A 115,343-nucleotide genomic window follows, 5' to 3' on the forward strand; every position below is an offset into this window, starting at 1 on the left:
CGCAAGTTCGGGACGGTCAAGAAGGACGTCAGACATATTTACCTCTTCTGCCACCCCGGCAACCCGGATATTAGTCCGGTCGTTCCCAGAATGGCCTCCAGCGGAGACCCGGTCAGGGATCGGTTGTGTGGGCGGCTACGTTGCGTACCTAAGATGTTTAAGGACGACGGGATAAAGCGCCGCGGTTGTGGCAAACGCAACGCTCCCGCCCATGAAACACCTAATTCTACAGGCTGGCGACGGGTTCAGCAGTGCGATCCAGCGTTTTCACATGTGGTCATCGAAGAGGGAGCAGAACCGGTGAATCGAATTACGGCGTGGTTGCCGACCAGGATTGACAGGCGTGTGCGTGTGATCGCGTGGATCTACCTCGCCGCCCAGATTCTGCTGGTCGGGACGGGTGGCCTGGTGCGCCTGACCAGCTCGGGCCTCGGTTGCCCCACCTGGCCCAAGTGCACCGCGGACTCAGTGGTCAACACGCCCGAGATGGGCATCCACGGCTACATCGAATTCGGCAATCGCCTGCTCGGAGTTGCCCTCGGTCTGGTCGCGATCGCGGCCTTCCTCGCCGTGGTGCGCCTCCGTAAGGAGCGCCCCGACCTGTTCTGGGTCTCCCTGCTCGCGGGGTTGGGCATCCCCGCGCAGGCCGTTATCGGCGGCATCAGCGTTCTTGCCCAGCTAAACCCCTATGTGGTCGGCATCCACTTCGTGATCTCCGTGATCCTGGTCGTGCTGTGCACCGTCTTCGTGCACCGGGTCTACACCGGCCGGGTGCCGCGCACCCTCGCGGTTCCGGTCTGGTATCGGACGCTGGCGTATGTCACGAGCGCGGTCGTGTTCGTCACGATCCTCGTCGGCATCCTCACCACCGGCTCGGGCCCGCACGCCGGGGACGCGGATGCTCCCCGCACGGGCCTTGACCCCGAAATCCTGCAGCGCGTGCACAGCTGGCCGGCCTACGTCACCGTTGCCCTCACCGTGGTTCTCCTGGTCGTGGCCTTCTCGCGCGCTCTGCCGACGCAGGGCTGGGCCCTTCTCCTTCTGCTCGCCGAGGCCATGCAGGTCGGCGTCGGCCTGATCCAGTCCAACACGGGGCTCCCTGCCGGGTTGGTCGGCATCCACATGGTGCTCTCCTGCGTGCTCGTGGCCATCCTGACCGCGCTCGTCCTGAACCTCAGCACACCGGTGGACGTGCGGGTGTCCCCCAGAGCGACCACCCCCGACCTGGTCGGTCGCCGGTAGCGACGTAAGTCCTCGTCGCTTAGTTGTGGTCATCACAGCCCGAACGCCGTGCCCGGTGTCGAACGGGAGCTGCGGGCTAGAACGGGAGCAGCGGATCAACTCCGACGGCCAGGAACAACAGGGTGAGATAGGCGATCGAACCGTGGAAGACGCGCATCGGCGACACCTCCACGTGACGGATCGCCAGGCCGTACAGCCGGTGCGTCTCGTAGATGAACCAGGCGCCGGTCACCAGGGCTACGAAGAGGTACAGCAGACCCATGTCCGCGATCGGTACGAGCAGGAGCGAGCAGGCGACGGTCGCCCAAGCGTACAGGATGACCTGAAGGCCCACCTGGCTGCGGCCGCGCACGACGGCGAGCATCGGCACCCCGGCGGCCTGATAGTCGTCACGGTATTTCATGGAAAGCGGCCAGTAGTGCGGCGGCGTCCACAGGAAGATGATCAGGAACAGGACGAAGGGCGGCCATGATAGGTCGCCGGTCACGGCGGCCCAGCCGATGAGCACGGGCATGCAGCCCGCGATGCCGCCCCAGACGATGTTCTGGGCCGTGCGGCGTTTCAGAACCATCGTGTAGAAGACGACATAGAGCAGGATGGCGCCCAGCGACAGGGCCGCGGCGAGCCAGTTCGTGAAGGCCAGCAGCCAGAGAATCGATGCCAGACCGACCAGCCAGGCGAACACCAGGGCCTGCCGGTCGGTGAGTTCCCCCGTGACGAGCGGGCGATTCTGGGTACGCTTCATCAGCCGGTCGATGTCCCGGTCGATGTAGCAGTTGAACGCCCCGGCAGAGCCGGCGCTAAGCGAACCGCCGATCAGGGTTGCCACGACCAGCCACAGGCTCGGGATGCCCTGTTCGGCCAGGATCATCGTGGGAGCGGTGACCACCAGGAGCAGTTCCACGACCCGCGGCTTGGTCAGCGAGAGGTAGGCCCTTGCCGTGCGCCGGAGCGTGCGTGGGGTGCTCAGGGTGTGGGTTTCGGCTGCTCCGGGCAAGGCTCCTCCAACGCTGGTGACAGTGACTGTGATTCTAGGCGAACTGTCGGAACCGAAACCGTCGACGGGCCGCCGGGGGTGCGTCACGAGACGACACATCACGGGTCCGAACCGGCGTTGCCTATACTGGGGGTGCTCGCCAATCTCGGTGCATGCATGCTGATCCACCGGAACCGGGCATCTGCTGCGACACCGTGATGACGCTGATATCCTCGGGCGCGCACAATAGCGGAAGCGGGTTCTCAGCAACCTTCTCCCTTGTCTTCAGAAGGGTCAATACCAAGTGGCAGCACTGCAGTGGGATTCAATTGACAGCAAGGCGGTCGACACCGCACGCCTCCTCGCGGCCGATGCCGTGGAGAAGGTCGGGAACGGGCATCCCGGTACCGCCATGAGCCTCGCTCCCGCGGCCTACCTCCTGTTCCAGAAGGTGATGCGGCGTGACCCGTCCGACAACGAGTGGATCGGTCGGGACCGTTTCATTCTCTCGGTCGGCCACAGCTCGCTCACCCAGTACGTGCAGTTGTACCTCGGTGGCTACGGACTCGAGCTCGAAGATCTAAAGGCTCTGCGCACCTGGGGTTCCAAGACGCCCGGGCACCCGGAGTACGGCCACACCGACGGGGTCGAGATCACGACCGGTCCTCTGGGCCAGGGTCTGGCCTCCGCCGTCGGCTTCGCCTACGCCTCCCGCTTCGAGCGCGGACTGTTCGACCCGGAGGCGTCGGTCGGCACGAGCCCGTTCGATCACTTCGTGTACGTGATCGCCGGCGACGGCGACCTGCAGGAAGGCATCACGAGCGAGGCCTCCTCCCTCGCCGGCCACCAGCAGCTCGGCAACCTGATCGCGATCTACGACAGCAACCAGATCTCCATCGAGGACGACACCAACATCGCCTTCACCGAGAATGTCGCGGCCCGCTATTCGGCCTACGACTGGCACGTGCAGACAGTCGACTGGAAGCAGACCGGCGCCTACGTCGAGGACGTCGCCGCACTCCACGACGCGATCGAGGCGGCCCAGGCAGTCACCGACAAGCCGTCGCTGATCATCCTGAAGACCATCATCGGCTGGCCCAGCCCGAAGAAGCAGAACACGGGCAAGATCCACGGTTCGGCGCTCGGCGCCGAGGAGCTGACCGCCGTCAAAACGGTCCTCGGTTTCGACCCCGCGCAGGCCTTCGAGGTCGCCGACGAGGTCATCGCGCACACCCGACAGGCCGTGGACCGCGGGGCCGCCGCCCACTCCGCCTGGAACGTCGAGTTCGAAGCCTGGGCGACCGCCAACCCTGAGCGCAAGATCCTGCTCGATCGGGTGCTCTCCGGCGACCTACCCGACGGCGTCGAGGCGGCCCTGCCCGTCTTCCCCGCCGGCACGGAGGTATCGACCCGTGCCGCGTCCGGCAAGGTCCTCACCGCGCTCGGCACGGTCATCCCCGAGCTGTGGGGTGGCTCCGCCGACCTCGCAGAATCGAACAACACCACCATCGGCGGTGCTGCCTCCTTCATTCCGAGCGAGCACTCCACCGGCGAATGGACCGGCAACCCCTACGGCCGCGTGCTGCACTTCGGCATCCGCGAACACGCCATGGCCGCCATCCTGAACGGCATCGTGCTGCATGGGAACACCCGCCCCTTCGGCGGCACCTTCCTGATCTTCAGCGACTACATGCGACCGGCCATCCGCCTGGCCGCGCTGATGCAGGCCCCCTCGATCTTCGTCTGGACCCACGACTCCGTCGCCCTCGGCGAGGACGGCCCCACCCACCAGCCGATCGAGCAGCTCGCGACCCTGCGCGCCATCCCCGGACTCGACGTGGTGCGCCCCGGCGACGCCAACGAGGTGTCCTGGGCGTGGAAGACGATCCTCGAGCGCCGCCAGGGACCGGCCGGCATCGTGCTGACCCGCCAGAACATTCCCGTGTTCGAGCGCGGCGAGGGCGACGCCACCGGCGACGTGCTCGCATCCGCCCGAAACGTGGCCCGGGGCGCCTACGTGCTCGCTGAGGCTGCGGGCGGCACCCCTGATGTGATCCTGATCGGCACCGGCTCCGAGGTGCAGCTGGCCCTGGCGGCCCGCGAGCAGCTCCGGGCCGAAGGCATCAACGCGCGCGTCGTGTCGGCCCCCAGCCTCGAATGGTTCCGGGAGCAGAGCGCCGAATACCGCGAGGCTGTCCTGCCCGCATCGATCACCGCCCGGGTATCCGTCGAGGCGGGAATCGCGTTGACCTGGGACAAGTACGTCGGCGACCGTGGCCGCAGCGTCTCGATCGAGCACTTCGGTGCGTCGGCCGATTACAAGACCCTGTTCCGTGAATTCGGCATCACGACGGATGCCGTCGTCGCCGCCGCCAAGGAAACTCTCGCCGCGCACTGAACCCACTGCGCCGGGACACCACACACCTGAATACCCTGCATTCCAAGGAGATACGAAATATGACTGAGAACACTCCCCTAGCCGAGCTGTCATTGGCCGGCGTCAGCATTTGGCTGGACGACCTGTCCCGGGAACGCATCGCTTCCGGCGGCCTGGCGAACCTGATCGACACGAAGAACATCGTCGGCGTGACCACCAACCCGACGATCTTCGCCGGCGCCCTCAGCAAGGGCGAGGCGTACGCGGAGCAGGTGGCCGCTCTTGCCGCCGCCGGCACCAGCGTGCACGACGCCGTGTTCGAGATCACCACCGACGATGTGACCGCGGCCAGCGATATCTTCCGCCCGGTTTACGATCGCACCCGCGGCGTCGACGGGCGCGTGTCGATCGAGGTCGAGCCCGGGCTGGCCCACGACGCGGCCGGCACGGTCACGCAGGCCCAGGAACTGTGGGCGAAGGTCAATCGACCCAACGCCATGATTAAGATCCCCGCAACGGTGGAAGGTCTCGAGGCGATCACCGCGACGATCGCCCTCGGCATCAGCGTCAACGTCACCCTGATCTTCAGCCTCGAACGTCACCGCCAGGTCATCAACGCGTACCTTTCCGGCCTGGAGAAGGCCAAGGCGGCCGGCCTCGACCTCAGCGTGATCCACTCCGTTGCGTCGTTCTTCGTCTCGCGGGTCGACACCGAGATCAACGCCCGCCTCGAGGTCATCGGGACGACAGCCGCGCTTGCGCTCAAGAGCAAGGCCGGCGTCGCGAACGCCCAGCTCGCCTATCAGGTCTACGAGGAAGCCTTCTCCACCGAGCGCGCCCTCGGCCTGATCAGCGCCGGAGCCAACAAGCAACGCCCCCTCTGGGCCTCCACCGGCGTCAAGGACCCCAGCCTCCCCGACACCCTGTATGTGACCAACCTGGTCGCGCCCGAGGTCGTCAACACCATGCCGGAGAAGACCCTCGAGGCCACACTCGACCACGGCGTCATCCCCGCGAACTCCATCACCGGCGCGTACGACGAAGCCAACCTGGTTCTCGACGCACTCGCGAACGAGGGTGTCTCGTACAACGACGTCACCCAGGTTCTAGAGGCCGAAGGCGTGGCCAAGTTCATCGTCTCGTGGAATGAACTCCTCGAGACCGTGACCGCTGCCCTCGAGACCGCCACGACGACCAAGACCGGGGCCGCACTGTGAGCTTGCACATCTCCGTGAGCGGCGCGGCGGCCGAGGCCGTTCGCACCACCGTCCCGACCCTGGTGGCCGACCTCGTCGCATCCGGGATCACCGCCCTTGACCCGGCCCTCTGGGGCCCCGAAGCCGAAGCCGAAGCCGCGAAGCGACTCGGCTGGACCGAGTCCGTTACGGATTCCCGTCCGCTGGTCGCGGAGATCCTTGCCCTGCGCGACTCCCTGCGGGCCGGCGGAGTCACCCGTATCGCCCTCACCGGCATGGGTGGCTCGTCGCTGGCGCCCGAGGTCATCACCCGCACCGCGGGCGTGAACCTCACCGTGCTCGACTCCACCGACCCCGGTCAGGTCCTCGCGGCCCTCGGCGAGAACCTGGCCGCCACCGCGCTCGTGGTGTCGTCGAAGTCCGGCTCCACGGTCGAGACCGACAGCCAGCGCCGTGTCTTCGAGCGCGCCTTCCGCGCGGCCGGCATCGACCCGGTCGAGCGCATCATCATCGTGACCGACCCTGGCTCCCCCCTCGACGCGGATGCCCGTTCCGTGGGCTACCGCGTCTTCAACGCGGACCCCACAGTCGGTGGACGTTTCTCCGTGTTGACTGCGTTCGGACTCGTTCCGTCCGGCCTTGCCGGCGTGGACATCGCCGAGCTGCTCGACGAGGCCGAGGCCGTTTCGCTTTCCCTTGCCGTGGACACCGCCGAGAACCCGGGGCTCATCCTGGGTGCGGCCATCGCCGCGACCACCCCGCGCCGCGACAAGCTCGCAATCGTCGAGGATGGCACCCACATCGTCGGTTTCGCCGACTGGGCCGAACAGCTGATCGCCGAATCCACCGGCAAACAGGGCATCGGCATCCTTCCTGTCGTGCTCGACCTGGACGCCCCCGAGCTGACCCTGGACCTGCCTGACCTGCAGGTTGTTCGCCTGGTCTCCGACGCCGGCCTCGACGTGTTCTCCGACAACGGCGGACACGACGAGATCCGGATCAGCGGCACCCTCGGCGCGCAGTTCCTCGTCTGGGAGTATGCCACCGCCGTCGCCGGCCGCTTGCTGGGCATCAACCCGTTCGACCAGCCGGATGTCGAGGCCGCCAAAAACGCGACCCGCGGTCTCCTCGACGCCCGTCCCGAACCGGTCCCCGCCGCGTTCATCACGGACGGAATCGAGATCCGCGGCACCGCGCACGTGATCGGCGCCGCCAGCGACCTGCCCTCCGCTATCGATGCCCTGATCGAGGAGCTGGGCACGGACGGCTACATCTCCGTGCAGGCCTACGTCAACCGGCTGGAACTGTCCCAGCTCGCCGAAATCCGTGATCTGCTGGCCGCACTGGCCAAGCGCCCGGTCACGTTCGGCTGGGGACCGCGGTTCCTGCACTCCACCGGCCAGCTGCACAAGGGCGGACCGGCCACCGGAGTGTTCCTGCAGATCCTCACCACCCCGGACGTCGACCTCGACATCCCGGAGCGCCCCTTCACGTTCGGGGAACTAATCCTGGCCCAAGCCAGCGGTGACGCCAGCGTGCTGGCGGACCATGGTCGCCCCGTACTGACGCTGACGCTGACCGACCCGGCCATGAACATCGCCACCCTGTTCGACGCACTGCGCTAACCCGTTCGGCGCCGGCCCGCGGGCCGGCGCCGAACAACGTGCTCGAACGCCACACCTCGAAGGAGCTGCATGTCCCCGGTGGAAATCACCCCGGAGTTCAATCCACTGCGTTCACCACACGACTACCGTCTGAATCGCATCGCCGGGCCCAGCAGCTTGGTGATCTTCGGCGTCACCGGTGACCTGTCGCGGAAGAAACTCATGCCGGCCGTCTATGACCTCGCCAACCGCGGCCTGCTCCCGCCGGGTTTCGCGCTCGTCGGATTCGCACGCCGCGACTGGACCAACGAGGACTTTATGAAAGTCGTGCACGACTCGGTCAAGGAGTACGCGCGCACCGAGTTCAACGAGGACGTCTGGACTCAGCTCGCCGAGGGCATCCGTTTCGTGCCGGGGTCGTTCGACGACGCCGCGTCGTTCCAACTGCTCAAGGACACCATTGCGCAACTCGATCGGGAGCGCGGGACGATGGGCAACCATGCGTTCTACCTGTCGATCCCGCCGAAGGCATTCCCGCAGGTCACGGAGCAGCTGCGCCGCTCCGGCCTGGCCGATCAGACGGACGGGCAGTGGCGGCGGGTCGTGATCGAGAAGCCGTTCGGCAGTGACCTGCAGACCGCGCGCGAACTCAACGCCGTGGTCGAGTCGGTCTTCCCGCCCGACTCGGTCTTCCGCATCGACCATTACCTGGGCAAGGAGACGGTGCAGAACATTCTGGCCCTCCGCTTCGCGAACCAGTTGTACGAACCGATCTGGAACACCAACTACGTCGACCACGTGCAGATCACCATGGCCGAGGACATCGGCGTGGGCGGTCGGGCCGGCTACTACGACGGCATCGGCGCAGCCCGGGACGTCATCCAGAACCACCTGCTGCAGCTTCTGGCGCTAACCGCCATGGAGGAACCAATCTCCTTCGACGCTGCCGACCTGCGCACGGAAAAAGAGAAGGTTCTCGCCTCCGTCCGGCTTCCCGACGACCTCGCCCGTGGCACGGCCCGCGGCCAGTATGCCGGCGGTTGGCAGGGCGGCGAGAAGGTCGTGGGGTTTCTGGACGAGGACGGGATGGACCCCGAATCCCTCACCGAAACGTATGCCGCGCTGCGGCTGACCATTGAGAACCGCCGGTGGTCAGGGGTGCCCTTCTACCTGCGTGCGGGCAAGCGTCTGGGCCGCCGGGTCACCGAGATCGCCGTGGTGTTCAAACGAGCCCCCCAGCACCTCTTCGGCAAGGGAAACTCCGCACCGTTGGGCGAGAACGCCCTGGTCATCCGGGTGCAGCCCGACGAAGGCGTCACCATCCGTTTCGGCTCCAAGGTGCCCGGTGCCGGCATGCAGGTGCGCGACGTGACGATGGACTTCGGCTACGGCCACGCCTTCACCGAGGCCAGCCCCGAGGCCTATGAGCGGCTCATCCTCGACGTGCTCCTGGGCGACCCGCCGCTCTTTCCCCGGCACGAGGAGGTCGAGCTGTCGTGGAAGATCCTCGACCCGATCGAGGAGTTCTGGGCGAAGCAGGGCCAGCCCGAGCAATACCGGCCGGGAACCTGGGGTCCGGTCTCGGCCGACGAACTGCTGTCCCGCGACGGCCGACATTGGAGACGCCCATGATCGTCGATCTGCCCAACACGACCACCTCCAAGATCTCCAAGGCCCTGGTGCGCATCCGCGAAGAAGGCGGCGCGGTGGCCCTCGGCCGCGTGCTTACGCTCATCATCGCGTCCACCATGGGCCGCGAGGAGGAGGCCATCGAGGCCGCGAACGACGCGTCCAGGGAACACCCCATGCGCGTGATCGTGCTGTCAACGATGGACCAGGATGACACGGCCTCCCCACTCGCCCCCCGCGTCGACGCGGAAATCCGTGTCGGCGGGGACGCGGGCGCCAGCGAGGTCATCGTGCTGCGCGCCTACGGTGAGGCCGCCAGCGACCCGGAAAGCCTGGTCACCGGCCTGCTCCTGCCCGACGCCCCCGTCGTGGCCTGGTGGCCCGGTGTGGCGCCCACTGTGCCAGCGGATTCGCCCCTCGGGCGCATCGCCCACCGGCGCATCACGGATGCTTCCGCGCAGCCCGACCCGCAGGCCGCGCTTCATCACCTCTGCAGTTCATACCGTCCCGGCGACACGGACTTCGCCTGGACCCGCCTCACCCTCTGGCGCGCCCAGCTGGCGGCGGTCCTCGACCAGCCGCCCTACCTGCCTGTGACCGCCGTGCAGGTGACCGGTGCCGCGGACTCGCCGTCCACGACCCTGCTCGCCGCCTGGCTCGATCTGCAGCTGCAGGTCTCGGTGGACTACGAGTTCACTACGGGGCCGCTGTCCCACGGCATCCGGAGTGTGCACCTGACGCGCTCCGCCGGGCTCATCTCGCTCGAACGAGACGTGCCCGACATCGCCAGACTCACCCAGCCCGGCCAGCCCGTTCAGGACCTCACCCTCAAGCGCCGGAGCCTGCGGGACTGCCTCAGCGACGAGCTGCGCCGCCTCGACCCCGATGAGCTGTATGGTGAGGTCATCACGCGCGGCCTACCGCACCTTGACGATGTGGTCGCAGAACACAACGAAGGACGACCGTGACCAACGAACGACGCGTACTCGTGCACACCGATCGCGCGGCCCTGGCCGCCTCGGTGGCGGCCCGATTCATCACAACGACCGTGGACCTCCTGCACGAACAGGGAGAAGTCAACGTGGTCCTGGCCGGCGGCAGCGTCGCGATCGAGGTCTTGGAAGCTGTCAACGCCTCCGCGGCCCGCGACACCATCGACTGGGGCCTGGTCACGTTCTGGTGGAGTGACGAGCGCTGGGTGCCCAAGGAGCACCCCGACCGCAACGAGCGCCAGGCTCGCACCGCCCTACTCGACCACATCCAGATCCCGGAGGCGAACATCCACCCCTTCGCCGCCTCGGACGAGGGAGTCGACCTCGACACCGCAGTCGAGAGCTACGCCGCGTTGCTCGAGTCCGCCTCGATCGAGGGAACCGACCTGCCGCGCTTCGACATCACCTTCCTCGGCGTGGGGCCGGACGGCCACGTCGCCTCCCTATTCCCGCACCAGGCCGGCATCCGCGAACACAGCAAGAGCGTGCTCGCCGTGCGCAACTCTCCCAAGCCCCCGGCGGAGCGGCTCAGCCTCAGCCGACCGGCCCTGAACTCCTCACGGTGCGTGTGGATGGTGCTGGCCGGGCCGGACAAGGCATCGGCGCTCGGTCTCGCCCTAGCCGGCGCCAGCCGCGACGAGGTGCCCGTGGCGGGCATCAAGGGCCGCCGGTACACGAACTTCTTCGTCGACCGGGAGGCCGCTGCGGAGGTCCCCGAGAACCTCACCGCGTCGACGTTCTAGAACAGTCCCCTGCTCGGGCAGACCCGCACACCGAGAACGGCCCCGACCGGAGTCGGGGCCTTTCTCGGTGAACGACAGGCGTGCGTGTCCAAACGTCAGTTCGTCGCGGACAGCTTGCCCCGGCGCACGCGCAACTGCTGCAACGCTTCTTCGAGGAGCGATTCTGCCTCTTCCTCGGTCCGGCGTTCCTTCACGTAGGCAAGGTGCGTCTTGTACGGTTCAAGCTTGACCACCGACGGCGGGTTCTCTTTGTCGCGCCCGGCCGGGAGCCCCGACGACGGGCAGTCGATGGTCACCGGGATCTCTTCATCGGGGAGGTTTGCCGCGAAGTAACGCACGGTCTCGTTGCCGAGGGCGTCCCAGTAGGACACCTTGATGCGGTCCGCGTGAAAACCGCGGTCCTGCTCGCCCATGGGGCCGGCACCGACCCGGGATCCTCTGATTGCGCTGCCACCAGATGCCATTATGTTCCTCCGCTTGAAAAGGGCGTTGTAGCCGATTGACCGGTTGAGCTAGAGCTCGTCGAAACTGTGAAACGGGAGGCTAAAGCCCCGTGTCGAACTTGGTGATGAGTCCCAGGATTACGATGCAGGTAATCCAGAGCAACCCCAGGATGACGGTGATGCGGTTGAGGTTGCGTTCCGCCACACCGGACGCACCGAGGTTGGAAGTGACACCTCCGCCGAACATGTCGGACAGACCGCCACCACGCCCCTTGTGAAGCAAAATGAGCATGGTCAACAGGAGACTCGTAATTCCGAGCAACACCTGCAGCACAACCTGGAGAATCTCCACGCGAAACCTTTCACAGTGCGATGGGCCCAAAAAACCCATCAAGATCAGTGATAATCATAGCCTGACTCACGAACCAGCCCACCGACCCCCTGTTGGGGAACGATGGGCTGCTTCGAGGCCTGCTGCCGAGTTGAGACAGCAGATGTGGTGCAGTTGTCTTGTTACAGACCGACGTGCTGCTGGAACCGGACGATGCTCGAGAATTCGTCGATATCCAGGCTGGCGCCGCCCACCAGGGCGCCGTCCACGTTCGGCTCGCGCATGAAGCCCGCGATATTAGAACCCTTCACGGAACCGCCGTACAGGATGCGGGTCTTGTCGGCCACATCCTGGCCCAGCGTCTCCGTGAGCACGAGACGCAGTTGCGCCGCCACCTGCTCGGCCTGCTCCGGCGTTGCCGCCTTGCCGGAACCGATCGCCCAGACGGGCTCGTAGGCGACGACGAAGTCGGCCGCGTTGGTCACGCCGGCCAGGGCCGCGCGCAGCTGGGCGACCGGTACGGCGCTCGGGCCGTGCAGTTCCAGGTCCGCGGCAGACTCGCCGACGCAGATGATCGGAACCAGGTTGTGCTTGAGCGCTGCCGTGACCTTCGCCGCGACGATTTCGTCAGTCTCGGCGTGCAGTGTGCGGCGCTCGGAGTGACCGATCAACACATACTTGCACTCAAGCTGCGCGAGGAACGCGCCGGAGATCTCACCGGTGTACGCACCCGAATCCTGGGCCGACAGGTCCTGGCCGCCGAAGGCGATCGGGAGCTTGTCAGCGGAGACGAGCGTCTGCACGGAGCGGAGGTCGGTAAACGGTGGGAACACCGCGACCTCGACCGCTGCGACATCGTGCTTCGCATCCTTGAGATTCCAGGCGAGCTTCTGGACGAACGCGATGGCCTGGAGGTGGTCCAGGTTCATCTTCCAGTTTCCGGCAATCAGCGGAGTGCGCCGTGGGTGTTCGTTTACTGCCATCCGAGGACCTCCAGTCCTGGCAGGCGCTTACCCTCGAGGAACTCGAGGCTCGCGCCGCCGCCGGTAGAAATGTGACCGAACTGGTCATCGGTGAAACCGAGGATGCGCACGGCCGCGGCCGAATCTCCACCACCGACGACACTCAGGCCGTCGACCTCGGTCAGCGCGCCGGCCACCGCACGGGTGCCCTCCGCGAACGGCGCCAACTCGAACACGCCCATCGGGCCGTTCCAGAAGACCGTCTTCGACGACCGGATGATGTCGGCGAACGCCGCAGCGGTCTCCGGTCCGATGTCCAGGCCGAGACCGGAGGCACCGAACGTGGTGCTCTCGATCGCGTCGGCCGGGCTGACCGCCACCTCGGCGTCTGCCCCGAACTTGGAGGCGACGACGATATCCGTCGGCAGCACGATCCGCACGCCCAGGCGCTCCGCTTCCTGAAGGTATCCGCGAACGGTTTCGATCTGGTCGGCCTCCAGCAGGCTTGCGCCCACCTTGTGGCCCTGAGCGGCGAGGAACGTGTACGCCATGCCGCCGCCGATGAGCAGCGAGTTGACGCGGGGCAGCAGGTGCCCGATGACGCCGAGCTTGTCGGACACCTTCGAGCCGCCCAGAACGACCGCGTACGGCACTTCGGGCTTCTCGGTGAGGCGGTTCAGGACTTCGAGCTCAGCGGCGATCAGGAGGCCGGCCGCGCTGGGAAGGATCCCGGCGAGGTCGTACACACTGGCCTGCTTGCGGTGCACGACGCCAAAGCCATCCGAGACGAGCACATCGCCCAGAGCGGAAAGCTCCGTGGCGAAGGCGCCGCGCTCGGCGTCGTCCTTGGCGGTCTCCCCCGCGTTGAAGCGGAGGTTCTCGAGAACAACCACGTCACCGTCGGTGAGGGCGGCAACGGCAGCCTGAGCCGACGCCCCGACCGTGTCCGTGGCGAATGCCACGTCCGCGCCCAGGAGCTCGCCGAGACGGTCGGCAACGGGAGCCAGGCTGTACTTGGCTTCCGGTGCGCCCTTCGGGCGACCGAGGTGCGACACGATCACAACTCGCGCGCCCTGCTCGATGAGGGCCTTGATGGTGGGCAAGGATGCCCGGACGCGCCCGTCGTCGGTGATCTGACCGTCTTGCAACGGCACATTCAGGTCACAACGGACGATGACGCGCTTTCCGCCGAGCTGCCCCAGTGAATCAATAGTACGCAGCGTCACTGCGGACTCCGTTAGAGGCTCTTGGCGACGAGCGCGGTGAGGTCAACCATGCGGTTGGAGAAGCCCCATTCGTTGTCGTACCATGCGGACAGTTTGACCTGGTCGCCGATGACGCGAAGCAGGCCGGCGTCGAAGATCGAGGAGTGCGGGTCGGTGACGATGTCACTGGAGACGATCTCGTCTTCCGTGTACATGAGGATGCCCTTGAGGGGACCCTCGGCGGCAGCCTTGTACGCGGCCTTGATGGCCTCGACGGTGACGGGACGCTCAGCAACGACGGTGAGGTCGGTGATGGAGCCGGTGGGAACCGGAACGCGCAGCGCGAAGCCGTCAAGCTTGCCCTTGAGCTCAGGCAGAACCAGGCCGAGGGCCTTGGCGGCACCGGTCGAGGTCGGAATGATGTTCAGAGCGGCCGCGCGGGCACGACGCAGGTCAGAGTGCGGGCCGTCCTGCAGGTTCTGGTCGGCCGTGTACGCGTGGATCGTGGTCATCAGGCCGTGCTTGATGCCGAAGTTGTCGTTGAACACCTTCGCGAGGGGCGCGAGGCAGTTCGTGGTGCACGACGCGTTGGAGATGATGTCGAACTTGGCCGGGTCGTAGTCCGCCTCATTGACGCCCATGACGATGGTTGCCGCATCGCCGGAGGCCGGAGCGGAAACGATGACCTTCTTGGCACCGGCGGTGATGTGCTTGCGCGCATCCTCGGCCTTGGTGAAGCGTCCGGTGGATTCGATCACGATGTCGACGCCCAGGGCTGCCCAGGGCAGGTTGGCGGGGTCGCGCTCGGCAAGAACCTTAATCGGCTTGCCGTTGACGAGGATGGTGTCTCCATCGACCTCGACGGTGGCGGGAAGGCGACCGGTGATGGAGTCATATTTAAGAAGGTGAGCCAGCGTCTTCGCCACGGTGAGGTCGTTCACGGCGACGATCTCGATGTCGCTGCCCTGGGCCAGGACGGCGCGAAAATAATTACGGCCAATGCGGCCAAATCCGTTAATACCAATCTTTACAGACACGAATGTCTCCTATTCTTGTGCGCCGAGGCGCGTTGTGGTGGGTGAATCGGACGGGCTGCGGGCCCCCGTGGGGGCCGACTCCTCTCAGGAAAGGAGCAGCAGTCCGGCGGTCTTTTCTCGTGCGATGGTGAAGCGTTCCTGGACGTTGGCCCAGTTGACGATGTTCCAGAACGCCTTCACATAGTCCGCACGAACGTTGCGGTAGTCGAGGTAGTACGCGTGCTCCCAGACGTCGAGCATCAGCACCGGAATCGTGCCGGCCGCAAAGTTGGCCTGCTGGTCGAAGAACTGCTGAATGATCAGGCGCTGGCCGATCGAGTCCCAGGCGAGAACCGCCCAGCCGGAGCCCTGTACGCCAAGGGCCACGGCCGCGAAGTGGGCCTGGAACTTGTCGAAGGAACCGAAGTTGTCCTCGATCGCGCTAGCCAGGTCACCGGTGGGCTTATCTCCGCCATCGGGCGACAGGTTGGTCCAGAAAATCGAGTGGTTGACGTGGCCGCCGAGGTTGAACGCGAGGTCCTTCTCGAGCTTGTTCACAAAGGTGAGGTTGCCGCTGTCGCGAGCCTCGGCCAGCTGGGCCAGGGCTGTGTTGGCCCCGGTGACGTAGGCCTGGTGGTGCTTGCCGTGATGGAGTTCCATGATGGTGCCGCTGATGCTCGGCGCAAGGGCCGAGTAGTCGTAGGCCAGAGCCGGAAGTGTGTATTCAGTCAAGATGCATCTCCTCTGTAGTTGTCGGCGCGTAACGCTCCGCCACCCGTTCGTGAGCAACAATTCCAGTCTACTCAGGATGCGCTGTGGCTGTGACGAACGTGGATGAACGCTGAACGCCGGGCAGGTCAGACGTCATCGAGGTCGGCCGGGAGGTTCGCGTCCGTGCCCGGGATGCCCAGGTCGGCGGCCTTCTTGTCGGCCATGGCCAGCAGGCGACGGATGCGGCCGGCGACGGCATCCTTCGTCATGGGCGGGTCCGCGTGGTGACCGAGCTCGTCGAGGCTGGAGTCGCGGAAGGAGAGGCGCAGCTCGCCCGCATAGCGGAGGTGCTCCGGGATCTCCTCGTCAAGGATTTCCATGGCGCGCTGCACGCGCGCGCACGCGGCCACCGCGGCCTGAGCGGAGCGGCGCAGGTTCGCGTCGTCGAAGTTGACCAGTCGGTTCGCAGTCGCGCGCACCTCGCGACGCTGGCGGAGGGCCTCCCAGTTGAGCACGGTCTCCTGCGCCCCCATCTGCACGAGCATGGCGCCGATGGCGTCGCCGTCGCGGATGACGACCCGGTGCACGCCCCGAACCTCACGCGCCTTGGCGACGACTCCGAGGCGGCCGGCGGCTCCCACGAGGGCCATGGCAGATTCGTTCCCGGGGCAGGTGACCTCCAGCGCCGCCGAACGACCCGGGTCGGTCAACGAGCCGTGGGCGAGGAAGGCTCCACGCCAGACAGCGGCGATCTCTTCCTTCGAGCCCGTGGTGAGCCGGTTCGGCAGACCGCGAATCGGGCGCCGTCTCGCGTCGAGCAGCCCGGTCTGGCGCGCGAGGGTTTCGCCGCCGTCAAGCACTCGCACCAGGTAGTGGCTGGCGCGCCTCAGGCCGGCGGCGGGGATCACGGTCACGTCGCTGCGCACGCCGTAGAGCTCAGCGAGGTCTTTGCGCACCCTCCTGGCGAGGAGAGGGGTGTCGAGCTCTGACTCGATGGCGATCCGGCCGGAAATCATGTGCAGTCCGCCGGAGAAGCGGAGAATGGTGGCAAGTTCCGCTGCACGCACCGTGGTCTTTGAAATTTCGACGCGAGCAAGCTCGTCTTTGACGTCGGCGGTGAGTGCCAATCGCTTGTCCATTCTGTCGTCCTGGCCTGATGTGGGGCCGAGTTGTAGTCGTTCTGGCCGGAGTGGGCGTCTGCGGGATGCAGTCGCCCATGACCGGGTTATTCCCGTCCGAGGTCGCGATTCTTGACGCTGACCGCGACACCGGGGAAGTCCTTGACCAGGGCCGCGATTTCCGCGGCCATGGCGACCGAGCGGTGCTTGCCGCCCGTGCACCCGACCGCGATGGTCGCGTGGCGTTTGTTCTCCCGCTGGTACCCCGCGAGGACCGGTTCCAGGGCCGCCGCGTAGTGCGAGATGAACTCCCGCGCCCCGGTCTGGGCGAGAACAAAATCCCGCACCTCGGAGTCTTGGCCGTTGTGGCTGCGCAGTTCGGGAACCCAGAACGGGTTGGGAAGGAAACGCACATCGGCGACCATGTCGACGTCGGTGGGAAGGCCGTACTTGAAGCCGAAACTCATCAGCGTGACGTGCACCCCGGCGGCGTCCTCGGCGGCGAAGCGGTCCGAGATCGACGTGGCCAGCTGGTGGATGTTGAGATCGGAGGTGTCAATGACGAGGTCGCAGGACTCGCGCACGGCGCTGAGCTTGACGCGCTCGGCCGCGATGCCGTCAAGGATCGTGCCGTCGCCCTGCAGCGGATGCGGTCGTCGCACGGATTCGAACCGTCGCACGAGCACGTCGTCGCGGGCTTCGAGGAAAATGACCCGCACCTGGGACGTCTTCCGCAGCGAGTGCAGGATCTCCTGGAAATCGGTGAAGAAGTCTCGGCCGCGGATATCGACCACGGCGGCGATCTTCGGCAGGCTGGTGCCGGCCCGGCCGACGAGTTCGGCCAGCGGGCGCAGCATCTGCGGCGGAAGGTTGTCGACGACGTACCAGCCCAGGTCTTCCAGCGCGTTGGCCACGGTGGAGCGGCCTGCGCCGGACATCCCCGTCACGATAAGCATTTCCTGCCTGTCGTTCTCCGTTGTCATTCTGGACTGCGCCTTCGATCGGGTGGAACCTAAGTGTCCAGCCTACCGATCAGCCGGACCGTTCAGGCGCGCAAGTGGCGATGAATCGCCTCGGCCAGCACCGGACCGATGCCGCGAACGTCGGCAATCGCCTCCGCCGGCGCCTCCTTGAGCCGGGTGACGGAGCCGAAATGCTGCAGGAGCAACTTGACTCTGGCCGGGCCGAGACCGGGGACCTCGCCCAGCACCGACGTGATGTCCCGCTTCCTTCTCGAGCGCTGGTGCATGATCGCGAACCGGTGCGCCTCGTCGCGGATGCGCTGGATCAGGAACAGGGCGTCACTGTTGCGCGGCAGGATCACCGGGTAGTCGGAGTCCGGCAACCAGATTTCCTCGAGCCGCTTCGCGATTCCGCACAGCTGGATACCGGTGACGCCGGATTCGCGCAGCGCCCGCGCCGCCGCGGCCACCTGAGGCTGGCCGCCGTCGACGATGAGCAGGTTCGGCTGGTACCGGAACTTCTTGCGCTTCACCGTGGCATCGGCCTCGCTCTCCGGCGCCGCTTCCTCGTCGGGGATCAGGTAGGCCAGGCGGCGGGTAAGCGTGCGGTAGATGGAGTCCGTGTCATCCGTGGACTCGGGGATGCTGAACCGGCGGTACTCGTCGGTTCGCGGCAACCCGTCTTCGAACACCACCATGGAGGCGACGATGTTGGTGCCGCTCAGGTGCGAGACGTCGTAGCATTCCATCCTGAGCGGCGCAGACGGCATCTCCAACGCCTCCTGGATGTCTTCGAGGGCCTTGGACCGGGCGACGAAGTCGGAGCTCCGCCGGGTCTTGTAGAGCATCAAGGCATGCTTGGCGTTCTGGGTCGCCGTGGCGAGCAGGGCGGCCTTCTCGCCCCGCTGGGCAGCGACAAGCCGGACCTTGCGTTTGCCGACGCCGGCCAGCCAGGTTTCCAGCGCCGCGGCGTCGTCGGGCAACTCCGGCACAACGATCTCCCGCGGAGGCACGGCTCCGGAGCCGTAGGCCGTCAGCATGATCGAGTCGATCAGGTCGCTCGTCGTGAGGTCCAGTTCCTTGTCGACCATCCAGCCGCGCACACCGCGGATGCGGCCGCCCCGCACGATGAACAGCTGCACCGCCGCGGCGAGTTCATCCTGGTCGATGGCGAACAGGTCGATATCGACGCTGTCGCGGAGCACGACGGCGCTCTTCTCCAGAACGGCGTTCAGCGCCCGCACCTGGTCGCGCCGTTTGGCGGCGACCTCGTAGTTCTGGCCCACCGCGGCATCCTTCATCTCCGCGGTCAGCTGGTTGATCAGCTTGCGATCCTGGCTGCCCATGAAGCTGACGAACTCATTTACGATCACCCGGTGCTCCTCGATGGAGACCAGGCCGGAACAGGGGCCGAAGCACCGCCCGATCTGCCCGCCGAAGCAGGGCTTGCCGGACTGAATGGCTCGTTTGTAGTTGGCGTTGTTGCAGGTGCGGATGGGGAAGGCTTTGAGCATCAGCTCGATTGTCTCGTGCACGGCCCAGACCTTCGGGTACGGTCCGAAATACCGGGCGCCGCGGATGCCGGTGGTGCGGGTGACGAGAGCCCGCGGCGCCTCGTCGGCGAGGGTCACCGCGAGGTACGGGTAGGACTTGTCGTCCTTGAACCGCACGTTGAAGGGCGGGTCGAACTCGTTGATCCAGGTCCACTCCAGCTGGAGGGCCTCGACCTCGGTGCCGACGACCGTCCACTCAACCGAGCTGGCCGTGGTGACCATGCGCCGGGTGCGCTCATGCAGGCTGCTCAGCGGGGCGAAGTAGTTCGCGAGCCGCGCCCGCAGGTTCTTGGCCTTGCCGACATAGAGTACCCGCCCGGTTTCGTCACGAAATCGGTACACCCCGGGACTCGTGGGGATCTCGCCCGTCTTGGGGCGGTAGCTCAGCGCATCGGACATGATGGTTCCTGAGGCGGTCAGTGTGCCGCCAGGATCTCCTTCAGGAACATGCCCGTGTGGCTCTTCTTCACGGTGGCGACGTGCTCCGGGGTTCCGGTGGCAAGCACGCGGCCCCCGCCGGAGCCGCCCTCGGGACCGAGGTCGATCACCCAGTCGGCGGATTTTATCACGTCGAGGTTGTGCTCGATCACGATCACGGTGTTGCCCTTGTCGACCAGGCTGTTCAGCACAAGCAGCAGTTTGCGCACGTCTTCGAAGTGCAGGCCGGTCGTGGGCTCGTCGAGCACGTACACGCTGCGGCCATTGGACCGGCGCTGCAGCTCGGTGGCCAGCTTGACACGCTGGGCCTCGCCGCCGGACAGCGTCGTGGCGCTCTGGCCGAGGCGCACGTAGCCGAGGCCGACCTCGACGAGGGTGTTCAGGAACCGGTGGATGGACGAGATCGCCTCGAAGAAATCGGCGGCCTCGCTGATCGGCATGTCCAGCACCTCGGCGATGCTTTTACCCTTGTAGTGCACGGTGAGGGTGTCGCGGTTGTAGCGCGCTCCCCCGCAGACCTCGCAGGCAACGTAGACGTCGGGCAAGAAGTTCATCTCGATTTTGATCGTGCCGTCGCCGGAGCAGGCTTCGCAGCGGCCGCCCTTGACGTTGAAGCTGAACCGGCCGGGCAGGTAGCCGCGCGCCTTAGCCTCGATCGTCTCGGAGAAGAGGGTGCGGATCTTGTCGAAGACGCCGGTGTAGGTGGCAGGGTTGGAGCGCGGCGTGCGCCCGATCGGGGCCTGGTCGACGTGGATGACCTTGTCGAGCTGCTCGAGCCCGGTGACGCGGGTGTGCCGGCCGGGGAGTTTACGGGCGCCGTTGAGCCGGTTGGCCAGTACCCGGTACAGGATGTCGTTGACGAGAGACGACTTGCCCGATCCGCTGACGCCGGTCACGGCCGTGAACGTGCCGAGCGGGAAGCTGACCGACACCTTCTTGAGATTGTTGGCCTCCGCGCCGATAACCGAGATTTCGCGCGCCGGGTCGATCTCGCGCCGGGTGGCCGGGGTCGGGATGGACCTGCGGCCGGCAAGGTAGTCCCCGGTCAGCGACTCCGTGTTGGTGAGCAGGTCGGCGTAGGAACCGGAGTGCACGACATGGCCGCCGTTGACGCCGGCGCCCGGGCCGATGTCGACGACCCAGTCGGCCGTCTTGATGGTGTCTTCGTCGTGCTCAACCACGATCAGGGTGTTCCCGAGGTCGCGCAGGGTTACCAGGGTCTCGATCAGCCGTCGGTTGTCGCGCTGGTGCAGGCCGATGCTCGGTTCGTCGAGCACGTACAGCACCCCGGTCAGGCCGGACCCGATCTGGGTGGCCAGACGGATGCGCTGCGCCTCGCCGCCGGACAGGGTCGCCGCGGCCCGGGCCAGGTTGAGGTAGTTCAGGCCGACGCGGATCAGGAAGTCCAGGCGCGCCTTGATCTCTCGCAGCACCTGCGCGGCGATGACAGCCTCCCGGTCGGTCAGCTCGAGCTTGTTCATGAAATCGCGGGCGTCGGTGAGACTGAGGTTGCAGACATCCGCGATGCTGGCCCCGTGCACGAGCACGGCGAGGACCTCGGGCTTGAGCCGGGTTCCGGAGCAGACGGGGCAGTCGACTTCGCGCAGGTATTCTCCCCAGCGGGCGCGCTGGGTGTCGGACTCCGCCTGCAGGTACTGACGTTCAATGTAGGGCACGACGCCCTCGAAGCCGGAGGTGTAGCTCATCTCCCGGCCGTAGCGGTTCTTCCACTTCACCTTGACCTCGAAGTTGTCGCCGCGCAGAACGGCGTCCTGCACCTCGGCGGGCAGTTCGCCCCACGGGGTGTCGAGGGAGAAGTCCAGGTCGCGGGCGAGCCCGTCGAGGAGCTTCTCGTAGTACTGGAACAGTCCCTTGCCCTGCGTGGTCCAGGGCAGCACGACGCCGTCCGCGATGCTGAGCTCGGGGTCGCCGAGCAGCAGGTCTGCGTCGACCGACATGCGCGTGCCGAGCCCGGAGCACTCAGGGCAGGAGCCGAAGGGCGCGTTGAAGGAGAATGTGCGCGGCTCGATCTCGGTGAGCTGCACGGGGTGGTTGTTGGGACAGGAGAGCTTCTCCGAGTAGCTTTGCCAAGCCTCGTCGCCCTCCCGGTCGACGTAGTTGATCTGCACGATGCCGTCGGTCAGCTTGAGCGCCGTCTCAAGGGAGTCTGTGAGCCGGCTCAGCAGGTCGGGGCCGGCGACCAGACGGTCGATGACCACGAAGATGTCGTGTTTGAGCTGCTTCTTCAGAACGGGCGGCTCGTTGAGCTGGATCGGGGTGCCGTCGACGATGGCGCGGGAATAACCGCCCGCTGCCAGTTCCTTGAACAGGTCGACGAACTCGCCCTTTTTCTGGGATACGACCGGGCTGAGCACCTGGTAACGGACGCCCTCATCGAGTCCCATCAGCTGGTCGGCGATCTGCTGCACGGTCTGTGCCTGGATGACCTCGCCGCAGACGGCGCAGTGCGGCACACCGATGCGCGCCCAGAGCAGCCGCATGTAGTCGTAGACCTCGGTGATGGTGCCCACGGTCGACCGAGGGTTGCGGTTGGTCGACCTCTGGTCGATGGAGACGGCAGGGCTCAGGCCCTCGATGAAGTCGACGTCGGGTCGGTCGACCTGGCCCAGGAACTGCCTGGCGTACGCGGACAGCGATTCGACGTAGCGCCGCTGGCCCTCCGCGAAGATGGTGTCGAACGCGAGCGAAGACTTGCCCGAGCCGGACAGTCCCGTGAAGACGACGAGCGAATCGCGCGGGATCTCGAGGTCCACGTTGTGCAGGTTGTGCACACGGGCACCACGAACGTTGAGTTTTGATCCGGTCTCTACCTTGGAAATTGACACCATTTGATTCTATGCAGCGTCACGCGTCCAACCCTGCGAATCAGCACGCCCTGAGCGAACAAATGTTCGAAGTCTACCCAGCCACGTCCAAACATCCGATCAGATGTGGCCGGCCTTCTCCATCTGGCGCAGCTCGCGCTTCAGCTCGGACACCTCGTCGCGGAGCCGGGCCGCGAGCTCGAACTTGAGCTCCCCCGCCGCCTCGAGCATCTGGCCGTTCAGGTCGGCGATAATCGACTCAAGGTCGTTCGCGCCGTTCGCGGCCAGTCCCTGCCGGCGCGGAGTCGCCGCGACGCCCTTGCGGCGGGTGTCGCGACCGGCCAGGAGCTCGGCGGTGTCCGCCTCTTCCCGAGCGAGAACCTCGGTGATGTCAGCGATCCGTTTGCGCAGCGGGGTGGGATCGATGCCGTGAAGGGTGTTGTAGGCCACCTGCTTTTCGCGGCGGCGGTCGGTCTCGTCGATCGCGCGCTCCATCGAGGCCGTGAGCCGGTCGGCGTACATATGCACCTCGCCGGAGACGTTGCGGGCCGCGCGGCCGATGGTCTGGATCAGCGAGGTCGCCGAACGGAGGAAGCCCTCCTTGTCGGCGTCGAGGATGGCGACAAGCGAAACCTCGGGCAGGTCGAGCCCCTCGCGGAGCAGGTTGATGCCCACGAGGACGTCGTAGACGCCGGCCCGCAACTCAGTGAGGAGTTCGACGCGACGGAGCGTGTCGACATCCGAGTGCAGGTACCGCACCCGCACGCCGGCCTCGGTGAGGAAGTCAGTGAGTTCCTCGGCCATCTTCTTGGTGAGCGTGGTGACCAGGACGCGTTCGTTGCGGTCGACGCGCTTGTGGATCTCCTCGAGAAGGTCGTCGATCTGGCCCTTACTGGGCTTGACGATGATCTGCGGGTCGATCAGCCCGGTGGGACGGATGATCTGTTCAACGATGCCGTCGGCGATGCCCAACTCGTACTTGCCGGGGGTGGCGGAGAGGTAGACGGTCTGGCCGACGCGCCCCTTGAACTCCCCGAATTTGAGCGGTCGGTTGTCGAGGGCGCTCGGGAGCCGGAACCCGTGATCGACGAGTGTGCGCTTGCGCGAGGAGTCGCCCTCGTACATGGCGCCGATCTGCGGCACCGTGACGTGGGACTCGTCGATGACCATCAGGAAGTCGTCAGGAAAATAGTCGAGCAGGCAATGCGGCGCCTCCCCCGGTTGCCGCTGGTCGATGTGCCGGGAATAGTTCTCGATGCCGGAGCAGAAACCGATCTGCTCCATCATCTCCAGGTCAAACTGCGTGCGCATGCGCAGGCGCTGGGCCTCGAGCAGTTTGCCCTCGCGCTCCAGCTGCTCAAGCCGTTCGGCGAGCTCCTCCTGAATGGTGCCGATGGCGCGCTCCATCACGTCCGTGCTGGCCACGTAGTGCGAGCCGGGGAAGACGGCAACGGAGTCGAGCTTCCTCACGATGTCGCCGGTGAGCGGATGCAGGCTGTAGAGCGCCTCGATCTCGTCGCCGAACATCTCGATCCGGATGGCGAGTTCTTCGTACATCGGGATGATCTCGATGGTGTCGCCGCGCACCCGAAAGTGGCCGCGGGAGAAGTCGATGTCGTTGCGCTGGTACTGCATGGCAACGAACTTGCGGATCAGCCAGTCCCGGTTGACCTGTTGACCGACCTGTAGAGCGACCATGGCCTCGAGGTAGCCTTCGGGCGTGCCGAGGCCGTAAATGCAGGAGACCGTGGAGACCACGATGACGTCGCGCCGGCTGAGCAGGGAGTTCGTGGTGGAGTGCCGTAGGCGCTCGACCTCCGCGTTGATCGAGGAGTCCTTCTCGATAAAGGTGTCGGTCTGGGGCACATAGGCCTCGGGCTGGTAGTAGTCGTAATACGACACGAAGTACTCGACGGCATTGTTGGGCATCAGCTCACGGAATTCGTTCACGAGCTGCGCGGCGAGGGTCTTGTTATGGGCGAGCACCAGGGTCGGCCGCTGCACCTGTTCGATCAGCCAGGCCGTGGTCGCCGATTTGCCCGTTCCGGTGGCGCCGAGCAGCACGATGTCGGTCTCTCCGGCGTTGATGCGGCCGGCCAGCTCGGCGATCGCTGTGGGCTGGTCGCCGCTCGGCGTGTACTCGCTCACCACCTCGAACGGATTAACAGAGCGCGTGGGTTCCATGCTCGTCAGTCTACGGAGCGCCTCTGACAATGCGCTGCTGACCCTGACCCCGCACCTGGTCCCACAGCACGTCGACCTGCTCCAGGGTCTGCTCAAGAGTGCCGCCCGTGTCGATGACGACGTCGGCGATCCTGTGACGGTCGGCGTCACTGGCCTGGGCGCGGATCCGGCGCTCCGCTTCGCCGACATCCATCGCCCGCAGCTCCACCATGCGGCGCACCCGGGTCGGCTCGTCGGCCTGGGTGACGACGACGAGGTCGAAAGGATGGTCGACGCCTGCCTCCACCAGCAGGGGCACGTCGTACACGACGATCGCGTTGCGGTCGGCATCTTCCGCCTCGCGGATCAGTGCGTTCGAGCGCGCACGCACCTCGGGGTGCACGATCGCGTTGAGGCGGTCCAACGCCTCCGGGTCGCGGAACACGACCGCGCCGAGCGCCACCCGGTTCAGGCTGCCGTCGGGCAGCAGCACCGCGTCACCGAAAGCATCCGCGATCTTGACAAGCCCCGGGGTGGCGGGCCCGACCACGACCCGCGCGAGTTGGTCGGCGTCGATGTGCACGGCCCCGTGCTGCACTAGCCGCCGCGCGACGGTGCTTTTTCCGGATGCGATCCCGCCGGTCAGTCCAATCAAGTACACACTTGCCATGCTAACGGCCCTCGATGGACGAACCGGCATCCGCCGGCGAAGCGAAAAAAGGCCGCACCCCGGAGGGTGCGGCCTTCGGTCAGCTCGTTGCTAGTTGGAGCTGGAGAGCTTCTCGCGCAGTGCTGCGAGGGCCTCGTCGTCCGCGAGCGTGCCGGCGCCGGCCGTCTCGTTCGAGAAGGTGTTGCCTGCGGCGGACGGGACATCGCCGACGGCGGTGATCTCGTCGTTCGCGGAGGCAACCTGCTTCTTGTGGGCTTCCCAGCGAGCCTGGGCTGCAGCGTAGTCCTGCTCCCACTTCTCACGCTGGGTCTCGAAGCCTTCGCGCCACTCGTTGGTCTCCGGGTCGAAGCCCTCGGGGTACTTGTAGTTGCCCTGGTCGTCGTACTCGGTGAGCATTCCGTAGAGCGCCGGGTCGAACTCGGTGCCCTCGGGGTCGACACCGTCGTTGGCCTGCTTGAGGCTCAGCGAGATGCGGCGACGCTCGAGGTCGATGTCGATGACCTTGACGAAGACCTCGTCGCCGACCGACACGACCTGCTCGGCGAGCTCGACGTGCTTGCCGGAGAGCTCGGAGATGTGAACGAGTCCCTCGATGCCCTCGGCAACGCGAACGAACGCGCCGAACGGAACGAGCTTGGTGACCTTACCCGGTGCAACCTGGCCGATGGCGTGGGTGCGAGCAAAGACCTGCCACGGGTCTTCCTGCGTGGCCTTGAGGGAGAGCGACACGCGCTCGCGCTCGAGGTCGACCTCAAGGATCTCGACGGTGACTTCCTGGCCAACCTCGACGACTTCACTGGCGTGCTCGATGTGCTTCCAGCTGAGCTCGGAGACGTGAACCAGACCGTCAACGCCACCCAGGTCGACGAACGCACCGAAGTTGACGATCGACGAGACAACGCCCTTGCGGACCTGTCCCTTCTGAAGGTTGTTGAGGAACGTGGTGCGGCTCTCGGACTGAGTCTGCTCGAGCAGCGCACGACGGGACAGCACGACGTTGTTGCGGTTCTTGTCGAGTTCGAGGATCTTGGCCTCGATCTCCTGGCCCAGGTACGGGGTCAGGTCGCGAACACGGCGCAACTCGATGAGCGAGGCCGGGAGGAACCCGCGAAGTCCGATGTCTACGATGAGGCCACCCTTGACAACCTCGATGACCGAACCGGTGACAACGCCATCCGACTCCTTGATCTTCTCAACGTCGCCCCATGCACGCTCGTACTGAGCGCGCTTCTTGGACAGGATGAGGCGGCCTTCTTTGTCTTCCTTCTGAAGAACGAGGGCCTCAACCAGGTCGCCGACCTTGACGACCTCAGAGGGGTCGACGTCGTGCTTGATGGAAAGTTCGCGGGAGGGAATGACACCCTCGGTCTTGTAGCCCACGTCGAGGAGAACCTCGTCGCGGTCGATCTTCACCACGGTGCCCTCGATGAGGTCTCCGTCGTTGAAGAATTTCAGAGTCTTTTCGACCGCGGCAAGAAAGTCTTCAGCAGATCCAATGTCGTTGATGGCGACCTGCTTGGGTGCCCGTTCGGTCGTTGCGTTTGTCATGTAGTAGTTGCTCCAGGATGGACATAGTTCGGGCCACACACGGGAAAAACTCGTGCTCGTACACCATGCATGGCGGTGGACAGTTCGTCACAAACGTGACAGTCAAGCTTAGCTGTTTGCGGGAGAGGCCGGCAACTTGCCCGTCCCCACCGAAACTACGCCGATCGACCCCGAACGTTAGCCGAGCATCGCCGCCTGGAGGGTGTCCAGGCCGACCCCGCCGAGATCGAGGGCCTTGCGGTGGAACTCCTTGATCGAGAAGGCGTCGCCCTCGCGCTCCCTGTACCTGTCCCGCAGCTGCTCCCAGATGCGCTGGCCGACCTTGTAGGACGGGGCCTGCCCCGGCCAGCCGAGGTACCGGTTCACCTCGAACTTGACAAAGCTCGCGTTCATGTTCACGTTCCGGCCCAGGAACTCCAAGGCGTAGTCGGCGGTCCAGGGGCCCGAACCGTCGGGCAGCTGCTTCTCGAGGTGCACGCCGATGTCGAGGACGACGCGGGCGGCGCGCATCCGCTGCCCGTCCAGCATGCCGAGACGGTCGGCCGGGTCGTCGAGGTAGCCCAGCTGCTCCATCAGACGTTCCGCGTAGAGCGCCCAGCCCTCGGCGTGACCCGAGGTGCCGGCCAGCTGGCGGCGCCAGGTGTTCAGCTTGGCCCGGTTGTAGACGGCCTGGCCGATCTGCAGATGGTGGCCGGGCACGCCCTCGTGGTAGACGGTGGTCAATTCGCGCCAGGTGTCGAATTCGGTGATCCCGATCGGCACCGACCACCACATCCGGCCCGGGCGGGAGAAGTCGTCCGTAGGCCCGGTGTAGTAGATGCCGCCTTCCTGGGTGGGGGCGATCAGGCACTCGAGGCGTTTGATCTCGTCGGGGATGTCGAACTGGGTCTCGGAGAGCTCGGCGACGGCTCGGTCGCTGGTCTCCTGCATCCATTTCTGCAGGGCGTCGGTGCCGTGCAGCTTGCGGCTGGGTTCGGTGTCGAGGAACGCAATGGCCTCGGGCACGCTCGCGCCCGGCTTGATCAGGTCGGCGATGCTCTCCTGCTCGGCGACCATCCGCGCCAGCTCCTCCACGCCCCACTCATAGGTTTCGTCGAGGTCGATGGTCGCGCCGAGGAAACGGCGGGACTGCAGCAGGTAGAGGTCGCGACCGATGGCGTCGCGGGTGGGGGCCCTACCCTCGAGCTCGGTGCCGAGGAAGTCCGCCAGCGTTCCATAGGCCGCGGCCGCGGCACGCGCCCGGGTGTCGAGATCCTTGGCCAGCGAGGCCGGGAGCGCTCCCGTGTCGTGGCCGGCGTTGGCGGCGAACTCGGCGAAGAAGCCGTCGTTCGCCGCGTGGCGCCGGGCCTGCAGGATGACTTCCTGCACCTGACGCCGGGCAGGCATACTGCCGCGCTCGATGCCGAGACGCAGGGTCTGGATGTAGCCGTCGATGGCCCCGGGCAGGGCGCGCAGACGGGCAGAAACGGTGTCCCAGTCGGCGACGGTGGCGGTGGGCATCAGGTCGAAGACCTCCCGGATGCCCTGGGCCGGCGACGCGATCACGTTCAGGTCGCGCAGCGGCAATCCGGCTTCGGCGCTCTCGACGTCGAGGGCGAGCGAGCTGCGCAGGTCGGTGCGGGTGACGACGTCGACGTCGTCGACGGCCGTGGCCGCGTCGAGGCGGATGATGAGGGATCGGGCCGCGTCGACCCTGCGGTCCAGGCCGTCCGGGGAGTAGTCACCGAAGCGGCCGTCAACCTCGGTGCGGCCGATGTACGTGCCCACGGTCGGGTCGATGTCGACGAGGGTGTCCACCCAGTCCTCGGCGATCCGGTCGATCGCCGTGGGGGTGCGCTGCTTGTCGGTTGTCATGACCCGAGCCTAGAACACGCGCTCGACCGCGGACGGAGCGCCGGACCTCGCATTCGGGCGGCTGGTAGTCGCTGCCTAGTGGGCGGCGGCATCCCAGTTGTCGCCGCGGCCGACCTGCACGTCGAGCGGCACCAACAGGTCCGCTGCGGTCTCCATCCGGTGCGTCACGACCTGGCGGAGCGCATCCCACTCCCCCGGGGCAACCTCAAAGATCAGTTCGTCGTGTACCTGAAGCAGCATGCGCGACTCCAAATTGCCGTCGACCAGGTCCACGGCGATCCCGTTCATCGCGATCTTCATGATGTCGGCGGCCGACCCCTGGATCGGCGCGTTGAGGGCCGCGCGCTCCGCGTTCTCGCGTACGACCCGGTTGGCGCTGTGCAGCTCGGGGAACGGGCGGCGGCGGCCGAATATGGTGGCCGTGTAACCATCTATTTTGGCCTGCTCGACGACATTGCGCAGGTAGTCGCGCACCGCGCCGAACCGGGCGAAGTAGTCTGTGATGAGCTGCTTGGCCTCCTTCGTCTCGATGCGCAGCTGCCGGGACAGCCCGAAGGCGCTCAGTCCGTAGGCCAGGCCGTAGGACATGGCCTTGACCTTAGAGCGCATCTCGTTCGTGACGTCTTCCGGCGCCACGCCGAACACGCTGGCGCCGACGAACCGGTGCAGGTCTTCGCCGGCGTTGAAGGCCTCGATCAGTCCCGCGTCGCCGGAAAGGTGCGCCATGATGCGCATCTCGATCTGCGAGTAGTCGGCGGTGAGCAGGCATTCGGCCCCGTTGGCCGCGTGGAATGCGGCCCGGATGCGGCGGCCCTCCTCGGTGCGCACCGGGATGTTCTGCAGGTTGGGGTCGGTGGAGGAGATCCGACCGGTGGCCGTGCCGATCTGCACGTACGTGGTGTGGATACGGCCCGTCTCGTCGATGGCCTTGTCCAGGGTCTCCACGATCTGGCGCAGCTTGGTGGCGTCGCGGTGCTGCAACAGCATGTCAAGGAACGGATGCGGGTTGCTGGCCTGCAGGTCGGCCAGAGCCCCGGCATCCGTGGAGAACCCGGTCTTGTTCGCCCGGGTCTTGGGCATGCCGAGCTGGTCGAACAGCACCTCCTGCAACTGCTTGGGTGAACCGAGGTTCACCTCGCGGCCGATCTCGGCGTAGGCGCCGGCGGCCAACCCGGCGGCGCGCTCGCCCAGCTGGCCGGACAGTGCCGACAACTGGTCATGGGAGACGGCCACGCCGGCCAGTTCCATATCGGAGAGTGCCAGCAGGGTGGGCATCTCGATGGTGGTGAGCACCTCGCGGGACCCGTCGTCGAGCAGCGCGTCGACGGCCGCGGCCACCCGGAACGTGTACCAGGACTCCACCGGCACGCCCCCGGCCTCGTTCTCGGCCGGGATCAGCTGGTTGGGGTCGGTCACCGGCAGGGTTTCGCCCAGGTATCGCAAGACGAGGGTGGCGAGGGTTTTGTCCGGCACCCCGGGGCGCAGTAGCCAGCCCGCGATCAGGCTGTCGAACACCAGCCCCGAAAAGTCCAGGTTGCTGCGGCGGAGCGCCTTGATCTGGCTCTTGGCGTCGTGCATGATCTTGGGCGAGTCGCTGGCCAGCCAGGCCTCGAATGCGAGGTAGTCCGTGCGTCCGGGCTGCCAGGGCAGGTTTACCGACTCGGTCGGTCCGGACACTCCGAAGCCAATGGCCTTGCCCTCGTGTACCTCGACGGAGAGAGCGAGGCCCTGCGGGGAGGCGACCGTGGCCCGGGCGATCCACGCGGCCAGCTCCTCGTCGAGCAGGTCCTGGGCGGCGGGGGCCTGAGGCGCGGCGACCAGCACTTCCTCCGGCACGACCACGGCGACGCCTTCGGTCGCGCCGGCGCCCTCAAGCTTGATCACGCGGTCAAGCAGGGTGCGAAACTCGAGCCGACCGAACGCAGCGCGCACGGCCGGTTCGTCGATGGGGCACCGCACGAGGTCGGGGAGCTCCACCGGGAGGTCGAGGTCGGTGACGAGGTGGTTGAGCCGCCGGTTGCGGATCGCGTTCTCTTTCTGCTCGCGCAGGTTGTTGCCGACGACGCCCTTGATCTCCTCGGCGTGTTCCAGGATGCCGTCGAGGCTGCCGTAGAGGCCGAGCCACTTCACGGCGGTCTTCTCCCCCACCTTGGAGATCCCGATCAGGTTGTCGCTGGTCTCGCCGACCAGGGCCGCGACATCCGGGTATTGTGCCGGCTCGATGCCGTACTTCTCGCGCACCCGGGCCGGGTCGTAGCGGGTGAGCGCCGAGACGCCCTGGCTGGCCGGGTAGAGCAGGGTGACGTTTTCGTTGACGAGTTGGATCGTGTCCCGGTCCCCCGAGACCACCAGGACATGGAAGCCCTCCTGGTTGCCGCGCACGGACAGTGTTGCGAGGATGTCGTCGGCCTCGAAGTCTTCCTTGGTCAGCGTCGTGATGTTCATCGCAGCCAGGGCCTCCTGCAGCAGCGGCACCTGCCCGATGAACTCGCTTGGCGTGCTGGCCCGCGTGCCCTTGTAGTCGGCGTATTCGCGCGTGCGAAAGGAGAACCGCGAGATGTCGAACGCCACGGCGATGTGCGTGGGCTTCTCGTTGCGCAGCAGACTGAGCAGCATGGACAGGAACCCGTGGATGGCGTTAGTGTGCTGCCCGTCGTGGGTCTGGAAACTGTCCACGGGGAGGGCGTGGAACGCCCGGTAGGCCAGGGAATGGCCGTCGATGATCATCAGGGTAGGCTTTTCGGAATCTGACACAGAGACAGCCTACAAGCGTCATCCGGCGCGGGCAGGTGCAGCGACCGAAGGTGACTATGATCCAGCAGACCACGGACGCCCTCGAGTGGGTCCAGCAGCGGGGAGCCGGCTCCCTGGCCGAAAAGATGGGCATCGAGTTCGTCGAGTTCACCATCGAGCGCGCGGTGGCACGGATGCCCGTCGAGGGCAACACGCAGCCGGCGATGCTCCTGCACGGTGGCGCCTATGTCGTGCTGGGCGAGTCGCTGGGCTCGATGGCCGCCAATCTGCACGCCGGTCCCGGCCGCCTGGCGGTGGGGATCGAGATCAATGCCACGCATACCCGGTCGGCGACGTCGGGCTTCGTCACGGGTGTCTGCACGCCGGTGCACCTGGGCCGTACGCTCACGACGCACGAGATCGCGGTCACGGATGATCAGGGCCGGCGCTGCTCGACGATCCGGATCACCAATCTGATCAAGGAACTGACGAACCGGCCCGAGGCGCAAGACCCGAGGCGCGAAAAACGGCCAGGCATCAACCCCGAAGGGTGATCTGCCCGGCCGCCGAAGGTTACTTCTTGGCGCTGAGTTGCTCGATAATCGCCTGGGCGACGTCGTGCATGGTGAGCCGGCGGTCCATGGACGCCTTCTGGATCCACCGAAAGGCCTCGGGCTCGGTGAGCCCCATCTTCTCGTTCAGCAGGCCCTTGGCCCGGTCGACGAGCTTGCGGGTCTCGAAGCGCTCGACGAGGTCGGCCACCTCGGCCTCGAGGGTGATGATCTGGCTGTAGCGCGACAGCGCGATCTCGATGGCGGGCAGCAGGTCGTTCGGGGTGAACGGCTTGACCACGTAGGCCAGCGCGCCAGCTTCCGTGGCGCGCTCGACGAGCTCTTTCTGGCTGAACGCGGTCAGCAGCACGACGGGGGCGATGTGCGCCTTGGTGATGCGCTCGGCCGCGGAAATTCCGTCGAGGTGCGGCATCTTCACGTCCATGATGACCAGGTCGGGCCGCAGCTCGGTGGCCAGGGCGACAGCGGTTTCTCCGTCGCCGGCTTCACCGACCACCTCGAATCCGGCGTCACGGAGGATTTCGACGATGTCGAGGCGGATGAGGGACTCATCCTCGGCAACGACAACGCGGCGAGGAGGTACTGGGGTGGAGTCTTGGTCGGTCACGGGGGAAAGCCTACGGTATTCTGGAGCAGGTGTTGTGAGCCGGTGTGGCGGAATGGCAGACGCGGAGCACTCAAAATGCTTTGTTCGCAAGGACGTGTGGGTTCGAGTCCCACCACCGGTACCAACACCCCCAGGCAGAAATTCCCGCCGAGACGGGCCGTTTCGGCTCTGCCAGGGCGTCAGCGCCAGTCGGCGCGTCGGCCAGCCCGTCAGCCCGTCAGCCCTCAGCGGGTCGCGCGGCATCGCCGCGCTGCATGTCCTCTTCCAGGAGCGCGGTGATCGACCGCAGCGTCTCCGGGGACACATCCCCGAGCGTGCGTGCCGCGAAGTTGACCACGCGCTGGGCACGCAGGCTTTTCACGAACGCGAGCTGGGAGTCGACGCGGTCGGGGAGGTCGCAGTCAGAGCCCAGCAGGTACTCCGGCGGGATACGGAAGAACTCGCCGATGCCCGTGAGCAGGTCGACGTCTGTCACGAGAGGCCCGTCCCCGGTGATCATGTAGGCCCACCGGGCTCGGGAGAGCGACAGGCCCCGCGCCTGCAGTCCCGCGGCGATCTGCTTGTAGGTGTGCGGCGTGTTGCCCTCGGCGACGACCACGTCAAGCAGGAGGTTGAGCTTGCGTGCCAGTTCCCGCTGCGGACTGATCGGTTCGCCGGGGATGCTGGGCCTGTCGTCGGCTGCTCGCGGGTCAATCACGATGTGTGGCCCTGTCGGGGTGTCACGGGGCGGGCAAGGGTGGTGACGATCGAAGCCGCGGCGGGGATGGCCCGCACGTGGTTCTCGGCGGCGTTGATCAGTGTCCGTTCGGACACCGTCAGGCTCTGGTCTGGGTTGAGGAGCAGGCTATCCCACACCTCGACATAACGCCGGTACAGGTGAGCGCCGGGAGCCCGCACGAGGAGCAGCCCGACGTGCGAGAGGTCGCGCTCGATGCTGAGCTCCGGAGATCCGGCCAGCAGGCGCTCCCACAACGGAGTGATCCGCCACAGCAGCACCCGGTCGCGGCTGGTCTTCAACAGGGCCTGGATACCCACTTCCATGGCAGTCAGACCTAGACCCAGGCCGAGGCAGACGGGAGCGGTGGCGAGGGCGATGTGGTACGCGGTGTAGGGCCACCCGTCAAAGGAGAAGTCCGGACTGAGAAGGGCTGCGGTCACGCTCGCGAAGCTGACGATCGTGTAGACCAGAGCCCCGAGGCAACCGAGCACAACGAGAGCGAGAGACGCCCGAGTGATCAACCGATGCTGAAGGCGCAGATCGGACACGCATGCCGCACCTACCGACACGGAGAAGAGGGCCATCGCAATCCACGTGGTGGACGAGTAGGCGGCGAAATCCCAACGATTCGGAAAAGCCTCGTGGATCTGGTCTCGAAAACGCCAGTCTCCGCCGAAGAATAGGACAGCTTGGGCGGTGACAATGGCGCCGGTGACGAGTGCGGTCACCTGATTCCTACGCCGAGTGAGACCGCCCACGGACACGGCCTCCTGCACGATGCCGTCCAGAAGGCCAATGGTAACGATCGCCGTTGCATGAAAGCTGAAGTAGGCGACGTTGTCCCCACCCAGCAGTCCGTCGACGGCGTTGTACACGACGTAAGGCTGCAGGGTCATTGTCGTCCCGAAAGCAACGAGGACCCAAAAGAGACGGCGACGACGACCGCGAAGGACTGACGGCACGCACAATATTGTGGCGATCCAGATCAACGCCGACACCGACAGCAGGATGATCTGCACTACAGCACCCGGCCGAAACCGGTTCGGGGGCCGTTGGCCGTTTCGGCGCTGTCTCCGAGCATGATCAGGGCCAGCCGGTCGCCGATCGCCTCGGCTAGGGCTTCCTGCTCGTCGGTGAAGTTGCTGCGGGACAGCGCGTACGCGATCGAGTCGAGCGGGATGAGGGGTGCGAGCAGCGCGACCCGCTCGGCCGGCATCAGCTGCTTCTCATGCCGCAGGATCATGTGGCCGAACTCATGGTTGATGAACTGCTGGCGGTGCACGGCGGAGTCCGTCGGCGCATGGTGGATGCGCTCGAAATTCTCCCCGGCGACCTCGATCCACAGCCCGCAGACTCCGGAGTCTACGAGCCGCGGACTCGCCGCACGAATCAGGATCGCCTTGCCGCGCAGACCTTCCATGTACCGGTGCAGCGTCGCGGCGGTCAGCGGACGCGGGAGGGTGAGGGTGGCCACCAGTTCGCGCGCCCGCTCGGTGCGTGCTTCGTAGTTCACGTCCTGCTCCCCCCTTGTGCGCCGCTGTCCCGTGGCGCCGGACCGTGACATTAGACATGTCCAACAGGTGCTAGCCTGACATGTGGTTGGACATGTCCACGCTACCGGGTCGGGGGACCCGCGCACGCCACGGACCGTCCAGTCGCGCTCCGGTTCGGAGTGTTCACGCGCACAGCCTCATGGGCGACACTGAAGGGGAACAGGGTGTCGCCCGGGGGCGGTGGGTCACAGAATCACGGCGCTTGGATGTGCCGCGCAGATTTGACAGCACGAGAAAGCCCCGCCACCCGAAGCCGGGCGGCGGGGCTTTCTCCGTCGCGGCGCTACTTCTTCGCGTACGCCGGGTGAACTTCATTGTGGGCATCGCCGACGCGGTGCACACGGATGTCGTTCGTGGAACCCGCGATTCCGGGAGGGGAACCGCTGATAACGACGACCTTGTCACCGAGCTGCGCCAGACCCTGGCCCAGCAGGATGTCATCCACCTGTCCGAACATGGCGTCCGTGTGGGTGACCCGGTCGACCAGGTAGGTCTGGATGCCCCAGGTAAGGGCCAGTCGACGACGGATACCGGGCTCCGGGGTGAAAGCCAGCATGGGGATCTTCGACCGCAGCCGGGACATCCGTCGGGCCGAGTCACCGGACTCCGTGAAGATGCACAGGAACTTCGCTTCGACGAACTCGGCGACCTCGATGGCGGCGAGGGTAATCGCACCGCCCTGGGTACGCGGCTTGTTCGTCAGCGGAACGATACGCTCCAGGCCGTGGTCCTCGGTCGACGCGACAATCCGCGCCATCGTCTGGACCGTGACGACGGGGTATTCGCCGACGCTGGTCTCGCCACTGAGCATGACCGCATCCGCGCCGTCGAGCACGGCGTTGGCGACGTCAGACGTCTCCGCGCGGGTCGGCACCGGGCTGTGGATCATGGACTCGAGCATCTGCGTCGCCACGATGACCGGCTTGGCCATGCGACGAGCGAGCTCGACCGCCTGCTTCTGCACGATCGGAACGGCCTCGAGCGGCAGCTCCACGCCCAGGTCGCCACGGGCCACCATGATGGCGTCGAACGCGTCGACGATGCCCTCGAGGTTCTCCACGGCCTGCGGCTTCTCGATCTTCGCGATCACGGGAACGCGGCGTCCTTCTTCGGCCATGATCTCGTGCACGCGGGTGATGTCGGCGGCGTCCCGAACGAACGACAGCGCGATCAGGTCCGTGCCGAGGCGGAGGCCCCAGCGCAGGTCGGCCTCGTCCTTTTCGGACAGGGCCGGCACGTTGACGGCGACACCGGGCAGGTTGATGCCCTTGTTGTTCGACACGGGGCCGGCAACGATCACCTTGGTCGTCACGACGGTGTCGTTCGTGGCCACCACCTCAACCTTGACCTTGCCGTCGTCGATCAGCAGGAAGTCGCCGGGCTTGACGTCCTGGGGCAGGCCCTTGTACGTGGTGCCGGAGAGTTCCTTGGTACCCAGGATTTCTTCTGTGGTGATCTTAAAAATGTCTCCGAGGGCCAGTTCGTAAGGGCCGCCTTCGAATTTTCCGAGACGGATCTTCGGTCCCTGCAGGTCGACCATTACGGCGACGGCACGACCGGAGTCGTTCGCTGCTTTGCGTACATTCGCATAAACACCCTCGTGGACCTGGTAGTCCCCGTGGCTCAGGTTCATCCGGCAGACGTCGACACCGGCATCGATAAGGGAACGAATTTGATCGTAGCTGGCTGCTGCCGGCCCGAGCGTGGCGACAATTTTGGCGCGTCTCATTCTGAAAAAACTCCGGTTTCCGCGCTGTTTCGGCGCATATTCTCTGTTGATGGTTGGGAGACCACGGGGTGGTGGATCTCTTGGAATCGAATCACTGGATCAGTGACCAATCAGATTGCGAAGGCATGATCGGTCGGTTTGACCGGTGCAGGCAGTTGCGTCTCGCCTTCGAGGAATTTGTCGACGGCTGCCGCAGCAGCCCGACCTTCGGCGATCGCCCAGACGATGAGCGACTGGCCACGGCCGGCATCACCAGCAACGAACACGCCTTCATGGCTGGTCTGGTAATTAACGTCACGCTCGACATTACTCCGCCCATCGACCGGCACGTGCAGCTGGTCGGTCAGCTCGCGTGATTCAGGACCGGTGAAGCCCATGGCCAGGAGAACCAGATCCGCAGGGATCTCGCGCTCCGTTCCGGCCTTGGGCACCCGGCGTCCGCCCCGGAATTCGGTCTCGGCCACGCGGATGGCGCGCACCTCGCCCGCCTCGTTGGCCAGGAACTCCACCGTCGACACCAGGTACTCGCGGTTGCCGCCCTCTTCGTGGGCGCTCGACACCTCGAACAGCGTCGGTGACAGCGGCCACGGCTGGTGTTCCGCCCGTTCCGTGCCCGGTTGGCGGCCGATGGCGAGATTCGTGACGGATGCCGCGGCCTGGCGGTGCGCGGTACCGATGCAGTCGGCACCGGTGTCGCCGCCGCCGAGTACGACCACGTGCTTGCCCTCGGCGGTGATCTGCTGGTCGACCGTGTCGCCGGCGCCGACCCTGTTCTGCTGCACGAGGTATTCCATGGCGAAGTGCACTCCGGGCAGGTCGCGCCCGGGGATCGGCAGGTCGCGGGGTACCAGGGCCCCCGTGGCGACCACCACAGCGTCATAGCGGGCCCGGAGGTCATCCCAGGTGATGTCGACGCCGATGGTGACGCCTGCGCGGAAGCGGGTCCCCTCGGCCGTCATCTGGCCGAGTCGGGTCTCGAGGTGCTTCTTCTCCATCTTGAAGTCCGGGATGCCGTAACGCAAAAGCCCGCCGATCCGGTCGTCGCGCTCGAAGACCGCCACCGTGTGACCGGCCCGCGTGAGCTGCTGCGCGGCCGCGAGGCCGGCCGGGCCAGAGCCGACGACCGCGATCGTCTTGCCGGTGAGGCGTCCGGGCGGCTGGGGCTGCACCCATCCGTTGGCGAAGGCCTGGTCGATGATGGAGACCTCAACCTGCTTGATCGTGACCGGCGGCTGACTGATTCCGAGAACGCAGGCCGACTCACAGGGTGCCGGGCAGAGGCGCCCGGTGAACTCCGGGAAGTTGTTGGTGACATGGAGACGTTCGATGGCCTGTCGACCCTCGTCCCGCCAGGTGAGGTCGTTCCATTCCGGAATGATGTTGCCGAGCGGGCAACCCTGCTGACAGAACGGCACACCGCAGTCCATACAGCGGCCGGCCTGGCGTTTCAGTTGCGTCGCGTCGCCCTGCTCGTAGACCTCTTTCCAGTCCATCAGACGAACGGATACGGGACGGCGGGCCGGAAGCTCCCGGTCCGTGGTCTTGAGGAATCCTTTCGGATCAGCCATTGGTTGCCTCCAGAATGCGGTTCCAAACGACGACGCCATCGGGGTCGAGGCCCTCGTCGACGGCGGTCTGCCTGGTTGCCAGGACGGCCGCGTAGTCGCGCGGTAGCACCTTGACGAATGTGGACATGGTGGTCTCGAAATCGGCCAGCAGCCGGGCCGCCAGGGCGGACTCGGTCTGGTCATGATGCTGTCCGAGCAAGTCGCGCACGATCTCGCGGTCCGCGCCGCCGAGCGGCAGAAGTGTAAGTTCGCCGGAGTCGAGGGCCTGCCGGTTGACATCCTCGGTACGAAGACCGTAGACGTAGGCGGTTCCGCCAGACATACCGGCACCCAGGTTGCGCCCCGTTTCGCCCAGGATGACCGCCAGTCCCCCGGTCATGTATTCGAGGGCGTGATCTCCGACGCCCTCGACGACGGCGGTGGCCCCGGAGTTGCGCACCAGGAAGCGTTCGCCCACGATGCCGCGGATGAACATGCTGCCCTGGGTCGCGCCGTAGCCGATGACGTTACCGGCGATCACGTTCTGCTCGGCCGGGAACAGGCTGCCCCGGTCGGGTCGCACGGTGATCTGGCCACCGGAGAGACCCTTGCCGACGTAGTCGTTGGAGTCACCCTCGAGCCGCAGGATGATGCCGCTCGGCAGGAACGCGCCGAAGGACTGTCCGGCGCTGCCGGTGAGGGTGACGTCGATGGAACCGGACGGCAGCCCGTTCTCGCCGTGGCGCACGGTGACCTCGTGGCCGAGCATGGTGCCCACGGCCCGCTCGGTGTTTCGGATGGGCAGGGAGATCGAGACCTGCCCACCGTGTTCAAGCACACTGGCGCTCTGCCGGATCAGTTCGTTGTCGAAGTGGAGCTCGAGTTCGTGCTCCTGAGGGCGACCGGACTGCCGGGGCTCCCCCGCGGAGAAGTCCGGACCGACGAGGACGGGCGACAGGTCGAGTCCCGAGGCCTTCCAGTGCGTAAGCGCCCCGTTGACGTCGAGCACCTCCCGGTGGCCGATGGCCTCGTCGAGGCTGCGGAATCCGAGCTCGGCGAGGTACTCGCGCACCTCCTGAGCGATGAACTCGAAGAAGTTGATCACGTGCTCGGCCTTGCCAGTGAAACGTTTGCGCAGCTCGGGATTCTGGGTGGCCACCCCGACGGGGCAGGTGTCCAGGTGGCAGACGCGCATCATGACGCAGCCCTCCACGATCAGCGGGGCGGTCGCGAAGCCGAACTCCTCGGCGCCGAGCAACGCTCCGATGATGACGTCACGGCCGGTCTTCAACTGGCCGTCGACCTGCAGCACGACCCGGTCGCGCATCCCGTTGAGCATCAGGGTCTGCTGCGTTTCGGCCAGGCCGAGTTCCCAGGGGGTCCCCGCGTGCTTGAGGGAGTTGAGCGGGCTCGCGCCGGTTCCGCCGTCGTGACCGGAGATGAGAATGACGTCGGACAGGGCCTTGGCCACTCCGGCGGCGACCGCGCCGATACCGGACTGGCTGACCAGCTTGGTGTGGATGCGCGCGGCCGGATTCGCCCGCTTCAGGTCGAAGATCAACTGTTTGAGGTCTTCGATCGAGTAGATATCGTGGTGCGGGGGCGGCGAGATCAGGCCGACGCCGGCGGTCGCGTGCCGGGTGCGGGCGATCCACGGGTAGACCTTCGTGGGCGGCAGCTGGCCGCCCTCGCCGGGCTTGGCTCCCTGCGCCAGCTTGATCTGGATGTCGTCGGCGTGGGACAAGTACATGCTGGTCACACCGAACCGGCCGGATGCCACCTGCTTGACGGCGCTGCGTCGCTCCGGGTCGAGCAGACGGTTAAGGTCTTCTCCACCCTCACCAGTGTTGGACTTGCCGCCGAGGCGGTTCATTGCGATGGCGAGGGTCTCGTGCGCCTCGGCGGAGATCGATCCGTAGCTCATCGCCCCCGTCGCGAAGCGCTTCACGATCGAGGAGATCGGTTCCACCTCGTCCAGCGGCACGGGGTGGCGCTTGCCGGTCGTGAAGGTGAACATGCCGCGCAGCGTCATCAGGCTCGTCGCCTGGTCGTCGACGAGTTTCGTGTACTCGCGGAAGATGTCGTAGCTGCGCGTGCGGGTGGAGTGCTGAAGCCGGAAAATGGTGTCCGGGTTGAACAGGTGCGGAGACCCGTCGCGGCGCCACTGGTACTCACCTCCGGTCGCGAGGCGTTCGTGCGCGGTGACCGCGGCATCCTCGGGGTAGGCGGCCCGGTGCCGGGCCTCATTCTCGGCCGCGACCACCTCGATCCCGATGCCGCCGAGCTTGCTCGTGGTGCCGGTGAAGTACTGGTCGATGAATTCCTGGCTCAGTCCCACGGCCTCGAAGGTCTGCGCGCCGGCGTAGGAGGAGACGGTCGAGATCCCCATCTTGGACATGATCTTGAGCACGCCCTTGCCGAGGGCCTTGATCACGTTGCGCACGGCCTGTTCGGGCGTGACGGTCGTGATGTAGCCACTGCGCACCAAATCCTCGCACGTTTCCATCGCAAGGTACGGGTTCACGGCGGATGCGCCGTAGCCGATCAGGAGGGCGACGTGGTGCACCTCGCGCACATCGCCGGCCTCGACCACGATGCCGACCTTCATGCGGTTCTCGGTGCGGATCAGGTGGTGGTGAACCGCGGCAATCATCAGCAGCGACGGAATCGGGGCCAGGTCCTTGTTGGAATCCCGGTCGGACAGGACGAGGAACATCGCGCCGTCGTCGATGGCGGCGTCGGCCTCGGCGCACATCTCCTTGATGCGGGCCTCGAGGGCGTCCGGCCCGTCTTCGAACCGGTAGAGCCCGCGAATGGTCCTGGTGGTGCGGCTGCCCGGTGCGGTGTCGATGTGCTGGATCTTCGCCAACTCGTCGTTGTCGATCACGGGGAAGTCGAGCACGACCTGCCGGGCGTGCTCGGGGCCCACCGAGAGGAGGTTGCGTTCCGGACCGAGCCCGAGCTTGAGGGAAGTGACAACTTCCTCGCGGATCGAGTCGAGCGGCGGGTTGGTCACCTGGGCGAACTGCTGCGTGAAGTAGTCGAAGAGCAGCCGGGGTCGGTCGCTGAGCACGGCGATGGGGGTGTCGGAGCCCATCGCGCCGAGCGGTTCCCCGCCGAGGCGAGCCATCGGCGCGAGCAGGATGCGCACCTCCTCCTCGGTGTAGCCGAAGGTGCGCTGGCGGCGCACGACGGATGCCGGCGGGTGAACGATGTGCTCCCGCTCGGGCAGATCCTTGAGGTTGATGCGCCCGGCGTCCAGCCAGGTTCCCCACGGCTCGCTGGCCGCGAGGTCGGCCTTGATCTCGTCGTCTTCGATCAGGCGTCCGGCGACCGTGTCGACCAGAAACATCTTGCCGGGACGCAGGCGGCCCTTGCGCACCACCCGGTTGGGGTCGATGTCGAGTACCCCGATCTCGCTGGCGAGCACGACGAGGCCGTCGTCGGTGATGAGGTAGCGGCCGGGGCGCAGCCCGTTGCGGTCGAGGGTGGCGCCGACGAGGGATCCGTCGGTGAACACGATCGCGGCCGGTCCGTCCCACGGCTCCATCAACATGGAATGGTACTCGTAGAACGCACGGCGTTCGGCGTCGAGGTCGGTCTGGTTCTCCCAGGCCTCCGGCACCATCATCATGACGGCGTGCGGGAGCGAACGCCCCGACAGGCTGAGCAGCTCAACGACCTCATCGAACGAGGCCGAATCGCTGCCGCCGGGGGTGACGATCGGAAGCAGCGGCGCCAGGTCGCCGAGCAGGTCGGATTCGAGCTGCGACTGGCGCGCCTGCATCCAGTTGCGGTTGCCCTGAACCGTGTTGATCTCGCCGTTGTGCGCGATCATGCGGAACGGCTGCGCGAGCGGCCAGGACGGGAACGTGTTGGTGGAGTAGCGGGAGTGCACAAGGGCGAGCTTGGAGACGAAGCGCGGATCGGACAGGTCCGGGTAGAACGGCTCCAGCTGAAGCGTCGTGACCATACCCTTGTAGACCACGGTGCGACAGGACAGTGAGGCGAAGTAGATCTCCAGCTCGCGTTCGGCACGCTTCCGCAGCCTGACGGCCTGGCGGTCCAGCGCGATGTCGCCGAGCGTGTCGCCGGCCTCGGTCGTGCGGGCGCTCTGCACGAACAGTTGCTGGATGGCCGGCATGGCCGCGCGCGCCAGGGTGCCGACCTCGTCGGGGCGCACGGGAACTTCGCGCCAGCCGAGGATCACCAGTCCCTCTTCGAGGGCGATCCGGTTGATCTGGCGCTTGATGCCGCTGCGCTTGGTGGGATCGATCGGCAGGAACACATTTCCGACGGCGTAGCAGCCCGCCGTGGGCAGGGCGAAATCGGTGACCGACCGCAGGAACTCGTCGGGAACCTGAGTGATGATGCCCGCGCCGTCTCCGGTGCCGGCATCCGATCCGACCGCACCGCGGTGCTCGAGGTTGCGCAGCGCGTCGAGGGCGAGGGTGATGATGTCGTGCCCGGCGGTGCCCCGAAGCGTGGCAACCATGGCGAGGCCGCAGGCATCGCGCTCATCGGCCGGGTTGTACAGGCCCTGCGGCTTCGGCACTGCGCTGAAGCGCGAGAAGAGGGATGTTTGCGGCATTGGACCGTCCTCACAAAAATAACTGGCGAGTGGGGACGACGCTGGCCCGCTCAGGTAGACATGTGCGCGGCGGCCCGTCATACCGGGTCACAAGCCGTGGAACAGGTTGGAGTCAACCTGAGCCTAAAGGCGCGAGTTGCTGGTGCTTGTGGCTGCAACGTCGTCTGATCCGGCGGGACCGACGGCCTCATCACCGTGATCCTCGGGGTCCGAATCAAACTCATTAGATTCTACCTCAGCGTCGGGCCCCTTCCACTCGCGGCCGGGAATGTACACGCTCGCGGGCAGGCCCGTGTGGCGCTTGCTCTGCACGACGATCAGGATGATTCCGAGCAGGATGGCGGCGAAAGCGGCCCACACATTGGTGCGGAGGCCGAAGAACATCTCGCTCGGGTCGACCCGGATCGATTCGAAGAAGCTGCGGCCGAGGCCATACCAGATCAGGTAGACGCCGAAGGCCTTGCCCCAGCGGAGCGCGACCTTGCGTTCGATCGCGAGGATCAGGACGACGCCGACCACGTTCCAGATCATCTCGTAGAGGAAGGTTGGGTGAAACAGCGTTTCGGGGGGAAGTCCGATCGGGAGGGCCGGGTTCGCCGCGGAAACCTCGAGGCCCCAGGGCAGGTCGGTCGGCAGACCGAAGAGCTCCTCGTTGAACCAGTTGCCGAGACGGCCCATGGCCTGCGCCACGAGCATCCCCGGTGCCAGGGCGTCCGCGAAGGCCCAGAACCGGATGCCCGAGATGCGGCAGCCGATGTAAGCGCCGACGGCCCCGCCCAGGAGCGCTCCGAAGATGGCGTTGCCGCCGTTCCAAATGGCGAACACCTCGAGAGGGTTGGCACCCTCGAAGAAGTAGTCGGAGGGGTGCGTGAACACATGGTAGAAGCGCGCGCCGACGATGCCGAGCGGAACGGCCCACAGGATGATGTCCAGCACCACGCCCGGCTCGCCGCCGCGCGCAGACAGTCGGCGGCTCGTCATGACGGTGGCGGCGATGATCCCTGCCAGAATGCAGAGGGCGTAGGCGTGGATGGTGAACGGGCCGAGGGTGAACGAGCTCCATTCGGGGCTCGGGCTCGGGATGCTCAGAAGAAAAGACACCTGGGGACTACCTTTCATCGTGGCGCCGGGGAGGCCCCGTGACCGCCTCGGTCAACTTACCTTAGCTTTGGGGTGCTTCGATGGCGGGGATCAGACGGCGGGGCGCAGATCCCGGGCACTGGCCGCGAGGTCACGGGTGAGGGCGGCCAGGGCCGGCACTCCCCCGTCGGACAGTGCCTTGACCAGGGCGGAACCGACGATGGCGCCATCGGCGTAGGCGAGGATCTCCCGCACCTGCTCCGGGGTGGAGATACCGAGTCCGACGCACGCGCTGGTGGATCCGACGGCGCGGAGGCGGTCGACGAGCACCCGCGCGGCGGAGTCCACGTCGCCACGGGCGCCGGTGATTCCCATGGTGGAGGCCGCGTAGACGAAGCCGCGGCTGGCGTCCACTGCCTGACGCAGCCGGGCGTCGGACGACGACGGGGCGGCGAGGAAGACACGGTCGAGTCCGGTTCGCGTGCTGGCTCCCACCCAGGCGGCCGCGTCGTCGGGGATGAGGTCGGGCGTGATCAGCCCGGCGCCTCCCGCCGCGAGCAGGTCATCGGCGAACCGGTCCACGCCGTACTGCATGATCGGGTTCCAGTAGGTCATGACCAGAACGGGCACGTTCACCTGGGCAGTGATCGCCGCGACGGCCTCGATCCCGTGCCGCAGCCGGAAGCCGTTGGCCAGAGCCTGCTGGGTGGCCGCCTGGATCACTGGCCCGTCCATGACGGGATCGGTGTACGGCAGGCCCAGCTCGATGACGTCGACACCGTTCTGCGCGAGTGCCACGGCCGCGTCGATGCTCTCGGTCAGGGTGGGGAACCCGACGGGCAGGTAGCCGATCAGAGCACCGCCGCCCTCGGAGCGGCGACGGGCGATTGTCGCCTCGACCGTGCTCGTCGTTCCGGTCGTGGGGCCCGTACCTGTTTCCGTGCTCATGACCGTTCCGCGCCCTTGTCGAGCAGGTCGAAGTACCGACCCGCGGTTTCCATGTCCTTGTCGCCGCGTCCGCTGAGGTTTACCAGGATGGTGGCGTCAGGTCCGAGCTTCTTGCCGAGGTCCAAGGTGCCGGCGAGGGCGTGCGCCGACTCGATGGCGGGGATGATGCCCTCCGTGCGGCTGAGCAGCCGGAGGGCGCTCATCGCCTCGTCATCGGTGACCGGCAGGTAGGTGGCCCGGCCGATACTGGCGAGCCACGCATGTTCCGGGCCCACCCCCGGGTAGTCCAGACCCGCAGAAATGGAGTGCGACTCCACGGTCTGACCGTCTTCGTCCTGCAGCAGGAAGCTGCGGGCGCCGTGCAGGATGCCGGGGCGCCCCTTGGTGATCGTCGCCGCATGGCGCAGGGTCTCCGCGCCGTCACCGCCGGCCTCGTAGCCGACCAGGGCCACCTCCGGGTCGTCGAGGAACGCGTGGAAGATACCCATGGCGTTCGAACCACCGCCGACGCAGGCGGTGACCGCGTCGGGGAGGCGGCCGGTGAGGTCCAGCACCTGCTGGCGGGCCTCCTCGCCGATGATCTTCTGGAAGTCGCGCACCATGGCCGGAAACGGATGCGGCCCGGCGACGGTACCGAAGATGTAGTTGGTGGTCTCGACGTTGGTGACCCAGTCACGCATGGCGTCGTTGATGGCGTCTTTCAGGGTGCGGGACCCAGTCTTGACCGGCACGACCTCGGCGCCGAGCAGTCGCATCCGGGCCACGTTCAGGGCCTGGCGCTCCGTGTCGACCTCGCCCATGTAGACGACGCAGTCGAGCCCGAACAGGGCGGCGGCCGTCGCGGCCGCCACGCCATGCTGCCCGGCGCCCGTCTCGGCGATGACGCGGGACTTGCCGATGCGCTTGGTGAGAAGTGCCTGGCCGAGCACATTGTTGATTTTGTGCGAGCCGGTGTGGTTGAGGTCTTCCCGCTTGAGGATGATGCGGGCACCGCCGGCGTGCGCGGCGAACCGGGGCACCTCGGTGATGATGGACGGGCGCCCGGTGTAGCTCCGGTGCAATTCCATCAATTCGGCCGCGAAGGCCGGGTCCTGCCGTGCCAGCGCGTACTCGTCGGTCAGCTCGTCGAGGGCAGCCACGAGGGACTCCGGCACGAACCTCCCTCCGAAGTCGCCGAAGTACGGGCCTGCTTCTGTTCTGAGGGACGTTGACATTTAAACCGCCAGGAATTCGGAGAGGGTTCGGATGGGATCGTTTGTGACGAGGGCCTCGCCGACGAGCACGATGTCGGCGCCGGCGGCGCGGTAGTGCGCCACGTCGGCGGCGGTCTTGACGGCCGATTCGGCGACGCGGACGACGCCCGAGGGGATCCGGTCCGCGAGCCTGCCGAACAGGTCCTGATCGAGTTGGAACGTGGACAGGTCGCGGGCGTTCACCCCGACGAGGCTTGCGCCAATGGCCAGGGCGCGGTCGACCTCCTCGGCGCTATGGGTCTCGACCAGCGCGGTCATGCCGAGCTGGCGCACGAGGTCGTGCAGGGAGACCAGGGTGGTCTGGTCGAGTGCGGCGACGATGAGCAGAACCATGTCGGCACCTGCCGCCCTGGCCTCGAAGACCTGGTACGGCAAGCCGATGAAGTCTTTACGCAGCACCGGGATGCGCACGGCGGATCGCACCTGCTCGAGGTCTGACAGGGAGCCGAGGAACTTGCGACCTTCGGTGAGCACGCTGATCGCGCTGGCGCCGCCGAACTCGTAGGAGACGGCGAGGGCGGCAGGGTCCGAAATCTCGGCCAGGGTGCCCCGGGACGGGCTGGCGCGCTTGACCTCCGCGATGATCTTGACCTGGTCGGCGGGTGCGAGCACCGCCAGGGCATCGATCGCGGGAGTTTGGTCGAGAGCGGTTGCCTCGACGATGGCGAACGGACGGGCGGCCCGACGAAGTTCAGCGTCGGCGACGGCCCCGGCTAGAAGATCAGACAGCACTCGACTAGTGGCCCAGGTGAGCCGTATCGGCTACGCCGTAGCCGATTTTGGCGAGGATCCAGCCGACCAGCAGGCCAACCACCAGCAGGCCGACGGATGCCCAGACGAGCCAAGGGATCACCAGAAAGAAGGCAACGGTGCCGATCGCGACGGCGAGAAGCATGATGGTGACGGCGGTCCAGGCCGCGATCGAATGGCCTTCACCTGGGTCTACCGATTCAAAGCTCATGATTCTCCTTTTGTGCGTTGACGGGCAAGCCAAGTCTAGCGGCCCCACGGTTCGCCGGCCTCCCCAGCGCACCAGGTGAAACCGGGAATCAGGTCTCGATTCACTGCGGGGTGGTGGGGTCTTCGCCGCGGCTCAGCCCGTCCCAGTCGTCGACGGCGTCACGTTCGGGTGCGGAAACGTCCGCGGCGTCGGGACCGTCGGCATCCGTCGCCTCGGCCGACTCGGCCGCTTCGAATCGCACGGCCTGGTAGCGGGACGTCGGTCCGGGCCAACGCCTGGAGGTGACGAGCACCCCGACCCCGGCGCCGCCCATGACCACGCCGGCGAGCAGCGCGATGAACGGCCACGGCGTCACGGCCGCCGAGGCGACGGCGTCGACGACCGAGTCTGCGCCGGAGATCCCGGTGGCATCGGTGACCGCGCCGGCACTGGCCGCCGCCGGATCGGTGACGGCCAAAATAGCCGAAAGGCACACGGAGAAGCCGAGCAGAACCTGAAGCAGGCCGAGGACCACCCGGATGACGGGACCGGCGATGCTCAGGGCACCGGCGAGGGCCAGTCCGGCGAGGGCGAGGGCTGTCACCCCGGGGGCGGCCGTGGAGCCGGACGCCTCGAGGCTGTGCACAGCCGAGCCGGACTGCCCCACGATGACGTTCACCCAGACCTGGGTCCAGGCCAGCAGGGCCAGACCGCTGGCCGCCAGCACCACGAGGATGTGCCCGAGCTTGAGGCGCCGTGCGGATGCCACCTAGCGCACCCGCTTCATGGCGTTCGCGACCGCGACCGCGCGGAGGGGCGCCGCGGCCTTGTTCTGCGACTCCTGGTATTCCGACGCCGGGTCGGAGTCCGCGACGAGGCCGCCGCCGGCCTGCACACGGGCGACGCCATTCATGATCGTGGCGGTCCGAATGGCGATGGCCAGGTCCGCGTCCCCGGCGAACCCGAAGTAGCCGACCACCCCCCCGTACACGCCGCGCTGCGCGGGCTCGAGCGCGTCGATGATCTCGAGGGCGCGCGGTTTCGGGGCCCCGGAGAGAGTGCCGGCCGGGAACGTGGCGCGGAAGACGTCGATCGCGGACCGGCCCGGCAGCAGGTTCCCCTCCACCGAGGAGACGAGGTGCATGATGTGGCTGAACCGCTCGATGCGCATGAACTCGGTCACCTCGACCGAGCCGGGTGCACACACCTTGAGCAGGTCGTTGCGGGCCAGGTCCACGAGCATCAGATGCTCGGCGCGTTCCTTGGCGTCGCCCGCGAGCTCGGCTTCGAAGTCGGCGTCGGCCTCCGGGGTCGTGCCGCGCGGCTTCGAGCCCGCGATCGGATGCGTGAACACCCGGTCGTTCTGCACCTTCACCAAGGCCTCCGGGGAGGAGCCCACGATCCAGTAGGTCTCCTTCTCCGGCGATTCCAGGCTCAGCAGGTACATGTAGGGCGACGGATTGAGGCTGCGCAGCACCCGGTAGACGTCGATGGGGTCCGCCGTGCACTCCTGGTCGAACCGCTGGGAGACGACCACCTGGAACACGTCACCGTCGACGATGTGCTCCTTGGCGACGTCGACCGCGGCGAGGAAGTCCTCACGTCGGGTGCGGTTCGTCGGGGAGGCGGGCGTGGCGAGGTCGACCTCGGCGAGCCAGGTCTCGGAGGGCTCGGCCAGGCGAGCCTGCAGGGCGTCGAGCCGGTCCTGGGCGGCCGCCCAGAGGGCATCCGGTTCGTCGTGGCCGTCGTTGAGAACGTTGGCGATGAGCTGCACGGTGCCGTATTTGTGGTCGATCACGACGAGGTCGGCCACGAAGCTGAAGGCCTGGCCCGGCACGTCGTAGTCCGCCGGCGGGCGATTCGGCAGGCGCTCGATCTGGCGGATCGCCTCCCAGCCGATGAATCCGACGAGGCCGCCGGTCAGGGGTGGGTGGCCGGGCATCCGCGGGGTTTCCCAGCGTTCGTGGAGGGCCGCGAGAGCCGCCAGCGGGCCGAGGCCGGCGGCGTCGCCGAGGGCGCGCTCAGCCGAGAGGCCGTAGTCGAGCCAACGGGTCTCGTCGCCCTGCTGGGTGAGCACGCCGAACGAGGACACGCCCACGAACGAGAACCGCGACCAAATGCCGCCCTGCTCGGCGGACTCGAGCAGGAAGCTACCGGGCTGGCCGGCAGCGAGCTTGCGGTAGATGCCCACCGGGGTTTCGCCGTCGGCGAAGAGTTCGCGCACCACGGGGAACACCCGGTGGTCGTCGATCTGGCGCGCGAACTGCCCGGCGGTGGTCGTCGGGGCTGTGCCGGAGCTGTTCGGTGCCATGGTCAGTCCTTCGGTTTTTGGGTGGTTGCCCGGTCTGCTGCCACGTCGGGTGCCGCGGGGCGGGCGCCGGTCACGACCTCGATGCCGCGCCCGTCGAAACAGGTGCGAGAGCCGGTGTGGCAGGCTGCTCCGACCTGGTCCGCCTGCACCAGGAGGGTGTCCGCGTCACAGTCGAGCGCGGCGGACTTCACATACTGGCCGTGGCCGGAGATGTCGCCCTTGCGCCAGAATTCCTGGCGACTGCGCGACCAAAACGTCACGCGCCCCTCGGTGAGCGTGCGGCGCAGCGCTTCCCGGTTCATCCAGCCGAGCATGAGCACCTCACCGGTGTCCCACTGCTGGATCACCGCCGGCAGCAGGCCGTCGGAGTTGAAGACGGCCCTGGCCAGGGCGTCGTCGAGGGTGGAGAGCACATCGGTCATTTACGGAGCCGTTTCGGGTCGGGTAAGGCACAACATCATCAGCGCACGGGCATTCCGGCGTGCCGGAGCTCCGCCTTGACGTCGCCGACGGTCAGCTGGCCGCTGTGGAACACGGATGCCGCGAGCACGGCATCCGCCCCCGCCGCGATGGCCGGGGGAAAATCCTCGACCCGGCCGGCGCCGCCGGAGGCGATCACCGGAACGGTGCTCAGGGCGCGCATCAGCGTGATGAGTTCGACGTCGAAGCCCGCCTTCGTGCCGTCGGCGTCGATGGAGTTGACGAGCAGCTCGCCGACCCCCAGCCCGATGGCCGTCTGCGCCCAGGCGAGAGCGTCCAGGTCGGTTTCGGTGCGGCCACCGTGGGTGGTGACGACGAAGCCGGACTCGGTGCGCCCGCTGCGCTTCACGTCAAGCGAGAGCACGAGCACCTGGGAGCCGAACCGGTCGGCGATCTCGCCGATCAGGGCGGGCCGCTTGATGGCGGCGCTGTTGACTCCGACCTTGTCGGCACCACTGGCCTGCAGCCGGGACACGTCCTCGACCGTGCGGATGCCGCCGCCCACCGTAAGCGGGATGAAGACCTGCTCTGCGGTGGCGCGCACGACGTCATAGGTGGTGGCACGGTTGTCCACCGTGGCGGTCACATCGAGGAAGGTGAGTTCGTCGGCTCCCTGCTCGTAGTACCGGCGGGCGAGTTCGACCGGATCGCCCGCGTCTCGCAGATTCTGGAAGTTCACGCCCTTGACCACGCGGCCGTCGGCCACGTCGAGGCAGGGTATGACCCGCACCGAAAGACTCACGATTGTGCCTCCATTGTGTGTCGCCGCATCTGGGTACCGCCGGTCAGCCCGTTACAAGCGGGCGTTGTGAATGGAGCTGATCAGGATGGCGCGCGCCCCGAGCTCGTAGAGGGCGTCCATGACATGGTTCGTGTTCAGGCGCGGGATCATCACACGCACGGCAACCCATTCCGGGTCGTGCAGGGACGATACGGTGGGCGACTCGATGCCGGGCGCCAGCAGGCAGGCGTCGTCGAGGAGCGTCTGCGGGATGTCGTAGTCCATCAGCACGTACTGGCGGGCCACGAGCACGCCCTGCAAGCGGCGCAGGAGGGTCGCGATGCCGGGCTTGTCGTTCTCGGAGCTGATCAGCACGGCCGTGGACTGCAGGATGACCGGGCCGAAGATCTCGAGGCCGGCCTTGCGCAGAGTAGAGCCGGTGGAGACGACGTCGGCGACGGCATCCGCCACGCCGAGCTGAACGGCGGACTCGACCGCGCCGTCGAGGGTGACCAGTGTCACGCTGACGTCGTGCTCGGCGAGGAAGGCCTCGACCAGTCCGGGGTAGCTGGTGGCGACGCGATGGCCGGACAGGTCGGCCAGGTCGGTGAAGCGGCCTGCGGGGCCGGCGAAGCGGAAGGTGGAGTCGCCGAAGTCGAGGCTGGCGATCTCCTGGGCGGTGGAGCCCGAGTCGAGCAGCAGGTCGCGCCCGGTGATTCCCACGTCGAGGGCTCCGGAGCCCACATAGGTGGCGATGTCGCGGGGACGCAAGTAGAAGAACTCCACGTCGTTGCGGGGGTCGGCGACGACGAGGTCGCGCGGGTCGCGGCGGCCGGTGTAGCCGGCCTCGAACAGCATCTGCGCGGCGGTTTCGGACAACGAGCCCTTATTGGGCACGGCAATTCTCAGCATTTGGGCACTCTCTGCGTCTTCAGGTTCTGGCAAACAGGTCTCACGGGGTCAACCGGGTGGAGTCTCTCTGATGACGCGTCACAGATGGCGGTACAGGTCGGCGAGGGTCAGCCCCTTCGCCAGCATCATCACCTGCACGTGGTACAGCAGCTGGCTCATCTCGGCGGCGGTTTCGTCGTCGCTCTGGAACTCGGCGGCCATCCAGACCTCAGCGGCTTCTTCGACGATCTTCTTGCCGATGGCATGTACGCCGGCGTCGAGTTCGCGCACGGTCCCCGAGCCGTCGGGGCGGGTCCGTGCTTTGTCGCTCAGTTCAGCGAACAGGTCGTCAAAAGTCTTCACCTGACTAGGGTACTAGTGCGCGTGCTGGTGTTCGGTCGCGGCGGCGCGCAACAGGGCGATCTGCTTCGCCGGGTCCGCGGAGTTGAACACGCTGGAGCCGGCGACGAACGTGTTCGCCCCGGCCTCGGCGGCGATGACGATGGTGTCCTCGGTGATGCCGCCGTCGACCTGCAGCCAGACGTCCAGGCCGGACTTCTTCACGGCCTCCGACAGGGTGCGGAGCTTGCGCATGGTGGAGGGCATGAAGCTCTGCCCCCCGAAGCCGGGTTCGACGGTCATCACGAGCACCTGGTCGAATTCGGGCAGAAGCTCGAGGTAGGGCTCGATGGCCGTGCCGGGCTTGAGGGCGATGCCGGCCCGGGCGCCGATCGAGCGCAGCTTGCGGGCCAGGCCGACCGGGTTGGTCGTGGCCTCCGCGTGGAAGGTGACCGAGAACGCGCCGACTTCGGCGTAGCCGAGCGCCCAACGCTCCGGGTTCTCGATCATCAGGTGCAGGTCGAAGGGCAGCGGGGAGACTTGGGCGAGGCGGTCGACGACGGGCGGTCCGAACGTCAGATTCGGTACAAAATGGTTGTCCATGATGTCGACGTGCACCAGGTCGGCGGTGCGGATGCGCCCCAGGTCCCGTTCGAGATTGGCGAAGTCGGCGGCGAGGATGCTGGGGTTAATCCGGGTGACCATGCCTTCACCCTACTGCGGCGAGCCCCGGTGGCTCGAAAGTCCCATGCCGGTCGAGTCCAAGGCCCTGGAGCGATCCCGTCCCGAACGAATTCGACGGAGATTTTGCCGAAATGGGCCTAGAACCTTTCAAAAAAGTGGTTTTCAACCAGAATCTCCGTCGAATTCGTTCGGGCTGCGACGGAAAAGGATTTGGGTGCCTGGACCTCACAAGCCCTGCCGCAGATCCGGCGCGCGTTGTGGCTTACGCAGGAGATCCGTCCGGCTACACCGGCATCCGCAGTAGTCCCGTACTCGTCCGCGGCGGCTGGGCAGCCCGGACGACGGATGTCCTGAGTTGGCCACGCGGCGCGCGGGCGCGGCCGGGGCGACGCCGGCCCGCCCGCATGCCGGCTGGCCGAGGCAGAGCCGCGGCCGCAGGAACGACGCATCCACCGGATGCCGTCGGGCGGGCCGGACACTCGCCCCGCCCGCACAAGAACCGCTGCGCATTCGCGAGTGTCGTGGTCAACTCAGGAGATCCCGCCGGCCGGGTCGGATATCTACCCCGGTGCCGCACTGATTCGCGGAACCGGTGAACGCGCGCGACGGATGTCCTGCCTTAGCCACACGCGCGGGCACGGCCGGGCCATGCTCACGGAAGAACCAGGGGAGCCAGAATCTCCGTCAGATTGGGTCGAGGCCGGGGCCCGAATGCGCAGGGCACGAATGCGCAGGGCAGGAATGCGCCGGGTCCGGGTGCGCGGGCTACTCCGTGCGCTCGAGCAGGGTGATGAACATAGCGTCAGTGCCGTGCCGATGCGGCCACAGTTGCACGCTGCCCCCGTCGCCGGGCAGATCGAGCTCGGAGCTGCTCAGCCCCTGCAGCACGGATGCCGTGTCGAGAGTGCGCACACGGCCCTCCCATTTCTTGAGCGCGGTGGCCACGATCCCGCGAGTCTCCGCGATGTGCGGTGAGCAGGTGACGTAGGCCAGCACCCCGCCCGGCTTGAGCGCGCCAAGGGCCGCGTGGATCAGCCCGGACTGCAGATCGGAGAGCTCGGCGACGTCCTTGGGCTGCTTACGCCAGCGGGCCTCCGGGCGCCGACGTAGCGCGCCGAGCCCGGTGCAGGGAGCATCCAGCAGGATCCGGTCGAACTCCTTCGGATGATCGTCTCCGAACCGGGTGCCGTCCTCCTCCCAGACGGGCACCTCGCCGGGCACGGCGGCCAGCGCCTTACGCACGAGGGCGGCCCGGGCCGGGACGAGCTCGTTGGCGACGAGGCTGGCCCCGCCGGCCAGCGCCTCAGCGGCAAGCAGGGAGGCCTTGCCGCCGGGGCCCGCGCACAGGTCGAGCCAACGCTCCCCCGGCGCAACCGGGCGGGCCCGACTGAGCGTGAGGGCCGCCAACTGGGATCCCTCGTCCTGCACTCGGAGGCGTCCGCCGCTGTCCTGCATCAGGTGCACGGGGTCGCCGCCGGCCAGCACAAAACCGATGGGCGAGAAGTCGTTGGCAACGCCGAGACCGTCGGTGTCTTCGGTGTTGCTGAGGCCGGGCAGAATGACCATGTTCACCTTGGGCGCGGCATTGTCGGCCGACAGCAGCTCCTCGAGCTCGGTCTCTCGGCCCTCGAGGCGCAGCGACTGCCGGAACGCCCGCACCACCCAGATCGGGTGTGAGTGCTCCGCGGCAAGGCGGTCATCATCACTGGTGGCTTCGGTGAGCACGCGTTCGCGCCACTCGTCGGCGCTGGAGCGGGAGATGGTGCGCAGCACCCCGTTGGTGAAGCCGGTGGCGGCGTGGGAGCCCACCTGACGGGCGAGTTCGACAGACTCGTTCACGGCGGCGTGGGTGGCCACCCGGGTGGCGAGCAACTGGTGCGCACCGAGACGTAGCACGTCCAGGATGGCTGGGTCGATCGCGGTGACGGGCCGACCGGCCGCGTCGGCGATCACCCGGTCGTAGAAGCCCTGCATGCGCAGGGTGCCGTAGGTCAGCTCGGTGGCCAATGCGGCATCCGCGGTGCTGAGCGCCGCCCGCTTGATGCGGCTGGGCAGCAGCAGGTTCGCGTAGGCGTCTGATTCCCGCACGGCGGCGATGACCTCGTAGGCCACCCGCCGGGCCGGCTGCACGAAGTCGGTCTGCGGGCGCTCCAGGCCGCGGCCGCCCTGAGCACGGACGTCGTTCTTTCGCCCCTGGCGACGGTCGTCGCTCATGAGGCGACCACCTCCGTCCAATTCACTCCGCGCCACCAGTCGATTGCCTTCATCTGTGTCTTTCCGGCCGGTTGCACGGTGACCAGCTCGAGCGGCTCGGTCCCCGTTCCAATCAGCACTTTCTTGTCGATCTCACGGATCAGGCCGGCCGGTTGCGGCTCGGATCCCTGGGTCAGGGCAACGCCCTGGAGTTTGAGGCGGGCGTCGCCGAGCACCGTGAACGCGCCCGGCTCCGGGGTGACCCCGCGCACCCGGTTGCGCACCGAGACGGCCGGTTCGGACCAGTCGATACGGGCATCCGCGAGAGTCAGCTTGGGGGCCAGGGTGACCGGACCGGACTGCGGGGTCGCCTGGACGCCGCCGGCTTCGAGGGCGTCGATCACCTGCAGCAGCAGGCGCGCGCCGCTGTCGCTGAGCGCCCGCAACAGGCTGCCCGCGGTGTCGTCCTCGACGATCGCCCGCGTCAGTTGCGCGAACACGGCGCCCGCGTCGAGTTCCGGAACCAGCTGGAATACGGCGGCGCCAGTCTGCTCGTCGCCGGCCATGAGTGCGCGCTGCACGGGAGCGGCGCCGCGCCAGCGCGGGAGCAGGGAGAAGTGCAGGTTGATCCAGCCGAGCCGGGGCACCGACAGGAGCGGTTCGCGCACGAGCCCGCCGTAGGCGACGATGACGCCGAGGTCGGGTCGCAGTGCGGCGATTTCCACGGTCGCGGCCTCGTCGAGGCGATTGGCCTTGATCACGTGCAGCCCGTTCTCGACAGCGGCTCGCGCGAGCGGCGAGGGGGTGAGCACGCGTTTGCGGCCGAACGGGGCATCCGCCCGGGTGATCACGGCCGCGAGGTCGTGGTGGGACTGAGCCAGGGCGCCCAGGCTGGGCACGGCCGCCTGCGGCGTGCCGGCGAAGACGAGTTTCATTTAGAGCAGCTCCGGGTCATCGAATCGTACTTTGAGTGTAGGCGCGGGGCGGAAGGCCGCCCCCTTCGGGCGCCGGCGGCGGGCGGCATTGCGCACGACCGCGGCCTTGAGCGCACGGGCCACGGCGTCACCGCTGGCGTAGGGCAGCCGCACGATCGCACGCACCAGGGGGTACTCCGTGGTGACCGGGCCGAGTACATCGACGCCGTCCATCCCGGCCAGCTCTGCCAGGGCCAGGGCGACGTCGGCGTCGGTGCCGGTGACGGATGCCGCACGCACCGCGGGCGGGAATCGCAGTTGGCGGCGATCGGCCAGTTCCGACGCGGCGAGCATCTCGGGCTGCCAGGAGTTCAGCGCCCGGGCGACGAGCCCGCCCACGCCGACCAGGACCACAGCGGCACCCGGGGCCGCCAGGGATGCGGCGTTGGACCACCAGCGCAGGCAGTCCTCCCCGACCCGCAGGGATTCCCGGGCGAGCATCCGTTCGCCGTCGAGCAGCAGGATGGCTCGGTACCCACCCGTCGGGATGGGCTCCGCGCCGCGGGTGGCGATCACCAGGGCCGGGGCGTCGCCGAGGTGCTGCAGCGGATGGTCGCCGTCGGCGACGATAATGCGCGCGCCGGGGAACGCCCGGCCGAGTTCTTCGGCGGTTCGCCCGGTGCCGAGGGTGACGACCCGCAGGGCGCGCCCCTCGCAGTGCGTGCAGCTCCAGTTGGCGGCCAGCGCCCCGCACCAGCGACACGACGGGGTGGAGTCCTTGGAGGCCAAAGCGAGCGGCCCCTGACAGGTGGTGCAGCGGGCGGCCTTCTTGCAACTCTGGCAGGCGAGCATCGGGGCGTAGCCGGGGCTGGCCACCTGCACCAGCACGGGGCCGTGGGCCAGCGCCTCCTTGGCGGCCCGCCACGCGGCCGTCGGGATGCGCGCGGCGCGGGCCTGCTGGTCGGGCTCGGACTGGAAGTCGGTGGGGATGATCCGCGGATGCCGGTTCTGCGCGGGGTGCACCGCAGTGAGCCAGCCCAGCTCGACCAGGCGCTGCACCTCGACGGTGCGGGTGTGGCCGAGGAAGACGAGGGCGCAGCCGGACTGGCCCTGGCGCACGAGCGCGGCGTCGCGGGAGTGCGCGTAGGGGCTGAGCGGTTCGCCATGCAGCGGGTCGCCATCGTCGAAGAGCGCGATCAGACCGAGGTCGTGGGCCGGCGCGTAGACGGCCGACCGATTGCCGAGCACGATCCGGGGTTCCAGGGCGAGGGCGGCCAGGAAGGCCCGATAGCGTTCCGGGTTGGGCTGGCGTGCATCGACGCGGCTGACCGAGTCGGCCGGGGCCAGCAGGTCGAGGGCGGCCTGAAGCTGGTCCTGGTCGCGGTAGTCCGGCACGACGAGGATGGCGCTCCGCCCGGCGGCCAGGCCGGCCACCGCGAGCTCGGCCAGGGTGATCGCCCACTTCCCGATGGTCTGCCCGTCCGGCAGCCGTTGCAGCTCGGGCACCGCGGCCACGCAGAGGCGCGCCCCCGTGGCGACGGCCGTGTCGAGGGTGCCGGCCGGGTAATCGGCACAGGCCGGCCCGGCGGGGGTGGCGGGGTCGGCCACATCGCCAGGCTCGGCCACGGTTGCAGCACCGGCCGTCCCGTCGGCCGGGGCGGAAGCATCCGCTGCTCGCGCCGCCAGCCAGGCCTTCTCCACCCGCACCTGGCGCGGGGGCACGGCGAGACGGATGATGTCGCTCGCGTTCCCCGAGGCCCGGTCGGCGACCCGACGGGCGAGCTCCCAGACCTCGGGGGTGAGCACCTGGGCGGCGGAGACCACGCTCTCGATCGGGCTGAGCGCGCCCCGGAATTCGGTGCCAGCCTCGAGACCCGGCAGCGCCTCCGGGCCTGCGGCCGGTCCGACCGCACCGCGCCCCTCGGCCGCACCCAGCACCTCGATCAGGTATCCGTCGGCGACGCGACCGGCCGAGCGCAGCGGCACCCGCACGCGCACGCCGGGCCGGGCGATGCCGGCGAGCTCATCGGGAATGCTGTAATCGAACAGGTGGTCGAGCTGCGGCAGCGGCGAGTCGATGAGCACCCGGGCCACGAGGCCGGAGCGAGTCATCGGCGCCGCGCCTGCCCGGTCACAGTCCGGCAGCGCTTCTCAGCTCGTCGACCCGGTCGAGGCGCTCCCAGGTGAAGTCGGGAAGCTCGCGGCCGAAGTGGCCGTAGACGGCGGTCTGCGCATAGATCGGGCGCAGCAGGTCAAGGGAATGGATGATCGCAGCCGGGCGCAGGTCGAAGACCGCGCGGATCGCCGCGGTGATGTCCCGGTCGGCCATCACCCCGGTGCCGAAGGTCTCCACGTAGAGCCCGACGGGCGAGGCCTTGCCGATGGCGTAGGCCACCTGAATCTCGAGACGGTCGGCCAGCCCGGCGGCCACGGCGTTCTTGGCCACCCAGCGCATCGCGTATGCTGCGGAGCGGTCGACCTTCGACGGGTCCTTGCCGCTGAACGCGCCCCCGCCGTGCCGGCTGGAACCGCCGTAGGTGTCGATGATGATCTTGCGCCCGGTGAGGCCGGCGTCGCCCTGAGGGCCGCCGATCTCGAACCGCCCGGTCGGGTTGATCAGCGTATTCAGTTCAGACGAGTCCAGTTCCACGCGGTCGAGCACCGGGCGGATGACGAGTTCCTCGACCTCCGCGCGCAGCTGCTCGTTGGACACCTTCGGCGAGTGCTGGGTCGACAGCACGACGGTCTCGACCGAGCGCGGCGTGATGCCGTCGTAACCGATGGTGACCTGGGTCTTGCCGTCGGGCCGGAGGTAGTCGAGTTCGCCGGACTTGCGCACCTCGGCGAGGCGTTCGGCGAGGCGGTGTGCGATCCAGATCGGGATCGGCATCAGCTGGGGGGTCTCCCGGGTGGCGTATCCGAACATGATGCCCTGGTCGCCGGCGCCCTGGCGGTCGAAGTCCTCCACGCTGGACTCTTCCCGACGCTCGAAGGCGTTGTCCACGCCCTGCGCGATGTCGGGCGACTGGCCGCCGATGGAGATCTCAACGCCGCAGGAGCGGCCGTCGAACCAGACGTCCGAAGAGTCGTAGCCGATATCGGTGATGCACTTGCGCACGATTGAGGGGATCTCGACGTAGGCCTCGGTGGCGACCTCGCCGGCGACGTGTACGAGACCGGTGGTGACGAGGGTCTCGACGGCGACCCGGCTGTGCGGGTCTTCCGTCAGGAGCGCGTCCAGAATGCTGTCGGAGATCTGGTCGCAGATCTTGTCGGGGTGACCTTCGGTTACCGACTCCGAAGTGAAAAGGCGTAGATCGCGCATCTGGCCCGTCTCTGTTGCAGAACAACGTGTAAAAGAAATGAACGTGGAAAAATTCCCCGCTGAGACCGGGCCGAGCCGATCGGGCACCCGGTCGTGCCGGTCGGGAAGCGGCGGAGACCCTGCCCTTGCCGGCGACGGCGACGGCAACGGCAACGGCAACCCAGGTGACCGGATGCCCGAGCGGTCTCAGCCGATCAGGTCAAGGATGCGCCCGGCCACCGACATTTTGGTTCCGGAGACCTCACACACTATATCTCCGTCGTGATCGAGCACCGTGATCGCGTTACGGTCCGAGGCGAAACCCTCCGCCCAGCCCACACGGTTGACCACCAGGAAGTCGCAGCCCTTGCGTGCCATTTTCTCGCGGCCGAGTACAAGCAGGCGAACCGGATCCGGCTCCGTCTCCGCGGCGAACCCGATCAGTACCTGGCCCGTCCGCTTCGTCCGGGCGAGCCCGGCGAGGATATCGGGGTTGCGGGTCAGTTCGAGCAGCAGGGTGTCGCCGGTCTCGTCTTTCTTGATCTTGCCGGCGCTCACCTGCACCGGCCGGTAGTCGGCGACCGCGGCCGCCATGATCACGGCGTCGGCCCCGGCGGCGGCATCCGTGACGGCCACCTCGAGCTCGAGCGCGGTGCCCACGAGCCGCAGTTCCGCCGCTGTTGGTGCGGCAACCTCGAGGTTCGCGGCGATCAGGGTCACGGACGCACCCCGAGCCAGAGCGGCCTGCGCCAGGGCGACCCCCTGCTTGCCGCTGGAACGGTTGCCGAGGAAGCGCACGGGGTCGAGGGGCTCGCGAGTGCCGCCAGCGGTGATCACGACGTGCTTGCCGACCAGGTCGGCGCCTGGCCCATCGGTGCGGTCGGCCGCGGCGTGGGCGGCGAGGGCCGCGGCGACGATGGTGTCGGGCTCTTCCATCCGGCCGGCTCCGGTGTCGGCGCCGGTGAGCTGGCCGACCCCCGGCCCGACGACGATGACGCCGCGGGCGCGGAGGGTGGCCACATTGGCGACCGTGGCCGCGTTGTTCCACATCTCCGTGTGCATCGCCGGGGCGATCACGAGCGGGGCGGTGCTGGCCAGGATGGTGTTGCCGAGCAGGTCGTCGGCGAGGCCGGTGGCGAGCTTCGCGATGGTGTTCGCGGTGGCCGGGGCCACGACGATCAGGTCGGCGGATTGGCCGATGGCCACGTGCCGCACCTCGGCGACGCCCTCATAGAGATCCGTGTGCACGGGGTTGCGGGAGATGGCCTCCAGGGTGGGCTTGCCGACGAATCGCAGCGCCGCCGTTGTCGCCACGACGTGCACGCAGTCCCCCCGCAACACGAAAGCGCGCACGACGTTCACGGCCTTGTAGGCAGCAATGCCGCCGGTTATCCCGACGACGATCGTGCGACCTGACGACATCCTGCGCGCTTGTGGGTGCGTTACTCGGCGATGGGGCGGGAGGTGAGCTTGTCTTCGTTGATCTCGCGGAGGGCGACGGACAGCGGCTTGTCGTCGACGGTCGAGTCGACGAGCGGGCCGACATTGTCGAAGAGGCTGCCTTCGTGCAGGTCCGCATAGTAGTCGTTGATCTGACGCGCGCGCTTGGACGCGAAGACCACGAGGGCGTACTTGGAGTCGGCCTTGGTGAGCAGGTCGTCGATGGGCGGGTCAATGATGCCAGTGAGCTTGGTAGCCATTGGTGTCACTCCTTCAGAGCGGTTTGTGCTGCGGGACGCGCAGAATCACGGAAAACGGGCGCTACGGCAGCAACGGCGCCATACGCAGATTCATCAAGTCTACGACCTCGCGCGCCGCTTCGCCCACGTCGTGGTTTACGACCCGATAATCGAACTCCCCCTGGGCGGCCAATTCGAGTTTGGCCGTCTCGAGCCGGCGGGCCTGTTCGGCGGGCGCCTCGGTGTCCCGGCCGATCAGCCGGCGCACCAGTTCGTCCCAGCTCGGCGGAAGCAGGAAGACCAGTCTGGCCTCCGGCATGGCCCGGCGAACGGCCCGGGCTCCTTGGATGTCGATCTCGAGGAGCACGCTGTGGCCCTCGTTCAAGGCCTCCGTGACCGGACCCCGCGGGGTGCCGTAGCGGTACGCGTTGTGCACGGTCGCCCACTCGAGCAGGTCGCCGGCCGCGACCATCCGGTCGAATTCGGCGTCGTCGACGAAGAAGTAGCTCACGCCCGCGGTCTCGCCTGGGCGAGGTGCCCGGGTCGTGGCCGACACCGACAGGTGCACGCCCGGGTGATGCTGACGGATGTGCGCCGCGACGGTTCCCTTGCCGACCGCGGTGGGACCGGCCAGCACGACAAGCTTCGCGGAGGAATCGCCGCGTCTCGCGGCGGTGCGCTTTTTGAGAAAATCTCGCAACCGATCGCGTTGGTGCTTGCCCAGCCCCCCCAATCGCTTCGACGGCGAGATCTCGAGCCTCTCCATGATGCGGTGCATCTTGGTGACGCCGATCGCCGGAATGCTGATCAGGAACTCGGTCACCCGCAGGCGCCCTTCGACGCCGTCCGGGCTCTCGGTCGCGGCGGACAACACGTCGAGCGCGCTACGTTTTCCCCGCGCAATCTGGCCTTTAACTTCGGCGCGTGCGCGGCGAGCCGCCACGGCGGCGCGCGAGGCGGCAACCCGATCGACGTCGGGTGGGGTGGGGCGATTCTCAGCCACGGGCAGCTCCTGCTTCAACTACTCGGCGCGCAATCGCTTGTTTGATTCGGTCGGGGCCGACCGCTAGAACGCTGCGCGATTCACTCACGATAACGCCTTCCGCGTACCCCCCGTACAAGTTCTTCAGATCGGCGACCTGCGCGCCCTGGTGGCCGAAGCCGGGAGCGAGGATGGGGGTGAGCCCCCGGGCGGGCGCCACGGAGAGGTCCAGTCCGAACGTGGCCAGGTCCAGTGTGGCGCCGAGCACCACCCCGACCGAGCCGAGCGAGGAAGCCCCGGACCGGGCATTCCGCTCGGTCACGGCGCCGAAGACGGATTGGGCGACGCTTTGGCCGGTCTGATTCCCCTCGGCGATCACGGCCCGCTGAAGCGCCGCCGCCTCGGGGTTCGAGGTGGCGGCCAGCACGAAGATCCCCTTGCCGGTCTGGGCTGCAAGGCTGAACACCGGTTCCAGCGACCCGACGCCCATATACGCGTTCACGGTGATGGCGTCGACCTCCAGGGGGGACTCCTCGCTCAGCCAGGCCTGGCCGTACGCCTCCACGCTGGTACCGAGGTCGCCGCGCTTGACGTCCGCGATCGTGAGCAGTCCGGCGGCGCGGGCATCCGCCAGCACCCGTTCCAAGGCGAGGTACCCGGCGGAGCCGAAACGCTCGTAGAAGGCCACCTGGGGCTTCACCAGGCCGACCTGGCCGGCAGCGGCGGCCACGACCTGGCGGCCGAAAGACTCCGCCCCGGCGGCCGTGTCCGGCAGACCCCAGTCGGTCAGGAGCCAGGCGTGCGGGTCGATGCCGACGCAGACTTGTCCCCGCACCGAGAAGACATCACCCAGCCGGTCGCCGAAGGCGGCCGGTGCGGCCGGGCCGACCGCTGCGGTCGACCCGTCCTGTTCGTGCGCGCGGCTCACAGGGCCGCCGTCCGGGTGAGGGCGTAGTCCTGCAGCGAGGTCACCTCGAAGCCGCCGCGAATCGCGTCGATCGAGGCCACTGCGGCGCTCAACTCGGCGATGGTGGTGAACAGCGGCAGGTCCGCGGCGACCGCGGCCGCGCGGATCTCGTAGCCGTCGGCTCGGGCGGTGCGACCGCCGGGGGTGTTGATGACGATCTGCACCTCTTCGCGGCGGATCAGTTCCACGATCGACACGTCCGCCTCGTCGGCCTTCTCACTGAACTTGGTGACGATGGCGGCGCGGATGCCGTTGCGTTGCAGAACTTCGGCGGTCCCCTCCGTGGCGGTGATCGAGTAGCCGAGCTGCTGGAGGCGCAGCATGGGCAGGATGATCGCGCGCTTGTCCCGGTCGGAGACCGACACGAACACGGTGCCGGTGAGCGGGATTCCGCCGTAGGCGGCGAGCTGGCTCTTGGCGAAGGCCCGCGGGAAGTCGCGGTCGATGCCCATGACCTCACCGGTCGAGCGCATCTCCGGGCCGAGCACGGAGTCCACGACGAGACCCTCGGGCGTGCGGAACCGGTTGAACGGCAGCACGGCTTCCTTCACGGCGACCGGAGCATCCATCGGCACCCGCGAGCCGTCGATCAGAGGTAGCTTGCCCTCGGCCTTGAGTTCGGCGATGGTCTTGCCGACCATGATCAGCGCGGCGGCCTTGGCCAAGGTGATGCCGAGGGCCTTGGCCACGAACGGCACCGTACGCGAGGCGCGGGGGTTCGCTTCGAGCACGTAGAGCACGCCGGCGCCGATCGCGAACTGCACGTTGAGCAGGCCGCGCACGCCGATGCCGCGGGCGATGCCCAGCGTCGCCTCGCGCACACGGTCGATCTCCGCACGGCCGAGGGTGACCGGCGGCAGGGTGCAGCTCGAGTCGCCGGAGTGGATCCCGGCCTCCTCGATATGCTCCATCACGCCGCCGATGTAGAGCTCGGTGCCGTCGTAGATGGCGTCCACGTCGATCTCGATGGCGTCGTCGAGAAACCGGTCCACGAGCAGCGGATGCGACGGGCCGATGATGCCCTGTCCGGCCATCCGGTTGAAGTAGTCGGCCAACGCTGCGGAGTCGTAGACGATCTCCATGCCGCGGCCGCCGAGCACGTAGCTCGGGCGCACGAGCACGGGATAGCCGATCTCCTCGGCAACGACCACAGCGCCGGCGTAGTCGGTGGCGACGCCGTTGCGGGGGGCGAGGAGGCCGGCCTGGTCGAGGATGCCGGAGAAAAATCCGCGCTCCTCCGCCAGGTCGATGGCCTCCGGGGTGGTGCCGAGTATCGGGATGCCCTCGGCCTCGAGGCCCTTGGCGAGGCCGAGCGCGGTCTGGCCTCCCAGCTGCACGACCACGCCGACGAGCTCGCCGCTCTGGCTTTCTGCGTGAATGACCTCGAGCACGTCCTCGAGGGTGAGCGGCTCGAAGTAGAGCCGGTCGGAGGTGTCGTAGTCGGTCGAGACCGTCTCCGGGTTGCAGTTGATCATGATGGTCTCGTAGCCAGCCTCGGAGAGGGCAAACGAGGCGTGCACGCAGGAGTAGTCGAACTCGACGCCCTGGCCGATGCGGTTCGGGCCGGAGCCGATGATGACGACTTTCTTGCGGTCACTGGGCACGACCTCGGTCTCCTGGTCGTAGCTGGAGTAGTGGTACGGCGTGAGTGCGGGGAACTCCCCCGCACAGGTGTCGACGGTCTTGAAGACCGGGCGCACGCCGAGGATGTGGCGCACCGTGCGCACATCCGCTTCGCCGAAGCCGCGCAGCTCGCCGATCTGGGCGTCGGAGAAGCCGTGGTCTTTGGCGGTGCGGAGGATGTCCGTGTCGAGGCGCTCGGCGGCGGCGATCTCGTCCGCGATCTCGTTGATCAGCACGATCTGGTCGATGAACCACGGGTCGATCTTGGTGGCGTCGAAAACCTGCTCGGTGGTGGCGCCCTTGCGGAGCGCCTGCTGCACGGTGACGATCCGGCCGTCGGTGGGTACTTCGGCGACCGTGAGCAACTCGTCGACCGTGCGGGTCTCGGCTCCCCAGTGGAACGACGAACCGCGCTTCTCGAGCGAGCGGAGCGCCTTCTGCAGCGCGGAGGCGTAACTGCGGCCGATGGCCATCGCCTCGCCCACGGACTTCATGGTGGTGGTCAGGCGCTGGTCGGCGGCGGGAAACTTCTCGAACGCGAACCGGGGCACCTTGACCACGACGTAGTCGAGGGTGGGTTCGAAGCTGGCCGGGGTGACACCGGTGATGTCGTTCGGGATCTCGTCGAGCCGGTAGCCGAGCGCGAGCTTCGCGGCGATTTTGGCGATCGGGAAGCCCGTCGCCTTGCTCGCCAGGGCGGAGGAGCGGGACACGCGCGGGTTCATCTCGATCACGATGATGCGACCGTCGGCCGGGTTGATCGCGAACTGGATGTTGCAGCCGCCGGTGTCCACTCCCACGGCGCGGATGATGTCGATGCTGATGTCGCGCAGCTTCTGGTACTCGCGGTCGGTCAGGGTCAGCGCCGGGGCGACGGTGATCGAGTCGCCGGTGTGTACGCCGACCGGGTCGACGTTCTCGATCGAGCAGACGGCGACCGTGTTGTCGGCCGTGTCGCGCATCATCTCGAGCTCGAATTCCTTCCAGCCGAGGATGGATTCCTCGAGCAGGACCTCGCTGGTGGGGCTCTGGTGCAGCCCGTCGCCGACGATGCGGCGCAGTTCCGGCTCGGTGTAGGCGAAGCCGGAGCCGAGGCCGCCCATGGTGAAGGAGGGACGCACGACGAGCGGGTAGCCGAGGTCCTCGGCGAAGCCGACGGCCTCCTCGACCGTGTGGGCGATGTAGGACCGGGCGACGCCGGCGCCCGCGTCCAGCACCAGTTGCTTGAAGATCTGGCGGTCCTCACCCTTCTGGATGGCGTCGAAGGAGGCACCGATGAGTTCGACGTCGTACCTGGCCAGAATGCCGCGCTCGTGAAGCTGGATGGCGGCGTTCAGCGCGGTCTGCCCGCCGAGGGTCGGCAGAATCGCGTCGGGGCGTTCCTTGGCGATGATCGTCTCGAGGATCTCCGGGGTGATCGGCTCGATGTAGGTGGCGTCGGCGAAGTCGGGGTCGGTCATGATCGTGGCCGGGTTGGAGTTGACCAGGATGACCCTGACCCCCTCGGCCCGCAGCACCCGGCAGGCCTGAGTTCCGGAATAGTCGAACTCGCAGGCCTGGCCGATCACGATCGGACCCGATCCGATGACGAGAACGCTGTTGATGTCGTCGCGCTTGGGCATTACTTGGCGTCTCCTGCTCCGGTGGCCGCACGATGCGCGACCACCACATCCCTGAACCGATCGAAAAGGTACTCGGCGTCGTGTGGGCCGGCCGCCGACTCCGGGTGGTACTGCACCGAGAAAGCGGGGATATCGAGGCAGCGGATGCCCTCGACCACCTGGTCGTTGAGGCTGTAGTGGCTCACCTCCACCCGGCCGAAGCCGGTGCGGGACTCATGCACTCCCTCGATGGGCATGTCCACGGCGAACCCGTGGTTCTGCGAGGTGATTTCCACCCGGCCGGTGGTCTTGTCGAGCACGGGCTGGTTGATTCCCCGGTGCCCGAAGGGCAGCTTGTAGGTGCGGAAGCCGAGGGCGCGGCCGAGCAGCTGGTTGCCGAAGCAGATCCCGAAGTAGGGCACACCGGCTCGCAGCACCTCCTGTAGGAGGTTCACGTGTAGGTCGGAGGCTGCCGGGTCGCCAGGGCCGTTGGAGAAGAACAGGGCCGACGGGGTGAGGGACAGCACGTGCTCGGCGGTGACCGACTGGGGCAGCACCAGCACCTCGAAGCCGCGCGCGGCGAGGTGGCCCAGGGTGGAGGTCTTGACCCCGAGGTCGAGCACGGCGACCGAGCCGATGCGCTCGCCCTGCGCGGGCACCGAGAACGGTTCGACCGTGGAGACCTCATCGGACAGGTTGCGGCCACGCATGCCGGCGCCGGCACGCACCAGCTCGAGCTGCTCGCCATCGGAGAGGCCGAAACGGTCGCCGGAGAAGATCCCGCTCTTCATGGCCCCGGACGAGCGGATGTGACGGGTGATCGCACGCGTGTCGACACCGCTGATCCCGACCACTCCCCCGCCCGTCAGGTCGTCATCGAGGCTGCGGGTGGACCGGAAGTTGGAGGCGATGCGGGCAGGCTCGCGCACGACGAAGCCGGAGACCCAGATGCGGCGGGATTCCATGTCCTCGTCGTTGGCACCCGTGTTGCCGATGTGCGGCGCCGTCATCAGCACGATCTGCCCGGCGTAGGACGGGTCGGTGAGGGTCTCCTGGTAGCCGGTCATGCCGGTGGCGAAGACGATCTCGCCGAGGGTCTGCCCCACGCTGCCGTAGGAACGGCCTTCGTAGCGGCGGCCGTCTTCGAGTACGAGCACGGCAGGAGTCGGTCGGTCGGGGGTCGTTGCGTTGCTCACGCTACGCCTCGCTTTCATCGCGCGCGGCCGGGCGCCGGGCGTCGGCCGCAATGGTTCGAATGGCGTCGTTCACGCTGACGCGGTCGGATGGATCAAGGATTCGGAAATAGCTGTCGACGATCTGTCTGTCGGCGCCGGGCAGCCGCCAGCCGAGCAGCAGCAGGCCGTCGGTCTCGACGGCGCGGTCGATTGCCACGGTGGCGTCTTCCAGCACGGCGATGGCCGAGGCAGGGATGAACACCGCCTCCTCGCCGGCCAGGGCCAGGATCAGACCCGCGTCGGTCACGGTCAGGCGGGCCCGGGCCCGGAAACCCAGGCCAGGGATGTTCAGGCGTTCGAGCGGCTGGGCGCGGAGGGTCGTGGCGACGTAGAACACGGCGGCGGAGGCCAGCTCGAGTGCCGCGTCGACGGGCAGCGGGTAGCCGGCCGGCAGGGCGGCATCCCGGCGGCTGCGACCCCGCCAGCTGCGCAGCATGAGGCCGAGCAGGCCGAGCAGCACGGCGACGGTGATGACGGTGGCGATGGTCCTAGCCATGGGTTCGCTCCTCGAGTGCCGCGATCTCGTCGGCGGGCCGCAGCGCACCGTCCAGAACCGTGGCGTAGCCCCGGTGGAATGTGGCCAGCACCCGACCCGGCAGGGTCATCGCCAGGTAGGGCGAGTTGGCGCTCCTGCCGGCCAGGTTGCCGCGCTCGAAGACGCGGCTCGCGGCGGGATCGTAGAGGGTGAGCTCGGCGGGAGCCCCGACGAGCAGACCCTGGCCCTGGCCGGCGAGCCGGCCGATCCGGGCGGGGCTGCTGGAAAGCACGCGAGCGATGTCCGTCCAGTCGAGCAGCCCGGTGTTGACGACGGCCGCGTGCACCACGGAGAGGGCGGATTCGAGGCCGACCATGCCGTTCGCCGCGGCGTCCCACTCGCAGTCCTTCGCCTCGACCGGGTGCGGGGCGTGGTCGGTGGCGACGATGTCGATGGTGCCGTCGGCGAGGCCGGCGCGCAGGGCTTCGACGTCTTCGCGGCGGCGGAGCGGCGGGTTGACTTTGAACCGGGCGTCGTAGCCGACGACCAGGTCCTCGCTGAGCAGCAGGTGGTGCGGGGTGGCCTCGGCGGTCACCTGGATGCCGCGGGCCTTGGCCCAGCGGATGACGTCGACCGAGCCGGCCGTCGACACGTGGCACACGTGCAGACGCGACCCGACGTGTTCGGCGAGCAGCACATCGCGGGCGATGATCGACTCCTCGGCGACCGCGGGCCAGCCGACCATCCCGAGTTCGCTTGAGAGTGCCCCCTCGTTCATCTGCGCCTTCTCGGTCAGGCGCGGTTCCTGGGAGTGCTGGGCGATAACGCCGTCGAACGCCTTCACGTACTCGAGGGCCCGGCGCATCAACAGCGGGTCGGAGACGCAGAAGCCGTCGTCGGAAAAGACCCGAACCCGGGCACGACTGGTGGCCATGGCGCCCAGTTCGGCCAGGCGCTCCCCCGCAAGCCCGACGGTGACGGCGCCGATCGGCTGCACGGTGACATAGCCGGCGCGCTCACCGAGGGCGAGAACCTGGTCGACGACGCCGGCGGTGTCCTGCACGGGCGAGGTGTTGGCCATCGCAAACACGCTGGTGAAGCCGCCCACGGCCGCGGCCTGACTGCCGGTCAGGATGGTTTCACTCTGTTCGAAGCCCGGTTCGCGCAGGTGCGTGTGCAGGTCGACCAGGCCGGGCAGAGCGATCAGGCCGGCCGCGTCGACGACGGTTGCGCCGGCACCAGAAAGCCCGGAACCGATCTCCACAATCTTGCCGTCGGCGAGGATAAGGTCGATGCGGGTGCTGTCCGCGAGTGTCGCACCTCGAATCAGGTACGGCGTGCTGGCCGCGCTGTCGCTGGACATCTATGAATCCTCCCGATCGCCGGACAACAGCAGGTACAGTGCCGCCATCCGCACTGAAACCCCGTTTGCGACCTGTTCGCGCACGGTTGAGCCGGCCGAATCGGCCGCCGCTGAAGATATTTCCAAGCCGCGATTCATGGGGCCGGGGTGCATCACAATGGTAGTCGGGGCCAGACGGCCGAAGCGCTCATCGTCCAAGCCCCAGCGGCGCGAGTACTCGCGGCTGTTCGGGAAGAAAGCGGCGTCCATGCGTTCCTGCTGGATGCGCAGCATCATCACCACGTCGGGCCCGGCGTCGATGGCCGCGTCCAGGTCGAAGCCCGACTCGGCCGGCCAACCGCTCATGTCCATCGGCAGCAGGGTGGGCGGAGCGATCAGGCTCACGTGCGCGCCGAGCGTGGTGAGCAGCCAGAGGTTCGAGCGGGCCACCCGGGAGTGCAGGATGTCACCGACGATGGTGACCGTGACGCCGTCCAGGCCCCGACCGCGCGCGGCACCCTGGTGCAGCCGGCGACGGATGGTGAACGCGTCCAGCAGCGCCTGGGTCGGATGCTCATGGGTGCCGTCGCCCGCGTTGATGATGCCGGCGTCGATCCAGCCGCTTTCGGCCAGCACGTGGGGTGCCCCGGAGGCCGGGTGGCGGATGACGACCCCGTCGGCACCCATCGCGGCGAGGGTTTGGGCGGTGTCCTTGAGGCTTTCGCCCTTCGACACGCTCGAGCCCTTGGCGCTGAAGTTGATCACGTCCGCGCTCAGCCGTTTCGCGGCGGCCTCGAAGGAGATCCGGGTCCGCGTCGAATCCTCGAAGAACAGGTTGACCACGGTCTTGCCGCGCAGGGTGGGCAGCTTCTTCACCTCGCGGTTGGCGACATCAGCCATGTCCTCGGCGATGTCGAGCAGCAGGATCGCCTCGTCGCGGCTCATGCCCTTGGTCGAGAGGAGGTGCCTCATCACGCGACCCCCTCGTCAGCGCCTTCGAGGGGTCCGCCGTCGATGCTGACGAACTCGTCGCCGTCGACCTCGAGCAGGTGCAGGTTGATGCGTTCCGCGGTGGAGCTGGGCAGGTTCTTGCCCACGAAGTCGGCCCGGATCGGCAGTTCGCGGTGGCCGCGGTCCACGAGCACGGCCAGGCGCACGACGGTCGGCCGCCCGTGGTCGCCGAGTGCGTCGAGGGCGGCGCGGATGGTGCGGCCCGAGTAGAGCACGTCGTCGACGAGCACCACCGTGACGCCGTCGACGCTGCCGGGCACCAGGGTGCGGGACGGCGTGCGGGTGCGGGTGTGGCCGAGGTCATCGCGGTACATGGTGACGTCGAGGGAGCCGACCCGGACATCCGTCGCCGTGGGCTCGATGCGCGCGATGGTCTCGGCGATGCGCCGGGCCAGAACGACCCCGCGAGTGGGGATGCCGAGGATCACAAGGTTCTCGGCGCCTCGATTGGACTCCAGGATCTCGTGGGAGATCCGAGTCAACGCTCGAGCGATATCAGCCTGGTTCAACACGGTGCGTGCCATAAACCCGACCTCCTTCCCCGCCTCACCGGACGGCTGTTAAAGGATGTCATTTCCGGGGTTCACACTAGCACCCGACGCGGGCTCCCTCGTGCTGGGCCTAACCGCCCCCAGGGGCGCCGATGTGGCTGCCGACTTTGATTGGTTGCCGGCCCCAGGCGAGGGAGGACGACGCCATGTCGCCCCAGGGCAGCGAGAAGAACATCGAGAGGTCCCCGGGCCCATCCCCGTCCGCGTCCGAGGTGAGCGCCCTGGCCGTCAGCAGCCAGCGGTGGGCATTCACGGACCTCGACGTCACCCTGCAGCTGCAGGGCACCACCCCTATGCGCTCGGTCTGGCCATCCTTCATCGCCGGCACCGTTGCCGGCATCACGGTCTCCACCTGAGACCTTCGCGGCTGAGCTCAGCCGACCGAGTTGCTACTGAGGAAGTCCAGGAATTCCGCCGGGTCGGTCAGTCCGCCGTCGTAGACCCTGCCGTTGACGAGCACGGTCGGCGTGCCCCGGATCCGGGTGATCTCGGCATCCGCAATCACGCCGTTCAGGGCTTGCTCGGTGTTGGCCCGGGACCAGGCCTGGTACTCGCCGGCCGCGAGGCAGTCGTCGATGTCGACGGGGTTGTCGACGAGGGCCGCGAGCTCCGAGTCGCCGAGCCCCGCGGTGTTCTCGGCGGGCTGGTTCGCGAACAGGGCCGCCTGGTAGGCGAGCAGGTTCTCCGGGTTGAGGGTGGCCTGGCAGGTAAGCGCGGCGGATGCCCTGGTCGAGTAGGCCGTTCCCTGCGAGACCCGGTCGAGGAAAGTGAGCGAGTGCAGCCGCAGGGTGATGGTCCCGTCAGAGGCGAGGGCAGCCAGCTCGCCGCCGTTCGTCTCCTCGAACTGCCGGCAGTACGGGCACATCGGGTCGAAGTAGACGTCGACGAGCGCGGCGCCGGTGCCGACCGACAGGTAGCCGTCGTCGAAGTGGGCCGCGCCGACGGTGCCGGTGGGCAGGGCTTCCTGCGACGCATCCCCGTTCGCCTCATCCGCCTGCGGCTCGCTCGTGGACGAACTCCACGGCTGGTCGCCCACGGCTCCGTTCACGGCCGCCGCGATGAGCGGAATCACGGTCGCGGTGACGACGAGGGCGATCACGAGCGCCAGGGTTGTGGCGGCAATGCCCACGTAGCCGAGAACGAGCCCGGTGATCGCCAGACCCCGGCCGCCTTCATGGGTGCGCCTGATCTGCCCCAGGGCGAGGTGCCCGGTGATCACGGCCGCCAGGGACACGAAGAACGCCGACACCAGGGAGATGATCGCCAGTGTGTTCGTCTTCGGCGCAGCCGGGAAGGGCGACTGTCCGTAGGCCGGCGGATACGGCTCCGGGGCGCGGGGCGGTGCGGGCTCGGTGTTGGTCATGCGTTCCCCCCTGGCAGAACGGATTACGCGGATGGTGCGGTTTGGGCGATGCGCCCGAGGAGTCCGTTCACGAATCCGGCCGAGTCATCCGTCGACAGGATTTTGGCGGCCTCGACCGCCTCGTCGATGGCGACAGCGTGCGGGACGGCGTCGTTGAAGAGGATCTCCCAGATGCCGATGCGCAGGATGGCGCGGTCGAGGACGGGCATGCGAGCCAGCGTCCAGCCCTGCGAGTACGTCTCGATGAGTTCGTCGATCTCCTCGCGGTGATCCACGACGCCGTCGATGATGTCCCGGGCGTAGAGCCAGGAGGCCATCCGGGCCGGCTCGCTCGCGGCGCGCTGCGCCTCGAGGGCAAGCGACTCCGGGATGGTGCTCTGCCGCACGTCTGCGGCATACAGGATGTCGATCGCACGCTTGCGCGCCTTGGTCCGAGCGCTCACTAGTTGACGCGGCCCAGGTAGTCCCCGGTGCGGGTGTCGACCTTGACTCGGGTGCCCTGCTCGAGGAACAGGGGAACCTGGATCTGGAAGCCCGTTTCGACGGTGGCCGGCTTGGTGCCGCCGGTTGAGCGGTCGCCCTGAAGGCCCGGCTCGGTGTAGGTGATTTCGAGAACGACGGAGGCCGGCAGCTCGACGTAGAGGGGGTTGCCGTTGTGCAGGGCGATCGTCACGTTCTGGTTCTCGAGCATGAAGTTGACGGCGTCGCCCACAACGACGGCCGGCACGTGCAGCTGATCGAAATCGGACACGTCCATGAAGACGTAGGAGTCGCCGTCCGCGTACAGGTACTGGAAGTCCTGGCGGTCGACGTTCTCGGTCTCGATCTTCGCGCCGGCGTTGAAGGTGCGGTCGACGGTCTTGCCCGTCACGACGTTCTTCAGCTTGGTGCGGACGAAGGCGCCGCCCTTGCCCGGCTTGACGTGCTGGAAATCGGTGACTGCCCACAGCTGGCCATCGATGTTGAGCACGACGCCATTCCGGATATCGGCGGTTGATGCCATGAAAATGTGTTCCGTTCACTGGGTTCAATTAGAAAGGTGCGCGGCCGATTCGGCCATCATCGAGTGTAGTTGCCCGCAGCCCGCGCACCAAAGGCGCGAGACCCGGCCGGTCAGGCGGTCGCCGGCACCGACCTCGCGATGAAGTCCAGGGCCAGACGGTAGGAATCGAAGCCGAACCCGGCGATCACCCCGGTGGCCACGGCGCTGACGACGCTCGTGTGGCGGAACGTTTCCCGGGCGTGCGGGTTGGACAGGTGCACCTCGACCAGGGTGACGCCGGCCTTCGTCACGAGAGCGGCCGCATCCCGCAGCGCGTAGCTGTAGTGCGTGAACGCCGCCGGGTTCAGGATGACGGGGATGCGCTCGTCGACGGCCTCGTACAGCCAGTGGATGAGCTCGGCCTCGTCATCCGTCTGGCGCACGTCGACCGTCATCCCCGCCGGGGCGGCCCGCGTCAGCATCGCGCGCAGCTGATCGAGGTCGGCCGACCCGTAAACGTCGGGTTCGCGACTGCCGAGCCGCCCCAGGTTCGGGCCGTTCAGAACGAGAACTGTACTCATTCCCACAGCCTAAAGGAGTACGCGGGCGCCGAAGGCCAGGGCAGGATCAGGGCAGGATCGGCCCGACCGAGATCATCACGCAGTACACCAGGATCATCACCAGCGAGTAGCGGAACATGCGCCTGGCCCAGGCGGCGGGATCGGCGGCGCGCAGGCCGATGACACCCAGCCAGATCCAGTAAGCGCCGAGCACGCCCATGACCGCCGTATAGACGTAGCCCACGTAGCCGAATACCGACAAGAGGAGGGTGGAGACAACGAATCCGACCGTGTAGACGAGGATCTGAACTGTGGTCTTCGGGACGCCCCGCACCACGGAGATGACGGGCACGCCGGCGCGGGCATATTCGTCGTGGCGGTAGATGGCGATGGAGTAGAACTCGGGCATCTGCCAGAGGAACACGGCCAGGAAGGCGAGCACGGCTGCGATGTCGATGGCGCCGGTGATGGCGACGTAGCCGGCCAGGATGGGCGCTGCGCCCGAGACGCTGCCGACCAGGGTGCCGTGGATCGACATGCGCTTGGACAGCATGCCGTAGAGCACGACATAGACGAGGAAGCCGCCCAGGCCGACGGCGACGACGAGCCAGTTCGTCCAGGCGATGAGCGTCGCCATGCCGAAAACGAACAGCAGGCTTGAGAAGGTGACCGCGTTGCGCACGCCGATGCGGCCGGTGACCGTGGCCCGCTTCTTCGTGCGTTCCATCACCGTGTCGATGTCGCGGTCGAGCACGTTGTTGAGCACGGTGGCCGAAGCAATCACGAGCGTGGTACCCAGGCAGAGAGCCGCGAACAGGAAAAGATCCACCTGGCCCCGGGCCGCGAGGAGAAAGCCCGCCGCGGCTGTCAACGCGTTGCCGTAGAGAACGCCGGGTTTGGTCAGGGAGTAGTACCGCGTGACCGTGTCACGGATGCCCGTGCCGTCGGCCCGGCCGGCGAGAGCCCCGTCGGTGCCGTCCACCCGATTGCGAACGAAGAATGGTACGCGCGCAGTCATGCGGAAAGGGTTCCCATCGGGTCGTCGGTCGTGATCAATCATATGCCGCCGAATCTGTGCACGACCCGTGCCGGCCGACATCACACTGGCGTGCGCCGCGGTGCCTCTATCCGGCGCTGATCCAGGGCGGTAGGGTGTCGAAGCCGGTCGTTTGGTCGGCGCCAGGCCAAGGACAAGGGTGTGACATGGCCGGAAGATTCACCATCTATCGGGACCAGTCGGGCCGCTACCGATTCTGTTTCTCCGCGGACAACGGGCAGAGCATCCCGTCGCCGGAGACCTATTGCACGGAGGACGAGGCCTGGAAAAAAGTTGATTCTCTGCGCTCCAACGTCAGCCCACGCAGCCGCCGCACGCACTGAGGCCATCGCCTGTCTCCGCGCCGTCATCCCCGTGGCGACAGGGGTGCAACCGCGTTCTGCTCACCCTGGCCTTGCAGTCGCCCTGCATCGGTCGAATTGGCCCACCACGCGTCACGTCAGGGGAGAAATTGACAGACCACGAGAGCGCGGGTCGTCGGCCCCGCGCCGCCTGGCGCGGATCTGCGTCGGGTAGCGCCAACGCCCGCACACCACGGAGGCGTCGCGTCCTCCGAGACCTGCTCGTCATCCTGGCCAGCGCCCTGGTCGTCTCGTTTCTGACCGAGGCCTTCCTGATCCGCACGTTCTACATCCCGACCGGATCGATGCAGGACACCCTGCAGATCGACGACCGCATCATCGTGAACGAGCTCGTCCCCGACGTCGTCGACATCGATCGCGGCGACATCGTCGTTTTCAGGGATCCCGGCGGATGGCTCGGTCCGGTCGAGCCAGCCCCGATCGAGGCAGGGAACACCGTTGTCGACGGCATCCAGTGGCTCGCCGCTGAGGCCGGCCTCCGGGTTCCGGATTCCGATGACCACCTCGTCAAACGCGTCATCGGCCTCCCCGGCGACGATGTGGCCTGTTGCGACGCGGTGGGCAGCACCACCGTCAACGGCGAGCCGATCACCGAGCCCTACCTCAAGCTGCCGCCCGGGGCCATCCGAACGTCGGAGTACGACTTTTCCGTGACCGTGCCGGCCGGCGGTCTCTGGGTCGAGGGCGACAACCGTTACAACTCGGCGGACAGCCGGCTGCACACAGACACACCCGGCAACGGATTCGTGCCCGTCTCCCATGTGGTTGGTCGGGCGTTCGTGATCAACTGGCCGCTCAGCCACTGGTCCTGGCTCGGCGGCTGACCCGCCGCCCCCGACACCGCCCCAAAACCAGTCCCCCAGTCTCGGACGAATTCTTCGGAGATTTTGGCCCCACGCGTCCCAAACCGGCCAAACCGTGCCAGATTGCGCAAAATCTCCGTCGAATTCGTTAGTTCCATGCGGTCGCGCTGCGTGGGACTACGTCGGCGAAAAAGCGCCGTCTGGCCAGCGTCGCACAAGCCGGATACGACGAGACGACGAGTCAGAAGCAGATGCCAGCGCTGGCACCCTCGAGTGCCTCCCGGCGCGAGAGCACCGGCATCCGTTGGCGCGCTTCCCGACGCTCCGCAACGCCCTGGAACGTCGTGGCGTGCCCCGCGGCCTGACCACGGGATCGGTTGCCGCCGCGGTCGTCCTCTTTCTCGGCGCGTTCAAGCAGCCCTGCGCCGCTAGCGAGGAGGCGCGTTCACCCTGGGCGGCCGGCCCTGGGCCAGGAGGGCCGCCGGGGACTCTCCGGCGGACGACCAGGGACCCTCCCAGCCGATCACGGCGAAAGCCGAGGTCGGCAGGGACACGGTCGTGCCGGCGAGAGCGGTGGCCAGATCCTCGAGGCCGGGATTGTGGCCCACCAGGACGACGGTGTGCGCGGTGCCCGGCAGCGCCCGAACAATGCTCTGCAGTTCGCCGGCCGAGGTTGCATACACGGCATGGTCGACACGGATCGGCGGAGTGCTCTCGAACTCGGCCGCCACGAGGTCCCAGGTGGCCCGCGCGCGCTCCGCCGGTGACACGACCGCGAGATCGATGCGGTAGCCGCTGTGGGACAGCCACGCTCCGGTGAGCGGCGCCTGCCGCACCCCACGTTTTGCCAGCGGCCGGTCGACGTCGGCCTGGCCGCCCGCCCAGTCCGACTTGGCGTGCCGCAACAGGATCAGGGTGCGTTCAGGCATCGACCGGCCCCGCGCCCACCCGGCCGGCAACACAGGCGTTGACACTTTCGAATCGCTCACCGCTGATCATCATCCTGTCAGTCTGCCACTGCATCCACGACGGTGGCCGGGAGTTCGCAGACGCCCTCGTCGTGGGCGACGAACATGCCCGTGATGCGCACCACTTTGCCGAAGGATTCGGCGAGTTCCCGGGCCCAGGCCTGGTCGGGCGCGGTTAGCGCCGCGGTGCCCGGCCGCTCGAGGGTGAGGATGACGCTGCCGCACGGGCCGTGCTCGGACAGGAGCCGACCGACCGCACGAGGTCGGCCACCCGGTCTCGCGCCTGCTCGGTCGTGGTCACTGGGGCAGCGTCTTCGACGCGCAGAGGGGTTGTCATGCCACCCAGACTGGACGCGCGGACATCCGTCGCGGTCTCCGTCCACAAGGCCGGGCCCGGGAGGGAGCGGTGGAGGAGAGGACTCCATGAGCACGGACTACTCGGACGAGTCCATCAGCCGGGAGCGCAGCAGGAACCGCACACCGCGCGGCGCTTCGACGGAGAATCCGCGGCCGGGAACGACGTCGACCGTGAGGAAGGTGTGGCTCCAGTAGTCGAACTGTTCGGCCGACATCCAGAAGTCGATCGGCTGCGCGGCCTCTCCCGATGGGGCGATGTCGAGTCGGCCGAGGAGTACGTCCCGGTCCGAGGTGATGAATTCGCCGTCCGGATAGCACGTGGGTGAGGAGCCGTCGCAGCAGCCCCCGGACTGGTGGAACATCAGTGGACCGTGTTCGTCCCAGAGGCTGCGGAGCAGCTTGACCGCGACGGCGGTGAGCGCCACCCGCGGAATCGTCTCCCCCGGGATGGTGATCGATGCGGTGACGCCTGCCTCCGGCATGGCCGTTCACTTCTGGTTGCGGGCCGGGTCCGAAGGCCGCCGAGGACTCGTGTCTCGACGGTCCCCTGAGCCTCGACCCCGGTGAGGTGTTGCGTGTGGTCCGGCTTGTGCTCCAGCGCAAGCCGGACCGGCACCGCGGTTTAGAAGAAGCCCAGGGCGTTCTGGCTGTAGGACACGAGCAGGTTCTTCGTCTGCTGGTAGGCGCTCAGCGCGAGCCTGTTGTTCTCCCGGCCGATGCCCGAGCTCTTGTAGCCGCCGAACGACGCCCCCCGCCGGGTAGGCGTGGTAGTTGTTCACCCAGACGCGGCCAGCCTGGATGTCCCGCCCCGCCCGGTAGGCGATGTTGCCGTTGCGGGACCAGACCCCGGCCCCGAGACCGTAGAGCGTGTCGTTGGCGATCGAGATGGCGTCGTCGTCGGTGAAGCTGGTGACCGCGAGCACCGGGCCGAAGATCTCCTCCTGGAACAGGCGCATCTTGTTGTGTCCCTCGAAGATGGTGGGCTGCACGTAGTAGCCTCCGCTGCTCACCGCCGAGGTCGACCCGCTCGCCGCCGATCGCCAGCTTCGCACCCTCCTGCTTGCCGATGTCGATGTAGGACAGGATCTTCTCAATCTGGTCGTTACTGGACTGCGCGCCGACCTGGGTCGCGGTGTCGAGTGGGTTGCCCTGGATGACCTCATGGGTGCGCTCGACGGCGTCGCTCAGCAAGTCATCGTAGATCGGCTTCTGCAGCAACGCCCGGCTGGGCGCGGTGCACACCTCGCCCTGGTTGAACGCGAAAAGCACGAACCCTTCCAGGGCCTTGTCGTAGAACGCATCCTTCTCCTGGGCGACATCGCCGAAGAAGATGTTGGGGCTCTTTCCGCCGAGCTCCATGGTCGACGGGATGATGTTGGAGCTCGCGTACTGCATGATCCGACGCCCGGTCGAGGTCTCTCCCGTGAACGCGATCTCGCGGATACGATTGGACGACGCGAGCGGCTTGCCGGCCTCGATGCCGAAACCGTTCACGACGTTGAGCACTCCCGGCGGCAGCACGTCGCCGATCAGTTCGATCAGCACGAGGATCGACACCGGGGTCTGTTCGGCCGGCTTCAGCACGATCGCGTTGCCGGCGGCCAGGGCCGGGGCCAGCTTCCAGACGGCCATCAGGAGCGGGAAGTTCCACGGGATGATCTGCCCGACAACGCCGAGCGGCTCGTGGAACTGGTAGGAGACCATGTCGCCGCCCAGCTCGGCGTGGTCGCCATCCTGGGCGCGGATGGCGGCAGCGAAATAGCGGAAGTGGTCGGAACAGAGCGGGATGTCCGCGTTCAACGTCTCGCGCACCGGCTTGCCGTTCTCCCAGGTCTCGGCGACCGAGAGCAGGTCGAGGTTCGCATCGATGATGTCGGCGATCTTGTTGAGCACGGCCGCGCGCTCGGTCGACGAGGTCTTGCCCCACGCCGGCGCTGCACTATGCGCGGCGTCCAGGGCCAGTTCGATATCTTCCGCAATGCCGCGGGCCACCTCGGCGAACGGCCTCCCGTTGACGGGCGAGATGTCTTCGTAGTACTGGCCCCTGACGGGCTTGACCCACTCGCCGCCGATCCAGTTCTCGTAGCGGGGCTTGAAGGTGACGAGGGCGCCCGGTGTTCCGGGGTTGGAATAGGCGGTCATGATGTCTCCTCGTCGACGACGTCGTCGGTGCGGAACCGCGGGACGCGGACCTGGACCATGATCCTAGGAAGGAGAACGTTGCTTCAGCGTTGCGGGATATTGCGGGCGGGGGCCGCGGAGCCGTCGGGGCGCAGCTCGTCCTCGACTCGGTTCAACCGGGCGACCACGGATGCCCGCTTCGGCGACCGCGCCGGCAGCAGTTCGAGGCACGCGCGCCAGACCTCAGCGTCGTAGGTGGCCTCGTCGGTGCGGGGCGTACTCCAGCAGGAGTTCGGCGGACGCGTCGCTGAGCATGGCCTGCCAGAGCCGCGCATAGATCTCGGCGCGGATCTGGACGATTCCCGGCGCGGTCGAGCTCGGTAGCACGGGCCCCCGGTAAGCCCCCAACGCCACCCGGTGCGCGCCGCGCTCCAGGGATGCCAGCACGCGCTGGGCGTCCAGTTCGACGGATGTCTCGAGCCGGTAGGGCCGGGAGGCGATGCCGATACGGGGGCTGGTCTGCTCGAGCACCCCGCGCAGCCGCACCATCTCGGCACGCAGGTTGTCGACCGCGTTGGTTTGGTCGGTGAGCAGCAGCGAGAGCCGGTCGGCGGAGAGCCCGTCCCGGTTCCACGCCAGCAGGGTGAGGATCTCGGCGTGCCGGGGGCTGATCTGCACCGGGCCGCCGGCGCTGTCGAGCCGGCCGTGGTCACGGCCGAGCACCGCCAACCGGACCGGGCACGGCCGCGCCGGAGCGGCCGGCGGCGCCGATCCGAAGAATCGGGCCACCGTGGGTGGGTCCGCGGCCACGCTCAGCCGTTGGATGCGCAGTTCCGCTTCCAGGGCCGCGACGGCCGCCTCCACGAGCGGGAGAGTCTGCGGGGCTACCGCCTCGTCGCCGCCCGTGATATCGATGACGCCGAGGATGGAGCCGGAATGCGGGTCGTGGATGGGCACGGCCGTGCAACTCCACGGATGCGCCAACTGGTTGAAATGCTCGGCCCGCTGAATCTGGATTCCGTGATCGAGGGCCAGGGCCGTGCCCGGCGCGCTCGTGCCGACCCGGCGCTCGGACCAGTCCGACCCCCGGACGAACAGCATCCCCTCCGCCTTACTCCGCACGGTTCGGTCCCGGTCGATCCAGAGCAGGCGGCCGAACTCGTCACCGATGGCCACGATCAGGCCGGAGTGGAAGGCGTGCCGGATGAGCAGGTTGTGCACGACCGGGAGCACGGCGGCCAGCGGATGCCGGTCGCGCAGCTCGCGTCGCTCGTCGGAGCTGAGTTCGTGTTCGGGGACGAGCCTCAGCGGATCAAGGCTGAGGGCGAGCGACCGTTGCCAGGACTCCTGCACCAGCTTGCGCACGCCCGGACCGATGAACCGTTCCGTGACTGCCGCCTCATGGGCCGCCGCCAGGTCCGCGAAGTCTCCGCCTCCGCTCTCACCGGCCGCACGGACGATCCACGGACTCGTCCTGAAACCTCCGAAGGCTCCGGTCAGCGGCGACCGGCTGCGCCGGTCTGGGAATCAGTCTGGGCCCACCGATGCGGCGCGAATGGTTAGGAGCCGATCTCCTGGTAGGCGGCGAACAACAACGATGAGTCCGGTCCTTCGAGCACGGTCGGCTTCCCGATGTCGTCGAGCACGATGAATCGCAGCATGCCGCTGCGGGTCTTCTTGTCGCGCTGCATGGTGGCGAGCAGGGTGCTCCAGCGGCCGACCGGATAGGTGGTGGGCAGGGTGAGCGATTCGAGGATGCGACGGTGCCGGTCGACGGCCTCGTCCGAGAGCCGGCCGCTCAGCCGGGCGACCTCCGCCGCGAACATCATGCCGACGGCAACGGCCGCCCCGTGCCGCCAGCCGTAGCGTTCGGCGTGCTCGACGGCGTGGCCGAGGGTGTGCCCGTAGTTCAGAATCTCACGCAGGCCGGACTCCCTGAAGTCTTCCCCCACGACCCGGGCCTTCATCCCGATCGCGAGTTCGAGCACGCGCCGGAACTGCGGGGTGTGCGGGTCGGTGACGGCCGTGACATCCGCTTCGACGATGTCCAGGATCTCGGGCAGCTGGATGAACCCGGCCTTCACGATCTCGGCGAAGCCGGCCAGGATCTCGTTGCGCGGCAGGTCGTCGAGCACGTCCAGGTCGCAGATGACGGCGGCGGGCGCGTAGAAGGTGCCGACAAGGTTCTTGCCCTCGGCGGTGTTGATGCCGTTCTTGCCGCCGACGGCGGCGTCGACCATGCCGAGCACGCTGGTCGGGATCTGCACCAGGCGCACGCCACGGAGCCAGGTCGCGGCGACGAAGCCGGCCAGGTCGGTGACGGCGCCGCCGCCGAAGCCGATCACGGCATCCGTACGACTGAAGTCGGCCTGACCCATGACCTGCCAGCAGAACGCGGCCACCTCGACGCGCTTGGCAGCCTCTGCGTCGGGCACCTCGGCGATCAGCACCTCGAATCTGCCGAGCAGGCTCTCGCGCAGGGCGACGGCGCGGGCGCCCAGGTGTGAGGTGTGCACGATGAGCACCTTCGCCACCTTCGGGCCGAGCTGTTCGACGACGTCGTCGACGAGGCCGCGACCGATCAGAACGGCGTAGCTGTCGGCGCCGGTAACCGTGATGACGGTGGTGGCGGGCTCGGTGGAATCAGGAACAGGTGCTCCGGTCATGATCTTTTCTTGGTCCATTTCACGACGTCATCAGCGATGGCGCCCAGGGGACGGTGCGAGGTGTCGAAACGGATGCCGGCCAGCGCCTCATAGATCGGGCGCCGGAGGGCGTAGATGCGCTTCCAATCGGCGATTCCGCCCGTGAGCAGCGGCCGTTTCGCCCCGCCGATCCGGGCCCCGACGGCTCGAGCGGACACGCTCAGGTACACCACGGAGCACTCGGCAAGGTCGGCCTGGGTCTCCTCGTCGAGCACGGCTCCCCCGCCGAGCGAAACCACGGCCTGCTCGGTGAGGGCCTGCACCACGGCCTGGCGTTCGAGCACCCGGAAGTGCTCTTCACCGTGCTGCCCGAAGATGTCCGTGATCGGCCCGTGCAGGGCGACGATGCGGTGGTCGGTGTCGATGAACGGCACATCGAGGGACTTCGCCACTCTCCGGCCGATCTTGGTCTTGCCGGCGGCCATGGGACCGATGAAGACGAGGGGCAGGATCGGATGCGTCGGCGCGGCCATCGTGGTTCTCCGACGCCTCTAAAGGGAAGCGTCGCTGGACGCGCCCGTCTGGAGATTCGCCGGCATGCCGGCCAGGTAGGAATCCAGGTTGCGGCGCGTCTCCACGATGGAGTCACCACCGAACTTCTCCAGGACCGAGTTGGCCAGCACCAGAGCGACCATGGCTTCCGCGACCACGCCGGCGGCCGGCACGGCACAGACATCCGACCGCTGGTGGTGCGCGGGGGCAGCCTCGCTCGTGGCCACGTCAACCGTGCGGAGGGCGCGCGGGATCGTGGAGATGGGCTTCATCCCGGCGCGCACGCGCAACACTGTTCCAGTGCTCATGCCGCCTTCGGTGCCGCCGGCCCGGTCGCTGACCCGCTGGATGCGACCGTCGGCCTGCACAAGCTCGTCGTGCGCCTCCGACCCGCGCCGGGTGGTGGTCAGGAAACCGTCCCCGACCTCGACCCCCTTGATGGCCTGGATGCCCATCAGCGCGGCCGCCAGCTGCGAATCGAGGCGGCGGTCCCAGTGCACGAACGAACCGAGTCCGGGAGGAAGGTTGTAGGCCAGCACCTCGACGACCCCGCCGAGGGTGTCGCCCTCCTTGTGGGCCAGGTCGACCTCGGCCACCATCCGGGCGGAGGTGACGGCGTCGAAGCAGCGCAGCGGGTCGGCGTCGAGGGCGTCGACGTCGCCGGGTAGCGGTAGCGGGGCGTCGACGGGCACGCGAACCGGCCCGATCGACAGGGTGTGGCTGACCAGGGTGATGCCAAGCTCGGCCAGGAACGACCGGGCGACGGCGCCCAGCGCGACGCGTGCCGCGGTCTCCCGGGCGCTGGCGCGCTCCAGTACCGGGCGGGCCTCGCCGAAGCCGTACTTCTGCATGCCGACCAGATCGGCGTGGCCGGGCCGGGGACGGGTCAGGGGGGCGCCGCGGCCGCGCGCGGACGTGGTCTCCACCGGTGCGGGGCTCATCACCTCGGCCCACTTGGGCCATTCAGTGTTGCCGATCCGCAGGGCAACCGGTCCGCCCATGGTGAGGCCGTGGCGCACGCCGCCCGAGATGTTCAGTTCGTCCTGCTCGAACTTCTGGCGCGCGCCTCGGCCGTAGCCGAGTTTGCGGCGTGCCAGATCGAGGCGGATCGCATCTAGAGTAACCGGGATTCCAGCGGGCAAACCTTCGACAATGGCGATGAGTTCGGGGCCGTGGGACTCTCCGGCGGTGAGCCAACGAAGCATGACCACTATCCTGTCACAGCCTTCCCGGTCAGGGCGCCGCGCATGGCGTGCAGCACCACGTCCTCATTCGGCAGCGGCTCGAACGGGTCGCCGGAGACGAAGATGCGCACCTGGATCAGGGCCTGGTGCAGCAGCATCCCCTCTCCGGACACCGCGGTGCCGCCCGCCGACGACCAGGACCGGGCGAGGGCGCTGGGCCAGGGGGAATAGCTGACGTCGAACAGGAGCGCCTGCCGGCGCAGCCCGGCGGGAAACTCGGCACCCGGGTCGCTGCCCCCGGGCAGGGTGCTGATCACCAGCTCGCTGACGCGGGCAGGGTCGGGCAGGTCGGTGAGCGGGTATACCCGTACCACGACCCCGAAGCTCTGCCCCAGTTCGACCAGATCGGCCGCCTTCGCCGGGGTGCGCACGAGTACGTCGACCAGCTCCGCGCCCAGCTCAGCCGCGGCGACCAGGGCGGATGCCGCGGTGGCGCCGGCGCCGAGCAGGCACACGTGCACCGCGCGGCGCACTCCGGCTTCGGCGAGGGCACGCACCAGGCCGGTGACGTCCGTGTTGAAACCCTGCAACGTGCGCCGGCCGTCGGCTTCACCGAACAGCACCGTGTTGACGGAGCCGGTCTGAGCGGCGACCCGGTCGATGCCGTCGAGCTGCGCCTGGACCCCGTGCTTGAGGGGCATCGTGAGGGAGAGGCCGCGCCAGTCTGCGCCCCGGGACGCGAGGAAGTCCGGCAGTCCGCCCGCCGGCACCCGCACGGCGTCGTAGCGCCAGTCCAGGCCGAGCGCCTGGTACGCGGCCCGGTGCAGTGCCGGGGAGAGGGAATGCTCGACGGGCGAGCCCAGCACCGCGAGACGACGAACGCGGGCAGGGTCACGGGCGGGGGCCGGCACGGATGCTTCGGGCTCAACCATATTCGGGGTGCTCATCCATCCAGGCCAGCCATTTGTTCACGGCGGCGTCGTGCTCCGCGATCGTGGTGGAGAAGATCGTCTCCCCCGTGTCGAGGTTCCAGGACACGAAGTACAGCCAGGTGCCGTCGGCGGGGTTTACGGCGGCGTCGATCGCGATGTCGCCGGGGTTCGAGATCGGCCCCACGGGAAGCCCGGGGTGCATATAGGTGTTGTAGGCGTTGGCAGCGTCGGCGCGTTCGGCATCCGTTGTCTTCACCCGGTCGGTCGCCCCGGTCCCGTAGGCCACGGTCGCGTCGGACTGCAGGAGCCCGCTCTGCCACTGCGCCGGGTCGAGCCGGTTCAGGAACACGCGCGAAACCTTGTAGAAATCCTCCGTGAGCCCCGCTTCGCGTTGGATCAGGGCCGCGATAACGATGGTCTTCCAGCGGTTCTCGGGCGCGACCCCGGCAGCGTCGAGAGCCTCGAACTGTCGGTCGACGAGCGTGCGGATGGCCTCGGGCGCCGTGGTCTCCGGGGGGAACGTGTAGGTGGCCGGGAACAGGAACCCCTCGAGGGTGGTTGCCTCGCCCGGCAGGCCGTAGGGCTCGACGTCGGCAGCCGCGGCCTCGAGATCGGCCAAGGGAATGCTGGTGCCCTCGCTGATCAGCTGGAGCACCGAGGCGGTCGTGGTTCCCTCGGGTATCACCACGGTCTGTTCGAGCTTGTTGTCCGGGTCGAGCAGGGCGTCGAGGGCGGCACGGCCGCTCATCTTGCCGGCCAAACGGTAGGCGCCGGGCTGGAAAACGGGTGCCGGGCTCTCCGCGCGGAGCACCTCGTAGAACGCGTCGTAGCTCTTCACCACGTCCTGGGCGACGAGGGAGTTCGCGACGTCCTGACCCGTTTCACCGTCGTGGATCATCACGATGACCTCGTCGCCTCCGGCGCCGTCGTAGTCCGCCGGGCCCTGCACCATGCCGATCACGGAACCGATCGGCTCCTGGAGCAGGAGGGCGGCGGCACCGGCGAGTCCGGCCAGGATCAGGAAGACGATCAGGCAGCCCCAGGCGCCCCGGCGGCCCCTCTTCTGCGGCACCGGAGCGGAGTCCAGCAGGGCGCGACGACTGGACCGGGTGCCTTCGTCCCGTGACTCACGGATGGCCCGACGCGAACTGAGAGGGTCCGCCGGGTCGATGGGGCTTGTCGGGTCGCCCGGCTCGGCCGGGGCTCCGGTGCTGTCGGCGGGAGGGGGTGTCATCGTTGAGGCTGCCCTTCATTCGGTGCGGCAGCTGGCGGGGGCCCGGCTGGAAGCTGGTCGCGCACGAGATCGACGGCGGTGCCGGCGGGTGTGCCGAGGGTGCGTTCGGTGTCGAGGGCGTGCTGGAGGATGATGACCGCGGCGACTTGGTCGATCACGGGTTTCTGGGTTTTGGCCTTCCGCCCCGCGGAGCGCAGGACCGACTGCGCCGCGACGGTGGACAGGCGCTCATCGACCAGGCGAACCGGAACGGTCAGGGACCGGGCCAGCAGCTCGGCGAACCCCACCGCATCGTTGGTCGACGCGGTGCGGTTGCCGGAGAGCGCGAGCGGCAGCCCGACCACCACCTCAACGGCGTCGAGCTCGGCCACCACGGCCACGATCCGGGCCACGTCTAGGCTGCCGGAGTGGTCGCGGCCCACGGTCTCGACCGGGGTCGCCAGCAGGCCGTGCGCGTCGCTGCGGGCCAGGCCGATCCGGGCTTTCCCGACGTCGACTCCCACCCGCACACCGTGACGCATGGTTCAGCCTGCTACGGCGGATCGAACGGCCGCGAGGGCGTTCGGGATGGCTGCTGCGTCGGTGCCGCCGCCCTGGGCGAGGTCATCCTTGCCGCCGCCGCCGCCGCCGAGGATGCCTGCGACCTGCTTCGCCAAGGCTCCCGCACGCTGGCCGGCCTCCCGGGCCGCGGGGTTGGTGGCCACGATGACGACGGGCTTGTCGGCGACCACGGCCGCGAGGGCCACGACCGCCGGCGTGCTGCCGAGCTGCGTGCGGGTAGCCGTGACCAGCATCCGCAGGTCGTCAGCGGAGCCCAGCGTGCCGACCTGCTCGGCCACGACATTGACGGAACCGGCCAGCTTTGCCGAGGCGACGAGGGCAGGCACCCTGTCGGAGAGGGCCCGCGCCTCGAACGCGGCGATCTTCTTCTCGGCGGTCTTGAGGCTCTGCACGAGCTCGTTGATGCGCTCTGGCAACTGCTCCCGCGGCGTCTTCAGGTGTGAGGTCAGCTGGGAGACGAGGGCGCGCTCGGCGGCCAGGTCGCGGAAGGCCTCGAGGCCGACCAACGACTCCACCCGGCGGTTCGTGGAACCGACAGAACCCTCGCTGACAAGGTTGATCATGCCGATCTCGGCGCTGGAGGCGACGTGGGTTCCCGCGCAGAGTTCGCGAGACCAGGGGCCGCCGATATCGACGACGCGCACTCGGTCGCCGTACTTCTCGCTGAACAGGGCCATCGCGCCGAGCGCCTTCGCCTCGGCCAGGGGCAGCTCCCGGGTGAGTACGGGCAGGTTGTCCCGGATGGCGTTGTTGGAGATCTCTTCGATCTCGCTTCGGGTTGCCGGGGACAGTGCCTGGTTCCAGGAGAAGTCGAGGCGGAAGAAGCCGGCCTTGTTGTACGAGCCGGACTGGTGGGCGTTCGGGCCGAGCACCTGGCGGAGGGCGGCATGCAGCACGTGCGTGCCGGAGTGCGCCTGCCGGGCACCGCGGCGCCAGTCGGGGTCGACGACGCTGGTGGCGGAGTCCCCGACGCCGACTTCACCGGTCCGCACCTGCACCTTGTGACTGATCAGGCCCTTGACGGGCTTCTGCACGTCGAGCACCTCGAGCTCGTAGCCGGTGCCCACGATCAAACCGGCATCGGCCTCCTGGCCGCCGGACTCCGCGTACAGGGCCGTCTCGGCGAGGATCACCTCGGCGATGTCACCGGAGACGGCGCGGTCGACGGAGAGACCGTTGACGATGATCCCGAGCACGCTGGATTCGGTCTGCAGGGCGTCGTAGCCCGTGAAGACGGTCTCCCCCGCCGCGCGGAATGCGCTGTAGACCGACAGGTCGGCGAGGTGCGTCTTCTTGGCCTTGGCGTCGGCCTTGGCCATCGCGCGCTGCTTGGCCATCAGTGTGTCGAAGGCCTCGCGGTTGACGCTGAGCCCGGCCTCCTCGGCCATCTCGAGGGTGATCTCGATCGGGAAGCCGTAGGTGTCATGCAGGAGGAACGCGGTGTCGCCCGGCAGAATGACCTTATCGGCCTTTTTGGTCTTCGCGACGGCGAGGTCGAGCACGGCGCTGCCACTGGCGAGGGTGCGCAGGAAGGTCTCCTCTTCGGCATACGCAGCCTGGCTGATGCGGGCGTAGTCCGCCTTGATCTCGGGGTACGCGCCGGCCATGGCGTCGCGCGAGGCCGGAAACAATTCGGGAAAGGTCGCGGCGTCGACGCCGAGGAGGCGCATGGCGCGCACGCTGCGGCGCATCAGGCGGCGCAGGATGTACCCGCGGCCCTCGTTGGACGGCATCACTCCGTCGCTCATCAGCATCAGGGACGACCGCACATGGTCGGCGACGATGCGCATCCGCACGTCGTCGTCGTGAACGGCCCCGTAGCGGCGACCGGACAGTTCCGCGGCCCGGTCGAGGACCGGGCGCACCTGGTCGATCTCGTACATGTTCTGAACGCCCTGTTTGAGGAAGGCGACACGTTCGAGCCCCATGCCGGTGTCGATGTTCTTCTTCGGCAGGTCGCCGAGGATGACAAAGTCGTTCTTGCTGGTGCCCTCGCCGCGGAGGTACTGCATGAAGACGAGGTTCCAGATTTCGACGTAACGGTCGTCGTCGGTGGCCGGGCCGCCGTCGATGCCGTAGGCCGGGCCGCGGTCGAAGAAGATCTCGGAGCAGGGTCCGGCGGGCCCGGGCTGACCGGTCGACCAGTAGTTGGAGTCCATGCCGAGACGCTGGATGCGGTGCTCGGGCAGGCCGAGGGCGCGCCAGTACCGAAAGGCCTCATCGTCGTCCTCGTAGACGGTGACCCAGAGGTCCTTCTCGGCGAAGCCGTAGCCGCCGTCGGCATCCGAGCTGGTGAGCAGCTCCCAGGCGTAACCGATCGCCTCTTCCTTGAAGTAGTCGCCGAACGAGAAGTTGCCGTTCATCTGGAAGAAGGTGCCGTGACGCGGGGTCTTGCCGACCTCTTCGATGTCGTTGGTGCGGATGCATTTCTGAACACTCGTCGCTCGCGGGTAGGGGGGCGGCACGAGACCGGTCAAATACGGTACGAACGGGACCATCCCGGCCACCGTGAACAGGAGTGTGGGGTCGTCGCTGACAAGCGAAGCGGAGGGGACGACGGTGTGACCGCGATCGGCAAAGAAGTCGAGCCAGCGCCCGCGAATTTCAGCAGTCTGCATTAGTTCCGTAGTTCGTTGTGGTGAAAAAGATTTGGATGATACCTACCTGGCGAGCACGTGCGTGGCGAGTACTTACTTGGCAAGTTTTTCGATCGTGATTTCGGTCTCCGACGCGATTTCGCCGATGGCGTCCCGCAGCTCGGCCTCACGCTTGCGGTAGCCGTCCGAGATGGCCTCACCGAATTCGCGCGCCTTGGTGTCCAGATCGGCGAAGAATTGCTTCCCCTGACGCGTCTTGCCGGCTTCGCGGGCGATGAGCAGCCCCGTGGTGACACCGACGACAAACCAGATGAAATTCTTCATAGCAATGCTCCCTGAATATGTGTGGAGACCCTGAAAAGTGGTGAAAAGGTCGGTTCACGGCGGTTGAACGTCTGGAACGACCGTCTGACCGGCGAATCCCAGACGGGCCGGCTCCGTTCCAGAGTACCCGACTACCTGTGGCGGCGGCGGCGGGTACCGCCCGGGCGGGCAGCCCCCAGGGCCGCGCGAACCCCCGCGGAGAAGCCGGCCACTTTGACCAGCGGGCCGCCGACGGTCGCCGCAACGAGGGCGACCAGAGCGGAGACGTTGCCCGTGACGTCCGCCACGTTCGAGGTGATGGTGTCCACCCGGGCCAACTGCGCGTTGGTCTCCTGAATGGTCTTGGTGGATTCCTCAAGCAGTGGGGTGACGGTGTGGGTCAGGTCGCGGATGGCCACGGTCGTCTCGTCGAAGACGCGGCCGAGCTTGACCAGGGGCAGGGCCAGGAACCCGACCAGCATCAGGAAGGCAGCGGCGAACACGAGCCCGACAATATCTCCACCAGACATTGACCAACCATCCATTCCAGATTCAGCATTCACGAGCCAGGTGCGCGTACGCAAAGAGCGGACCACCCCAGGGTGATCCGCTCTCCAGCGTAGTTCAGTTGCAGCGCCTGACGGCGGTGCGGGTGAAAAGGAGCCTAGCGGGCCGCGTAGTACTCGACGACGAGCTGGACTTCACAGGTCACGGGAATTTCGATGCGCTTCGGGCGGCGCACGAGGCGGGCCTGCAGCTTGTCGATCTCGACCTCGAGGTAGGCGGGGAGCTTGGGCAGAACGTCGACGTGACCGCCGGCGGCTGCGACCTGGAACGGCTCCATGGCCTCGCTCTTGGGCTTGACATGGATGAGCTGTCCCGGCTTCACGCGGAAGGAGGGACGGTCGACCAGCTGGCCGTCGATCAGGATGTGACGGTGCACGATCATCTGACGGGCCTGGGCGGTGGTGCGGGCGATCGCGGAGCGAACGAGAAGAGCGTCGAGACGGGTCTCGAGGATCTCGACGAGGTTCTCACCGGTCAGTCCCTGGGCGCGGCGAGCTTCCTCGAACGCGATCTTGAGCTGGGCTTCGCGGATGCCGTACTGGGCGCGTAAGCGCTGCTTTTCGCGGAGGCGAACGGCGTAGTCGGAGTCGGTCTTGCGCTTGGTGCGACCGTGCTCGCCCGGGGCGTACGGACGCTTCTCCAGATAGCGCGCGGCCTTCGGGGTCAGGGCGATGCCCAGGGCCCGCGAGAGGCGGGTCTTACTGCGGGTACGTGACTTGGTAGACACGGTGTCCTTTCGATGGAACTGCAAACAAGGGAAACCAGGGCGGGGGCCGCGCAGTGAGACAGCACAGGCTCAACGTCATGGGAGTTCAGAGGGGTGGTGCCACGGGACGCCCGGCTACAGGGCGAGACCATCCAATCCGGAATCGGACGCAGCCGCATGCCGATTCCATTTGTAGGCAGCCTTTAGATTAGCACATCGGGTTGTTCGGCCGTTCCGTTCAGCGGGCACGGATGATCTTGCGCAACTTGGCGAGGCGGGCCGAGACCTCGCGCTCGTGGCCATGCTCGGTGGGCTCGTAATAGCGCACCTCGGCGAGCTCGTCCGGCGGGTACTGCTGGGCCAGCACGCCGAGGGCGTCGTCGTGGGGATACTTGTAGCCCTTGCCGTGGCCGAGGCGTTTGGCGCCTGGGTAGTGCGCATCCCGCAACGGTTTGGGCACCCGGCCGGTCTTGCCGTTCCGCACGTCGGCGATCGCCGCATCCAGGGCCATGTAGGCCGCGTTGGACTTGGGTGCGGTGGCCAGGTGCACGACGGCCTGGGCGAGCGGGATGCGGCCCTCGGGCATGCCGATGTATTGCACGGCGTCGGCGGCGGCGATGGCGATCACCAGCGCCTGCGGGTCGGCCATGCCGATGTCTTCGGAGGCCAGCACGATGATGCGGCGGCAGATGAACCGGGGATCTTCGCCGGCCTCGATCATGCGCGCGAGATAGTGGAGGGACGCGTCGACATCCGAGCCGCGTACCGATTTGATGAAGGCGCTGATGACGTCGTAGTGCTCGTCGCCGTTGCGATCGTAGCGCAGAAGCGCACGGTCGACAGCGAGGGCGACGACCTCGGTGGTGATGACCGGCTTCGCGTCGGACTCGGCGTCGACGGAGGACGCCGCCGCCACCGACCCGGCTTCCAGGGCGGTCAGCGCCCGTCGGGCGTCACCGGACGCGAGCCGGATGATCGCGGCCCTGGCTTCGGGGTCGAGCACGAACCGGTCGGCCAGGCCGCGCGGGTCGACCACGGCCCGGTCGACAACGACACCGAGATCGTCGTCGCTGAGCGTTTCGAGGGTGAGCAGTAGGGAGCGGGACAGCAGCGGCGAGATGACGGAGAAGGACGGGTTCTCGGTGGTGGCGGCCACGAGGATGATGACCCCGTTCTCCACCCCGGGCAGGAGAGCGTCCTGCTGCGCCTTGCTGAACCGGTGGATCTCGTCCAGGAAGAGCACGGTGGAGAGTCCGTAGAGGTCCCGGCTGGTGCGCGCCTCTTCCATTACCTGGCGCACGTCCCGCACTCCGGCCGACACGGCGGACAGCTCGACAAACCGGCGGCCCGAGCTGCGCGCGATGGCCTGGGCCAGGGTGGTCTTGCCGGTGCCGGGCGGGCCCCACAGGATGACAGAGACCGCGCCCTGCTCCCCTGTCTTGTCACTGGCCAGGCTGACCAGCGGGGAGCCCGGTGTGAGCAGATGCTTCTGACCGGCGACCTCCTCGAGGCTCGTCGGGCGCATCCGTACGGCGAGGGGTGTGGCCCCGCTGCGCAGTCCCGGTTGTGAATCCACCATGGGTCCAGCGTAGTTTGTGCCGGTGACCGGGCCGCTCCTGAACCGGTGCTGCCCGGAGCGGATGTTTGTCTGCCCTCTCCGGGTTGCGTAGAGTTCAACATGGTTCGGGCGCCAGACGCTGGAGCCGTCCCCGTTCGATCGGGCCTTCCGAAGGAGGCCGCCTGGAGGCTACGACGTGGTACCGAACAAGAAGCAAGAACGTGAAGCCCGCGAGGCGCGCGTGCGTGTACGCGCCTTTCAGGCCCGGCGTTCGGTGAATGCGCACCAGGTGAAGCGGCGCCGGCGGGACAACCTCATCGCCGGCGTCAGCGTGGCTGTGGTCGTGGCGCTGGCCGTCGGCGCCCAGGTGCTGTTCTTCACCGGAGGCCCCGGCAGCCCGGCACCCTCCGTGGCCGACACCGCTTCCCCCTCCGCGTCGGCCGCACCGTCCGACAGCGCGAACAGCGGCGAGGTGCCGCCCAGCACCCTGGCGGAAGACCGCACCTGGACCGGCACGCTGGCCCTCAACGGCATTCCGCTCGAGATCGAGCTCGATGGAGCCCTCGCCCCTCAGGCGGTGTCCTCGACCATCAACCTGATCACCACCGGCTTCTATGAGGACGTGACCTGCCACCGGCTCACCGACGGCGGTTTCTTCGTGCTGCAGTGCGGGGACCCGACCGGAACGGGATCGGGTGGCCCCGGCTACAGCTATGGACCGATCGAAAACGCCCCGGCCGACGATGTGTACCCGGCCGGCACACTGGCCATGGCCCGCCAGGGCGGCAACGCCTACAGTATGGGCAGCCAGTTCTTCATCGTCTACGACGACACGACCATCCCCGCCGACGCGGTCGGCGGCTACACGGTGCTCGGCCGGGTGACCGATGGACTGGACGAAATCAAAGCGCAGATCACGGCTGCCGGCGTCGCCGACGGCTCTTCGGACGGCACCCCTCAGGTGCCGACCAGCATCACTCAGGTATCAGTTCAGTAGAACAGACGAACAGCGCGCGGGCTTGCAATAGGCTTGACCGGGTATTGGCTCACTTGTGAGCACACAACGACATCAATAAGGTGAGGCTCTTGACTACGACAGATCAGCAACCATGGGGTCGCGTAGACGAAACCGGCACGGTTTACGTGCGCGAAGCGACAGGCGAGCGCGCCGTGGGACAGTATCCCGACGCGACGCCGGAAGAGGCGCTTGCCTACTTCGAACGGAAATACGTTGAGCTCAACGGCCAGGTCACGCTTCTCGAACAGCGCGCCAAGGGTGGCGCACCTGCCGCAGATATCGCGAAGTCCGTCAAACATCTGACCGAGGCCGTGGCGAACGCCAACGCGGTCGGCAACCTGGCAGCCCTGGCCACCCGCCTGGGTGCCCTCGGCGGCGCGGTGACCGAGCTCACCGAGCAGCAGGGCGCCGAAGCAAAGGCCGCAGCGACCGCCGCCGTCGCCGAGCGTGCCGCGATCGTCGCCGAGGCCGAGGCTCTCGCCGCCGAAGACCCGGCTAAGACGCAGTGGAAGCAGACCAGCGCTGCTCTGGAAGCCCTGTTCGCGAAGTGGCAGGCCCACCAGCACGATGCTCCGCGCATTCCCAAGGGCGAGGCCAATGACCTCTGGAAGCGGTTCCGCGCGGCCCGCACCACGATCGAGCAGAACCGCAAGGCATTCTTCGCCGAGTTGGACAGCGCCCACAAGGACGTTCGCAACCGCAAGCAGCACCTGATCGAACAGGCCGAGGCCCTCGCCCCCAAGGGCGCCGATGGCATCCCGGGCTACCGCAATCTGCTCGACGAGTGGAAGCTCGCGGGTCGCAGCGGCAAGAAGCAGGACGACGCCATGTGGGCCAAGTTCAAGGCAGCCGGCGACGTGCTTTACTCGGTCAAGTCCGAAATCGACGCGCACGACGACGAGGAGTTCGCGGGAAACCTGACTCTCAAGGTCGAGCTGCTCACCGAAGCCGAACTTCTGCTGGCCGAGACGGACCGCGCCAAGGCGCGCAGCGCGCTGAGCTCCATCCAGCGCCGGTGGGACGCCATCGGCAAGGTTCCGCGCGACTCGGTCAAGTCCATCGAGGACCGCATGCGCAAGGTCGAGGCAGCCGTGCGCAAGCTCGACGACGACCACTGGAAGCGCAACAACCCGGAGACCAAGGCTCGCGCCGAGGGTCTGGCCGGCCAGCTGCACGATGCCATCGTCAAGCTCGAGGCCGAACTGGCCGCGGCGCAGGCCGGCGGGGATGCCGCGGCGATCACGGAAGCCACCGAGGCTCTCGAGACCCGCAAGGCGTGGCTGAAGGCCATCGGCCAGTAGCCCGGCCGTCCACAGCACGACGAGTGGGGATCTGTCCACAGATCCCCACTTTTTGTGGGCGGGAGAACACACCCGGCGCACGCTGAGTCGATGAACCCACAGTCGATGAACTCACGCCTTCCCGTGGTGCTCTCTGCCCACGACCTGCCGCTCGCGGAGCTGTGCGGCGCCCGTCTCGACGGGGAACTCTTCACCCTGGGCGACTTTTGGTGCCCGGTCGACGAGGTCGATGACCGGGTGCGACGCGCCCGAGCCGTCGGGTTGCTGCTTGCGTCCCCAAGGGCCATCGCCGAGCGGATGACCGCTGCCTGGATCTACGGTCTGGCGCCGGAACCTCGCCGCCACCACTTCTGCGTGCAGAGTTCCGCCCGAATGAAACTGGTCCCGTCGCCCCGAATTCAGATCCGCGAGGTCAGCTGCCCGTCCGACCAGCTTCAGGCGATCTCCGGCCTCCGGGTCACGCTGCCCCTGCGCACCGCCGTCGACCTCGTCCGCTGGCACGACGAGCCCACCGACGTTGACCGGGTTGCCCTGATCGCCGCCCTGCTGCGCCTGGCCGGCTGCACCAGCACCGACCCGGCCAGTCGCCTATGCGCGGCACCCAACCTGCCGTTCAAGGCTCCGGCCCTCACCCGACTGCGGGAGGTGCAACGGTACCTCGACGAGCATCCGCGCCCCACCTGATGTCTCTACCGGGAGGCCAATGCGAGCTGAATGGCCGCTCAGCCCTCGTTGACGCGATAGACGTCATAAACGGCGTCGATACGGCGCACCGCATTGAGCACGCGATCGAGGTGCGTGGTGTCGCCCATCTCGAAGACGAACCGGCTGATCGCGAGTCGGTCGGAGGAGGTGTGCACCGTCGCCGACAGGATGTTGACGTGATGCTCCGACAGCACCCGGGTGACGTCGGAGAGCAACCCGGAGCGGTCGAGAGCCTCGATCTGGATCTGCACCAGGAACAGGCTCTTGGAAGTGGGCGCCCAATCGACGTCGATCATGCGCTCGGGTTCCTTGAGCAGGGACTGCACGTTGCGACAGGATGCCTGGTGCACCGATACCCCGGCGCCGCGCGTGATAAATCCCACGACTTTGTCGCCCGGCACGGGAGTGCAGCAGCGGGCAAGCTTCACCAGGATGTCGGGGGCGCCGCGCACGAGGATGCCCGAGTCGCTGTTGCGGAGCGTCTGGGTGCGGCCGTGGGGCGCGAACGGCAGGTCCGTGGCGTCGCTCTCCTCGACGCTCTGCAGGGTGGCGACCACCTTCTCCAGCACCGACTGCGTCGACACATGCCCCTCGCCGACGGCGGCGTACAGCGCAGAGACGTCTTCATACTTCATCACCGCGGCAACCTCGGCGAAGGAGTCCTGGTTCATCAGTTTCTGCAGCGGCAGGTTCTGCTTGCGCATAGCGCGCGCGATGGCGTCGCGGCCCTGCTCGATCGCCTCGTCGCGGCGCTCCTTGGTGAACCACTGGCGGATCTTGTTGCGAGCCCTGGGGCTCTTGACGAAGTTCAGCCAGTCCTTACTCGGCCCGGAGTCGGGATTCTTCGACGTGAACACCTCGACGACGTCACCGGTGACGAGAGGGCTCTCCAGCGGGACGAGGCGCCCGTTGACCTTGGCGCCCATGGTGCGATGGCCGACCTCGGTGTGCACGGCGTAGGCGAAGTCGACCGGGGTGGCGTCGGCCGGCAGACCGATCACCCGGCCCTTGGGGGTGAAGACGTAGACCTCTTTGGCGCCGATCTCGTAGCGCAGCGAGTCGAGGAACTCCCCCGGGTCGGCCGTTTCGGCCTGCCAGTCGGAGATGTGGGCGAGCCAGGCCATGTCGGTGTCGCTCTGCGGGCCCGGACCGGAACTCTTGCCTGTGGTCTGCTCCTTGTACTTCCAGTGCGAGGCCACGCCGAATTCGGCGCGCTGGTGCATTTCCTGGGTGCGGATCTGGATCTCCACGGCGCGCCCGCTCGGGCCGAGAACCGTGGTGTGCAGCGACTGGTACAGGTTGAATTTGGGGGTGGCGATGTAGTCCTTGAACCGGCCGGGAAGCGGCGTCCACCGGGCGTGGATTGCGCCGAGAACCGCGTAGCAGTCCCGCACCGAGTTGACGAGAACTCGAATGCCGACCAGGTCGTAGATGTCGTCGAACTCGCGCCCGCGCACGACCATCTTCTGGTAGATCGAGTAGTACTGCTTGGGCCGGCCGGCGACCTTGCCCCGGATGCGGGCGGCCTTCAGGTCGTCGACGATCGAGTCGATGACGTGCTGCACGAACTCTTCGCGCTGCGGAGTGCGCTGCTTGACAAGACTGTCGATCTCGGCGTAGAGCTTGGGGTACAGCACCGCGAACGAGAGGTCTTCGAGCTCCCACTTGATGGCCTGGATGCCCAGGCGATGCGCGAGCGGCGCGTAAATCTCCAGCGTTTCGGTCGCCTTCCGAACCGCGGACTCGGCAGGCACGAATCCCCAGGTGCGCGCGTTGTGCAGCCGGTCGGCGAGCTTGATGATCAGCACACGGATGTCCTTGGACATCGCCACGATCATCTTGCGCACGGTCTCGGCCTGGGTGCTGTCGCCGTACTTGACCTTGTCCAGCTTGGTGACGCCGTCGACCAGCATGGTGATCTCGTCGCCGAAATCGTGCCTCAGCTGGTCGAGAGTGTACTCGGTGTCCTCCACGGTGTCGTGCAGCAGTGCCGCCGAGACGGTCTTGGGGCCGATGCCCAGATCCGCCAGGATCTGCGCGACCGCGACCGGATGTGTGACGTACGGCTCTCCGCTGCGGCGAAACTGGCCCTCATGCGCCTGCTCCGCGGTGACGTAGGCCCGCTCGATGATCGAGAGGTCCACCTTGGGATGGTGCATCCGCACGGTCTTCAGCAGCGTGTCGACCGCGCCGACCGGCTGGACCCGGGAAAAGATCCGAGGCACGAGGCGCCTCAAGGATGCCGGCGGGAGCGGAGCCGGGTAGGCAGGAGGAGTCGTCAGTTCGGTCATCTGGCCACCTCCATCCACTTGATCAATTATTACTGCTCCCGAGCCGGATCGGGTACCACTTCCGGCTCGGGTGCGGGCCTCCTCCGGCGGTGATCAGGGCCGACTAGGTGCTGACTTCGGCGGCCACTCTCAGCGCGGGGCCGGCCTTCGCCCGCTGGGCGAGAACCTTCTGGTCGGCCCGGCGCACGGCCGGCTCCGCGGAGCGGATTTGAGCGTACAGCGGCGACGCGATGAAGATCGTCGAGTAGGCGCCGGCGACGATGCCGATCAGGAGTGCCAGCGAGATGTCCCGAAGGGTTCCTGCCCCGAGCACGAGCGTTCCGATGAAGAGGATCGAGGCGACCGGCAGCACCGCGACGACGGAGGTGTTGATCGAGCGCACCAGGGTCTGGTTGACGGCCAGGTTTACGGATTCGGCCAACGTGCGCGTCTCGGCGCCCGCCTCCGAGGTGTTCTCGCGGATCTTGTCGAAGACCACGACCGTGTCGTAGAGCGAGTAGCCGAGGATCGTGAGAAATCCGATCACGGCGGCCGGGGTGATTTCGAAACCGGTGATGCCGTAGATCCCGGCGGTGATGACGAGGTCGTGCATCAGCGCGGTCATGGCCGCGACCGACATCTTCCAGGTGCGGAAGTACAGTGCCATGCCGATGGCGGCGAGCACGAGGAAGATGAGGAGTCCGCGCACGGCCTGGCCGGTGATGTCCTGGCCCCAGACCGGACCGATGAAGGACGCGGTGACCTGCTCGATCGGCACGGCGTAGGCATCCGCCAGCGCGGCGCGAATCTCCCGGGTCTCGTCGCTGGTGAGCTGGTCGGTCTGCACTCGGATGCCGGTGGTGCTGACGCTCGACACCCTGGGCGTCGCCAACGGGACGACCTCGGTCACGGCATCGGCGGCAGCTCCCTGGTCCTGGTCGGCGACCTGGGAGATCTTGAACTCGGAGCCTCCCGTGAACTCGATGCCGAAGACGAAGCCGCCACGCAGCTGGGGAACGACGATGGCCACGAAGAGTGACACGACCGCGACCAGGTACCAGGTCTTGCGCCGCCCGACGATGTCGAACGAGCGCTTGCCGGTGTGCAGGTCGTTGCCGAACTGGGAAAAGCTGGCCATTAGGAATCCTTCCCGTCGGTCGTTCGATCCGCACTGGAACCGACGAGTTCTGACGCCTTGCGCTCGGCGATGGTCTGGCGCTTGGCTGCCTCACGGCTGGCCGAGGACAGTTTGGCGGAAGGGAGGTCATCCGAGGGACGGAATTTCGCCCGCCCGCGGTAGGTCGCGCCCAGGGCCCGCGGGTCGAGGCCGCTGAACTTGTGTCCGTCGCTGAAGAACTTCGTGCGCGCCAGCAGCTGGAGCATCGGGTGGGTGAAGAGCATGACCACGAGCACGTCGACGAGGGTGGTCAGCCCCAGGGTGAGGGCGAAGCCCTTGACGTTGCCGACGGCGACGATGAACAGGACGCCGGCGGCCAAGATGTTGACCGCGTCGGAGGCGAGGATGGTGCGCAGGGCGCGCTTCCAGCCGGCCTCGACGGAGGATTCGAGCCCTCGTCCGTCCCGGAGCTCATCACGCACCCGCTCGAAGTAGACGATGAAGGAGTCGGCGGTGATGCCGATCGCGACGATCAGACCCGCGACGCCGGCCAACGACAGCCGGTAGCCCTCGCGCCAGGACAGGATCGTGATCAGCAGGTAGGTGATGATCGCGGCGACCGTGAGCGACGCCACTGTGACGAGGCCGAGCAGGCGGTACTGGATCAGCGAGTAGAGCACGACCAGTACGAGTCCGATCAGGCCTGCGATCAGGCCGCCGGTGAGCTGGCTGGAGCCCAGGGTCGCCGAGATGGTGTCCTGGCTCTGCACGGTGAAGCTGATCGGCAGGGCGCCGAACTTGAGCTGGTCGGCGAGGGCCTTCGACGAGTCCTGGTCGAAGTCACCGCTGATCTGGGCGTTGCCGTCGGTGATGGCCGCCAGGGTGCGCGGGGCCGAGATGACGTTGCCGTCGAGCACGATCGCGAACTGGTTCTGCGCTGCGGTGAGCGCGTTCAGCCGGGTGCTGACGTCGGCGAAGGCCTTGGTTCCGGTTCCGTCGAAGGTGATGTTGACGACCCATTCACCGGTCGTGGCGCCGCTCTGCGTGGTCTGCTGGCCGTTGGTCGCGTCGGAGACGTTCTCGCCGCTGACTTCGACCGGGCCGAGGATGTACTTGATGGAGCCGTCGGCCTCACAGGTGACAAGCGGCTCCGCCGCCGGTGCCACATTGGTGGTATCGATCTTGCTGCACTCGAAGGCCTCGTACCGGGCCTGGAGCGCGGGGGTGATCCAGTTCAGGTCGCTCCCGTCGGTGGGCACCGCGGTCGGGGTGCTTTCCAGACTCGGGTCGACCGTGGGGGTCGGTACCGGGGTCGCGACACCGTCCTCTCCGACAACGTCTTCACCGACGCTGGCCGCGGACGGGGCACCGGCCACGAGCACCGGTCGGAACTCGAGCTTGGCTGAGGACTCGATTCGGTTGATCGTCGCGTCGTCCGGCACGCCGGGGATGGACACGACGATGTTCTGGCCACCCTGGGTGTTGATCTCCGCCTCGGAGACGCCTGCCGAGTCGATGCGCTGCCGAATGATCTTCACGGCCTCGTTGAGCTGCTCCGAGGAGACGGACTGCCCGGACTCGAGCTTCGGCGCGAGGATGATCTGCGTGCCGCCCTCGAGGTCCAGAGCCAGCTTGGGCGTCCAGGATCCGCCGCCGGTGAGCACGCCGGCCGTGTTGAGCGCAATCAGGCCGACGATGATCACACCCAGCCACGTGAGGGAACGCCAGGCCTTCTTGGCCGAAGACGACTTTGCCACCAGAGAACTCAGCTTTCTATGCTCATGCTCATGCCCGCGCCGAGGCGCGGGCATGGAGAGGGATTGGTTAGGCGTCGCCCTTTTTGGGCTCTTCGTCGGTGTCGGCGACGCGCTGACCGAAGTCAGGTTCGCCCATAACGGTGGTGCTGCCCTGGTTCAGCTCGGCGACGCCCTCATCTTCGGGCTCGGCCACGATCGGCTCCACCACGCGGGCGATGGTCTGACGGTGCAACTGCACGACGGTTCCGGGGGCGATCTCGAGGGCAACCTTGTTCGCCTCCTCGTCAATCGCGAGGATGGTTCCGTACATGCCGAAGTTGGTCATGACCTCGGCGCCGACGACCATCTGGGCCTGCAGGGCAGCGAGGTCCTTCTGGCGTTTGCGGCTGTTGCGGAACATGAAGAACACGAGCGCCGCGAGAACGGCGAGCATGACGAGAGTCAACGGATCCATAAAACTGTGGGACCTTCCGGTTGCGGCGCGAGGGCCGAAGTCTGTGCGTCTGGCTCGGGGGAACCAGCACGAGTGGTTCGAGGCGAACCAACTCGAATTATAGGTCATCCAGCATAAGGGGGATTGGCGGCCCGCCCACCAGAGGCGCCGTCAGGCCGAAATGCCGCCACGCTTCCGCGGTCGCCACTCGGCCGCGCGGGGTGCGCATCAGGAAGCCGATCCGCACCAGGAACGGCTCCACGACGGCCTCGATGGTCTCGGACTCCTCCCCCACGGACACCGCAAGCGTGTTCAGACCCACCGGCCCTCCCCCAAAACGGGTCAGGATGATGCGCATCACCTCCCGGTCGAGCCGGTCGAGCCCGATGGCGTCGACGTCGTACAGCTCGAGAGCCGCGTGCACCGCGGCCACATCGGCGTCTCCACCGTGCACCAGCGCGTAGTCCCGCACCCGCCGGAGCAGGCGGTTGGCGATTCTGGGCGTGCCGCGGCACCGACCGGCGATCTCGGCGATGGCGGCCGTGTCGATCGCCAGGTCGAGCAGTTTGGCTGCCCGGCCGAGCACCTGCTCGAGTTCGTGGTCGGCGTAGAACTCGAGGTGGGCGGTGAAGCCGAACCGGTCGCGCAGTGGGTTGGGCAGCAGTCCGGACCGGGTCGTGGCGCCGACCAGGGTGAACGGCGCCAGGTCGAGGGGTACCGAGGTGGCGCCGGCCCCCTTGCCGACCATGATGTCGATGCGGAAGTCCTCCATCGCCAGATAGAGCATCTCCTCGGCGGAGCGGGCCATGCGGTGGATCTCGTCGATGAACAGCACCTCGCCGGGCACCAGCGAGGAGAGTACCGCCGCCAGATCACCGGCGTGCTGGATGGCCGGGCCGCTGGACATCCGCAGCGGGCGGTTGCCCTCGTAGGCGATGATCATGGCCAAAGTGGTCTTGCCGAGTCCGGGCGGGCCGGCCAGAAGGATGTGGTCGGGGGTGCGGCTCTGCATGGTAGCGGCGGTCAGGAGCAGCTGCAGCTGCCCGCGAACCTTCTGCTGGCCGACGAACTCGCCGAGGCTGCGCGGACGGAGGGCACCCTCGAAGGCCAGTTCGGCGTCGCCCTCGAGTTCCGGCCTGGTGAGCTCCACGCCGGAATCTCCGGCCAGACCCTGTGCGCCGGTCACGGGCGACGCTCCGATGCCTGCTGGGCCGGGCCGAGCCTGACGAGTACGAGGCGAAGGAGCGCTGCGACGCCGACCTGCCCGGGTTCGACGGTCTCCGCGAGGGTCTCGTCGACGGCCTCGGCGGCCACCTTCTCCGACCAGCCGAGCCCGATCAGGGCGGCCTGCACGTTCGCCGACGCGCTGGTGGGCTCCGGGCGGGCGGATGCCGCGGCCGTGACGGTCACGAACACCTTGCCTGCCAGGGAGAGCACGATCAGTTTGGCCGTTTTCGGGCCGATGCCGCTGACCTTGCGGAAAGCGCCGTCGTCTTCTGCCGAGACGGCCTGCGCGATTTGGACGGGGCTGAGCACCGCGAGTACGCCGAGGGCCGATTTCGGGCCGACCCCGGTGACGCCGACCAAAAGCTCGAAGACCTCGAGTTCGTCGGCGGACGGGAATCCGAAGAGGGTGAGCGAGTCCTCGCGCACGATAAGGGTGGTCGAAAGCCGGGCCTCCGTGCCGACGCGCAGGGAGAGCGCAGTGGCCGGGGTGACCTGTACGGCCAGACCGACTCCCCCGACCTCGATCACGGCCGTGGAACCCACGGCAGACAGGACAAGGCCACGAACGGAAGCAATCACCGCTTCAGACTACGGGGCACCGGCGACACTGCGCCGCGCTCGGCGGCGCGCCACGCCTTCTGGGCCGGGGTCAGGGTGCCGGGGGCCACGTCGGCGCTGGTGGGCAGGGTGCCGCCGGCCGCCCCGGTGCGCCAGGCATGGCAGATCGCGATGGCCAGCGCGTCCGCGGCATCCGCGGGCTTGGGCACCTCGGCCAGGCCCAGCACCCGCGCCACCATGGCGCCGACCTGGGCTTTGTCGGCGGACCCGTAGCCGGTGATGGCTGCCTTGACCTCGCTCGGGGTGTGCAGGGTGACCGTCAGCCCACGCTGAGCGGCCAGGAGCAGCGCGACGCCGCTCAGCTGGGCGGTGCCCATCACGGTGCTGACATTGTCCTGAGCGAACACCCTCTCGATGGCGACGACCGCCGGCTTGTGCCGGTCGAGCAGGTCTTCCAGGCCCCGGCTGATCAGCAGGAGCCTCTGCTCGAGCGGCAAGTCCGGCGAGCTGCGCAGCACGGTCACGTCGACCAGGGACGCGGATCGGTTGGCGGCGACGTCTACGATTCCGACGCCGCAGCGGGTCAGCCCGGGATCGATGCCCAGAACCCGGACCGACACAGCGCGCTACTCGGCTTCGGCCTGAAGCTCCGCGATGACCTCGGGCGACACGTCGTAGTTACTGTAGATGTTCTGCACGTCGTCGAGTTCTTCGAGGGCGTCGATCAGCCGGAACACCTTGCGGGCGATCTCGGCGTCGACCTCGACCTTGAGCTGGGGCACGAACGCGATGTCGGCGGAGTCGTAGTCGATCCCGGCGGTCTGCAGGGCGGTCCGGGTCGCGACGAGATCGTGCGCTTCGCTGAAAACCTCGAACTTCTCACCGTCGTCGACGACCTCTTCGGCGCCCGCGTCGAGCACGGCGAGGAGCACGTCATCTTCGCTGAGGCCGTTGCTCTTCGGCACGACGACGATGCCCTTGCGGTGGAAGTTGTACGCGACGCTGCCGGGGTCGGCCATGTTGCCGCCGTTTCTGGACATGGTGGTGCGCACCTCGGCGGCCGCGCGGTTCTTGTTGTCGGTCAAACACTCGATCATGACGGCGACGCCGTGCGCGGCGTAGCCCTCATACATGATGGTGGTGTAGTCGACTACTTCGCCGGACAGGCCGGCGCCGCGCTTGACGGCACGGTCAATGTTGTCGTTGGGAACAGAGGTCTTCTTGGCCTTCTGGATCGCGTCGACCAGGGTCGGGTTGCCCGACAGGTCGGCGCCACCCATGCGGGCCGCGACTTCGATGTTCTTGATCAACTTGGCGAAGGCCTTGGCCCGACGCGAGTCGGTGACCGCCTTCTGGTGCTTTGTTGTCGCCCACTTGGAATGTCCGGACATGAGTCTCCCGTTGTCTTTGGCTGTAGTGACGTGGCTGTCGATTGGCGCGGGGGTGCCGCTGCCGTGCTGGTCGCTGCACTACTGGTGCCATTGGTCGCTGCACCGTGGGGTGCGCCCCATTCTAACCCGCGATGCCTGATGGGCCGGGCTTCACGCGCCCGGGGCCGCGGCGATCAGTTTGTTCAGGGTGCGGAGGTTGCGGGTGGTCGTGGTCGACCGGTACCGGGCCTTGCCGCTCAGCTTGCTGAACGGACTGTTGATGCCGATGCTTCGGCGCACCTGCCAGTAAAGCACGCCGGTTCCGGGCCGAACCTGCTCCGTTTCCGGGTCCGGTTCCCCAGCCGCCTCGAGCAGTTCGTCGAGCGCGGTCCGCGCCGATCCGAACACGACATACGGATGCCAACCGTCCCGCTCCGCATCGAATGGGAACGCCCGCGCCACCCTGTCGAGTGCGTCAACGCCGAGCAGCACGATCCACGCCTGATAACCGAAGTTGTCGGAGAGAGCGCGTTCGATTGTGGTCTTGAGGGCCGCGGCATCCGTCCCGCCCGCCGTGAAGAGCACGTTGCCGCTGGCCAGAACCGTGCGGACATCCGTGTAGCCGAGCCCGCGGAACACGGCCCGCAGGTCCGTCATCGTGATCGTGATCCCGTTGACGTTGATTCCGCGCAGGAGCGCCACCCAGCCGGCCATGACCGGAGCCTAGTAGCGGAAGCCGGCGGCGGCCACCTTCTGCAGGAAATAGTCGTGGAACCGGTACTCCCCGGTGATCTCGGGGTGGAATGAGGTTCCGAGCAGGTTGTCCTGCTCGACCGCGACGCAGCGCCCGTCCGAGAGCGTGGCTATCGCGCGCGCCCGGGTCCCGACGGACTCCACCACGGGGGCGCGGATGAAAATGGCGTGCACCGGCGGCTCACCGAGCACCGGCACGTCGAGGTCGGTCTCGAAAGAGAGCGTCTGCGAACCGAAGGCGTTGCGACGCACGGCGATGTCGAAGCCGCCGATGCTCTGCTGCCCTTCGATCCCGTCGATGACGGTGTCGGCGAGCATGATCAGGCCCGCGCAGGTGCCGTAGACGGGTAGGCCGGCCCGCACGGCCTCGGCCAGCGGTTCCGCCACACCGAACGCGCGGGCCAGTTTGTCCATGACGCTGGATTCGCCGCCGGGGATCACGAGCCCGCTGATGCGGTCCAGTTCCTCCGGGCGGCGGATGAGTTCGACTTCGGCGCCGAGGGACCGCAGTACCTCGGCATGCTCACGAAAGTCACCCTGCAGGGCGAGAACTCCAACGCTCACGAACGGGTATCTACCAGCCGCGCTCGGAGAGGCGGTGCGGCGCAGCCAGATCGGACACGTTGATGCCGACCATGGCCTCGCCGAGTCCGCGCGAGACGGATGCGATGACGCTGGGGTCGTCGTAGAAGGTGACGGCCTTGACGATGGCGTTGGCGCGGGCCTGCGGGTTGCCCGACTTGAAGATGCCGGAGCCGACGAATACACCGTCCGCACCCATCTGCATCATCAGGGCCGCGTCGGCGGGGGTGGCCACGCCACCCGCGACGAAGAGCACGACGGGGAGCTTGCCGGTGGCGGCGATCTCGGCGACGAGTTCGTACGGCGCCTGCAGTTCCTTCGCGGCGACGTACAGTTCGTCCTTGGTCAGAGCCGACAGGCGGGCGACCTCACCCTTGATGGTGCGGATGTGCTTCATGGCCTCCGAGACGTCGCCGGTGCCGGCTTCGCCCTTGGACCTGATCATGGCCGCGCCCTCGTTGATGCGGCGAAGCGCCTCACCCAGGTTGGTCGCGCCACAGACGAACGGGACCGTGAAGTTCCACTTGTCGATGTGGTTGACGTAGTCGGCCGGGCTCAGCACCTCGGACTCGTCGATGTAATCGACGTTCAGGGCCTGAAGGATTTGAGCTTCGACGAAGTGGCCGATGCGCGCCTTGGCCATCACCGGGATGGATACCTCGGCGATGATGCTGTCGATCAGGTCGGGGTCGCTCATGCGGGCAACGCCACCCTGGGAACGGATGTCGGCGGGAACCCGCTCAAGGGCCATGACGGCGACAGCACCGGCGTCCTCGGCGATGCGAGCCTGCTCGGCGTTGACGACGTCCATGATGACGCCGCCCTTCATCATGTCGGCGAGACCACGCTTGACGCGGCTCGAACCAAAGGCGGAAGTGGTTTCAGTCATAGCTTTGATTCTATTCCTTGGGTGGTGTCGATTCCGCCCGGCGGGTGCCGGTGGAGGGGTATATACGGCTAGTTGCCATCCTGGGGCCAGCCCTCGGCGACTTCGCGCCGCACATCGCCCAGAAGACGGGGAATCGCCTTCGTTCCGGCGATGATCGGGAAGAAGTTCGAGTCGAGCGCCCAGCGGGGAACGATGTGCTGGTGTAGGTGCTCGGCAATGCCCGCGCCGGCAATACGGCCTTGGTTCATGCCGATGTTGAAGCCGTCGCAGTGCGACACCGCCTTGAGCACACGCATGGCCACCTGGGTGAGACTGCCGATCTCGGCGACCTCCTCCGGACTGGCCTCGTCGTAAGTCGCGACGTGCCGGTACGGACAGACCAGCAGATGCCCGCTGTTATACGGGAACAGGTTCAGCAACACGTAGGCGTGCGTGCCGCGGGCCACAATCAGGGCCTTCTCGTCGGTCATGCTCGGGGCCAGGCAGAAGGGGCAGTCATCCGGGTGCGGCTGCTGGCCGTCCTGGATGTAGACCAGGCGGTGCGGGGTCCATAGCCGTTGGAAGGCATCCGGAACCGCGGCGAACTCGGACGACTGCTCGAGCCCCTCGAACTCGTCGCTGTGCGTGTCCATCTCAGACCTGGCCCTGGGTCGTGACCTGCGCGCGCATATGGATCGCGGCGATGATGCGACGGATGGCTTCGTCGGCCGGCACGCCGTTCTCCTGGGTGCCGTCGCGGAACCGGAAGCTCACCGAGCGATTGGAGCGGTCATCCTCGCCGACGATCAGCTGGAAGGGCACCTTCGCCTTGGTGTGGTTGCGGATCTTCTTCTGCATGCGGTCGTCGGAGTGGTCGACCTGGGCGCGCACGCCTGCCGTCTCGAGCCGGCCGATGATTTCGTCGAGGTATGGACCGTACTGCTCGGACACGGGGATGCCGACGACCTGCACCGGGGACAGCCACACCGGGAACGCCCCGGCGTAGTGCTCGGTGAGCACGGCGAAGAAGCGCTCGATCGAACCGAATAGGGCCCGGTGGATCATCACCGGGCGCTGGCGGGAGCCGTCGGGGGCGGTGTACTCGAGGTCGAACCGTTCCGGCAGATTGAAGTCCAGCTGGATGGTGGACATCTGCCAGGTGCGGCCGATCGCGTCGCGGGCCTGCACGGAGATCTTCGGGCCGTAGAAGGCGGCGCCGCCCGGGTCGGCCACGAGTTCGAGACCGGATGCTTCGGCGACTTCGCGCAGGGTGTCGGTCGCTTCCGCCCAGGCCTCGTCGGTGCCGACGAACTTCTTCGGGTCCTTCGTGGAGAGCTCGAGGTAGTAGTCCTCGAGGCCGTAGTCGGCGAGCAGCTTGAGCACGAAGCTGAGGGTGCTGGTGAGCTCCTCTTTCATGCCTTCGCGGGTCGTGTAGATGTGCGCGTCGTCTTGGGTCATCCCGCGCACGCGGGTGAGGCCGTGCACGACGCCGGACTTCTCGTAGCGGTAGACCGAGCCGAATTCGAACAGGCGCATGGGCAGGTCGCGGTAGCTGCGGCCGCTGGAGCGGAAGATCAGGTTGTGGAACGGGCAGTTCATCGGCTTGAGGTAGTAGTCGACGCCCTGACGGGTCATGTGGCCGTCGGCGTCGTACTCCGCGTCGAGTTTCATCGGCGGGAACATGCCATCGGCGTACCAGTCGAGGTGACCGGACGTCTCGAACAGGTTCGACTTGGTGATGTGCGGCGTGTAGACGAAGTCGTAGCCGGCCTCGGTGTGGCGCTTGCGGGAGTAGTTCTCCATCTCCTGACGGATGATGCCGCCCCTGGGGTGGAAGACGGGCAGGCCGGAGCCGATCTCCTCGGGGAAGCTGAAGAGGTCGAGTTCGGCGCCGAGCTTGCGATGGTCGCGCTTGGCGGCCTCCTCCTGGCGGGCTTGGTAGGCCCGCAGTTCGTCCTTGGTGGGCCAGGCGGTGCCGTAGATGCGCTGCAGCTGCGGGTTCTTCTCGGACCCGCGCCAGTAGGCGGCGGCCAGACGGGTCAGGGAGTAGCCGTTGCCGATCATGCGCGTGTTCGGCAGGTGGGGACCGCGGCAGAGGTCTTTCCAGAGCGTCTCCCCCGTCTTCGGGTCCACGTTGTCGTAAATGGTGAGTTCGGCGCCGCCGACCTCGACCGACTCGTTGTCGACGGTCTCGGCGGCCCCGCCCTTGAGCCCGATCAGTTCGAGCTTGTACGGCTCGGCGGCGAGTTCATCCCGGGCCTGGTCGTCGGTGACGACGCGGCGCACCAACCGCTGGCCCTGGCGGATGATGCGGTCCATGGCCTTCTCGAGCGACTTGATGTCCTCGGGGGTGAATGCCTCTTCAACGTCGAAGTCGTAGTAGAAACCGTCGGTGACGGGCGGGCCAATGCCCAGGCGCGCCGCCGGGTTCACGGTTTGCACGGCCTGTGCGAGCACGTGCGCGGCCGAGTGGCGCAGGATGCTGAGGCCGTCGGGCGAGCCGATGGTCACCGGTTCGACGACATCCGTCGGAATCACCGTCGTGGCGAGATCCTTGAGCTCGCCGTTGACGCGCATTGCGACAACGGACCGGTCGGTGAATAGCTCAAAGCCGTCAGCCACGTGTATTACTCCTCAGTATTGTTCGAACCCCAATAACTTTAGCGGCGCGCCTCGACCACGACGGGCACGGCCATTTTGGGCAAAGAAAAACCCCCGAGTTACCGGGGGTTTGCCTGTGGGCGATACTGGGATCGAACCAGTGACCTCTTCCGTGTCAGGGAAGCGCGCTACCGCTGCGCCAATCGCCCATTCTCTGAAAAGACTTTCCAGAAGTGGAGGTGGATACGGGATTCGAACCCGTGTAGACGGCTTTGCAGGCCGCTGCCTCGCCTCTCGGCCAACCCACCACATAAGATTCGTACCAAAAAGAACCGGCCTCACGGCCGATTCCATTCGAGCGGATGACGAGATTCGAACTCGCGACCCTCACCTTGGCAAGGTGATGCGCTACCACTGCGCCACATCCGCACTTGTCAACGTTTCCGCTGACTTGAAAGACTCTAGCCGATTCCGGCCGAACCCGCCGCACCCTCCCCGGCGATTCATCGCGGCGAGCCCGAGGAAGGCCCGACTCCACCTGGATTTCCGGCGCTGTGCGGGCAAAAAAACCCCCACTTTACCGGGGGCTTATCTGTTTCCCAACTCTGTGGGCGATACTGGGATCGAACCAGTGACCTCTTCCGTGTCAGGGAAGCGCGCTACCGCTGCGCCAATCGCCCATTTCCTGAAAGTCATTCCTGTATTTTGACTTCCGGGATTGGAGGTGGATACGGGATTCGAACCCGTGTACACGGCTTTGCAGGCCGTTGCCTCGCCTCTCGGCCAACCCACCACTTGGGATTCATACCGAAAGGAACCGGCGTTTCGGCCGATTCCATTCGAGCGGATGACGAGATTCGAACTCGCGACCCTCACCTTGGCAAGGTGATGCGCTACCACTGCGCCACATCCGCAACTGCCCGCATTTCTGCGCGCTTGGAAGACTCTAGCCGATAGTCCTGTTCATATTCAAACCGAGTCGTTCCGGCGTGTTGAGGCCGCCACGATGTGCGCCTTCCACCCGGTCTGGGTTAGTATCGAGACTCGTGGTTACAGTACGAGGCCACAGGGGCGATTGGCGCAGATGGTAGCGCGCTTCCTTCACACGGAAGAGGTCATCGGTTCGAGTCCGGTATCGCCCACAGCCAAGAAAAAGCCCCGGAGATCCGGGGTTTTTTCCTTTTCTCGGTACGGGTCGGAGACTACCTGCGCGGCGCGGTCAGGCCCGCTTCCCGGAGATCACCCGGGCAAGCCAGACGATCAGCGCGATCACGGCGAGCACGATGCCAACCCAGATGAGGAAGTTGAGCGACTCGACGAACCCTCCGGTGAACAGAAGCGCGATGGCGATGATGGCAACGATGACGAGGAGTACGTTCATCCTGCTCGCCGTCCTTTCTTTTGATTGACGTGCACTGATGGTGTGGAGATGTGGATTCGACTCAATCCGTGACGGCGTCCTTGACGTTCTCTCCGGCCTGCTTGAGGTTTGCCCTGGCCTGTTCAGCCTTGCCCTCGGCTTCCAGCCGCTCGTTGTCGGTCAATTTGCCGGCGGCCTCCTTTGCCTTGCCCACGGCTTCCTCGGCCGTGTTCTTCATCTTGTCCGAAGCACTCATGGGGACCGTCCTTTCACTCGTATCCAGCTTTTGCGGTCAGTATAAAGCTCCCGCCCAAGGTAATCTAGGCTGAAATCCATGGACGGGCTTGTCGATCTCTGGGGGCAACTCTCCGCCCGAAACGAGCCTCTGCCCGCGGTCACGGCCTGGCTGACCATCGCGGCCGCTGCCGTGCTCGTGCTGGTTCCGGCCGCGTGGCGGGTCACCCGCCACGTCATCACGATCGCGCACGAGGGCGGCCATGCGGTGGTCGCGACGGTGAGCGGTCGCCGGCTCGGCGGTATCCGTCTGCATTCCGACACCTCGGGGTTGACCGTCAGCAGCGGACGCCCGCGCGGACCCGGCATGGTGCTGACCCTGCTGGCCGGCTATACCGCCCCTGCCCTGCTGGGGCTCGGCGCCGCACGGATGCTCAGCCTCGGCTACGACATCGGCCTGTTGTGGCTGTCGCTGGCGGCCCTGGCACTGCTGCTCGTGCAGATCCGCAACTGGTTCGGACTGTGGTCCGTCCTCGTTACCGCTGGTCTGGTCTTCGGCATCACCTGGTTCGGCACTCCTCCGGTGCAGAGCGTCTTCGCCCTGCTGATCACGGCGTTTCTGCTGCTCGGGGCTGTGCGCACCGTGGTCGAGCTCCAGCGGTCCCGGTCGCGGAGCCGCGGTACCGCCTCCGACGCCGACCAGCTGGCCCGTCTGACCCACATCCCGGGCGTGGTCTGGGTGGCCGTGTTCTTCACCGCGACGATCGCGTGCGCGGGGTCCGCCGGACGGCTCCTCGGCCTGCTTGCCTGATCCTGCCCCGCGGGGGTGCTGCCGTCAGGAGACCGTCGGCACGGCGTGTTTGAAGCCCACGTGGGACGCGGTGAAGCCCAGCCGTTCATAGAACCGGTGCGCGTCGACGCGCGCTGCGTCCGACGTGAGCTGGACGAGTTGAGCCCCGAAGGCCGGGGCATTCTGCACGGCCCACCGAATCATGGCTCCGCCGAGCCCGCGGCTCCTCTGATCCGAGCGAACCCGGACGGCCTCGATCTGCAACCGGGTGGACCCGACCCGGGCGAGCCCAGGGATGACGGTGAGCTGCATGGTGGCCAGCACCTCGCCCAGGAGCGACGTCGCGACCAGCAGCTGTTGGGCCGGATCTGCGTCGATTGCGGCGAATGCCCGTTCGTAGGCGACGCGATCTTCCGGCCGGTCGGCGTCGTCTCGGGAAGCGCTGATGGAGTCGTCGGCGAGAAGCCCCACGATTGCAGACAGGTCCTGGGACAGGGCGCGCCGAAGGAGCACAGCGCCGGCGGGAAGGGTGAGGGTGACGTCGACCATTCTCCGAGTATCCCAAATGCCGCCTTCGCGTCTGTGCTCAGGTGAGCTGGGCCCGGGTCTGGGCCCGAGCCCCAGCCCGAGTTCCAGCCCCAGCCCTCGCATGCTGACAACTGATCTCGCCCGACTCCAACGCGGCGCGGGCCAGCCCGAAGCGACGCCCCGCCTCGACCGGTTCCGCCCGCCGGGCGAACGCCCCGCCCTACCTTGCCTCGATAGGGTCGGCCCGCGACTCAGCCGGCGGCGCCGAACCAGGTGGTGACCCCGGGCGAATACAGCACGGAATCCGGCTCGCGTCCGGCCAGCCCGGGGAATCCCGCCACGGCGAGCAGGGTGTCGTCAAGGCTCACCAGTTCGGCCTCGAAGAGCTCCCACGGCTCATGGTGGTTGCGCAGGTGCACCGTGCGGCCACGCGTACGGGTGAATAGAGCCCAGCGGGCGGTCAGGAAATCGGCGAGCGGGTCGCCGACGACCGGGCGGGCAGTCGGCCGCACCACGATCTCGGTGTGCGCCCCGGCGGCCAGGTGGCGGCGCGCGGTGTAGCGGTACTCCCCCGCCCCGACCTCAAGCTTGGTGCGGGACCACATGTACGGGATCGAGAACAATGCCCGGGCCGCCAGCACAGCCGCCAGCCGGGAGGCCTCCAGCGAGACGAAGACCACGCCGCGGTGCCCGTTCGCATCCACCGCGTACAGGCGCACGTTCACCTCAACGAAGGTGCCGAAGTAGGGAATGGGCGGACTGCCGAAGACGGTGGCCCGGTCCAGCACGAACGGGATCAGCCCAACCCAGCTAGCGCCGTCGAATTCGTCGGGCACGAGACCGTCCGGCAGCAGCGGAGCCAGGAGAGCGGCGTCCACGCGCCAGTGCACGAACATCAGATTCGACCAGCGCTGGCTCGAGGACGCTCGCCCGGCCAGCAGGGGCGCAACGGCCGAGACCGGGTCCATCGCGGCATCCGTCATCTGGAAATCTCCCCTTGTTCCCGAGCCCATGCGGACCGGACTGCGGCATTCTGTGAACATCAACGGTACTCGCACCGGGACCAGGTCGACGCCTTCGAAATGCGAGCGATCCAGGCGCGAAGGCCTGAATCAGCGCCCGACCTGACTGCGCGCTATGCCTCGACGGCCGGCGCGGCCAGAGCGCTGTCGACGTCGGCCTGCTGGGCGGTCGTGAGTGAGGCCTGTGGCTTGGCGGTTTTGGTCGCGGCCGCTCCGACAGCGGCTCCACCGACGAGGTTGCCGAGCAGTTCCCGGATGCCGATACCCATGGTCGACTTGAGCACGCCGTCGACCTCGGTGATACCGGAAGCGACATTCTTGGTCAGTTGGCTGGCGCCATCCGTGGAGATGACCGTCAGGTTGTCGATGTTCGACATCGGAGCGGCCAGCTCGCGGGCGATCTCGGGCAGCATTTCCACCATGCGAAGCTGGATCAGCGCCTCACTCTGCTCGGCGACGGCCTCGGCGGACAGCCGGGTAGCGGTCGCCTCAGCGGTACCGCGGGCGAGGATGGCGTCGGCTTCGGCCTGCCCCTCCGCGCGGAGGGCCTCGGCGTTGGCGATGCGGCTGTCGCGGTCGGCGTTCGCGCCGGCCACGGCGGCCTCCGCCGCCGCGATGGCGGTCACCCGGATGCGGTACGCCTCGGCGTCGGCGATCGCGTTGACCTCGGACTCAAGCTCGGCCTTGCGGAGAGATGCGCGCCGCTGGGCGGTGAGCTCCTGCTCCTGCACGATGGCCTGCTGGGCCTTGGCCTCGGCCAGCGGCTTGGCCGCGGCGGCTTCGGCGGCGGCCTTGTCGGTGTCCAGCTGCAGCGCCGCTTTCCGAAGTGCGAGCGTGTTCTGGGCCTCGGCGATGGCCTGCTCGGCCAGAATGGCGGCCTCCTGTGCCTCCCGGTTGGCCGCGTGCTCGGCAACCTCGGCCTGGCGCCGCACCTTGGCCTGCTCGGCGCGTCCGAGGTCCCGGATGTAGTCGTTCTCGTCAGTGATGCCCTTAATCTCGAACGAGTCCACGTCGACGCCCTGGTTGGCCAGGGACTCCCGGGCGGTCGCCAGCACCGAGGAGCCGAGCTCGTCGCGCTTCTGGATGATGGTCATCACGTTCGTGCCACCGATCGACGACCGCAGAGATCCCGACAGTACTTCCTGTGCGAAGCCGTCGATGTTCTTGTCCTGGCCGAGAAACCTCTGCGCGGCGGCACGAATGGCGGCCGGGTCGTCGCCGACCTTCACAATGGCGACTGCTTCCACAGTGAGGGTGACGCCGTTCTGGTCCTGGGCGACGGCCGTGATCTCGATCGCCCGGCTGCGCAGGCTGATCTTGAACGCCTTCTGGAAGAACGGGGTGATGAACACACCCTGGCCGTGCACGACGCGTTGCCCGGATTCCTCCAGCGTGGCGCCGTCGACTATGGTCTTCTTCGATTTCTTGCCGGTGATGATCAGGGCTTCGTCCGGCCCGGCGTTCTTGTAGACGCTCTTGGCATAGAACAGGCCGATCAGGAAGACGACGATACCCAGCATGATGAGACCGGGGATGGGGCTGAGCAGGAATTCAAACATGGGGTCCTTCCGTTCCGCCGGCACGAAGATCATGCACGTGGCCTGGCACTTCGCGCGGCGCGCGCGGGCACGAGACCCTCGAAGCCTAGTGGTCCGGGTCAGGCGGAACCATTCCCATTTGGGGGGTGCAGGTCAGAGCAGGCCGCGCTCCTGAGCAATAGTCACGGCCCGGGCGCGGTCGGTGTCCTCAAGCTTCTGATAGATGTTGCGCAGATAAGTTTTGACGGTGTTCGGGCTCACATTGTGCTTGCGGGCGATGTCCGCCACGGATTGATGGAAGGGCAGCTCGCGCAGCAGCACCCGCTCCCGCTCGGTGAGCGGTGCGACCGGGGCAGGGGCCGGGGCTGGAGCTGGGCGATTCTCCCCCGGCGCCTGAGCGGACCGAGTCAGAATCCGGCTTGCAAAACCGTCGAGGTCCCCAACCGCCCGACCCTGGTGCCGAGAAGCGACACCCCGAGCCCGCCCACGGCCAGAAAGGCTCTCTCGACCCGCAGCTGCTCAGCCAGGCGCGGCGCCCGAGCAAGACGGGCATCCGCTTCGGCAGATCGTTCACCCTCCTCGGCGATGCCGGCGAGCACGATCCAGGCGCTCACGAGCGTGGACCCGCGCCAACACCGGGCGGCCGGCGTTGCGGCGGCTTCCAGCCGCCCACCGGCGCCGTGGCGGCCCGGGGCCGGCGGGTACGCGAGGGAGCGGAGCAGCACGGCCTCCAACGAGTCCGCACCCAGCACGTTCTCCACCAGGAGCGTGACACGTCGGGCCTCGGCCCGCCCGTCCAGCGCACCGGTCAGCTCGAACCAGGGAATGCAGCACAGGCTCAGCACACGCGGGTGGGCGTCCGCATTCTCCCGCATCAAGCCGTTCAGACTCTCGAGCACCGATCGCCGCCTCGGGTCCGCCGCCGGTGCCGACAGGGACAGGAAGGTCTGGGCGGGCACGATCAGTCCGGAATCGCACACCAGAGGGTCGGCCGTGACAAGCCGTTCCAGCACGCCCTGCTCGATCGGCTCGCAGCGTTCGTACCGGCGGATCTGGAGCGAGACCGAGGCGCGGGCCGCTGCGCGGTCGAACGCCGCCCCCGCCACGGATGCCGAGGCACCCGTTGCCGGGCGCGCTGCGGCATCCGTCGCCCGAGCGAGTTGATCGTCGATGAGGCCGGCGCGGGCCCAGTCACCCCGGCGGGAGGCCGACACGGCGGCGAGGTCGCCGGCAAGCAGGAACAGCCATTGGTTACCGGCATTCCGCGCGGTCACAGCCACCATTCGCAGTCCCGCTTCGGCTCGCTCCGCCTCGCCCAGACCGGCGCGGCACCAGGTCTCCGCGGTGGCGGCCAGCAGGTCGACACCGAGGTCTCCCCGCCGCCCCGGTGCGGTGCGGACGGCGCCCAGCCTGGCCAGACGGTCGCGGATTTCGTCAGGCGTCGCTGCGAAGAAGGCGGCAAGCGCGTCGATCACGACGGTCAAGATCTCCGCACTGCCGCCGGACGCAAGCCCCACCGCCTCAAGCTCCGCCAGCAGGTGGTCGGCCTGCCCCCGGTCGGGAAAGTAAGGCGCGTCCAGGAGCAGCCTCAGGGACGCCGCCACGGATGCACCTGGGTTCCCGGCGCGCGCGGCCGACTCTGCCAGGGCACGGAGGACGAGGTCTGGCGTTCCCCTGAGCACGAGATCGAGACCGAAAGCATCGAGCATCTCGGCGGCGAGGACGGGCAGCTCGGCAGCAAGCGCCTGCTCGAGAGCGTTTTGACCG

Annotated in this window: 104 protein-coding genes, 8 tRNA genes and 1 pseudogene (1 of these 113 running past the window's edge); 17 read left to right on the forward strand and 96 right to left on the reverse strand. The window is 67.4% G+C overall.

Features of this window, described 5'->3' with window-relative positions; all coding sequences use genetic code 11:
- Positions 1–345: 345 nt before the first annotated feature.
- Positions 346–1,242 carry a heme A synthase gene (locus CXY81_RS10925; RefSeq protein WP_233194133.1) on the forward strand — a complete coding sequence of 299 codons (897 nt, stop codon included), beginning with the start codon at positions 346–348 and terminating at the stop codon, positions 1,240–1,242.
- A 76-nt stretch (positions 1,243–1,318) separates the two neighbouring features.
- Here CXY81_RS10925 and CXY81_RS10930 read toward each other — a convergent pair whose 3' ends face one another.
- Complete coding sequence (locus CXY81_RS10930) at positions 1,319–2,239, reverse strand: heme o synthase (RefSeq protein ID WP_233194134.1); 921 nt, start codon at positions 2,237–2,239, stop codon at positions 1,319–1,321.
- A gap of 283 nt (positions 2,240–2,522) precedes the next feature.
- Here CXY81_RS10930 and tkt point away from each other — a divergent pair, with 283 nt between their 5' ends.
- The 6 genes from tkt (at position 2,523) to pgl (ending at position 10,759) form a co-directional block, all read left to right on the forward strand.
- Positions 2,523–4,616 carry a transketolase gene (gene tkt / locus CXY81_RS10935; protein WP_104194858.1) on the forward strand — a complete coding sequence of 698 codons (2,094 nt, stop codon included), beginning with the start codon at positions 2,523–2,525 and terminating at the stop codon, positions 4,614–4,616.
- 59 nt (positions 4,617–4,675) lie between these two features.
- Complete coding sequence (gene tal / locus CXY81_RS10940; protein WP_104194859.1) at positions 4,676–5,812, forward strand: transaldolase; 1,137 nt, start codon at positions 4,676–4,678, stop codon at positions 5,810–5,812.
- Positions 5,809–7,416, forward strand: coding sequence for a glucose-6-phosphate isomerase (locus CXY81_RS10945; RefSeq protein ID WP_104194860.1), 1,608 nt, complete (start codon positions 5,809–5,811; stop codon positions 7,414–7,416). The genes tal and CXY81_RS10945 overlap by 4 nt, the downstream gene beginning before the upstream one ends.
- 69 nt (positions 7,417–7,485) lie before the next feature.
- Entirely contained in the window at positions 7,486–9,027 is a 1,542-nt protein-coding gene (zwf, locus tag CXY81_RS10950) for a glucose-6-phosphate dehydrogenase (RefSeq protein WP_104170974.1), read from the forward strand.
- Positions 9,024–9,992 (forward strand): glucose-6-phosphate dehydrogenase assembly protein OpcA, encoded by a 969-nt coding sequence (locus CXY81_RS10955; protein ID WP_104170975.1) that lies wholly within the window; start codon positions 9,024–9,026, stop codon positions 9,990–9,992. The genes zwf and CXY81_RS10955 overlap by 4 nt, the downstream gene beginning before the upstream one ends.
- Positions 9,989–10,759 (forward strand): 6-phosphogluconolactonase, encoded by a 771-nt coding sequence (gene pgl, locus CXY81_RS10960; protein WP_104170976.1) that lies wholly within the window; start codon positions 9,989–9,991, stop codon positions 10,757–10,759. Before CXY81_RS10955 ends, pgl begins: the two co-directional genes overlap by 4 nt.
- A 95-nt stretch (positions 10,760–10,854) precedes the next feature.
- On the opposite strand, the gene CXY81_RS10965 is transcribed toward pgl, so the two are convergent.
- From CXY81_RS10965 to polA, 15 genes are all read right to left on the reverse strand, one after another.
- Positions 10,855–11,223, reverse strand: coding sequence for an RNA polymerase-binding protein RbpA (locus CXY81_RS10965; protein WP_104170977.1), 369 nt, complete (start codon positions 11,221–11,223; stop codon positions 10,855–10,857).
- Positions 11,224–11,302: 79 nt separating this feature from the next.
- Positions 11,303–11,554, reverse strand: a complete 252-nt coding sequence (gene secG, locus CXY81_RS10970) for a preprotein translocase subunit SecG (RefSeq protein WP_104170978.1) — start codon at positions 11,552–11,554, stop codon at positions 11,303–11,305.
- Positions 11,555–11,715: 161 nt separating this feature from the next.
- Positions 11,716–12,516 (reverse strand): triose-phosphate isomerase, encoded by an 801-nt coding sequence (gene tpiA / locus CXY81_RS10975; protein WP_104170979.1) that lies wholly within the window; start codon positions 12,514–12,516, stop codon positions 11,716–11,718.
- Entirely contained in the window at positions 12,507–13,721 is a 1,215-nt protein-coding gene (gene pgk / locus CXY81_RS10980; protein ID WP_104170980.1) for a phosphoglycerate kinase, read from the reverse strand. Before pgk ends, tpiA begins: the two co-directional genes overlap by 10 nt.
- An 11-nt stretch (positions 13,722–13,732) precedes the next feature.
- The gene (gene gap, locus CXY81_RS10985; protein ID WP_104170981.1) at positions 13,733–14,737 is read right to left on the reverse strand and encodes a type I glyceraldehyde-3-phosphate dehydrogenase; all 1,005 of its coding nucleotides are present in this window, start codon (positions 14,735–14,737) and stop codon (positions 13,733–13,735) included.
- Positions 14,738–14,821: 84 nt separating this feature from the next.
- Positions 14,822–15,448: a superoxide dismutase gene (locus tag CXY81_RS10990; RefSeq protein ID WP_104170982.1), complete on the reverse strand. Its 627-nt coding sequence runs from the start codon at positions 15,446–15,448 to the stop codon at positions 14,822–14,824.
- A 125-nt stretch (positions 15,449–15,573) separates the two neighbouring features.
- Complete coding sequence (gene whiA / locus CXY81_RS10995) at positions 15,574–16,554, reverse strand: DNA-binding protein WhiA (protein ID WP_104100550.1); 981 nt, start codon at positions 16,552–16,554, stop codon at positions 15,574–15,576.
- 98 nt (positions 16,555–16,652) lie between these two features.
- On the reverse strand, positions 16,653–17,528 hold the full coding sequence (rapZ, locus tag CXY81_RS11000) for an RNase adapter RapZ (protein WP_104100549.1): 876 nt from the start codon (positions 17,526–17,528) through the stop codon (positions 16,653–16,655).
- A gap of 62 nt (positions 17,529–17,590) precedes the next feature.
- Entirely contained in the window at positions 17,591–19,459 is a 1,869-nt protein-coding gene (gene uvrC / locus CXY81_RS11005) for an excinuclease ABC subunit UvrC (RefSeq protein ID WP_104194861.1), read from the reverse strand.
- A gap of 17 nt (positions 19,460–19,476) precedes the next feature.
- Positions 19,477–22,344 carry an excinuclease ABC subunit UvrA gene (uvrA, locus tag CXY81_RS11010; RefSeq protein WP_233194135.1) on the reverse strand — a complete coding sequence of 956 codons (2,868 nt, stop codon included), beginning with the start codon at positions 22,342–22,344 and terminating at the stop codon, positions 19,477–19,479.
- 99 nt (positions 22,345–22,443) lie between these two features.
- Entirely contained in the window at positions 22,444–24,507 is a 2,064-nt protein-coding gene (gene uvrB / locus CXY81_RS11015) for an excinuclease ABC subunit UvrB (protein WP_104170985.1), read from the reverse strand.
- 10 nt (positions 24,508–24,517) lie between these two features.
- The gene (coaE, locus tag CXY81_RS11020) at positions 24,518–25,147 is read right to left on the reverse strand and encodes a dephospho-CoA kinase (protein ID WP_104100572.1); all 630 of its coding nucleotides are present in this window, start codon (positions 25,145–25,147) and stop codon (positions 24,518–24,520) included.
- A 99-nt stretch (positions 25,148–25,246) separates the two neighbouring features.
- Complete coding sequence (rpsA, locus tag CXY81_RS11025; protein ID WP_104170986.1) at positions 25,247–26,704, reverse strand: 30S ribosomal protein S1; 1,458 nt, start codon at positions 26,702–26,704, stop codon at positions 25,247–25,249.
- A 177-nt stretch (positions 26,705–26,881) separates the two neighbouring features.
- Positions 26,882–28,558, reverse strand: coding sequence for a DUF885 domain-containing protein (locus CXY81_RS11030; RefSeq protein WP_104194863.1), 1,677 nt, complete (start codon positions 28,556–28,558; stop codon positions 26,882–26,884).
- Positions 28,559–28,633: 75 nt separating this feature from the next.
- The gene (gene polA, locus CXY81_RS11035; RefSeq protein ID WP_104194864.1) at positions 28,634–31,312 is read right to left on the reverse strand and encodes a DNA polymerase I; all 2,679 of its coding nucleotides are present in this window, start codon (positions 31,310–31,312) and stop codon (positions 28,634–28,636) included.
- A 56-nt stretch (positions 31,313–31,368) separates the two neighbouring features.
- On the opposite strand from polA, the gene CXY81_RS11040 reads away from it, so the two are divergent.
- Positions 31,369–31,845: a hotdog fold thioesterase gene (locus tag CXY81_RS11040; protein WP_104194865.1), complete on the forward strand. Its 477-nt coding sequence runs from the start codon at positions 31,369–31,371 to the stop codon at positions 31,843–31,845.
- A gap of 19 nt (positions 31,846–31,864) precedes the next feature.
- Here CXY81_RS11040 and CXY81_RS11045 read toward each other — a convergent pair whose 3' ends face one another.
- On the reverse strand, positions 31,865–32,470 hold the full coding sequence (locus tag CXY81_RS11045) for an ANTAR domain-containing response regulator (RefSeq protein WP_104100541.1): 606 nt from the start codon (positions 32,468–32,470) through the stop codon (positions 31,865–31,867).
- Positions 32,471–32,508: 38 nt separating this feature from the next.
- Here CXY81_RS11045 and CXY81_RS11050 point away from each other — a divergent pair.
- Positions 32,509–32,594, forward strand: a tRNA-Leu gene (locus tag CXY81_RS11050).
- A 93-nt stretch (positions 32,595–32,687) separates the two neighbouring features.
- On the opposite strand, the gene CXY81_RS11055 is transcribed toward CXY81_RS11050, so the two are convergent.
- The 32 genes from CXY81_RS11055 to pyrR form a co-directional block, all read right to left on the reverse strand.
- Positions 32,688–33,167 carry a hypothetical protein gene (locus CXY81_RS11055; RefSeq protein ID WP_233194136.1) on the reverse strand — a complete coding sequence of 160 codons (480 nt, stop codon included), beginning with the start codon at positions 33,165–33,167 and terminating at the stop codon, positions 32,688–32,690.
- On the reverse strand, positions 33,164–34,084 hold the full coding sequence (locus CXY81_RS11060; protein WP_146067682.1) for a DUF6545 domain-containing protein: 921 nt from the start codon (positions 34,082–34,084) through the stop codon (positions 33,164–33,166). The genes CXY81_RS11055 and CXY81_RS11060 overlap by 4 nt, the downstream gene beginning before the upstream one ends.
- 122 nt (positions 34,085–34,206) lie before the next feature.
- Positions 34,207–34,701: a hypothetical protein gene (locus CXY81_RS11065; protein ID WP_104170991.1), complete on the reverse strand. Its 495-nt coding sequence runs from the start codon at positions 34,699–34,701 to the stop codon at positions 34,207–34,209.
- 323 nt (positions 34,702–35,024) lie between these two features.
- The gene (gene pyk, locus CXY81_RS11070; protein WP_104170992.1) at positions 35,025–36,470 is read right to left on the reverse strand and encodes a pyruvate kinase; all 1,446 of its coding nucleotides are present in this window, start codon (positions 36,468–36,470) and stop codon (positions 35,025–35,027) included.
- Between the two features lie 110 nt (positions 36,471–36,580).
- A complete protein-coding gene (locus CXY81_RS11075) occupies positions 36,581–38,038 on the reverse strand; it encodes a glutamate synthase subunit beta (RefSeq protein ID WP_104170993.1) in 1,458 nt (485 codons plus the stop codon).
- Positions 38,031–42,608, reverse strand: a complete 4,578-nt coding sequence (gene gltB, locus CXY81_RS11080; protein WP_104194867.1) for a glutamate synthase large subunit — start codon at positions 42,606–42,608, stop codon at positions 38,031–38,033. Before gltB ends, CXY81_RS11075 begins: the two co-directional genes overlap by 8 nt.
- 123 nt (positions 42,609–42,731) lie before the next feature.
- Entirely contained in the window at positions 42,732–43,727 is a 996-nt protein-coding gene (lgt, locus tag CXY81_RS11085) for a prolipoprotein diacylglyceryl transferase (RefSeq protein ID WP_104194868.1), read from the reverse strand.
- A gap of 72 nt (positions 43,728–43,799) precedes the next feature.
- Complete coding sequence (gene trpA, locus CXY81_RS11090; RefSeq protein WP_104170996.1) at positions 43,800–44,636, reverse strand: tryptophan synthase subunit alpha; 837 nt, start codon at positions 44,634–44,636, stop codon at positions 43,800–43,802.
- Positions 44,633–45,850, reverse strand: a complete 1,218-nt coding sequence (gene trpB, locus CXY81_RS11095; RefSeq protein WP_104194869.1) for a tryptophan synthase subunit beta — start codon at positions 45,848–45,850, stop codon at positions 44,633–44,635. The genes trpA and trpB overlap by 4 nt, the downstream gene beginning before the upstream one ends.
- Complete coding sequence (gene trpC, locus CXY81_RS11100) at positions 45,851–46,621, reverse strand: indole-3-glycerol phosphate synthase TrpC (protein ID WP_104194870.1); 771 nt, start codon at positions 46,619–46,621, stop codon at positions 45,851–45,853. It lies immediately after the preceding gene.
- A 4-nt stretch (positions 46,622–46,625) separates the two neighbouring features.
- Positions 46,626–46,850 (reverse strand): DUF6704 family protein, encoded by a 225-nt coding sequence (locus CXY81_RS11105; RefSeq protein ID WP_104194871.1) that lies wholly within the window; start codon positions 46,848–46,850, stop codon positions 46,626–46,628.
- A gap of 100 nt (positions 46,851–46,950) precedes the next feature.
- Positions 46,951–47,598 (reverse strand): Trp biosynthesis-associated membrane protein, encoded by a 648-nt coding sequence (locus CXY81_RS11110; RefSeq protein WP_104194872.1) that lies wholly within the window; start codon positions 47,596–47,598, stop codon positions 46,951–46,953.
- The gene (locus tag CXY81_RS11115; protein WP_104171000.1) at positions 47,599–49,140 is read right to left on the reverse strand and encodes an anthranilate synthase component I; all 1,542 of its coding nucleotides are present in this window, start codon (positions 49,138–49,140) and stop codon (positions 47,599–47,601) included.
- Between the two features lie 2 nt (positions 49,141–49,142).
- Positions 49,143–49,562 (reverse strand): phosphoribosyl-AMP cyclohydrolase, encoded by a 420-nt coding sequence (hisI, locus tag CXY81_RS11120; RefSeq protein WP_104171001.1) that lies wholly within the window; start codon positions 49,560–49,562, stop codon positions 49,143–49,145.
- A gap of 38 nt (positions 49,563–49,600) precedes the next feature.
- The gene (gene hisF, locus CXY81_RS11125; protein ID WP_104194873.1) at positions 49,601–50,362 is read right to left on the reverse strand and encodes an imidazole glycerol phosphate synthase subunit HisF; all 762 of its coding nucleotides are present in this window, start codon (positions 50,360–50,362) and stop codon (positions 49,601–49,603) included.
- A 51-nt stretch (positions 50,363–50,413) separates the two neighbouring features.
- On the reverse strand, positions 50,414–51,253 hold the full coding sequence (gene hisG / locus CXY81_RS11130) for an ATP phosphoribosyltransferase (RefSeq protein ID WP_104194874.1): 840 nt from the start codon (positions 51,251–51,253) through the stop codon (positions 50,414–50,416).
- Positions 51,254–51,331: 78 nt separating this feature from the next.
- Positions 51,332–51,595, reverse strand: coding sequence for a phosphoribosyl-ATP diphosphatase (locus CXY81_RS11135; protein ID WP_104171004.1), 264 nt, complete (start codon positions 51,593–51,595; stop codon positions 51,332–51,334).
- A 12-nt stretch (positions 51,596–51,607) separates the two neighbouring features.
- On the reverse strand, positions 51,608–52,276 hold the full coding sequence (gene rpe / locus CXY81_RS11140; RefSeq protein WP_104171005.1) for a ribulose-phosphate 3-epimerase: 669 nt from the start codon (positions 52,274–52,276) through the stop codon (positions 51,608–51,610).
- Positions 52,277–53,020: 744 nt separating this feature from the next.
- Positions 53,021–54,469 (reverse strand): RsmB/NOP family class I SAM-dependent RNA methyltransferase, encoded by a 1,449-nt coding sequence (locus CXY81_RS11145; RefSeq protein WP_104194875.1) that lies wholly within the window; start codon positions 54,467–54,469, stop codon positions 53,021–53,023.
- Positions 54,466–55,383, reverse strand: coding sequence for a methionyl-tRNA formyltransferase (fmt, locus tag CXY81_RS11150; protein ID WP_104100522.1), 918 nt, complete (start codon positions 55,381–55,383; stop codon positions 54,466–54,468). Before fmt ends, CXY81_RS11145 begins: the two co-directional genes overlap by 4 nt.
- On the reverse strand, positions 55,384–57,474 hold the full coding sequence (locus CXY81_RS11155) for a hypothetical protein (protein WP_104194876.1): 2,091 nt from the start codon (positions 57,472–57,474) through the stop codon (positions 55,384–55,386).
- Between the two features lie 19 nt (positions 57,475–57,493).
- Positions 57,494–58,687 carry a methionine adenosyltransferase gene (gene metK / locus CXY81_RS11160; RefSeq protein WP_104194877.1) on the reverse strand — a complete coding sequence of 398 codons (1,194 nt, stop codon included), beginning with the start codon at positions 58,685–58,687 and terminating at the stop codon, positions 57,494–57,496.
- A gap of 186 nt (positions 58,688–58,873) precedes the next feature.
- The gene (coaBC, locus tag CXY81_RS11165; protein WP_104194878.1) at positions 58,874–60,088 is read right to left on the reverse strand and encodes a bifunctional phosphopantothenoylcysteine decarboxylase/phosphopantothenate--cysteine ligase CoaBC; all 1,215 of its coding nucleotides are present in this window, start codon (positions 60,086–60,088) and stop codon (positions 58,874–58,876) included.
- 20 nt (positions 60,089–60,108) lie between these two features.
- Complete coding sequence (rpoZ, locus tag CXY81_RS11170) at positions 60,109–60,366, reverse strand: DNA-directed RNA polymerase subunit omega (RefSeq protein WP_104100518.1); 258 nt, start codon at positions 60,364–60,366, stop codon at positions 60,109–60,111.
- Between the two features lie 61 nt (positions 60,367–60,427).
- Positions 60,428–61,348 (reverse strand): guanylate kinase, encoded by a 921-nt coding sequence (gene gmk, locus CXY81_RS11175; protein WP_104194951.1) that lies wholly within the window; start codon positions 61,346–61,348, stop codon positions 60,428–60,430.
- Positions 61,341–62,255, reverse strand: coding sequence for an orotidine-5'-phosphate decarboxylase (gene pyrF / locus CXY81_RS11180; RefSeq protein ID WP_199180938.1), 915 nt, complete (start codon positions 62,253–62,255; stop codon positions 61,341–61,343). The genes gmk and pyrF overlap by 8 nt, the downstream gene beginning before the upstream one ends.
- Entirely contained in the window at positions 62,252–65,539 is a 3,288-nt protein-coding gene (gene carB / locus CXY81_RS11185) for a carbamoyl-phosphate synthase large subunit (RefSeq protein WP_104194879.1), read from the reverse strand. Before carB ends, pyrF begins: the two co-directional genes overlap by 4 nt.
- Positions 65,539–66,732, reverse strand: coding sequence for a glutamine-hydrolyzing carbamoyl-phosphate synthase small subunit (gene carA / locus CXY81_RS11190; RefSeq protein ID WP_199180939.1), 1,194 nt, complete (start codon positions 66,730–66,732; stop codon positions 65,539–65,541). The genes carB and carA overlap by 1 nt, the downstream gene beginning before the upstream one ends.
- Positions 66,716–67,249 carry a hypothetical protein gene (locus CXY81_RS11195; RefSeq protein WP_104194880.1) on the reverse strand — a complete coding sequence of 178 codons (534 nt, stop codon included), beginning with the start codon at positions 67,247–67,249 and terminating at the stop codon, positions 66,716–66,718. The genes carA and CXY81_RS11195 overlap by 17 nt, the downstream gene beginning before the upstream one ends.
- On the reverse strand, positions 67,242–68,591 hold the full coding sequence (locus tag CXY81_RS11200; RefSeq protein ID WP_104171012.1) for a dihydroorotase: 1,350 nt from the start codon (positions 68,589–68,591) through the stop codon (positions 67,242–67,244). The genes CXY81_RS11195 and CXY81_RS11200 overlap by 8 nt, the downstream gene beginning before the upstream one ends.
- Positions 68,592–69,542, reverse strand: a complete 951-nt coding sequence (locus CXY81_RS11205; protein WP_104171013.1) for an aspartate carbamoyltransferase catalytic subunit — start codon at positions 69,540–69,542, stop codon at positions 68,592–68,594.
- On the reverse strand, positions 69,542–70,105 hold the full coding sequence (gene pyrR / locus CXY81_RS11210; RefSeq protein ID WP_104171014.1) for a bifunctional pyr operon transcriptional regulator/uracil phosphoribosyltransferase PyrR: 564 nt from the start codon (positions 70,103–70,105) through the stop codon (positions 69,542–69,544). Before pyrR ends, CXY81_RS11205 begins: the two co-directional genes overlap by 1 nt.
- A gap of 173 nt (positions 70,106–70,278) precedes the next feature.
- Here pyrR and CXY81_RS11215 point away from each other — a divergent pair, with 173 nt between their 5' ends.
- A complete protein-coding gene (locus CXY81_RS11215; RefSeq protein ID WP_104171015.1) occupies positions 70,279–70,488 on the forward strand; it encodes a hypothetical protein in 210 nt (69 codons plus the stop codon).
- A 17-nt stretch (positions 70,489–70,505) separates the two neighbouring features.
- On the opposite strand, the gene CXY81_RS11220 is transcribed toward CXY81_RS11215, so the two are convergent.
- The 5 genes from CXY81_RS11220 to cyoE all read right to left on the reverse strand — a co-directional run bounded on the left by CXY81_RS11220 (position 70,506) and on the right by cyoE (position 74,055).
- Positions 70,506–71,495 carry a DUF4190 domain-containing protein gene (locus CXY81_RS11220; RefSeq protein WP_104171016.1) on the reverse strand — a complete coding sequence of 330 codons (990 nt, stop codon included), beginning with the start codon at positions 71,493–71,495 and terminating at the stop codon, positions 70,506–70,508.
- 23 nt (positions 71,496–71,518) lie between these two features.
- Positions 71,519–71,938, reverse strand: coding sequence for a transcription antitermination factor NusB (gene nusB, locus CXY81_RS11225; RefSeq protein WP_104100510.1), 420 nt, complete (start codon positions 71,936–71,938; stop codon positions 71,519–71,521).
- Positions 71,938–72,498, reverse strand: a complete 561-nt coding sequence (gene efp / locus CXY81_RS11230) for an elongation factor P (RefSeq protein ID WP_104100509.1) — start codon at positions 72,496–72,498, stop codon at positions 71,938–71,940. The genes nusB and efp overlap by 1 nt, the downstream gene beginning before the upstream one ends.
- A gap of 110 nt (positions 72,499–72,608) precedes the next feature.
- Complete coding sequence (locus tag CXY81_RS11235; RefSeq protein WP_104171017.1) at positions 72,609–73,058, reverse strand: type II 3-dehydroquinate dehydratase; 450 nt, start codon at positions 73,056–73,058, stop codon at positions 72,609–72,611.
- Positions 73,059–73,104: 46 nt separating this feature from the next.
- Positions 73,105–74,055 (reverse strand): heme o synthase, encoded by a 951-nt coding sequence (gene cyoE, locus CXY81_RS11240; RefSeq protein WP_158252050.1) that lies wholly within the window; start codon positions 74,053–74,055, stop codon positions 73,105–73,107.
- Between the two features lie 185 nt (positions 74,056–74,240).
- Here cyoE and CXY81_RS16135 point away from each other — a divergent pair, with 185 nt between their 5' ends.
- Both CXY81_RS16135 and lepB read left to right on the forward strand, forming a co-directional pair.
- Complete coding sequence (locus CXY81_RS16135; protein ID WP_146067683.1) at positions 74,241–74,417, forward strand: DUF1508 domain-containing protein; 177 nt, start codon at positions 74,241–74,243, stop codon at positions 74,415–74,417.
- A gap of 128 nt (positions 74,418–74,545) precedes the next feature.
- Positions 74,546–75,280 (forward strand): signal peptidase I, encoded by a 735-nt coding sequence (gene lepB, locus CXY81_RS11245; protein ID WP_104171019.1) that lies wholly within the window; start codon positions 74,546–74,548, stop codon positions 75,278–75,280.
- A gap of 407 nt (positions 75,281–75,687) precedes the next feature.
- Here the strand turns inward: lepB and CXY81_RS11250 are convergent, their stop codons facing one another.
- From CXY81_RS11250 to CXY81_RS11320, 16 genes and pseudogenes are all read right to left on the reverse strand, one after another.
- On the reverse strand, positions 75,688–76,188 hold the full coding sequence (locus CXY81_RS11250; protein ID WP_134542604.1) for a histidine phosphatase family protein: 501 nt from the start codon (positions 76,186–76,188) through the stop codon (positions 75,688–75,690).
- 214 nt (positions 76,189–76,402) lie between these two features.
- Positions 76,403–76,564, reverse strand: a complete 162-nt coding sequence (locus tag CXY81_RS16430; RefSeq protein WP_158252051.1) for a hypothetical protein — start codon at positions 76,562–76,564, stop codon at positions 76,403–76,405.
- 97 nt (positions 76,565–76,661) lie between these two features.
- Positions 76,662–77,066 (reverse strand): DUF779 domain-containing protein, encoded by a 405-nt coding sequence (locus CXY81_RS11255; RefSeq protein ID WP_104171021.1) that lies wholly within the window; start codon positions 77,064–77,066, stop codon positions 76,662–76,664.
- A gap of 140 nt (positions 77,067–77,206) precedes the next feature.
- Positions 77,207–78,726 (reverse strand): annotated as a pseudogene (locus CXY81_RS11260) (aldehyde dehydrogenase family protein).
- Positions 78,727–78,948: 222 nt separating this feature from the next.
- The gene (locus CXY81_RS11265) at positions 78,949–80,070 is read right to left on the reverse strand and encodes a GAF domain-containing protein (protein WP_104194882.1); all 1,122 of its coding nucleotides are present in this window, start codon (positions 80,068–80,070) and stop codon (positions 78,949–78,951) included.
- 194 nt (positions 80,071–80,264) lie between these two features.
- Positions 80,265–81,371, reverse strand: coding sequence for a 3-dehydroquinate synthase (gene aroB, locus CXY81_RS11270; RefSeq protein WP_104171025.1), 1,107 nt, complete (start codon positions 81,369–81,371; stop codon positions 80,265–80,267).
- Positions 81,368–81,883 carry a shikimate kinase gene (locus tag CXY81_RS11275; protein ID WP_199180940.1) on the reverse strand — a complete coding sequence of 172 codons (516 nt, stop codon included), beginning with the start codon at positions 81,881–81,883 and terminating at the stop codon, positions 81,368–81,370. Before CXY81_RS11275 ends, aroB begins: the two co-directional genes overlap by 4 nt.
- A gap of 18 nt (positions 81,884–81,901) precedes the next feature.
- Positions 81,902–83,107 (reverse strand): chorismate synthase, encoded by a 1,206-nt coding sequence (gene aroC, locus CXY81_RS11280; RefSeq protein ID WP_104171053.1) that lies wholly within the window; start codon positions 83,105–83,107, stop codon positions 81,902–81,904.
- 5 nt (positions 83,108–83,112) lie between these two features.
- The gene (locus CXY81_RS11285; RefSeq protein ID WP_233194139.1) at positions 83,113–84,033 is read right to left on the reverse strand and encodes a shikimate dehydrogenase; all 921 of its coding nucleotides are present in this window, start codon (positions 84,031–84,033) and stop codon (positions 83,113–83,115) included.
- A complete protein-coding gene (gene mltG / locus CXY81_RS11290) occupies positions 84,011–85,252 on the reverse strand; it encodes an endolytic transglycosylase MltG (protein WP_104194884.1) in 1,242 nt (413 codons plus the stop codon). The genes CXY81_RS11285 and mltG overlap by 23 nt, the downstream gene beginning before the upstream one ends.
- Positions 85,249–85,773, reverse strand: a complete 525-nt coding sequence (gene ruvX / locus CXY81_RS11295) for a Holliday junction resolvase RuvX (protein WP_174843632.1) — start codon at positions 85,771–85,773, stop codon at positions 85,249–85,251. The genes mltG and ruvX overlap by 4 nt, the downstream gene beginning before the upstream one ends.
- A gap of 3 nt (positions 85,774–85,776) precedes the next feature.
- Positions 85,777–88,431, reverse strand: coding sequence for an alanine--tRNA ligase (gene alaS / locus CXY81_RS11300; protein WP_104194885.1), 2,655 nt, complete (start codon positions 88,429–88,431; stop codon positions 85,777–85,779).
- A 72-nt stretch (positions 88,432–88,503) separates the two neighbouring features.
- Positions 88,504–88,734, reverse strand: coding sequence for a hypothetical protein (locus CXY81_RS11305; RefSeq protein WP_104171029.1), 231 nt, complete (start codon positions 88,732–88,734; stop codon positions 88,504–88,506).
- A 131-nt stretch (positions 88,735–88,865) separates the two neighbouring features.
- Positions 88,866–89,243: a DUF948 domain-containing protein gene (locus CXY81_RS11310; protein WP_104171030.1), complete on the reverse strand. Its 378-nt coding sequence runs from the start codon at positions 89,241–89,243 to the stop codon at positions 88,866–88,868.
- A gap of 134 nt (positions 89,244–89,377) precedes the next feature.
- Complete coding sequence (gene rpsD, locus CXY81_RS11315) at positions 89,378–90,007, reverse strand: 30S ribosomal protein S4 (RefSeq protein WP_104100497.1); 630 nt, start codon at positions 90,005–90,007, stop codon at positions 89,378–89,380.
- A 217-nt stretch (positions 90,008–90,224) separates the two neighbouring features.
- The gene (locus CXY81_RS11320) at positions 90,225–91,565 is read right to left on the reverse strand and encodes a replication-associated recombination protein A (protein WP_104194886.1); all 1,341 of its coding nucleotides are present in this window, start codon (positions 91,563–91,565) and stop codon (positions 90,225–90,227) included.
- A 175-nt stretch (positions 91,566–91,740) separates the two neighbouring features.
- Here CXY81_RS11320 and CXY81_RS11325 point away from each other — a divergent pair, with 175 nt between their 5' ends.
- The 3 genes from CXY81_RS11325 (at position 91,741) to CXY81_RS11335 (ending at position 94,547) form a co-directional block, all read left to right on the forward strand.
- On the forward strand, positions 91,741–92,541 hold the full coding sequence (locus tag CXY81_RS11325; protein ID WP_104194887.1) for a peptidylprolyl isomerase: 801 nt from the start codon (positions 91,741–91,743) through the stop codon (positions 92,539–92,541).
- An 89-nt stretch (positions 92,542–92,630) separates the two neighbouring features.
- Positions 92,631–93,863, forward strand: a complete 1,233-nt coding sequence (locus CXY81_RS11330) for a DUF349 domain-containing protein (protein ID WP_104171033.1) — start codon at positions 92,631–92,633, stop codon at positions 93,861–93,863.
- 105 nt (positions 93,864–93,968) lie between these two features.
- Positions 93,969–94,547 (forward strand): hypothetical protein, encoded by a 579-nt coding sequence (locus CXY81_RS11335; protein ID WP_104194888.1) that lies wholly within the window; start codon positions 93,969–93,971, stop codon positions 94,545–94,547.
- A 38-nt stretch (positions 94,548–94,585) separates the two neighbouring features.
- Here CXY81_RS11335 and CXY81_RS11340 read toward each other — a convergent pair whose 3' ends face one another.
- The 19 genes from CXY81_RS11340 to CXY81_RS11430 all read right to left on the reverse strand — a co-directional run bounded on the left by CXY81_RS11340 (position 94,586) and on the right by CXY81_RS11430 (position 109,018).
- A complete protein-coding gene (locus CXY81_RS11340) occupies positions 94,586–96,859 on the reverse strand; it encodes a bifunctional (p)ppGpp synthetase/guanosine-3',5'-bis(diphosphate) 3'-pyrophosphohydrolase (protein ID WP_104194889.1) in 2,274 nt (757 codons plus the stop codon).
- Positions 96,860–96,962: 103 nt separating this feature from the next.
- Positions 96,963–97,976 carry a protein translocase subunit SecF gene (gene secF, locus CXY81_RS11345; RefSeq protein WP_104194890.1) on the reverse strand — a complete coding sequence of 338 codons (1,014 nt, stop codon included), beginning with the start codon at positions 97,974–97,976 and terminating at the stop codon, positions 96,963–96,965.
- Positions 97,976–99,712 carry a protein translocase subunit SecD gene (secD, locus tag CXY81_RS11350; RefSeq protein ID WP_104194891.1) on the reverse strand — a complete coding sequence of 579 codons (1,737 nt, stop codon included), beginning with the start codon at positions 99,710–99,712 and terminating at the stop codon, positions 97,976–97,978. Before secD ends, secF begins: the two co-directional genes overlap by 1 nt.
- A 67-nt stretch (positions 99,713–99,779) precedes the next feature.
- Positions 99,780–100,166, reverse strand: a complete 387-nt coding sequence (yajC, locus tag CXY81_RS11355) for a preprotein translocase subunit YajC (RefSeq protein WP_104171037.1) — start codon at positions 100,164–100,166, stop codon at positions 99,780–99,782.
- Between the two features lie 97 nt (positions 100,167–100,263).
- Positions 100,264–101,295: a Holliday junction branch migration DNA helicase RuvB gene (gene ruvB, locus CXY81_RS11360; RefSeq protein WP_104171055.1), complete on the reverse strand. Its 1,032-nt coding sequence runs from the start codon at positions 101,293–101,295 to the stop codon at positions 100,264–100,266.
- Between the two features lie 32 nt (positions 101,296–101,327).
- Positions 101,328–101,951 (reverse strand): Holliday junction branch migration protein RuvA, encoded by a 624-nt coding sequence (ruvA, locus tag CXY81_RS11365; protein WP_104100488.1) that lies wholly within the window; start codon positions 101,949–101,951, stop codon positions 101,328–101,330.
- Positions 101,948–102,550, reverse strand: a complete 603-nt coding sequence (gene ruvC, locus CXY81_RS11370) for a crossover junction endodeoxyribonuclease RuvC (protein ID WP_104194892.1) — start codon at positions 102,548–102,550, stop codon at positions 101,948–101,950. The genes ruvA and ruvC overlap by 4 nt, the downstream gene beginning before the upstream one ends.
- A 6-nt stretch (positions 102,551–102,556) precedes the next feature.
- Positions 102,557–103,321: a YebC/PmpR family DNA-binding transcriptional regulator gene (locus tag CXY81_RS11375; protein WP_104171039.1), complete on the reverse strand. Its 765-nt coding sequence runs from the start codon at positions 103,319–103,321 to the stop codon at positions 102,557–102,559.
- Positions 103,322–103,471: 150 nt separating this feature from the next.
- Positions 103,472–104,014 (reverse strand): DUF1697 domain-containing protein, encoded by a 543-nt coding sequence (locus CXY81_RS11380; RefSeq protein ID WP_104194893.1) that lies wholly within the window; start codon positions 104,012–104,014, stop codon positions 103,472–103,474.
- A 9-nt stretch (positions 104,015–104,023) separates the two neighbouring features.
- Complete coding sequence (gene pdxT / locus CXY81_RS11385) at positions 104,024–104,617, reverse strand: pyridoxal 5'-phosphate synthase glutaminase subunit PdxT (RefSeq protein ID WP_104171041.1); 594 nt, start codon at positions 104,615–104,617, stop codon at positions 104,024–104,026.
- Between the two features lie 10 nt (positions 104,618–104,627).
- Complete coding sequence (pdxS, locus tag CXY81_RS11390) at positions 104,628–105,524, reverse strand: pyridoxal 5'-phosphate synthase lyase subunit PdxS (RefSeq protein ID WP_104100483.1); 897 nt, start codon at positions 105,522–105,524, stop codon at positions 104,628–104,630.
- A gap of 68 nt (positions 105,525–105,592) precedes the next feature.
- Positions 105,593–106,156 carry an HIT domain-containing protein gene (locus CXY81_RS11395; RefSeq protein ID WP_104100482.1) on the reverse strand — a complete coding sequence of 188 codons (564 nt, stop codon included), beginning with the start codon at positions 106,154–106,156 and terminating at the stop codon, positions 105,593–105,595.
- 1 nt (position 106,157) lies between these two features.
- Positions 106,158–108,080, reverse strand: coding sequence for a threonine--tRNA ligase (gene thrS, locus CXY81_RS11400; protein WP_233194145.1), 1,923 nt, complete (start codon positions 108,078–108,080; stop codon positions 106,158–106,160).
- Between the two features lie 161 nt (positions 108,081–108,241).
- Positions 108,242–108,313, reverse strand: a tRNA-Val gene (locus CXY81_RS11405).
- Between the two features lie 25 nt (positions 108,314–108,338).
- A tRNA-Cys gene (locus CXY81_RS11410) sits at positions 108,339–108,412 on the reverse strand.
- Between the two features lie 49 nt (positions 108,413–108,461).
- Positions 108,462–108,533: transfer RNA gene (locus tag CXY81_RS11415), tRNA-Gly, on the reverse strand.
- A 179-nt stretch (positions 108,534–108,712) separates the two neighbouring features.
- Positions 108,713–108,784 (reverse strand) — tRNA-Val (locus CXY81_RS11420).
- Between the two features lie 39 nt (positions 108,785–108,823).
- Positions 108,824–108,897 (reverse strand) — tRNA-Cys (locus CXY81_RS11425).
- A gap of 49 nt (positions 108,898–108,946) precedes the next feature.
- Positions 108,947–109,018: transfer RNA gene (locus CXY81_RS11430), tRNA-Gly, on the reverse strand.
- Between the two features lie 155 nt (positions 109,019–109,173).
- Between CXY81_RS11430 and CXY81_RS11435 the strand changes: the two genes are divergently transcribed.
- Positions 109,174–109,246 (forward strand) — tRNA-Val (locus CXY81_RS11435).
- Between the two features lie 77 nt (positions 109,247–109,323).
- On the opposite strand, the gene CXY81_RS16690 is transcribed toward CXY81_RS11435, so the two are convergent.
- Positions 109,324–109,485 carry a hypothetical protein gene (locus CXY81_RS16690; RefSeq protein WP_166786551.1) on the reverse strand — a complete coding sequence of 54 codons (162 nt, stop codon included), beginning with the start codon at positions 109,483–109,485 and terminating at the stop codon, positions 109,324–109,326.
- Between the two features lie 61 nt (positions 109,486–109,546).
- A complete protein-coding gene (locus tag CXY81_RS11440) occupies positions 109,547–109,720 on the reverse strand; it encodes a CsbD family protein (RefSeq protein ID WP_104171043.1) in 174 nt (57 codons plus the stop codon).
- Between the two features lie 78 nt (positions 109,721–109,798).
- Here CXY81_RS11440 and CXY81_RS11445 point away from each other — a divergent pair, with 78 nt between their 5' ends.
- Positions 109,799–110,509, forward strand: coding sequence for a M50 family metallopeptidase (locus tag CXY81_RS11445; RefSeq protein ID WP_104194895.1), 711 nt, complete (start codon positions 109,799–109,801; stop codon positions 110,507–110,509).
- 24 nt (positions 110,510–110,533) lie between these two features.
- Here CXY81_RS11445 and CXY81_RS11450 read toward each other — a convergent pair whose 3' ends face one another.
- The 5 genes from CXY81_RS11450 to CXY81_RS11470 form a co-directional block, all read right to left on the reverse strand.
- Positions 110,534–111,037 (reverse strand): GNAT family N-acetyltransferase, encoded by a 504-nt coding sequence (locus CXY81_RS11450; protein WP_104194896.1) that lies wholly within the window; start codon positions 111,035–111,037, stop codon positions 110,534–110,536.
- A 230-nt stretch (positions 111,038–111,267) separates the two neighbouring features.
- A complete protein-coding gene (locus CXY81_RS11455) occupies positions 111,268–111,999 on the reverse strand; it encodes a YqjF family protein (protein WP_104194897.1) in 732 nt (243 codons plus the stop codon).
- A 152-nt stretch (positions 112,000–112,151) separates the two neighbouring features.
- Positions 112,152–113,597: a flotillin family protein gene (locus tag CXY81_RS11460; protein ID WP_158250210.1), complete on the reverse strand. Its 1,446-nt coding sequence runs from the start codon at positions 113,595–113,597 to the stop codon at positions 112,152–112,154.
- Positions 113,598–113,729: 132 nt separating this feature from the next.
- Positions 113,730–113,990 (reverse strand): response regulator transcription factor, encoded by a 261-nt coding sequence (locus tag CXY81_RS16695; RefSeq protein WP_104194898.1) that lies wholly within the window; start codon positions 113,988–113,990, stop codon positions 113,730–113,732.
- A protein-coding gene (locus CXY81_RS11470) for a hypothetical protein (RefSeq protein ID WP_104194899.1) crosses the window boundary here: on the reverse strand, positions 113,984–115,343 show its 3' portion. Its footprint extends 260 nt past the window's final position; 1,360 of the gene's 1,620 nt are visible here — the last part of the coding sequence; its start codon lies beyond the right edge, outside the window; its stop codon occupies positions 113,984–113,986. The genes CXY81_RS16695 and CXY81_RS11470 overlap by 7 nt, the downstream gene beginning before the upstream one ends.

The organism is Cryobacterium sp. M25, assembly GCF_002929635.1.
GTDB classification, from domain to species: Bacteria; Actinomycetota; Actinomycetes; order Actinomycetales; family Microbacteriaceae; genus Cryobacterium; species Cryobacterium sandaracinum.

Excerpts from the sequence above, each read along its gene's own strand:
- trpA (WP_104170996.1), bottom strand. The coding sequence starts at position 44,636 with ATGAGCACGGAAACAGGTACGGGCCCCACGACCGGAACGACGAGCACG.
- CXY81_RS11215 (WP_104171015.1), top strand. The coding sequence starts at position 70,279 with ATGTCGCCCCAGGGCAGCGAGAAGAACATCGAGAGGTCCCCGGGCCCA.
- CXY81_RS16430 (WP_158252051.1), bottom strand. The coding sequence starts at position 76,564 with ATGACAACCCCTCTGCGCGTCGAAGACGCTGCCCCAGTGACCACGACC.
- CXY81_RS11205 (WP_104171013.1), bottom strand. The coding sequence starts at position 69,542 with ATGAGGCACCTCCTCTCGACCAAGGGCATGAGCCGCGACGAGGCGATC.
- CXY81_RS11335 (WP_104194888.1), top strand. The coding sequence starts at position 93,969 with ATGAACTCACGCCTTCCCGTGGTGCTCTCTGCCCACGACCTGCCGCTC.
- CXY81_RS11440 (WP_104171043.1), bottom strand. The coding sequence starts at position 109,720 with ATGAGTGCTTCGGACAAGATGAAGAACACGGCCGAGGAAGCCGTGGGC.
- uvrB (WP_104170985.1), bottom strand. The coding sequence starts at position 24,507 with ATGGAACCCACGCGCTCTGTTAATCCGTTCGAGGTGGTGAGCGAGTAC.
- trpB (WP_104194869.1), bottom strand. The coding sequence starts at position 45,850 with ATGTCAACGTCCCTCAGAACAGAAGCAGGCCCGTACTTCGGCGACTTC.
- hisG (WP_104194874.1), bottom strand. The coding sequence starts at position 51,253 with ATGCTGAGAATTGCCGTGCCCAATAAGGGCTCGTTGTCCGAAACCGCC.
- CXY81_RS16690 (WP_166786551.1), bottom strand. The coding sequence starts at position 109,485 with ATGAACGTACTCCTCGTCATCGTTGCCATCATCGCCATCGCGCTTCTG.
- CXY81_RS11455 (WP_104194897.1), bottom strand. The coding sequence starts at position 111,999 with ATGACGGATGCCGCGATGGACCCGGTCTCGGCCGTTGCGCCCCTGCTG.
- tpiA (WP_104170979.1), bottom strand. The coding sequence starts at position 12,516 with ATGGCAGTAAACGAACACCCACGGCGCACTCCGCTGATTGCCGGAAAC.
- CXY81_RS11320 (WP_104194886.1), bottom strand. The coding sequence starts at position 91,565 with ATGGTGGATTCACAACCGGGACTGCGCAGCGGGGCCACACCCCTCGCC.
- CXY81_RS10965 (WP_104170977.1), bottom strand. The coding sequence starts at position 11,223 with ATGGCATCTGGTGGCAGCGCAATCAGAGGATCCCGGGTCGGTGCCGGC.
- rpoZ (WP_104100518.1), bottom strand. The coding sequence starts at position 60,366 with ATGGCTACCAAGCTCACTGGCATCATTGACCCGCCCATCGACGACCTG.
- CXY81_RS11220 (WP_104171016.1), bottom strand. The coding sequence starts at position 71,495 with ATGACCAACACCGAGCCCGCACCGCCCCGCGCCCCGGAGCCGTATCCG.
- thrS (WP_233194145.1), bottom strand. The coding sequence starts at position 108,080 with ATGCGCGTCAACGGCGAGCTCAAGGATCTCGCCACGACGGTGATTCCG.
- rapZ (WP_104100549.1), bottom strand. The coding sequence starts at position 17,528 with ATGACAACGGAGAACGACAGGCAGGAAATGCTTATCGTGACGGGGATG.
- CXY81_RS11250 (WP_134542604.1), bottom strand. The coding sequence starts at position 76,188 with ATGCCTGAACGCACCCTGATCCTGTTGCGGCACGCCAAGTCGGACTGG.
- CXY81_RS11115 (WP_104171000.1), bottom strand. The coding sequence starts at position 49,140 with ATGGCACCGAACAGCTCCGGCACAGCCCCGACGACCACCGCCGGGCAG.
- tal (WP_104194859.1), top strand. The coding sequence starts at position 4,676 with ATGACTGAGAACACTCCCCTAGCCGAGCTGTCATTGGCCGGCGTCAGC.
- CXY81_RS11375 (WP_104171039.1), bottom strand. The coding sequence starts at position 103,321 with ATGTCCGGACATTCCAAGTGGGCGACAACAAAGCACCAGAAGGCGGTC.
- CXY81_RS11445 (WP_104194895.1), top strand. The coding sequence starts at position 109,799 with ATGGACGGGCTTGTCGATCTCTGGGGGCAACTCTCCGCCCGAAACGAG.
- CXY81_RS11285 (WP_233194139.1), bottom strand. The coding sequence starts at position 84,033 with ATGAGCACCCCGAATATGGTTGAGCCCGAAGCATCCGTGCCGGCCCCC.
- CXY81_RS11105 (WP_104194871.1), bottom strand. The coding sequence starts at position 46,850 with ATGAGCTTTGAATCGGTAGACCCAGGTGAAGGCCATTCGATCGCGGCC.
- CXY81_RS10955 (WP_104170975.1), top strand. The coding sequence starts at position 9,024 with ATGATCGTCGATCTGCCCAACACGACCACCTCCAAGATCTCCAAGGCC.
- CXY81_RS11155 (WP_104194876.1), bottom strand. The coding sequence starts at position 57,474 with ATGACTCGCTCCGGCCTCGTGGCCCGGGTGCTCATCGACTCGCCGCTG.
- coaBC (WP_104194878.1), bottom strand. The coding sequence starts at position 60,088 with ATGTCGTCAGGTCGCACGATCGTCGTCGGGATAACCGGCGGCATTGCT.
- rpe (WP_104171005.1), bottom strand. The coding sequence starts at position 52,276 with ATGGTCACCCGGATTAACCCCAGCATCCTCGCCGCCGACTTCGCCAAT.
- mltG (WP_104194884.1), bottom strand. The coding sequence starts at position 85,252 with ATGACACCCCCTCCCGCCGACAGCACCGGAGCCCCGGCCGAGCCGGGC.
- CXY81_RS11200 (WP_104171012.1), bottom strand. The coding sequence starts at position 68,591 with ATGTCCAGCGACAGCGCGGCCAGCACGCCGTACCTGATTCGAGGTGCG.
- CXY81_RS11030 (WP_104194863.1), bottom strand. The coding sequence starts at position 28,558 with ATGACAACCGACAAGCAGCGCACCCCCACGGCGATCGACCGGATCGCC.
- pyk (WP_104170992.1), bottom strand. The coding sequence starts at position 36,470 with ATGAGACGCGCCAAAATTGTCGCCACGCTCGGGCCGGCAGCAGCCAGC.
- rpsA (WP_104170986.1), bottom strand. The coding sequence starts at position 26,704 with ATGACAAACGCAACGACCGAACGGGCACCCAAGCAGGTCGCCATCAAC.
- efp (WP_104100509.1), bottom strand. The coding sequence starts at position 72,498 with ATGGCATCAACCGCCGATATCCGGAATGGCGTCGTGCTCAACATCGAT.
- aroB (WP_104171025.1), bottom strand. The coding sequence starts at position 81,371 with ATGACCGGAGCACCTGTTCCTGATTCCACCGAGCCCGCCACCACCGTC.
- uvrC (WP_104194861.1), bottom strand. The coding sequence starts at position 19,459 with ATGTCCGATGCGCTGAGCTACCGCCCCAAGACGGGCGAGATCCCCACG.
- CXY81_RS11255 (WP_104171021.1), bottom strand. The coding sequence starts at position 77,066 with ATGCCGGAGGCAGGCGTCACCGCATCGATCACCATCCCGGGGGAGACG.
- CXY81_RS11340 (WP_104194889.1), bottom strand. The coding sequence starts at position 96,859 with ATGACCGAACTGACGACTCCTCCTGCCTACCCGGCTCCGCTCCCGCCG.
- gltB (WP_104194867.1), bottom strand. The coding sequence starts at position 42,608 with ATGCCGCAAACATCCCTCTTCTCGCGCTTCAGCGCAGTGCCGAAGCCG.
- CXY81_RS11060 (WP_146067682.1), bottom strand. The coding sequence starts at position 34,084 with ATGACCCTGCAGCCTTACGTCGTGTACAACGCCGTCGACGGACTGCTG.
- CXY81_RS11235 (WP_104171017.1), bottom strand. The coding sequence starts at position 73,058 with ATGAGTACAGTTCTCGTTCTGAACGGCCCGAACCTGGGGCGGCTCGGC.
- aroC (WP_104171053.1), bottom strand. The coding sequence starts at position 83,107 with ATGCTTCGTTGGCTCACCGCCGGAGAGTCCCACGGCCCCGAACTCATC.
- zwf (WP_104170974.1), top strand. The coding sequence starts at position 7,486 with ATGTCCCCGGTGGAAATCACCCCGGAGTTCAATCCACTGCGTTCACCA.
- ruvX (WP_174843632.1), bottom strand. The coding sequence starts at position 85,773 with ATGCGTCACGGTGTGCGGGTGGGAGTCGACGTCGGGAAAGCCCGGATC.
- CXY81_RS16135 (WP_146067683.1), top strand. The coding sequence starts at position 74,241 with ATGGCCGGAAGATTCACCATCTATCGGGACCAGTCGGGCCGCTACCGA.
- CXY81_RS11195 (WP_104194880.1), bottom strand. The coding sequence starts at position 67,249 with ATGGCTAGGACCATCGCCACCGTCATCACCGTCGCCGTGCTGCTCGGC.
- hisI (WP_104171001.1), bottom strand. The coding sequence starts at position 49,562 with ATGACCGATGTGCTCTCCACCCTCGACGACGCCCTGGCCAGGGCCGTC.
- CXY81_RS11145 (WP_104194875.1), bottom strand. The coding sequence starts at position 54,469 with ATGAGCGACGACCGTCGCCAGGGGCGAAAGAACGACGTCCGTGCTCAG.
- CXY81_RS11460 (WP_158250210.1), bottom strand. The coding sequence starts at position 113,597 with ATGTTTGAATTCCTGCTCAGCCCCATCCCCGGTCTCATCATGCTGGGT.
- CXY81_RS11450 (WP_104194896.1), bottom strand. The coding sequence starts at position 111,037 with ATGGTCGACGTCACCCTCACCCTTCCCGCCGGCGCTGTGCTCCTTCGG.
- CXY81_RS11040 (WP_104194865.1), top strand. The coding sequence starts at position 31,369 with ATGATCCAGCAGACCACGGACGCCCTCGAGTGGGTCCAGCAGCGGGGA.
- yajC (WP_104171037.1), bottom strand. The coding sequence starts at position 100,166 with ATGGATCCGTTGACTCTCGTCATGCTCGCCGTTCTCGCGGCGCTCGTG.
- CXY81_RS11310 (WP_104171030.1), bottom strand. The coding sequence starts at position 89,243 with ATGTCTGGTGGAGATATTGTCGGGCTCGTGTTCGCCGCTGCCTTCCTG.
- metK (WP_104194877.1), bottom strand. The coding sequence starts at position 58,687 with ATGCGCGATCTACGCCTTTTCACTTCGGAGTCGGTAACCGAAGGTCAC.
- alaS (WP_104194885.1), bottom strand. The coding sequence starts at position 88,431 with ATGCAGACTGCTGAAATTCGCGGGCGCTGGCTCGACTTCTTTGCCGAT.
- lgt (WP_104194868.1), bottom strand. The coding sequence starts at position 43,727 with ATGAAAGGTAGTCCCCAGGTGTCTTTTCTTCTGAGCATCCCGAGCCCG.
- cyoE (WP_158252050.1), bottom strand. The coding sequence starts at position 74,055 with ATGACTGCGCGCGTACCATTCTTCGTTCGCAATCGGGTGGACGGCACC.
- CXY81_RS11395 (WP_104100482.1), bottom strand. The coding sequence starts at position 106,156 with ATGGACACGCACAGCGACGAGTTCGAGGGGCTCGAGCAGTCGTCCGAG.
- carA (WP_199180939.1), bottom strand. The coding sequence starts at position 66,732 with ATGAAAGCGAGGCGTAGCGTGAGCAACGCAACGACCCCCGACCGACCG.
- CXY81_RS11380 (WP_104194893.1), bottom strand. The coding sequence starts at position 104,014 with ATGGCCGGCTGGGTGGCGCTCCTGCGCGGAATCAACGTCAACGGGATC.
- CXY81_RS11075 (WP_104170993.1), bottom strand. The coding sequence starts at position 38,038 with ATGGCTGATCCGAAAGGATTCCTCAAGACCACGGACCGGGAGCTTCCG.
- fmt (WP_104100522.1), bottom strand. The coding sequence starts at position 55,383 with ATGAAACTCGTCTTCGCCGGCACGCCGCAGGCGGCCGTGCCCAGCCTG.
- carB (WP_104194879.1), bottom strand. The coding sequence starts at position 65,539 with ATGCCCAAGCGCGACGACATCAACAGCGTTCTCGTCATCGGATCGGGT.
- CXY81_RS11275 (WP_199180940.1), bottom strand. The coding sequence starts at position 81,883 with ATGGCCGCGCCGACGCATCCGATCCTGCCCCTCGTCTTCATCGGTCCC.
- CXY81_RS11305 (WP_104171029.1), bottom strand. The coding sequence starts at position 88,734 with ATGAAGAATTTCATCTGGTTTGTCGTCGGTGTCACCACGGGGCTGCTC.
- pdxS (WP_104100483.1), bottom strand. The coding sequence starts at position 105,524 with ATGACTGAAACCACTTCCGCCTTTGGTTCGAGCCGCGTCAAGCGTGGT.
- secF (WP_104194890.1), bottom strand. The coding sequence starts at position 97,976 with ATGGCCAGCTTTTCCCAGTTCGGCAACGACCTGCACACCGGCAAGCGC.
- pyrR (WP_104171014.1), bottom strand. The coding sequence starts at position 70,105 with ATGGCACGCACCGTGTTGAACCAGGCTGATATCGCTCGAGCGTTGACT.